Here is a 99,590-nt window from a genome sequence, read left to right as displayed (position 1 = left end):
GGCGAGAGGAGGAAGTTCCCCTTTGGTATCAGGAAAAGCCAACTCAAGTTGGTCACAAACATTCTGAATCGAGCGATTGCGCAGTAATCCAATCCCTAAAACTAGCCAAACAGCCTGCTCAGCGGGAAAGCGACGTTTACGCAAAGAAGCGCGTCCGGTTTGTTTGACTGCTTCTTCAACCCACTCAAGAGGAATGTGTTTAGAGAATGCGTTGATAGGGTGGTCTTGGCAAAACTCAGCGGTGATGTGTAACTCTTTCAAAAACTCAGACATAAAAAATCGGCCTCAACAATGTTGAGGCCGATTATGAAGCCTGTGTAGGATCGTTCAATGACTTAAAACGATCGGCATTAAGCCTAGGCTCCGGTTTTTTTATGTTCTTTTTTGCAAAGGTATTAATCTTCGTCGTTATGAATACTAGGATCTGCTTTACAATCGCCCTCTATGCAGTGGCCATAAAGGTAGAGACTGTGGTTGGTTAGACGCACATTGTATTGGGTCGCGATTTCGCGCTGGCGCTGTTCGATCGTTTCGTCGGTAAATTCGATCACTTTGCCACAATCTAAACAGACAAGATGGTCATGGTGATGTTGAGTGGCTAATTCGAATACGGACTTACCGCCTTCAAAATGGTGACGAGTAACAATCCCTGCATCGTCGAATTGGTTTAATACGCGATAAACAGTAGCTAAGCCGATTTCTTCGCCAATATCAATAAGCTTCTTATAGAGGTCTTCGGCGCTGATGTGCTGACAGTCCGGCTGTTGCAAGACTTCTAAAATCTTTAAGCGCGGCAGGGTGACTTTTAATCCTGCGTCTTTCAGTGCCTTGTTGTTATCTGACATCCGGTTCTTCCTACGTAATTGCGTTTTCCCTAAGTGTGAGTGAGAACGGGAAAATTGATAAGTAGCGTAACAAATGTGATAAGCCGCGGCTAGTAGGACAGACCAAATATCTGACTTAATTACTTGGTTTTGCGGCTTGTTGTCGAAATGCAAAAGTGGCAGGATAGGACTGGTTAGACCAGAAAGGGATGTCTTGTGTACAAATACTACAAACCACAGATTGTGAAATTCGCATTAAATTGCTGGCCGCCTTTTTGGGGAGCAGGTATCAAAATCATGTCGATCAGCGATGACTTTCGTGCGACGAAAGTCAGATTGAAGCTGCGTTGGTGGAACAAAAATGCAAATCGCACTCAGTATGGTGGCAGTATTTTTTCAATGACTGATCCGATTTATGCCTTGATGCTGATGGGGATCTTACGCGAAGAATATTTCGTGTGGGACAAAGAAGCTGATATCAATTTTATTAAGCCGGGTGCTTCCGCGCTATTTGCTGATTTTGTTATTTCTGAAGATGTGGTCACGTCGATAAAGAAGCAGACCGCAGGGGGAGATAAAGTCTTTCCTGAGTTTATTGTGAATGTGAAGAATGACGATGGCGAAGTGGTAGCACGGGTTCGTCGCGTACTTTATGTGCGTAAGAAGCCTGACTATCGAAAAGAGTCTAAAAACAAACATACCCAAACAACCTGAAGGTGCCAGATTCAATTCGCCTGAAGGGAGGCCCTCAATGCGCCAATTTTCAGGTTGTTTGTGCATAGACATAAAAAAACGCGCCATTGGCGCGTTTTTCTCGAATGCACTGGCTTAGCCTTCTAGCTCTGCAAGACACATTTCTTCGTGAATTTGCTTCACCCAGTTTTCAACACGCTGAGCGCTTAACTCTGGTTGACGGTCTTCATCAACACACAGACCCACAAAGTGGCTATCATCAACGAGCGCTTTAGACGCTTCAAACTCGTAACCTTCAGTTGGCCAATGACCAATGATGGTGCCGCCTTTGGTTTCAACGATGTCACGGACTGTGCCCATCGCGTCACAGAAGTACTCTGCGTAGTCTTCTTGGTCACCACAGCCGAAAATCGCAACCAGTTTGGTTGAGAAATCTACTTGCTCAAGTTCTGGGAAGAAGTCATCCCAATCACACTGTGCTTCACCGTAGTACCATGTTGGGATACCAAGCAGCAGAAGGTCAAAGTTATCGATGTCTTCTTTGCTACTTTTAGCGATGTCCTGAACGTGGACCAGTTGTTTACCCAGTTGTTTTTGAATCATCTTGGCGATAGCTTCAGTGTTACCTGTATCGCTACCAAAGAAGAGACCTACGCTCGCCATAATAGAGAGTACCTATTTTCTGTTAAGCGGGGTGCAATACATACAACCCCAAAATGTTAAGTGTAGAAGAAGGCCGCGCCTTCTTACTGTCGGAAACGTTTTTGCGTTTGAGTTGGGTTTGCAGGCGGCTTTATCAGCCTATGCCCGTTCCTTCCCAAAACAATTGGATGACGCCTTTGGTGATAAACCCTGCGCATCCTAGAAAAAGTACCAGCCAAACGATACGTCGACCAAAAGGGGGTACATTTCCTTCGTTAAGTACGTCCTTGATTGCCATGCCGATAAAAAAGAAAATGCCTGCAAAAAGCAGGTCCAGTCCAATCTTTTCGAGCAACTCGAAATGCTCGTGCAGCATTTCCGCCTCCGTTCGGAACTATTATTCGTCGCGCACTATATCACAACAAAGAGTGGACTGTTAACGCTCTGACTTTGTTAAAAAGCGAGTGATCACGCGAGCAACCGTATCCGGTTTTTCAGCGTGCAGCCAATGCCCTGTCCCTGCAACAACGTGTGCTTTTGCCTGTGGAAATTGACGTTCAATGCTGTCGCGGTGTTCCGCAGCAATATAATCAGAATCTGCGCCTTTCAAAAACAGGGTTTTCTTGTCAAACACACCATTAAGTGGCCAATCCGTAATGTCATCGTAGTTGGCTTCTAGGGCGGCAACATTGAATCGCCAGTTAAAGAGCCCATCGTCTTGCTTGGCGAGCGATTTTAACAAAAACTGCCTAACGCCTGGCTCTTTAACATGCTGAGATAATGTTTGCTCTGCCTCTTTTCGGTTCGCGATAGGAGTCTGCATGGTGGCATTTAAACCGGCTAGCACAGCATCGTGGCGTCTTACACGATATTGGACAGGGGCGATATCCATCACGACCAATTGATCAACAAGATCAGGGTTTGCCATTGCGAAGGCCATTGCGACCTTTCCGCCCATCGAGTGTCCAACAACAGAAACGTGATTCAGACCTTGTTGGGTGATGAAATCCTTTACTGCACTCGCTTGCGATGGGTACGTAACATCGTCGCTGCGAGGAGATTGGCCATGGTTGGGAAGATCAATCTGATACACCTTGTAGTGATCCGCTAAAACACGTGCCAGCCCGCCTAAATTATCTAAACTGCCGAAAAGTCCGTGGATCAACAATAAAGGTTGTCCTTCTCCTTGGATCTTAAAGTTCAAAAACACGGTTGTTTTCTCTCAATATGAATTGTTTGCCATAGAGTATACCTCTCTAACTCTGTATAATCGCCCCGTTGAATTGTAATTAGGACACGATGATCAAACGATGAAGACGATTGAGGTTGATGAAGAGCTATACCGGTACATTGCCAGCCAAACTCAACACATTGGTGAAAGCGCATCTGATATTCTGCGTCGACTGCTAATGGCACCACAGGTTGAGCAGCCTTCTGCTGCTGCGTTGGAAACAGCGTCAAGACCACAAGGTATTGTTGTTAGTAAAGATGCAGGTAAGAGCGACACCATCGATCGTGTTAAGGAAATGCGTTCGTTGTTGATCTCTGATGAATTTGCCGCACAAGATAAAGCGATTGGTCGTTTTATGTTGGTGTTGTCGGCACTGTATCGTATTGATGGGCAATCATTTTCAGAAGCAACTGCACTGAAAGGCCGAACCCGTGTCTATTTCGCTGATAATGAGCAAACGCTATTAGAAAGCGGAAAAACCACTAAACCAAAACACATCCCAAGCACACCGTTTTGGGTTATCACTAACACCAATACTGGCCGAAAACGCCAGATGGTTGAGCAGTTGATGGCTAAAATGGGCTTTGCTAACGACATTACCGAGAAGGTTGTCGGCGAAATTTAATGCTGGCTGTTGCCAAGCATTAACGCGAACGCATTGAGCTTTCAGTGCTGTTCAGCGTAACGCGAAATTTTAGAGGCTTTGTCTTTGACAAGCCTCTAACTCTATATAACTACTCATTTCCTGAAAGGATGCGACTGTATGGCTAGCCGCGATCGTGCAGGGCAACGTGCTCAGCAGCAAGATCTCTACAATATTCCTCTTCTTGTCTCAAACTACTTCCAGTTAACACCAGACCCAAAAAACGCTGATCACAACGTTGCATTTGGCACGTCAGGCCACCGTGGATCTGCAGATAAATCGACATTTAACCAACACCACATCTGGGCGATAGCACAAGCCGTTGCTGAAGTTCGCGCTAAAAACGGTGTAACAGGCCCGCTTTACGTAGGTAAAGACACGCACGCGTTGTCAGAACCGGCATTCTGTTCTTTGGTTGAAGTACTCATTGCGAATGGCGTGAATGTGATTGCGCAGGAAGCGGGCGGATACACACCAACACCGGGTATTTCACACGCTATTCTTGTTCACAATATCGCGAAAAGCACACAGGCGGACGGCATTGTGATCACGCCATCTCACAACCCACCTCAAGATGGGGGCATTAAGTACAACCCTCCGCATGGTGGACCTGCTGAAGGCGATATCACGAAAGCCATAGAGTCTCGTGCAAATGATCTTATCGCTGAGGGACTTGTGGGAGTGCAACGCATGGGTTACGCCGATGCGATCGCAAGTGATCTTTTCGTCGAGCAAAACTTCGTGCCTGCTTACGTTGAAGACCTTAGCAATGTGATCGACATGGTGGCCATCAAACAAGCCAATTTACGCATTGGTGTCGATCCACTGGGTGGTTCTGGCATTGATTATTGGAAGGCGATTGCCGCGCACTACGATTTGGACATTACACTGGTCAATGATGATGTTGATCCGTCGTTCCGTTTCATGTCGTTGGATAAAGACGGTGCAATCCGCATGGACTGTTCGTCGCCTTACGCGATGGCAGGCTTGCTTGCGTACAAAGACAACTACGATTTAGCGTTTGGTAATGATCCTGATTTTGATCGCCACGGCATTGTGACACCTTCTGGCTTGATGAACCCGAACCACTACCTTGCGGTATGCATCGATTATCTTTACCGCAATCGTCCAGAATGGTCATCAGATATTGCCGTTGGGAAAACGTTGGTATCCAGTGCCATTATCGACAAAGTCGTTGCAAGCCTGGGCCGTGAACTGTGTGAAGTGCCTGTTGGCTTCAAGTGGTTTGTTGATGGTTTATTCAGCGGAAAAATCGGCTTTGGCGGCGAAGAAAGTGCGGGTGCATCTTTCTTGCGTAAAGATGGTACACCTTGGTGTACTGACAAAGACGGCATTTTGTTGTGTTTGTTGGCGGCAGAAATTACCGCGGTAACTGGGAAGAATCCACAGCAATATTACGATGAATTGGCCGCGAAGTTTGGTGCATCTAGTTACAACCGCATTCAAGCTGTTGCGAATGGACAGCAAAAAGCGGTGCTCAGTAAGTTGTCTGCCGAAATGGTGACTGCGGATACATTGGCGGGTGACTCAATCGTTGCGAAACTGACGCATGCCCCAGGTAACGGTCAAGCCATTGGTGGCTTGAAAGTGACTACTGAGTTTGGCTGGTTTGCTGCACGCCCATCGGGTACAGAAGACGTTTACAAAATTTACTGCGAAAGCTTTAAAGGCGATGCGCACTTGCGTCTGATTGAAGAAGAAGCAGAAAAAATCGTGAGTGACGTGTTCACAAACGCAGGACTCTAACCCGCGTGAGAAATGACAAAGCCATCGCGAATTGCGGTGGCTTTTTTGTTTCTACCCATTGAAGAACATGTTTACACGTGTGCAGTAGGCCAATCGTCAGGAACAATGAACCAGTGTTTACCCTCTTCGTCGACCACATGCTGGGCGCGCTGAAGTGGCGTTCTCATGATAAATGGCTCAAGCGTTGAGTGTTGTGGTGCAGCCATCCACTGATGCCTTTCAAGCTCGAAGAAACGTTTTTCCGCTGGGCACTGTTTTGCCCAGCACCAATATCCTGATATTGCATCAGGTTCGACGTTAGGGTTTTCCACCTTTTGTGTATCTAAAAAGGGGTTTACGTATAAACGTCCTTGAACCAACAATTTCCGCTTGCTCACGTTTAGATGCGGGAATTGCGACACAAAGGCATCTGTTTGAGAAAGCGGCAGTTGGTGTCCCATCATCTTCTGATATTTTTTTGCGAGGGTGTCTTTGGCATTCGGTCCGTGCCACTCACCGTGATAGGCGAGGTAAAATTTTATCGCCACTTCCCAATGTTCCAATTCACCGCTCGCATTTTTCACGATGAAATCAATCGCACCGAGTGTTCTTCCGTTCTCGTCTACCTGAAGCTCCTCTTCGACGATTTGGTATTCAGGGTGCGTATTGAGCAGTGATTGAATCAACCATTGGTAGTAAAACCCTATTCGTCTTCCGCCTTGATAATCTAGTTGGTGAGGACGTTGTTGTAACTGCCAAAACGCGTCATCAACTTGAATGTCGTTGCTGATACTGACCACACTGGGTGCGTTGAGGATCCATTCGATATCACGCTCGATCTGGTCTGGGTTGGAAAACATAGAGTTACATCCTTGATACGCAATAAGGCTAGGTTAACGTAAATCGGGTGCTTCGGTATACAATGTGGGAATACATCGACCCTTTTCCGTGATTTAGGATGAACATGAATAACTTCGAATTAGAAGCGCTGCTCAACACCTTTTTGAAGCCTCAGGCCATAAAAGATTACTGCCCTAACGGCATGCAAGTTGAAGGGAAGCCAGACGTGATGAAAATAGTCACGGGTGTGACTGCGTGCCAGGCGCTGATTGACGAAGCTATTGCACATAATGCCGATGCAATATTGGTCCATCATGGTTATTTTTGGCGCGGTGAGTCTGAGCCTTTGAAAGGCATGAAGTTTCGCCGAATCAAAGCGTTGATTGAGAACGGTATTAATTTGTATGCCTATCACCTTCCTCTCGATGTGCATCCTGAAGTGGGGAACAATGCCCAGTTGGCAGCGATGTTGGATATCGATGTAAAAGGCGGGCTGGAAGAGGGGAATCCGAATTCTGTTGCCATTTGGGGCGAACTTAAATCACCAATGTCAGCTGACGCTTTCTCATCATTCATTCAGCAAAGATTGAATCGTACACCTTTGCATATTGATGGTGGCATACCCGGTGACATCAAGCGTGTTGGCTGGTGCACCGGCGGTGGTCAGGACTTTATTGATCTTGCCGCAAGTAAAGGCCTAGATGCCTTCATTTCCGGTGAAGTATCAGAGCGCACCACGTTCTCAGCAAGAGAGCAGGGGATCCATTACTTTGGTGCAGGACACCACGCGACTGAGCGTTATGGCGTGAAAGCATTGGGTGAATGGTTGGCACAACAGCACGGCTTTGACGTCAGTTTTATTGACATTGACAACCCTGTTTAGGGCGTGAAGTTAAGCGAGAACATATTGCTTATTGATGACTGACAGGGATAAAAAAACGCCGCTATTGCGGCGTTTTTGATTTCCTAGCGTATGCTCAATCGCGTTCTTCGAGTGGCTTAAACTCACGCTGATCGTAACCAGTGTATAGCTGGCGTGGACGACCGATACGGTTTTGAGGATCACCGTGCATTTCATTCCAGTGTGCAATCCAACCGATGGTACGAGACATCGCAAAGATTACTGTAAACATTGAAACTGGAATGCCAATCGCCTTCAGGATGATACCTGAGTAGAAGTCGACGTTCGGGTACAGTTTTCTCTCAATGAAGTACGGGTCAGAAAGCGCAATGCGTTCTAGCTCCATAGCAACGTCCAACAATGGGTCGTTGATATTCAGTTCATCAAGAACATCATGACATGCTTGGTTCATGACTGTCGCACGTGGGTCATGGTTCTTGTAAACGCGGTGACCAAAGCCCATCAAACGGAATGGGTCATCTTTATCTTTCGCACGTTCAATGAACTCAGGGATGTTTTCAACTGAACCGATCTCTTCCAGCATCTTCAAACATGCTTCGTTTGCACCGCCGTGAGCAGGTCCCCAAAGTGATGCAATACCCGCTGCGATACACGCAAATGGGTTAGCACCAGAAGAACCGGCTAGACGAACGGTAGACGTTGACGCATTTTGTTCGTGGTCAGCATGCAGGGTAAAGATTTTATCCATTGCACGAGCAACAACCGGATTCACTTCATATTCTTCACATGGTGTGGCAAACATCATGTGAAGGAAGTTTTCTGCATAGTCTAAATCGTTACGTGGGTAGATAAACGGCTGCCCAATGGAATACTTGTAACACATTGCCGCTAGGGTCGGCATTTTAGACAGCAAACGGTATGCCGTGATCTCACGGTGAACATCGTTGTTGATGTCGAGTGAGTCGTGGTAGAACGCCGCAAGCGCACCAACAACACCAACCATTACGGCCATTGGGTGTGCATCTCGGCGGAAACCGTGGAAGAAGCTCGCGATTTGCTCGTGAACCATGGTGTGGCGGCTTACAACGCGACGGAATTCTGTATATTGAGCTTGAGTTGGGCTTTCGCCATACAGAAGGATATAACAAACTTCTAAATAGTCAGCGTTATTGGCGAGTTGATCAATCGGATAGCCTCTGTGCAGTAAAACGCCTGCGTCACCATCAATATAGGTAATTTGTGACTCACACGACGCTGTTGCAACAAAACCCGGGTCAAACGTAAAAAATCCATTTGCGCCCAAAGCACGAACATCGATCACTTCTGGACCGACTGTGCCTCCTTTGATCGGCAGTTCGATAGGTGCTTTCCCCTCAAGATGTAGGGTAGCTTTCTTATCTGCCATAACATTCTCCTTTGTTATTTTATAATCCTATCCCGGATACGGACCACGTTGTTGTACCGATCGCCGAATAATATGTCAATTTAGAGAAGTGAACTTTGTCGGGTGCGCGCAAGTATAAAAAATATGTGCAGTTTAAGTTAATGCTCTGTTTCGGGATTTCCGTCAATTTTATTGGTTTGTGTTTAAATGTTACGGGGCATATACTCTGCCGCAGGTCTCTGGATATTACACAAAGCCGAGGCGTTTCGGGGCTGAAATCGATATTTTTTCTGCGTAAAACGGCGCGTGAACTGCAGTAAATAGCAGTAGAGTCCGTAAAACGTAACCAAGATGTTGTAGGCCTAGCGCAGTCGCGAGATGTGATACCAGAGAGTGTTATAACAATAATTGCTCAATGGAGCTGAGTGGGCCATATCGTGAAAGTAAGAAAGCCAAGACCGGTAAACCTCGACCTCCAGACCATTCGCTTCCCTATCACAGCGATCGCGTCTATAGCGCACCGTGTATCGGGTGTAATCACCTTTATATCGGTTGCCATCCTACTATGGCTTTTAAGCCTGTCCCTTTCCTCCCCTAGTGGTTTCGAGTCTGCTGCAGGCTTCGTAGATAGCTTCTTCGCCAAATTTATTTTGTGGGGCATTCTCACTGCTTTGGCGTATCACATCGTTGGTGGTATCCGTCACCTGATGATGGACATGAAGTATTTCGAAGAACTTGAAACAGGCACGTTGAGTGCACAAGTTGCATTCGGCGTAACAGCGTTTCTATCTGTTTTAGCGGGGATTTTAGTATGGTAGGACATGTATCTTCTTTCGGTAGAAACGGGGTTCATGATTTTATCCTGATTCGCGCAACTGCCATCATAATGACTCTTTATACCCTCTACATGGTGGGATTTTTTGCATTTGGCCCTGAGCTAACGTACCAAACGTGGCTCGAGTTTTGGAGTCAAACAAGCAATAAAGTCTTTACCATGCTGGCACTTGTTTGCGTGCTAATCCATGCGTGGATCGGTATGTGGCAGGTATTGACTGATTACATCAAGCCAACACTGCTTCGTGCGCTGATGCAGTTCGGTATCGTTGCTTTGCTGTTCGTCTATCTGTTGACCGGCTTTTTCGTTTTGTGGGGTGTGTAAGTGAGTATTCCAGTAAGAGAATTCGACGCAATTGTTATTGGTGCGGGTGGCGCAGGTATGCGTGCTGCACTTCAAATTTCTGAGCAGGGCCTATCTTGTGCGCTGCTTTCTAAGGTTTTCCCAACACGTTCGCACACAGTGTCTGCTCAAGGTGGTATTACCGTTGCTCTGGGTAACTCCCATGAAGACAACTGGGAATGGCACATGTATGACACCGTGAAAGGGTCTGATTACATCGGTGACCAAAACGCAATTGAGTACATGTGTAAAACGGGTCCTCAATCCATTATCGAGCTGGAGAAAATGGGTCTTCCATTCTCACGTTTCGAAGATGGAAGCATTTACCAGCGTCCATTTGGCGGTCAGTCAAAAGCGTTTGGTGGTGAGCAGGCAGCACGTACTGCAGCAGCGGCTGACCGTACAGGTCACGCATTGCTTCATACGCTTTACCAACAGAACATTAAAAACAAAACAACGATTTTTTCTGAGTGGTATGCGCTTGATCTCGTGAAAAACCAAGACGGTGCTGTTGTTGGTGCAACAGCAATGGACATGGAAAGCGGCGAGATTTGTTACTTCAAAGCGAAAGCAACCATCCTCGCAACAGGTGGTGCTGGTCGTATCTACCAATCTACAACCAACGCACACATTAACACCGGTGATGGCGTAGGTATGGCATTGCGCGCAGGCGTGCCAATGCAAGACATGGAAATGTGGCAATTCCACCCTACTGGTATTGCTGGCGCAGGCGTTCTTGTTACTGAAGGTTGTCGTGGTGAAGGTGGTTACCTTCTCAACAAAGACGGTGAGCGCTTCATGGAACGTTATGCACCAAACGCGAAAGACCTTGCTGGTCGTGACGTTGTTGCACGTTCAATGATGGTTGAAATTCGTGAAGGCCGTGGCTGTGATGGCCCTTGGGGTCCACACCTTAAGCTGAAGCTGGATCACTTGGGTAAAGACGTTCTTGAAGCACGTCTACCAGGCATTTTGGAACTGTCGCGTACATTTGCCCACGTAGACCCAATCAAAGAACCTATTCCTGTCATTCCAACCTGTCACTACATGATGGGTGGTGTGCCAACGCAAATTTCAGGTCAAGCCATCAAACAAGATCCGAACGGCAATGATGTTGAAGTTCAAGGCCTGTTTGCGTGTGGCGAGATTGCGAGCGTTTCTGTTCATGGTGCTAACCGTCTGGGCGGTAACTCGCTACTTGATTTGGTTGTATTTGGCCGTGCAACAGGTCTTCACCTTGGTGAAACGCTGGCAGCACAAGTCGAAGCGCGTGATGCATCTGAATCTGACATTGAAGCGTCTCTGGCGCGTGTGAATCGTTGGAATTCAACGCAGAAAGGCGAAGACCCTGTTCAAATTCGTAAAGATCTTCAATCTTGCATGCAGAACAATTTCTCGGTATTCCGTGAAGGCGATGCCATGGCGAAAGGATTGGAAGAGCTTAAAGTTATCCGTGAGCGTCTCAAAGAAGCACGCTTGGATGACACCTCTAGCGAGTTCAACACGCAGCGTATTGAGTGTTTAGAGCTTGATAACTTGATGGAAACAGCATTCTCGACGGCTGTTGCGGCTAACTACCGTACCGAAAGTCGTGGTGCTCATGCTCGCTTTGATTTCCAAGAGCGTGATGATGATAATTGGTTGTGCCACACCATCTACAACCCAGAAACAGAAGCAATGACCAAGCGTGATGTAAACATGGAACCGATTCATCGTGATACGTTCCCGCCTAAAGCGCGTACATACTAAGGGAGGTAGATAATTATGAAACTGAATTTCTCTGTATATCGTTACAACCCGGATGTTGATGACGCGCCGCACATGAAAGGGTACACCCTTGAAGTGCCAGACGGCTCGGACATGATGGTACTGGATGCTCTGATCTTGTTGAAAGAACAAGATGCAACACTCGCGTTCCGTCGTTCTTGTCGCGAGGGTGTTTGTGGGTCTGACGGCATTAACATGAACGGTAAAAATGGATTGGCGTGTGTCACGCCGTTATCAGCACTGACTGATAAATCCAGCATTGTTATCCGACCATTACCAGGTCTACCCGTTGTGCGTGACTTGATTGTAGACATGACGCAGTTCTACACGAATTACGAGCGTGTGAAACCGTTCTTGATTAACGATGGCACACCACCATCGCGTGAAAATCTGCAATCACCGGATGATCGTGCACACCTTGATGGGCTGTATGAATGCATCATGTGTGCGTGTTGTACAACGTCTTGCCCATCGTTTTGGTGGAACCCAGACAAGTTTATCGGACCTGCTGGTCTCTTGGCGGCCTACCGCTGGCTTATCGATAGCCGAGACACTGCGACGGACGAACGTTTATCAGATCTGGACGACGCTTTTAGTGTTTTCCGTTGCCATAGCATAATGAACTGTGTAAATGTTTGTCCTAAAGGGCTTAATCCGACAAAAGCGATTGGTCACATTCGATCGATGCTGCTCAAACGAGCTGTCTAAGCCGCCGAATTGATAAAAAATCTAGATTTAGGCTCCTCGAGAGGGGAGCTTAAAAGGAGCCCGGCTAGTCCCCAGGCATCGCAACACATATAACTAAGTGGTTAAGGGATAACAATGCAAAATGGCGTGATGAAGGCTTGGCTTGAGTCTTCTCATTTGGCTGGCGCCAATGCAACTTACGTAGAAGACCTCTACGAACTGTACCTCAGTGACCCCGAGTCTGTAGAAAGCGAATGGCGAGTAATTTTTGATGAATTACCCGTTGTGAATGGAAAAGCACCCGAGCAGCCCCACTCAAGAGTTCGTGATTATTTTCGTAGACTCGCTACCGAGACAGCGCATCATAGTGCCTCAGTCAGTGACCCAGATGTAGACGCGAAGCAGGTTAAAGTATTGCAACTTATCAATGCTTACCGCTTTCGAGGACATCAACAAGCAAACTTGGATCCTTTAGGTATTTGGCAACGCGACCGTGTACCTGACTTAGATCCATCATTCCACAATCTCAACGAAGATGACTTCGAAGAGACCTTCAATGTTGGTTCTTTTGCTATTGGGCAAGAGAACATGAAACTTGCCGATTTGTATGACGCTCTGAATAAAACTTACTGTGGTTCTATCGGTGCAGAGTACATGCATATTACAGATACCGAAGAAAAACGTTGGCTCCAGCAACGCATCGAATCTGTGGTAGGTCAGCCTGAGTTTTCAACCGACGAAAAAATCACCTTACTTGAAGAGCTAACCGCAGCGGAAGGTCTTGAGCGCTATCTAGGCGCAAAATTCCCAGGCGCAAAGCGTTTTTCTTTGGAAGGTGGCGATGCCCTAATCCCAATGGTGAAAGAAATTATTCGCCAAGCGGGTGCAAACGGCGCACGCGAAGTTGTCGTTGGTATGGCTCACCGCGGTCGTCTGAACATGTTGGTCAACGTTCTTGGTAAGAAGCCTTCAGAACTGTTCGACGAATTTGCCGGTAAGCATGATGAAACATGGGGTACGGGTGATGTGAAATATCACCAAGGTTTCTCCAGTGACTTTGCAACGCCGGGTGGCGATGTCCACTTGGTCATGGCATTCAACCCCTCTCACCTAGAAATCGTGAACCCAGTTGTTATTGGCTCAGTTCGCGCACGTCAGGATCGTCTTGGCGATAAAGATGGTTCAACCGTCTTGCCCATTTCTATCCACGGTGACTCTGCGATTGCGGGTCAGGGTGTGGTTCAAGAAACGTTCAATATGTCACAAGCGCGTGGTTATCGCGTGGGTGGTACTATTCGGATTGTTGTCAACAATCAGGTTGGTTTCACAACGTCTAACCCGAGCGATACGCGTTCAACACAGTATTGTACTGACATTGCAAAAATGGTTCAGGCACCGATCCTTCACGTAAACGCAGATGATCCAGAAGCGGTCGCTTTTGTTTCTCGCTTAGCGTTGGATTATCGCAATACGTTTAAGCGCGATGTCGTTATTGATTTGGTGTGTTATCGCCGTCATGGGCACAACGAAGCTGACGAGCCTAATGCAACTCAGCCTCTGATGTACCAGAAAATCAAAAAACACCCAACACCTCGCAAGCTTTACGCTGATGTCTTAGCAGACCAAAAAGTGGCAGACATTGAAAAGGCTACGTATCTCATCAACGAGTATCGTGATGCCTTGGATCGTGGTGAGCACGTCGTTAGAGAATATCGCCCGATGGCGCTTCATTCGGTCGATTGGTCTCCTTATCTTGGACACGATTGGACTATAGAGTGGCCAAATACGTTTGATATGACGCGGTTGGTTGAACTTGGTCATCGAGTATGCCAATACCCAGAAAGCCATGTATTACAAAGTCGTGTGAACAAGCTTTACAACGATCGCATGTCGATGGTTAACGGTGAGAAAGCACTCGATTGGGGTATGGCTGAAACGCTCGCTTATGCAACCTTGGTTGATGAAGGTAAACGTATTCGTATCAGTGGTCAGGACGCGGGTCGAGGAACATTCTTCCACCGACATGCGGTATTGCACAATCAAACCGATGCAAGTACCTATATTCCGCTATCAAATGTTCACGACAACCAAGGACCATTCCAAGTGTTTGACTCCGTGTTGTCTGAAGAAGCGGTATTGGCTTTTGAATATGGTTATACCACGGCAGAACCAGGTGGTTTGACGATTTGGGAAGCACAATTCGGTGATTTTGCGAACGGTGCTCAAGTCGTTATTGACCAGTTTATTAGCTCCGGTGAGCAAAAGTGGGGTCGCATGTGTGGCTTGACGATGCTTCTACCTCACGGCTATGAAGGTCAAGGTCCTGAACACTCGTCTGCACGTCTCGAACGCTACTTGCAGCTTTGCGCTGAGCAAAACATGCAAGTCTGTGTGCCTTCTACGCCAGCACAGATTTATCACATGATTCGTCGTCAAGTACTTCGCCCAATGCGTCGTCCATTGGTTGTCATGTCACCTAAATCTTTGTTGCGTCATCCGTTATGTACCTCTTCGCTTGAAGAACTTGCCAATGGTAATTTCCAAGCAGCAATTGGTGAAGTGGATGATCTGGATGCTGAAGCAGTGAAGCGCGTAGTATTTTGTTCCGGCAAAGTTTACTACGACTTGCTTGAAACCAGACGTAAAGAAGAAATTAAAGACGTTGCAATTGTACGTATTGAGCAGCTGTACCCGTTCCCGAAAGAGGACGTTCAAGCGGCGATTAGCCAGTATGTCAATGCGAAAGACTTTGTGTGGTGCCAAGAAGAACCTCAAAACCAAGGTGCTTGGTACAGTAGCCAACATAATTTCCGTCTCGCTATCCCGGCGGATGCCACGTTGAGTTATGCAGGACGCGCAGCGTCAGCATCTCCCGCTGTTGGTTATATGTCGGTGCACCTAAAACAACAAAAAGCGTTAATCGAAGACGCGCTTACCCTGAATTAAGAACTAGAAAGCTAAGGAAAATAACGATATGACAATCGAAATTCTGGTTCCCGACCTACCCGAGTCTGTTGCGGATGCGACAGTGGCAACATGGCACAAGAAACCTGGCGACGTTGTTGAACGCGACGACGTCTTGGTAGATATCGAAACCGATAAAGTGGTTCTTGAAGTGCCTGCACCTGAAGCTGGTGTGTTGGAAGCTATTATTGAAGAAGAAGGTGCTACGGTTCTTTCTAAGCAACTGCTCGCGAGAATCAAAGCGGGCGCCGTTGCTGGTGAACCAACACAAGACTCCACAGCATCGACAGAGGCATCGCCAGACAAACGTCACACAGCGTCGTTGACGGAAGAACAAAGTGACGCGCTAAGCCCTGCGGTTCGCCGCTTGCTTGCAGAGAATGATCTGAAGGCAGAGCAAGTGAAAGGCACTGGTGTTGGTGGCCGTATCACACGTGAAGACGTGGACGCGTTCGTTAAACAAGGTGGTGCGAAAAAAGCAGCACCTGCGCAACAGGCAAAAGACGATACGCCATCTCTTGGTCACCGCAGTGAGAAGCGTGTCCCTATGACACGTCTTCGCAAGCGTGTTGCTGAACGTCTACTTGAAGCGAAGAACAGCACTGCAATGCTGACAACGTTCAACGAAGTGAACATGAAACCTATCATGGACATTCGTAAGCAATATAAAGATGTGTTTGAAGAGCGTCATGGTATCCGTTTGGGCTTCATGTCTTTCTACGTGAAAGCAGTAGTAGAAGCATTGAAACGTTACCCTGAGGTAAACGCATCTATCGACGGTGATGAAATCGTTTATCACAACTTCTTTGATGTCAGCATGGCTGTATCAACCCCTCGTGGCTTGGTAACACCAGTGCTTCGCGACTGCGACCGTCTTGGTTTGGCAGATGTTGAAAAGGGCATCAAAGAATTGGCACTTAAAGGTCGCGACGGCAAGTTAACCGTTGACGATCTGACTGGTGGTAACTTCACTATCACCAATGGCGGCGTTTTTGGTTCATTGATGTCGACGCCAATCATCAACCCACCACAAGCTGCAATTCTTGGTATGCACAAGATCCAAGAGCGTCCAATGGCAGTGGATGGCAAGGTTGAGATTCTACCAATGATGTACCTTGCTCTTTCTTATGATCACCGTTTGATCGATGGACGTGAGTCTGTAGGTTTCTTGGTCACCATTAAAGAGCTTTTAGAAGACCCAACGCGTTTGCTGCTTGACGTATAAGCAGTCCGACTTCTGTCGGTAACAGGGGGCATGACGTCCCCTGTGTGGAAAGCAATATTAGACTTATAACATGGAAACTGACACGGATAGAACATCATGAATCTGCACGAATATCAGTCAAAACAGCTGTTTGCTGAATACGGGCTGCCAGTATCGGAAGGGTACGCCTGTGACACTCCTCAAGAAGCTGCGGAAGCAGCGGACAAGCTTGGCGGCAACAAATGGGTTGTAAAATGCCAAGTACACGCTGGTGGTCGCGGTAAAGCGGGCGGCGTAAAGCTTGTTAGCACAAAAGAAGAAATCAAAGAGTTTGCTCAAAACTGGTTGGGCAAAAACCTTGTCACTTACCAAACAGATGCGAATGGTCAACCTGTAAGCAAAATCTTGGTTGAAGATTGCACTGACATCGACAAAGAACTTTACCTTGGTGCTGTTGTTGACCGTGGCACACGTCGCGTTGTTTTCATGGCATCAACGGAAGGTGGTGTGGAAATCGAAAAAGTTGCGGAAGAAACACCGGAACTGATCCACAAAGCCGCGATTGATCCACTGGTTGGCCCTCAGCCATACCAAGGTCGTCAACTTGCATTCAAACTTGGCTTGCAAGGCGACCAAATCAAGCAGTTCACCAAAATTTTCATGGGCATCGCTAAGCTGTTCATTGAGCGTGATGTCGCATTGGTTGAAGTTAACCCGTTGGTGATTACTGACAAAGGTAACTTACACTGCCTAGATGCCAAACTTACCATCGATAGCAACGCTGTTTATCGTCAACCGAAAGTGCGTGAAATGCACGATCCTAGCCAAGACGATGCACGTGAAGCGCACGCAGCTCAGTGGGAACTGAACTACGTTGCTCTAGACGGCAGCATTGGCTGTATGGTTAACGGCGCAGGTCTTGCTATGGGTACGATGGACATCGTAAACCTGCATGGCGGTAGCCCAGCAAACTTCTTGGATGTTGGCGGCGGCGCGACAAAAGAGCGCGTTACTGAAGCATTCAAAATCATCCTATCTGACGATAATGTAAAAGCCGTTTTGGTGAACATCTTCGGCGGTATCGTACGCTGTGACCTTATTGCAGATGGCATCATTGGTGCTGTTGAAGAGGTAGGCGTTAAGGTACCTGTTGTTGTTCGCCTAGAAGGTAACAACGCAGAACTTGGAACTCAAAAATTGGCCGATAGCGGCCTGAACATTATTGCTGCGACCTCACTGACTGAAGCAGCTGATAAAGTTGTTGCTGCAGCGGAGGGCAAATAATGTCTGTTTTGATCAATAAAGATACCAAAGTTATTTGCCAAGGTTTTACCGGTGGTCAAGGTACGTTCCACTCTGAGCAAGCGCTTGAGTACGGTACGCAAATGGTAGGTGGTGTTTCTCCTGGTAAAGGCGGTTCAACTCACCTTGGTCTTCCTGTATTCAACACAGTGGCGGAAGCTGTGGAAGCTACGGGTGCAACAGCATCTGTAATCTACGTGCCAGCACCATTCTGTAAAGATGCAATCTTAGAAGCGATTGATGCAGGCGTTGAGCTTATCGTCACCATCACAGAAGGCATTCCTACGCTAGACATGCTAGAAGTGAAAGTGAAGCTAGATGAAGCTGGCGTTCGCATGATCGGTCCTAACTGCCCAGGTGTTATCACCCCAGGCGAATGTAAAATCGGTATCATGCCGGGTCACATTCACAAGCCAGGTAAAGTGGGTATCGTATCGCGCTCAGGTACGTTGACTTACGAAGCTGTTAAGCAAACGACGGATGAAGGTTTCGGCCAATCTACTTGTGTAGGTATTGGTGGTGACCCAATTCCAGGTTCAAACTTTATCGACGTTCTAGAAATGTTCGAGAAAGATCCTGCGACTGAAGCGATCGTTATGATCGGTGAAATCGGCGGCACTGCAGAAGAAGAAGCTGCTGCATACATCAAAGAGAACGTTACTAAGCCTGTTGTCTCTTACATTGCAGGTGTTACCGCACCTCCAGGTAAGCGTATGGGTCACGCTGGTGCGATCATCTCTGGTGGTAAAGGTACTGCGGAAGACAAATTTGCGGCACTTGAAGCTGCTGGCGTGAAAACCGTTAAGAGCCTTGCTGACATCGGTAAAGCACTTCGCGAAAGCACTGGCTGGTAATACAGCTAATGCGCTGTCTTCGGATACGCTGAAAAATAAAAACCGCTCCTATGAGCGGTTTTTTTATGCGTTCCATACGGCGTATTGGTTTATTCCACTTGTCGGCGGAATTGGCTAATGAAAAATAATAAGCCGGCAAACACAACCACTGATGGGCCTGCTGGCGTATCTTCAAACCAAGACAGCGAGATACCGCCAAGCACCGAAAGTACACCAATCACGCTGGCGAGTATCGCCATTTTTTCTGGGCTCGTGGAGAAACGTCTCGCGGTTGCCGCAGGAATGATCATTAAGGAAGTAATGATCAGCGCACCAACGAATTTCATCGCAATGGCAATAACCAACCCGACCATGAGCATAAGCACTAGTCGAAGTCGATCAACATTGTATCCGTCCACACGCGCAAGTTCTTCATTGACCGTAATGGCAAGAAGAGGACGCCACATTTTTATTAGCGTAAGCGTCACTAGCCCACAGCCAAGCGTAATCCAGCCCAGATCAGTGCTTGAAACGGACAGCAGATCACCGAATAGATACCCCATAAGATCGACACGTAAATCATCGACCAAGCTGATAGACACTAAGCCTAACGAGAGGGATGTGTGCGCGATAATGCCAAGGAGCGTATCGGTCGATACACTGCTTTTTCGTTGCAAGCCGACCAACAACATGGCGATCAGTAAACAACTCGCAACCAGCGCGACGTTCAAGTTAACTTGAAAAATAAACCCAAGTGACAAACCCAACAGCGAGGCGTGCGCTAACGTATCACCGAAGTAAGCCATTTTTCGCCATACGACAAACGAGCCCAGGGGGCCGACTGCGGCTGCGATCAAAATGCCCGCGAGAACAGGAATGGTCAAAAACTCAAGCATCTTAATGATCTCCATGCTGGCAAGGACCAACAGGATTGCCTGATAGATCGTGGTCGTGATTGTGGTGATGGTGATACAAGGCGAGCTGCTCGCTTTCTTGGCGGCCAAACATCGCTACATACTCTGGGTGTGATGAAATTGAATCAGGCGCACCTGAACAGCAAATGTGGTGCTGCAAACAAATGACCTCATCCGTTTTTGCCATCACAAGGTGCAGGTCATGGGAGACCATTAAAATGCCACAGTGCAGTTTGGCTTTCAGTTTGGCAATGAGACTGTAGAGTGCGAGTTGACCGGTGACATCAACACCTTGAACTGGCTCATCAAGTACCAATAAATCAGGTTTTTTCAGCACAGCATTTGCTAGCAAAACGCGTTGTGTTTCACCGCCTGAAAGCGTGTGCATGTTTGCGTTGAGTAACTTTGTTGCGCCCACGAGTGACAGGGCTTCGTTAATAGAAGCGGATGTTGCAAAAGGGTTTAGCTTTAGAAAGCGCTCTACGCGAAGCGGCAGCGCATCGTTAAGGTGAAGTTTTTGGGGAACATAACCAATCTTCACATTGCGGCTGCGTTCAACATTGCCTTCCGTGGGTTTGTTTAGGCCTATAACCGTTTTGACCAATGTCGACTTTCCTGCACCATTGGGACCAATAAGCGTGGTGATTTTGTCTCTGTATAGGGAAAACGTAACCCTGTCCAGAACGCTTCTGCCATCAAATACGACGGAAACGTTATTGAGTGTAACAAGAGGTGCGGACATAAATTCGACATGATGTTTAAAAGGAAGTGTTATATTATAACACTTTGCGCCACGATAAAATCACCAACCGTCGGAACACTTATGAGATTGAATCTTCCTCGTCTCCTCGCTATTGCTAGCTTGGTTGTTACTTGTGCTGCCTCAGCATCCCCTTTATCCATTGTTACCACCATCAAACCGCTGGCCTTGATCGTGAATGATATTGCAGGCGAGAGAGCCAATGTTGATGTTCTGCTGCCAACCAATGCCTCGCCGCACGACTATGCGTTGAAGCCTTCCGACATTAAAAAGATAAAATCGGCTGACATGGTGGTTTGGGTTGGTCCTGAACTCGAGTTGTTCCTTGAAAAAATATTATTAACTCAAAAGAATGCACTGCAGCTAACCAATTATGATGGCATGCCAGTGATGTATTACGGAGAGCAGGAAGGGCATGACGATCACGATCATCATGGCCATGATCACGCAGGTATCGATGGTCATATCTGGTTAGGGCCAGAACAAAGCAAAGTGATTGCAGAAGCAGTACGTGAATACTTAGCAAGAAAAGACCCGCAAAACGCCGCCGAATATAAAAACAATTACGATGAGTTTGTGGCTGAAATATCCCAAACGCAGCAGGTATTAACGGATAATTTCGCTGCGATCGAAAACAAAGGCTATTTCCTGTTTCATGATGCGTATGGTTACTTTGAAAGTGCTTTCGGTTTATCTCCGAGAGGGCACTTCACCGTCGATCCAGAGCGTAAACCTGGTGCAAGAACCTTGGTGACCATTCGTACAACATTGCAGAATAAAGAAGCACAATGCGTGTTTACTGAACCTCAATTCAATCCGTCTCTCATAAAGAGTGTGACCAAAGGAACGGGTGTGAAACTTGTTGAGCTAGACCCCATGGCGCAAGACTTGGATCTAAGTACTCAAGGTTATAAAGACTTCCTGCTGTCTTTAGGAGCGAGCTATTTAGAGTGCTTTCAGCCGTAATTAAAAACGCGCACGACCATTTAATACCGTGCTAGATATCTTGGCGCTGAACCCTCTGGGTTTGGCGCCTTTATATATTCCCTTCGTCATCCCCGTCTCAATCGAAGTGCTTTGTAAGGCGGTTTATTGGTTTCCGTATAGGCTTCATCCTTGTCGCGTTCAATGTTGTTTTGTTTGTGTGATCACTGTTGCAGTAATGAATCGCACTTGGATAGCAGTAAATAAAACCTGAGAAAATCTGCGGAATCAAAAATACGCGTTACTGCGGTGGAGCCCCCATGCCTCGCTTTTTGCATGTTCGAACCTTTTTCCGTTACTTTATGGCTTTTATACTGCTGATTGCAGCTCGTCTATCGTTTGCTGACCCTATTTTCTATGCATTTCCTTTTCAGCAGCCGAATGATACGACGTCCGTCGAATCCATTAAGTCGGTGGGGAGCTCGGGGATGTGGTTGCTCGATACCGCAGGTAACGTCAGCTATTACGACGGCGTTCACTTTCATGCACTTGAAGCGTTTGTCCCTACGCTGTCTATGCCTGTTTCTAGTCTTGAAGTCTTTGATGGCGCCTTATGGTTGATCGCCGATGACAACTTGTACGAATACAATCAAAATGAAAACACACTGACAAGGCATGACGTTGACGGTCCTACTCAAATCATCGCGAATGAACAACGCCTATGGGTCTCCACCAAAAACGCCGTCGTTGCGTTTCAAAAGGGCCAACGAATACCTGAAACGCTCTCTCTCCAACCCGTTAAGCGAATTTTCACGACGGCGAAGCGCACATATTTTCTAAAAGACAACGACCTCTATTTTGAAGAGAACACCGCCATTCCTGTGTTTTCACATGCATCAATAACAACGGTACAAGATGTTGATGATGCAATATGGGTTGGTACTCGTGAAGGTGTCTTCGTTTTACACCACGATGAACTGGCGGTTGCAAAAGGAGAGACATCGCAGCATTGGTATTTAGGGGGAAAACTTCTCAGCGACTCAGTCATTTCAAGTATCAACGTCAACGATGAGGGTGTATGGGTTGGAGGGCGAGACGGCTTGCGCGTTAGCCTGCACCTTGATTACTCATCTGTTCAATTTCGACAGATCGAGAATAATGCGGATGACATGTATGGTTTTGCCGGGAAGAACGTTTATGACATTGAAATCGCGGACAATGGTGACTTATGGGTCGCGACTGATCGGGCACTAAACTATCGTTCCGTCATCGCAATCAATATTGCGCGCTTTCCGCTCCATGATATTCGTGACGTGATGAGTGAAGGACGCATAAGCGGCTTAGAAAAAGATCGCGATAGCTATTTTATGAGCGTGAGGAATAAGTTGATTGCACTGTCCTCCAGCACCCTTGAAAAGCAACGTGTTGCCACATTAAACATTGTTGTCGAAAGCATGGATAGGTTAGATGCCACCCTTTGGGTTGCTGCATCATCGGGCCTGTATGCGTATTCATCAGCAACGTTAGAAGAAGAGCATTGGCGTGTACCATCGATGTTCACTCGTCAGCCAATTGACCGCGTGATTGCGGATTCTCATTCGCTTTGGATCATGGCTGGAAGCAGTGTGTATCGCTATTGGCCAAAAACAGAAACGATCGTTAACTACGGCAATGAGTGGTCGGGTGATGAGAATACACGTCTACATGCTGTCGTTGACATGGACGATGAAGGTATTTGGTTGGGTACGACCAATGGCATTTTTCATTTCTATGATGGTGCTTTCAATAAAGTAGTGTCTCGCGAACAAATTGGTGCCGTTCAGAGTTTGGAAGCCGATAGCTATGGTTATCTATGGGTGCTAACGAATCGAGGCGTTTATCGTCGATTGCATCAACCGTCGGCTGTGGGAATTGAACCGCTGATGTTCAATAGCGCGGAAGAGCGTACACGGTGCATTTCACTTACTGATGAAGCAGCGTTGCTGGTGACCAGTAAGGGCATACGAAAACTGCCTATGCTAGTTGGTGTACCAACTGTTGCTTACAACGCGAGCCAATTCAAGCAAGCTTCGACATTGCCACATTATTGCCATTTTAGTGATGACACCCTCGCGCTTGCTGGAGACTGGGGTGTGTTTTCCTTTAATCTACAAACAATAGGTGACCTGTTTGAACGGGAAGTGGTTGAAGCCAGTATTGGGGCGCTGTTTGTGGATGGTAAGCCTTGGCGCTTAGGGGCAAAACACAGCGAGCCATTGGCGTTTTCAAGTAAGAGTGCCTTGATGGTGGACGTTGGCCTAATGCCGTTTGGAAACCGGAAAGAGCTCCAATATCGCCTCGATGGGCGTGGTGCTGGTAACTGGTACAGTACGCAAGATCAGCGTTTAGTCTTTGATTCCCTCGAACCTGGGAATTATGCCCTCATTGTAAAAAGCCCGACGCGCGCAGATCCAGAACGTGAAGTAACATTGTTGTCTTTTTCAATCAACGCACCTTGGTTCTATAACCCTTGGTACTACATCAGCTTTATGCTTTTGATGGGGGGCGTGGGTTACCTTGTGGTTCGAAAACGAACAATGATTATCAAAGCTCAAAATAGACAGCTTAGAGAAACGGTGCATAAGAAAGTGGCAACCATTGCAAAACAGCAGCACTTTGTTGAGGTGACGCCGCAGGTCAGCGACGATTACCGCCACTTACCTTTGCCTAAAATGCTATCGTCGATTGAAGAAACGCCGTTACTCGGTGAGTTGGAACGCTTAGTAGAACATCAGGAAGACGATCTTGATGAGTCCAATGAATGGCGAGCATCAGTCAGCGCGCATATTGGTACTCATTTCCATGATCCTGAATATTCACCATCTATCCTTGCAAAAGCACTGTTTATCTCAGAACGAAGTCTTCAACGGCGCTTTAAAGTAGAGTTCGGTTGTACGTTTAAGGAAGCGTTGATTACAACGCGACTGGAACAGGCAGGTTGCATGTTGCTACAAGGGGATAAGATTTCCGATGTTGCTGTTGCATGCGGTTTTAATGAGCCGTCTTACTTTGCCAAATCGTTCAAAGCAAAATACAACTGCACACCTTCGCAGTTCAAAGAAGATAAAAATAAAGAAGGGATAGAGAAAAAAAAGAGCGTGGTATAGCCGCCAAGCTATACCACGGGTGCCAAAGACACCTTCGCTTGCTGCCGGAGGTGTGTGGGTAACCACACACCGTCTGGAATTTGTTTCGATTAGATGAATCCATTAAAGCGGTTTCCCCCATTCCGCAGATAGTAATTTCCCGCCATTATTTCATTCCGATTAAAAATCTTGGTTTTTTTTGTAGCGCCTCTAAATTATTAGGGTGCTAAATGCGTACATTCATCTGGTTTTTAACGAAATTAACGGGAAATGACGTAGTCCATAAAAAGACTATGGATACAAAATATCGGGCAAAGCGTCCGCTTTCCTGACAGTTTTACGTGTGCAGATGACGTGAATTTGACGATTTTAACGTTTGGTCGCTCAGGCCGATCTTTCTAAACCGTTTGTTTGTTGATCAAAAACAACTTTATATGAGAAACATTTTGCAATACTTTAGTCGCAAATGTTTATGATTCTCATTTTGGTTGTGATTATGAAGCTAGCTGAGCTCAAACCGGGATTGTCTGGTCGCGTAACGTCGCTTGCGAACGTACCGGTTATTCCGCGTAAAAAATTGATGGCGATGGGGTTATTGCCTGATACACAAGTGACTGTGGTGCGCATTGCACCTATGGGTGACCCTATTCAGGTTCGAGTTCGTGGCTGTGATATCGCGCTTCGTTTAAGCCTTGCTGAAAATATTGAGGTATTAAACAATGCAAAGTAAGCAACTACTTACTGTCGGTAACCCTAACTCAGGCAAAACGACACTGTTTAACCGTTTGACCGGTGGTCGCCAAGAAATTGGTAACTGGGCAGGGGTGACGGTAGATAAAAAAACAGGGCAAGCACACATTGGTGATGAGAGTTTTCTGATCACTGATTTGCCAGGCATATACACGTTAGATAACGCTGACGGTGAAAACAGTCTTGATGAGTCCATCGCGATCACTGCGCTTTTCACACACCCAAGCGATCTTATCGTTAATGTTCTTGATGCCAGCAGTTTAGAACGCAGCCTCTATTTAACGCTGCAATTGCGAGAGCTTGGCCGCCCAATGGTGGTGGTGTTGAATAAAATGGATGTTGTGCAACAGCAAGGCTTCTCTATCGACACCGATGTGTTAGCTCACGCCCTTGGTTGTCCAGTTCTTACTGTGACAGCCACGTCGATGGCTGACGTTGAAGTATTCAAACAGGCGTTACCAACACAAATTCAACCTGCACAAGCGTGTCCGCCGTTATCTATTCAATATGGATCTGATATTGAGTCCGCTATTTCGACGATCGCAGCATCCCTAAAAGACACCGAGATTCAGTATCAACGCGCAGCGGCGATTCGATTGCTTGCGGGTGATGCTATTTTGCTGAACCAGCTTTCAGCGGATGCGCAAGCACATGTGAAGCAAATTACCACTGAACTAAGCAATAAAGCGGACACCGATTTAGTCATTGCGGATGTGCGCTATTCGCAAGTGGCCGACATGTGCCATCAGTGCAAACAGCAAGATTTACCGCTAACGGCGCGAGTGACCGACGCAATAGATGATGTATTGCTAAACCGTTGGTTAGGGCTGCCACTGTTCTTTGTGGTGATGTACCTGATGTTCATGTTCTCTATTAATATCGGCAGCGCATTTATCGATTTCTTCGATATCAGTACAGGCGCAGTGCTGGTGGATGGGGGGCATTACCTGCTGGATAACCATTTACCCGTTTGGCTAGTGACGATCATCGCGGACGGCATTGGTGGCGGTATTCAAACGGTTACGACCTTCATCCCTGTTATTGCGTGTTTGTACCTTTTCATGTCATTGCTGGAAAGTTCAGGCTATATGGCGCGCGCTGCCTTTGTGCTCGACAAATTTATGCAAAAGGTCGGTTTGCCAGGTAAAGCGTTCGTGCCATTGGTGTTGGGCTTTGGCTGTAATGTGCCTGCCATCATGGCAACGCGTACCCTTGATCAGGAAAGAGAGCGCCGACTTGCGGCTGCAATGGCACCGTTCATGTCTTGTGGTGCGAGGCTTCCTGTTTATGCATTGTTTGCCGCGGCATTCTTCCCAGAACATGGTCAAAACATCGTTTTCCTTCTTTACCTTCTTGGTATTGCTGCGGCGATTTTTACGGGCATGGTACTTAGACGCACGTTGTTCCCTGGTGATAGCGAAGCCTTGATCATGGAAATGCCTCGTTATGAGCTGCCACGATTAAAAGACGTGATGTTCAAAACATGGCATAAGCTCAAGCGCTTTGTATTGGGTGCGGGCAAAACCATCGTCGTTGTGGTGACCATTCTGAGTTTCTTCAATTCGATTGGCACAGATGGCAGCTTTGGCAACCAAGATTCAGAACAATCCGTGTTGTCGGAAGCGGCGAAAATCGTCACCCCTATCTTTGCACCTATTGGTATTCAAGAAGATAACTGGCCAGCAACGGTTGGTATCATCACAGGCATTTTTGCGAAAGAAGCCGTGGTAGGTACGTTGAACAACCTGTATGCCTCACCGTCTGATGAAGAAAGTGCTGAGTATGATCTTACGGGCAGTCTTCAAGAAGCCGTGCAAAGCATTCCAGAGAACCTTTTAGGGATCAATTTTGCAGACCCGTTGGGCATTGATGTGGGCGATTTACCTGATCAAGAAACGGTGGCGGAAGACCAAGGTGTTGATTTGAGCATCTTTGCGAACTTGAATGTGAACTTCTCTGCCGCGGGCGCATTCGCTTACCTTGTTTTCATCTTGCTCTACACGCCATGTGTTGCAGCAATGGGCGCATATGTTCGTGAGTTTGGGCGTGCGTTTTCGGCCTTCATTGCGGGTTGGACGATGCTGCTAGCGGTTGTCGCGGCAACCTTGTGTTATCAAGTGCTGGCGTTCTCATTGTCGCCCGTTACCAGCATGCTGTGGATTGCTGCAAGTATTGCGGTGATGTTACTGAGTATTTTTGGTTTAGGTGTTTATGCGAAGCGAGAAAAAACACAGTGCTGGGCAACACTATGATTCTCACGGATCTTAAACAGTACATTGAGGCACACCCGAAATGCAGCCAAGCTGAATTGGCAAAAGTGTTTAACCTTTCAGAGGATGGTGTTGATGCCATGTTGTCTGTTTGGGTGAAAAAAGGCAGGGTGAAAACCATCGTATCGGCGCGACAAGGTAAATCAGAGCGACGGTATATTTGGTTAGCCAATGACGAGTTTGGGATCACAGTTATCCAATGAAAAAAAAGCGCGGGAAACCGCGCTTTTTTTATGTCTTATGCTTCGCGGCGTCATGCTCCGCGAATAGCCATATTACGCGGCAGTAAACTCTGGATGAGACGCGAAAATTGCCACCCACTTCTCGACTTCCGCTGATTGTTCTTCCTCAGAGCGTAAATTACCTGGTGTATTCCCCCAAACAGGACTTGGCCACGCTGCGTCTGTCGTGAATCGTGCGATATGGTGAATGTGAAGCTGTGGCACCATGTTTCCAAGCGCTGCAACGTTCATCTTTTCTGGGTTCGTTTCCTTTTCGATGATGCCTGAAAGCAAGCTAGATTCACGCATAAGTTGCTGCTGATCGGCGTCACCGAGGTGGTGAATTTCTCGTAGGTCGGCAATCTTAGGAACGAGGATAAACCAGGGGCCAATGGCTTCCTTAATCAGTAAAAGACGGCAAAGAGGGAAGTCGCCAATCCAACTGGTATCTGCAGCGAGACGTGGGTGTAAATCGAATGCCATGTTGTTTTCTCTTAAATGAAGGATTATTCAAAAAGCTACTTTGGATTGCTAATAATGTAAACCGATGACTCAGATAAAACTATCGACATCACTCGTTGCGTCATCTTGCGTAATTGTCTTGTAACAATCACAAAACGTAACCTTGTGTTGGCAATTACACACCGAGCTGTTTGATTAGCGTTTAGGCTAAAAATAACGGCAGTGGGCGTGAATAATCACGAGGTACGGGGATGGATTATATTGAGGTTTTAGATTTTTGGTTTGGGGATGCAGATGCACCTCAATCCGATGATGAACGCCAGTCGCTGTGGTTTCGAGGAAAAGGTGAAACGGACAGTATTATTCGAGAGCGGTTTTTACCCTATGTAAGCATGGCGGGAGAAGGGCGCTTTGCTCAGTGGTTAGACTCACCTGAAGGTTCATTAGCCAATATTATTCTTTTGGATCAATTTAGTCGCAATATTTACCGCGGTTTGAGTGCCGCATTTCGTTATGATGAATTTGCACTGGCGCTATGTAAGCGTGGATTGGCAAGTGCACAAGATGAACAACTCCCTTTGATTCAGCGCGCGTTTTTCTACATGCCTTTGCAGCACTCAGAGCATCTGGAAGACCAGGAAGAAGCCCTTTTCCGCTACAGCCAATTGTGTGAAAGCGCTGGGCCAGGGCTTGAGGGAATGTTTGACCACTTTTATCGTCATGCTCGAATTCATCATGACATCGTGAAGCGATTTGGACGTTTTCCGCACCGAAATGCGTCGCTAGGGCGACTATCGACGGAAGATGAAATTCAATGGCTTGCGGACGGCGGTGCGAGGTTTGGGCAGTAAAAATGCAGTCGCCAAACCTCGATATGTGCTTTACCTTTTGGCACTAACGAAAACCCGGCATAACACGGTTTCGTCCATTTTCCTTCGCTTTATATAGTAATGCGTCAGCCCTCGCCAACAAAGAAGCGCTTTCTTCACCGGTCTCTAAAGCGGCAATACCAAATGAAGCAGTAATGGAGTTTATTTTCTGGCCTGAACGTTTGTCTGTGACAGAAAGACGTTCCAAAGCTTTGCGTGTTTTCTCCGCAATTAACCAAGCCCCTTTGATCGAGACATCCGTCACCAGCACCGAAAATTCTTCGCCGCCAAATCGATACACTGTTGCCACTTCTTGCATGTTTTGCTCTAGTTTGTTCGCCACAATCTTGAGGACACTGTCACCCATTTGGTGACCGAATTCATCATTGAACAGTTTGAAGTGATCGATATCGACCATGATAAGACAAACACCATTGTTATTGCTTACATGTTCGGCGAGTGCAATGTCAAAGGCACGTCGGTTGAGGCAGCCTGTTAGTGCATCATGGGTTGCTTGTTTACGGTAGTCTTCCAATTGTTGCTTGAGTTGATCGATCTCGGTCCTTTGCGCTTTTACATGCAGTTGGTATTGCTCGGTTGCCGCCAAAAGATCTTGAGAACCTTGTAAAAGATCATGGGTGATTTTTTTGCTTTCGTTACCTTGAAGTTCACGGTTTTTTACGTCTTCTAACTTGGTAACGGAAGAGTTCAGAATATCTTGGAATTCTTCCGTATTGGACATGGTTGTATCCATGCTACTGCCAAGACCTGCGGCTAAATCCTGTACTTTCTGGCGGAAGGTATCGAGTTCTTTTGTCGCGTCATCGAGTAAATACGTTTCGATGAAATCGTCACATTGCTTGACGGTACAAAACTCCCCTTTTTTTACGATGGCGTCGACAGCGCGATTTAGGGCTGGGTGGGTGCCAGCACAGTAGGCGTACCACAAAGAAAAGTAGTGCGGTGTGGTCGGCACTTTATATTTCACCATCAAGGGCACTGCGCGTTTAAACACCCTTGTGGCTTCAATCAAAGCATATTCATTCATTCCTAATTCTCACTTCCATGTCAAAACTATCAGTAATGATATGCACAAACCGTACGCTGTGTTAGCCGAGAACGAAAAAAGCCCCGATCTTTACGATCGAGGCTCTCATTTTGTGAACAAAGTTCAGCTTTTGGCTTACATACGCTCTAGCGTTTTAATACCCAGTAGATCAAGACCTTGTTTGATTGTCTTCGCCGTCAGCGCAGCCAGTTTCAAACGGCTCTGCTTTGTTTCGCCTTCAGCATTTAGTACTGGGCAAGCTTCATAGAAGCTAGAGAAAGTACCGGCCAATTCGAACAAATAGCCACACATAATGTGGGGTTGACCTTCACGTGCGACTGACTGTACTGCTTCTTCAAATTGAAGCAGCTTAGACACAAGCGCTTTCTCTTTATCGTCTGTAATCAGGATCTTACCGTCGATATCGTTAGGATTGATGCCCGCTTTGTTGAAGATAGACGCCACACGCGTGTATGCATATTGCATGTACGGTGCAGTGTTACCTTCGAACGCCAGCATGTTGTCCCAGTCGAAGATGTAGTCGGTGGTACGGTGTTTAGACAGATCTGAGTATTTCACCGCAGCCATTGCAACGGTTTCAGCAATATTGGCTTTCTCTTCTTCAGACAGACCTGGGTTCTTTTCTTCGATCAGTATCTTCGCACGCGTTTCAGCTTCATCTAACAGATCAGCTAAACGAACAGTACCACCTGCACGGGTTTTGAATGGACGACCATCTTTACCCAGCATCATACCAAACGCGTGGTGCTCAAGGCTGACCGACTCTGGCACATAACCCGCTTTACGTACGATGGTCCATGCTTGCATCAGGTGCTGATGTTGGCGTGAATCGATGAAGTAAAGCACGCGATCAGCGTTGAAGGTTTCGTAACGGTATTTGGCACACGCGATATCTGTGGTGGTGTACAAGAAGCCGCCGTCGCGTTTTTGGATGATAACACCCATAGGCTCACCGTCTTTATTCTTGTATTCATTAAGGAATACAACGGTTGCACCATCGCTTTCTTCAGCCAAGCCTTTTTCTTTTAGGTCAGCCACAATACCTGCCAGCATGCTGTTGTACATGCTTTCACCCATAACGTCTTTGTCAGTCAACGAAACGTTTAGGCGATCGTAGTTACGTTGGTTTTGTTCCAGCGTAATCTTGACCAAGGTTTCCCATTTCGCTTTGCAGTATTCGTCACCGCTTTGCAGGCGAACAACGTAGTTACGTGCGGTTTTCGCGAACTCTTCGTCTTCGTCATACAGCTTTTTAGATTCGCGGTAGAAGCTTTCGATATCGCTCAGATCCATCGAAATGTCACTGCCTTCAGCTTCATGGCGCTCAAGGTTCGCGATAAGCATACCGAACTGTGTGCCCCAATCACCAAGGTGGTTAGCACGCGTCACGTTGTGACCCAAGAACTCAAGGGTACGAACGACTGCATCACCAATGATGGTTGAACGCAGGTGACCAACGTGCATTTCTTTCGCCACGTTTGGTGCTGAGTAGTCAACGATGATGTTTTGTTTGTCAGCTTTTTCCACACCTAGGCGGCTGTCTGAAAGTGCTGCTTCAGCTTGTGCTGCCAACCATTCAGTATCAAGGAAGATGTTGATAAAGCCTGGGCCTGCGATTTCAGTTTTCGATGCAATGCCGTCTAGGTCCAAAACGTCCAACACTTTTTGCGCGAAATCGCGTGGGTTGCCGCCAAGTTTTTTAGCAACGCCCATAATGCCGTTTGCTTGATAGTCACCAAATTGTGGTTTTGCTGATTGACGAACTGCAGCTGGGCTGCCTTCTGGTGCACCGGCTGCAACCATCGCTGCCGATACTTTTTCATTGAGAAGGGCTTGAATATTCACGTGCTTACCTTAATTTTGATACCCGACTGACACAGCGTGATATTGGACCACGACGGTGGGCTTACTTGCCATGGTACTAAAGCAAAAATCCGTCAACGATACCCAATGATAAATGTTCATTGCAGGGCATGGTTGACGGCTTTAATACCAAGCGTTCGGCACAGAATACGGGTGCAGATAGATAGGCGTAATAATACCCACAAACAGCGACGGTTTGAAACCCAAATGCGGCGAAATACCCTGATTTCATTATCGCCGTGCTTTGTTCATTTCTTTACAGCGTTATTCTGGGGAAAATTCACGCGTTCGAGAGACTATTGTTATTCCGCTTCTTGGGGTGGGATACTTAGCGTGTTTTCTATGACGATTAAAGAGATATTCATGTCATCACTCACTGTTGAGCACCTTTTCTCCTCACTGTTGCCGTTTAGTCAACGTTTGCAAGGGTTGATTGAAACGCTTGCGATAGATTTATCACCTTATGAAGCCGACCATATTGCGCTACGTGTGAATAACACTGAGCAAGCCAAGCAATTGCACCTGGCGTGGTTAGCGTACGGCGATGAGATATCAAACAATATGATCAACGGTCGCCCTATTGTGGTGGTGAAAACACATGAAACACTCACGTTTGGCGAGTGGACAACACGCTGTGTGGAATTGCCTTACCCCGGAGATAAAGCTTACCCAGAAGAAGGTTGGGAGCATGCAGAGTGGGTGATTCCTTCTCAGGCTACGACGCCTGAAGCGCTACTTGACGATGTGTTTTCTCTGTTTCCAAGCCTGAAAGCGCAGTGGAATGCATTGGGAGAAAAAGGGGTGAAGGTAAAACTGAGCTCACCATCTGGCGAAGGGGAACGCCTAGCGAACCCTACCGTGGCATTTAAGGCCAAAGGCGTGTGTATCAAGCTTCATTCGGTAACGTTAGAACAAGTGATTGAGAGCGAACAGTAACCGTAAAAGTCCCATTTACTCCTCATTTCGCAGAGCTAAAACATGCCTCATTAGCTCTGCTTATGATCCCCATAAGCACTGGCAATTAGTGCATTTTCAGCAATCTCGTTACCTTACTCGCGTACTCAACTTACAGGTGACGATTATGAAGAAAACGCTATTGGCCCTCATTCTAGGCTCAACTTTTGTCGTGGCAGGATGCTCTTCATCAAATCATGGTAACAACGATCATGTTGTTGACCGCCCAGAACCGACAGATCCGAGTTTTGGTATTCCACTCATTCCCACTATTCCTGACATTGACGATTCCGAAAAGCAGCGACCTGATCTTGATACGTCACCTGAGTGGGGATTAGATATTGGAGATACCCCTGACTGGGGCGGTGTGATTGGCGATATTCACGTTGATAACGATGGCGTGGTGCGTTTTGAAGGTAATGAATATCAGATTGTCGCATACCATGATATGGACCGAGAGTTCGAACTTGTTGATTCAAATGGCGAGACGCTGTTTGCCCGTGTCAGAGATGACGGCATGATTGGTGTCATCTACAAACAACAGGTTTACTTGTTCAATTTCACCCGTTTTGCGTTTACCCCAGATTACGACTTTGGCGTTGATACAAACCTTGATTACGTCGCCAAAGACGATATTACCTCGGTACTTAATCTGCAAAAAGAAATCATCAAAGCGTATAACCAAGATGACCTGATTGGTGAGTATCTCAAATATGGCTCTGGCGTTTATTACGACCAAGACAAGATGGAACAGGCCGCTTTCACCGTGGTTGCTTTCTACTTAACGACAGATGCCGATCTCGATCTTCAACACAAACTTGGTGCGTTGGCATTTTCTTTCAATGGGAACGTCTCAATCGCCCACTCTCTTGTGGTTGATGCGCTAAAACACATTGATAAAAACGTGGCTGATTCAGACAAACAGACGGTGCTCCGTAGTATCAATGATTACCTAGGCACTGAACATGAAAGTATTCAGAGCGTGTACGAAGGGGTGTATCGCCACGGGCAAGATATGCTTTCTCGCTTAGGTGTGTCTGGGAACGAAGGTAACCGCTACACCATCGCATTGATCCGCAATATACAGCGCCATGGCTGGGACAATGTGAAAGGCAAGATTGAAGATCACATCAAAAACAACCCGCAGCCGATGCAAATAAATGCCCCTGCGCGAAACATCGACCGCGACAAAGTACGCAGCGAAATTCGTCACCGTATTAGCCAGTAATTCCTTTTCGGCTCCGGTTACCCGGAGCCATTTTCTCTTCTTATCCCAAAAGCCACGAGACGCGCCCACACACTATGATAAAAAACATCCTGCTTATGAGCTTGTTACTGTCACCAGCAATGGCATCAGCCAATATGAACGTGAGCTATTCAGACAATATTTTAGAGTTGGGATACTCGGTGGATATCAAGGATGATTCATATCTGTATTTGGGGGCGGATTCAGCCAACTGGTTTGCGGTTGGTTATGGCCATGCCTACATGTTTGAGAACTATGTTCGACTCTCAGGTTATTACGAATACTCCCAATGGGATAACGTGTTGCTGGGTGACTTTGGTGTGCGAACAAACAGCCATCTTATCGATCTTTCTGTGACCAAGTTTTTCCCTGCGTCTTCGATTAAGTTTGGGGGTAAATATGAACTGATTGATGACAGCGGCTGGGAGTTTGAAGCTGGCGATAAACAAGCGCTCTACACAGGCTACAGCCGATATTTTGAAAAGTGGTATGCCTCGGCAACCTATACGCATTCATTGAGACAGTATGACGATGAAATGTGGGGAGATAGCGACAGTGATTATCGAAGCAATGAACTGGAGTTGACGTTGGGATGGAATCAAGTGTGGAAGGTTTCGCCTTACATCAAAGGCACTGCATTTCGCATGTATGGCGACAATACAGGTTACAGTTGGTCGGTGGGGGGCAGTGTTTCCTTTTAATTGAAACCAATGCAAAGACAAAAAAAACAGGCCGATTAACTCGGCCTGTTTGCGTTTATCTTTGCAGTTGTGCCTACAAAATCACGGTCTTGTTGCCGTAAACGAAGACCTTGTCCTCAAGCACCAAACTGAGTGCAGTGCTCAATACTGTCTTCTCGACATCACGTCCAGCTTTCACCATGTCTTCGGCACTGAATGTATGGTCAACATGCTTGATGTTTTGATCGATGATTGGGCCTTCATCTAAATCATTGGTCACGAAGTGCGCCGTTGCCCCCGTGATTTTCACACCACGTTGGTACGCCTGATGATACGGGCGCGCACCGATGAATGCAGGCAAGAAACTGTGGTGAATGTTGATGATTTTTCGCGGGAAGCGTGCAACAAAGTTTGGCGTCAGTACGCGCATAAACTTGGCTAGCACGATGTAATCCGGTGAGTAGGAATCAATAATATCGATAACCTGATTCTCGTGTGCTTCGCGTTCAACATTCTCATGGCTGACAAAGTGGAACGGAATATCGAACTTCTCGGTCAAGGCCGCCAGCGTATTATGGTTACCAATGACCGCCGCGATATCCACATCTAACGAGCCATCATAGGCTTTCATCAAAATATCGCCTAAGCAGTGCGATTCCTTGGTGACAAGAATCACCACGCGCTTGCGGCGCTTAGCATTAACGAGGCTGCGATGGCTGCCAGCAGGCAGTGCTTGGTCGATATCCATCAAGAAGGTTTCATCATTAAAGATGCCTTCAAGCTCTGTGCGCATGAAGAACTGCCCAGTGCTGTGATCAACGTATTCGTTGTTATGGATGATATTGAGTTGATGCTTGTAACAAATGTTGGTGATTTTGGCGATGAGGCCTTGCGCGTCAGGACAATCCGTCAGCAGAGTCTTTCTTTCCATAGAAGCGTGAATCTCGCGAAGTCAAAGTGGTGCTGTAAAGCAGATACGTATTCCATTTGTTTTACGCTGAATTTTCGAATAGGTCAAAAATTCGATATAGATGGGGTGATCGCCCCTGTTTTTTCACCGTCATACTCTCACTCTCACACCTTTCCTATTTGATGCATGGCAGGCTGCTGGGTTTATTGGCATAATGCAGTCCTTTCTAACACTGTATATATGACCAATGATTTCGAAGGTTTTCTCCACAACAGGTGCACTCGCCAAAGCCATTAAAGGCTTTCAACCACGTCAACCGCAAACGGACATGGCGATGGCTGTCGAGCGTGCGATCAAAGACAGCTCTCAGCTGGTGGTCGAAGCGGGAACGGGAACGGGTAAAACCTATGCCTATCTTGCGCCTGCACTGCTTAGTGGTAAGAAAACCATCGTCAGCACAGGGTCGAAAAATCTTCAAGAACAGCTTTTTCATCGTGATTTACCGTTGATGATGAATACGCTGGGCTTTACAGGTCGCGTTGCGCTTTTGAAAGGGCGCTCGAATTACCTTTGTCCTGAGCGTTTAGGGCGTCAATTGATTGAAAGTCATGACGGCCAAGCCGATCCCACCTTACTCACGCAGCTCGTGAAAGTACGCGGTTGGTCATCAGAAACCAAAACCGGGGATTTGGGCGAATGTGATGATTTGGCGGAAGACAGCCCAATCATTCCAACCATCACGTCCACGAACGACAATTGCCTTGGCAAAGAATGCCCAAGCTATAAAGAATGTTTTGTCGTTAGAGCCCGTAAGAAGGCGATGGATGCTGACCTTGTTGTGGTTAACCATCATCTTTTCTTGGCGGATTTGGCGATCAAAGAAACCGGATTCGGCGAATTGATCCCCGAGGCCGAAGTGTTCATTTTTGACGAAGCTCATCAGATCCCAGACATTGCCAGCCAGTACTTCGGTCAAAGCCTGTCTAGTCGTCAAATCCAAGAGCTCGCTAAAGACATTCACATTGCGTACCGTACAGAATTGCGTGATACCAAACAGCTCGATAAAGTTGCAGACCGTCTCTCCCAATGCGCGTCGGATTTACGTATCGTGCTTGGTGAGCCGGGTTTCCGCGGAAACTGGCGTGAAATCAGCGCATCACCTGCGGTTGCGCGTGAATTGGTGAGATTGTCAGATGCACTAACGCTTGCGTATGACGTGATCAAACTGTCGCTCGGGCGCAGCCAATTACTGGATGCGGCGTTTGAGCGAGCCACCTTGTTGAAGGCACGGCTTGAACGTCTTAGCGATACCACGATTCCGGGGTATTCCTACTGGTATGAGTGCAGTCGTTACCACTTTAGCCTCAACATCACGCCGCTTTCTGTGGCAGAAAAATTCCGTGAACAAATTCAGATGCAGCAGGGCGCATGGATTTTCACGTCAGCGACGCTGGCGGTAAACGACGATTTCAGCCATTTCAGCCATCGCTTAGGATTAGAACCCGCAGAGCAATTTACCTTGCCGAGTCCGTTTGACTATGAATCGCAAGCAATATTGTGTGTGCCACGTTTCTTGCCTGAACCTAACAGCTATGGGTTGGCAGACAAGCTTGTGGACATGCTTACGCCTGTGATTGAACAAAACGGCGGGCGTTGTTTCTTCCTTTGCACATCTCACCAAATGGTGCGTGATTTGTCTGAAGGCTTTCGAGAGCGCTTTGATTTACCTGTGCTTGTTCAGGGCGAAATGTCGAAACAGAAACTGTTGGCTGAATTCCTCGAACTTGGAAATGCGCTGCTGGTGGCGACAGGTGCTTTCTGGGAGGGGATTGACGTTAGAGGCCAAGCCCTGAGCTGTGTTATTATTGATAAATTGCCTTTTACTGCACCTGACGATCCGCTTTTAAAAGCGCGAATCGAAGATTGCAGACTGCAAGGGGGCGATCCGTTTTCCCAAGTCCAAATTCCAGATGCTGTTATCACACTCAAGCAAGGGGTAGGACGTCTTATTCGAGACGGACGAGACCACGGTGCGTTGATCATTTGTGATAATCGTTTGGTGAGTAGACGCTACGGGGAAACATTCCTTCGCAGTTTACCTCCAATTCCACGTACGCGGGATTTAGAGAAAGTGAGCGAGTTTCTCGCTGCTATAGACACACATAACAACGATGATGCTGAAGTTCCAGCAACGCCTGAGGTGTAAATGACATCTAAAATTCTTGCCGTCGACACGGCGACTGAAAACTGCTCTGTTGCGCTAAAAATCGGTAATGACACGATTGTGCGCTGTGAAATGGCACCCCGCGAGCACACGGTAAAGATTCTGCCTATGGTAGACAGCGTGTTAGCAGAGGCGGGTGTGACCCTACGTGAACTCGATGCATTGGCGTTCGGTCGCGGGCCGGGTAGTTTCACTGGAGTACGTATCGGCATTGGTATTGCGCAAGGATTGGCGTTTGGTGCAGACATTCCAATGGTGGGCATTTCTACCATGGCTGCCATGGCACAACAGGCTTACCGTCGTAATCAATCAACGCAAGTGTTGTCAGCGATTGATGCGCGTATGAATGAAATCTACTTCGGTGGTTACCAACGTCTTGACAATGGTGACTGGGAAACCGTGCATGCGGAAGCGGTGCTTCCACCTGAAATGCTTGCAGCACAGCTCAGTGAAAATGCAGCGATCAGCGTAGAAAATGCATGGGCAATCGCGGGAACAGGCTGGCCAGCCTACCCAGATTTGGCAAGCCAACTACACTTATCCGTAACGGAGAGTGGTGTCTTGTATCCGGAGTCAGAAGACATGCTGATTCTTGCTCATCACGCGTTGTTGCGCGGTGAGGTGGTGGATGCAGAACATGCCAGCCCAGTGTATTTGCGAGACACGGTAGCGTGGAAAAAGCTGCCAGGTCGCGAATAACGCCTACTAATTACCAATAAGGTCAGCCATGGTTTCGATTCAAGGATTACCGCAGCCCATTCAACGCCCGTCCACCACACGGCGTAAGAAAAGCGACAATGCCTCACCCAATGAGAATACGGCCAAGCCGTCAATTGTTGCTACTGCTGTCTCCCTTGGCATTCGAAACCCTGAAATGGCACAAGAAGCGCATCAGCAAATCCATTACGATTTGCCTGATGGCAAAAGTCGACATGCTCTCGCGTCTTACATGGACATAAAAAACCAAGCAAGACGTGAAGAGTTAGCGGCCTTATTCGGTGTTGATATCTTTGTCTAAATCGGTTCGATTCAACTCCTCGTACCACTTAAGCCATATATTCTTCCCTGCACATTACTGTGTTAGGCTGCGCGCGCTTATTCTCAGCGCGGTGCTCAAGCTGTTCAATAGCTAAGGTCAACAGACCCTGGGTTTTATTCTGCGCATGATGACATTACAAGAAAGAAAATTCGCAGTAAGGCATGGCGATCTCGCTGCGCAAGTTTGTCTTACCGACAGCAATAAGCCTGTGCTTCTTATGTTGCACGGCTGGCAAGATAACAGTGGTAGCTTCGAACCACTCGTGCCACTGCTTACCGAACGATTTGACCTCGTGTTACCCGATTGGCCGGGACACGGTTTGTCTGATCACAAAGGCCCCGATAGCTTCTACCCTTTCTTTGACTATGTTGATGATCTTCACCAGCTTATCTTGCAGTTGGGTGATCGCGCTCTGTATTTGGTTGGGCACTCGCTGGGTGGCTTAGTGGCGTCTTGTTGGTGCGCGGCGTTTCCTGAAAGGGCAAAAGGACTCATCATGATTGAAGCGCTTGGGCCCATGTCAGAGCGTGACGATAAAGTGGTTGAACGATTGAGAAGCGGTGTTATAAGCCGAGAAACGCTCAAGCAACCTCGTGATTTACCCTCGTTCGAAGCCGCATTAAAACTGCGTCGTGGCATCAATAAAGTGCCGATGGATGACTTGTTGCCTTTGGTGCGACGAGGCATAGAGCAGAGAGGCGAAGTGTGGCAATGGCGACACGACGCGAAATTAAAAACGGACTCTGTGTATCGAATGTCAACGCATCATGCCGAACATTTGATTCGCGGCATTCGTTGTCCGGTTCTCGCCATTATTGGTGATGACGGATACCCAGAATTGCGCGGCCCGATGGCCCAACAACGTGCGGCATGGTTTAACGACCTGACAATAGAAACAGTGACAGGAACCCATCATTGTCACCTACAAAGTCAGGCAGATACCGCGGCGTTGATTAATGATTTTGTGACCAAGCTACACCTCATTGAGTATGAGGATGTTAATTGATTGTTACTCATGGTCTAATTAAGTATTAAAACGCTCGTTTAACTTTTTTGCGTCTGGCGCGGGGCGATACCCGCGAATAATACCCAGAATAATAATAGGAGAGTTCAAGTGGATAAGGTTTGGCTTAACCGCTACCCATCAGATGTACCAGCGGAAATCTCACCGGATAAATACCCTTCATTGGTAGAAATGTTCGAGAAGTCGGTACAAAAGTATGCCGATCAAACTGCCTTCATCAATATGGGGCAGGTGATGACCTTCCGTAAGCTGGAAGAACGCAGCCGTGCATTTGCCGCTTACTTGCAAAACGACCTAAAGCTCAAAAAAGGCGACCGTGTTGCCGTGATGATGCCGAACTTGCTGCAATACCCTATTGCGCTGTTTGGTATTCTGCGTGCGGGTTGTGTCGTGGTAAACGTAAACCCACTTTACACGCCTCGCGAGCTTGAGCACCAATTGAACGATTCAGGCGCGAAAGCCATCGTCATTGTGTCGAACTTCGCCCATACCCTTGAGAAAGTGGTCGATAACACGGGCGTACGCCACGTGATCCTGACCAGCTTGGGTGACCAGCTTCCACGCGCGAAAGGTACCATCGTTAACTTCGTGGTGAAATACATCAAGAAGATGGTGCCTAAGTACAGCCTGCCACACGCGACATCCATGCGCCTTGCTCTGAAGAAAGGCCGTCGTATGCAATACGTGAAACCGTTCATGACGGGTGATGATATTGCCTTCTTGCAATACACGGGCGGTACAACAGGCGTAGCAAAAGGTGCCGTGCTCTCACACCGCAACATGCTCGCTAACGTTTACCAAGCCAAAGGCACGTATTCGCCTGTCTTGGTTGAAGGCCGTGAATTGGTCGTGACTGCCTTACCGCTGTATCACGTCTTTGCCTTAACGGTTAACTGTCTGTTGTTCATCGAGCTTGGCGGTCAAAACCTGTTGATCACCAATCCACGTGATATTCCAGCGTTCATCAAAGAACTTAAGCAGCACCCATTCACGGCGATTACTGGCGTGAACACTTTGTTTAATGCGTTGTTGAATAACGAAGATTTCCACGAGTTAGATTTCTCAAACCTTAGCCTGACCGTGGGCGGTGGTATGGCCGTTCAACGCGCCGTCGCGGAAGGTTGGGTGAAACTAACGGGTAAACACCTATTGGAAGGTTACGGTCTTACCGAGTGTTCACCGCTTGTTGCCGCTTACCCGTATGACCTTGTTGAGTACAACGGTTCCATCGGTTTGCCTGTGCCATCTACTGATGTTCGTATTGTTGATGACGAAGGTAATGTGCTGCCAAACGATCAAATCGGTGAACTTCAAGTGAAGGGCCCGCAAGTCATGCAAGGTTACTGGCAGCGTCCTGAAGCGACGAAAGAAGTCCTGACTGACGACGGTTGGCTCTCGACGGGTGACGTCGTGAAGTTCGATGAAAATGGCTTCCTGCACATTGTTGACCGTAAAAAAGACATGATTTTGGTGTCAGGCTTTAACGTTTACCCGAACGAAATTGAAGACGTCGTCGCGTTACACGGCAAAGTGTTGGAAGTGGCCGCGATTGGTCAACCGCACGAAATGTCTGGCGAGATCGTGAAGATTTGTGTTGTGAAGCGTGACCCAAGCTTGACCAAAGATGAGCTACTGGCGCACTGCCGCGAACACTTGACGGGTTACAAAGTGCCTAAGATTGTCGAATTCCGTGAAGAATTGCCGAAAACCAACGTGGGTAAAATCCTGCGTCGCGCACTGCGTGAAGAGCAAGAAGCAAAGGCTGCAAGCGCGGAATGAGTCTCAGGTCTCGTGCTAACTGAATAAGTAGCGCGTACAATAGAGGCGAATCGCCAATTAAAAACATGCTGGCTTAGGCCGGCATGTTTGTTTTGATTGCCCCGTAAATTGATGGGCGCGTCGCTTGTCGCGGCAAAAACTAAAAAATGGAAGATAGTGTGAATTTTGAAATTGTAACTGAACTATCCCACCTTGAACGTGTTTGCCAACAAGCGCGAAACGTTCCTGTCGTGATGCTGGATACCGAATTTGTCCGCACACGCACCTTGTACCCGCGATTGGGTCTGATTCAAATGTTTGATGGCGAAACGCTGTCGCTGATTGACCCGATTGAGCTTGATGATCTTTCGCCACTTTGGGCGGTGCTGTCGGACGAATCTGTTATCAAGGTATTGCACGCATGCAGTGAAGACCTTGAGGTGTTTCACCACTATGCGGGTGTGATGCCAACACCCATGATTGATACCCAAATCATGGCGGCATTTTTGGGGCATGGCCTTTCTACTGGCTTTGCGGCGCTGGTGGACGAATACCTTGGCGTCACACTCGACAAAGGTGAAGCGCGCACCGATTGGTGTGCCCGCCCACTGAGTGACAAGCAACTCGAATACGCCGCAGCGGATGTCCACTACTTACTTCCTCTTTACGAAATCTTGGCTGAGCGCGTTGAGCAAACTGGCTGGGGTGAAGCGGTGAAGCAAGAGTGTGCCTTGATGATGAGTAAACGCGGTAAAACACCCGATCCAGACAAAGCGTACTTAGACATCAAGAATGCGTGGCAACTTCGTCCAAAACAACTGGCGGTACTGCAGAAGCTAGCAAGCTGGCGCCTGAAAGAAGCACAGCGTCGCGATCTTGCGTTGAACTTCGTGGTGAAAGAGCTGAACCTTTGGAAAGTGGCACGCTTTGATATTCGTTCGTTAGAAAAAATGGCGGATGAAGATTTCGATCGCTTTGAACTTGAGCGTCACGGTAAACGTTTGATTGCCATGGCGTTGGAAGCGGACAATACACCGGAAACGCATTACCCTGAACCGATTGCGCGTTTGGTTGATATGCCAGGTTACAAGCAGACGGTGAAGAGCATTAAAGATCAAACCAACGCGGTGGCAGAGCAGCTGGGTGTGGTGCCTGAGTTTGTTGGGTCTAAAAAGCAGATCCACCAAATGTTGAAATGGGCGTGGGTCAAAGAGTGTAACCCAGAAAAAATGCCTGATTTGCTGTCGGGGTGGCGCAAGCCTTACCTGGAAGACAAAGTATTGCCGTTGCTGCGCAAATAACGCCGCTGCAATGATGAACCTTTGGGTGACATAGGGCTTCATCATTCGGTAAGTAGAAACAAAAAACCGGCTATCAAAGCCGGTTTTTTATTAACGCTCAGAATCGGGCGTCAGCCTATTTGTCTTCGTCTGGCAGGGTGACATTCAGTTCTAGCACTGAAATGTCGCCATCGCGCTGCTCAAGACCCACAGACACTTGTTCTGGCGAGATATCTACGTACTTGCGGATAACGTTTAGGATATCCTGTTTAAGCTGGGGTAGGTACGTAGGCTCAGGACTCCCTGCGCGACGGCGCTCTGCAACGATGATTTGCAGACGTTCCTTCGCCAATGACGCAGACGATTTCTTGCTCGGACGGAAAAACTCCAGCAATGCCATAACTTATCCTCCAAACAAACGTTTTAGGAACCCTTTCTTCTCTTCCTCAAGGAAGCGGTAAGGGCATTCTTCACCAAGCAGACGGCGGATTGCATCGCCATAGGCTTGGCCTGCATCAGACTCTTCATCAAGGATAACAGGTTCACCTTTGTTTGAAGCGTGCAGTACGGAAGGGCTTTCAGGGATCACACTCAACAGCGGTATACGAAGAATTTCTTCGACATCCGCCACACTCAGCATTTCACCTCGAGTGACACGCGCAGGGTTGTAACGGGTCAAAAGAAGGTGAGTTTTAACAGGCTCTTCACCATTTTCTGCGCGACGAGATTTAGAATCCAAAATGCCTAGAATGCGGTCTGAATCGCGTACAGAAGAGACTTCAGGGTTCGTGGTGACGATGGCTTCATCGGCGAAGTAAAGGGCCATCAGAGCGCCTGCCTCGATGCCTGCGGGTGAATCACAGATGATGAAGTCGAAATCCATGGCTTTTAAATCTTCAAGCACACGTGCCACACCGTCTTTCGTCAGCGCATCCTTGTCGCGCGTTTGTGACGCGGGAAGAACGAAAAGGTTCTCGATGCGTTTGTCTTTGATCAGTGCTTGGTGCAGGTTTGCTTCACCATTGATCACGTTAACGAAATCATAAACAACGCGACGCTCACAACCCATGATCAGGTCAAGGTTACGCAAGCCGATATCGAAATCGATAACCGCAGTTTTCTTTCCTGACTGAGCAAGGCCAGTCGCAATCGCAGCACTCGATGTTGTCTTACCAACACCGCCTTTGCCCGACGTAATAACGATAATTCGTGTCATTCCTCAATCCTTTGGATAGTTAGAGCGTGAGGGGTTCAATATGTAATGAATCATTTTGCAGTGATACCTTCACTGGACGAGATGCGTATTCGTCAGGAATGGCTTCACTGAGCCAATAAGTGCCTGCGATGGAGACGAGCTCTGATTGCAGGTTTTGGCAAAATATATGGGCTTCTTTTTGTCCACTCGCACCCGCAATCGCGCGCCCACGAAGTACGCCATAGATGTGGATACTGCCATCAGCAATGATTTCAGCGCCTGCGCTTACGTGATTCAGAATCACGAGATCGGCGTTTTTCGCATACACTTGCTGACCCGAACGGATTGGCGTGGTAACCACTTTGGTTGGAGTTTGAATTGGGTCGTTGATACGGCTTTGTTTCGCAGGCGCCATGATGGCAAGCCCCGCCAACTTCGCCGCTTCTCGGGTTGAATTCAACTTACAGCCCGTAATACCGACCACCAACATACCCATCTTGGCAATGGTTGCCTTTAGCGCGTCAAAATTGGGCTGGCGATAAAGTCGGGTAATATCGACAACCACCGGCGCACCATCGAAAAAGGCAGGCGCTTGGTTCACCTTTTCCAATAAAACATTCATGGCGCCATCAAGATCGTCATCGAGCAAATGAAGCACAGAAAGTGTGAATGAACTGCCTTTGAGTTCAGCATTTTTAGTCATTAAGGGTATTCCAGCTGGCACAGGCTTCTTTTGGGAAATAGAGCAAAGTGTGTCGTGACTTTCTAAAGCGGATTCGAGTACACCTTTTGCTTGCGTTTCTCTTTTGTTTTAGAGCAACGGGCGCAAAGGAAAGTTCATCGTGTTGTCGCTAACATTGTCATTAACACACTCCAAGAATAAAGCGGCATTCGTGCATTATCAGACAGTGCTCTGCATGGTATATTCATGAAAACATTGCGGCAAGCGCGAACACGAAATGAGGCGAATTAATCGTCTGTTTCGTGACATTTTTCTAAGCCGTTTCTCTAAATTGGGATAGAGGCGAGAAGGTCAGCGAGTCAGTGATCTTAAAAGCATGACGAAGAGGTACAACATGCATTGCGCGATTTATAAGAGCAGTAAAAAAGCGTCAACTTATCTATATATTAATCGAAAGGACGATTTTTCTGGTGTTCCTGAACAATTATTATCAACTTTCGGGAACCCTCAGTTCGTCATGATGGTCAACTTAGAGAAGAGAGAGAAACTGGGGTTTGCTGATATCTCTAAGGTTCGTGATAGCCTGAAAACAGATGGTTTTTTCTTGCAGATGCCGCCGCAACCTGACGCTGCGCTGCAACACATTCGAAATAAAAACACGAAATTGTAAAGGAGCGCTATGCGTAAACGATTAGTTGGTATCTTCATCGGTGCTGCGCTGTCGCTATCAGCGCCAGCGATGGCTGAAAAGCCAAGTTTTGAAAGCTATGTTGCCGAGCTTAAGCTGGAAGGTCTAAATAAAGGCATAGACGCTGCGCTTCTCGATAGTGCGTTTGACGGTATTCGTTATCGTGAAAGGGCAGTAAAGGCAGATCGCAATCAGCCAGAAAAAAGATTAACGCTGGATGAGTATATTCCACGCGCTGTGCCTGATTGGAAAGTAAAAAAAGCACGTCGCTTATATGATGAGCATTATGATGATTTAAAACGCATCGGCGATATTTATGGTGTGCAGCCAAGGTTCCTTGTGGCACTTTGGGGTGTAGAAAGTAATTTCGGCGCGTTTACCGGAAAATATGATGTCGTGGAAGCACTCACAACATTGGCATACGACGGACGACGTGAAGCCTTTTTCAGAGGCGAAGTATTTTCTGCTCTAAGTATTTTGCAAGAAGGCCATATTGGTGTGGATTCCATGAAAGGCTCTTGGGCTGGTGCAATGGGACAATGCCAATTCATGCCAAGCTCTTTCTTATCATTTGCCGCTGATGGGAATAATGATGGAAAGAAAGACATTTGGAACTCGAAGCCTGATGTTTTCGCGTCATCCGCCAATTATTTGAAAAATGCAGGGTGGGATGATGGTTATACTTGGGGCAGACAAGTTGTTTTACCAAAAGGTCTTAACTCTCAATTGTTAGGGCTAGGTCAGGATAAAGCTAAATCTTTAGCGGAATGGCAGTCATTGGGCGTTCGAACAATGAATAAGAGTGCATTGCCAGATGTTGATATTAATGCATGGTTAATTCAGCCTGACGATGAATATGGTAGAGCCTACCTTGTGTATGGAAATTACCAAAGCTTGATGAGATGGAACCGTTCGCATTACTTTGCAATCGCTGTCAGCCATCTTGCAGATCGTATTAAATTTGGTTAATTGAAATACGGTTTGTCCTGCAAAAGCCGAGCGAGAATTGTACCTCGCTCGGCTTTTCTATTTCTGCCGTTTACATGGCATCAAGTCGTTAAGTAGTGCTATGTCGTTAAAGGGAAAAGTAACCACATACACGTGTTGATGTTTTAGAACATTAGAAAAAAGGCTTTCCTGTTTTTCAGGCATAAAAAAAGAGACGGATAACCGTCTCTTTTTTGTGCTTTATGGGTATCAGTTAATGATGAATCTTTATGACGATTCAGCGATACCAAGCATTAAAGCAATGAGCAATTAAAGAAGGTAATCTTCGATCTTCGCGCCGCCGTCTAGAGCGTCTTTGATTGCTTTAGGAGTACGACCTTGGCCAGTCCATGTTTTTTCTGAACCATCAATATCGGTGTACTTGTATTTTGCTGGACGAGCAGCACGCTTTGATTTTGGCTTAGCACCGCTTAGTGATGCTAATAGTTCTTCAGGATCGATACCGTCTTGGATCAGCATTTCGCGGTATTTTTCCATTTTCTCAAGGCGTTCTTTTTCAGCTTCGTGTGCTTCAGCTTCTGATTCTTCACGCTCGCTAACAACAGCTTGAAGTTTTTCTAGGGCTTCTTGTAGTTGTTCAAGGGTAAGTTCACGCGCCACGGCACGAAGGCTGCGCAGGTTTAACAATACTTTTAGTGCATCAGACATTATGCCTATCCTATTCTCTCGTTATGTAATAATTAATAGCTGCAATAAGAGTAGCAAGAATAATTAAATCTTTGCAATATCAGCTGAATTAATTTCTCCTTTATTAGATAACTATTTTATTGAAAGTGCAAATTCAAAATAATAAATAAAGACGTTTTTCATACTTATGGGTTCAATTTCTTTTGCACTGTCTGGCAAAACTGTCATTGATGCTCGATTAGCTATGCTACTCCGGTGCCAAAATCGAGTGAATGTTTTGCATTTGTTAACGCTTGTGGTGTGCTGTGTAAAACCATTTGTCTTCTTATTGCAAAGTTTCCAAGGTTACATACAATACGATGGCTTTATGCACGTAGAGGTGCGCGGTTTATGAGTAACATGTCTTAGGGTGATTCCGTTGAGGATATGTGAAAGGAAATAGCGCCGAAGTAGAAATCGGTTAATCAAACCTTTCTGCTGGGGTTGTGCTCGAATAGACACAACACTGCCATAGTATTGGGATTTAGCTATGGAGCGCTACTGTAGTTTCTATCAATGTGTATAACCATTGTTTCGAAATATCTGGTTTTCCATTTCTGCAGTAGATCTCCAACCTAACAGGTTGATATAGAGATCATGAATTTAGTCGATTTTTCTTCTTCTTCTTTATCGGTGTTGCCCGCCATCTTGGCGTTGGGCCTCGCCATTATTACTCGTCGCGTTTTGCTTTCATTGGGTTTAGGTATTGTTTCCGGCGTCTTGCTGCTGAACGATTTCTCATTGTCTGCATCCACTTTTTATCTATCTTCATTGGCATTGAGCTTATTTGTTGAAGATGGTGCCATTAACTTTGGCAAGATGAGTATCGTCGCGTTCCTTATTCTTGTCGGTATGATCACCGCACTGATTACTTTATCCGGTGGTACTCGCGCATTTGCAGAATGGGCGCAATCACGCGTTAAAAGTAAACGTGGTGCAAAACTACTGGCCGCCTTTTTAGGGGTGTTCATCTTTATTGATGATTACTTCAACAGTTTGGCTGTTGGTGCAATCAGCCGTCCGGTGACCGATCGTTTCCACGTATCTCGCGCAAAACTCGCCTATATCCTTGATTCAACCGCAGCACCTATGTGTGTGATCATGCCGGCCTCAAGTTGGGGTGCTTACATCATTACTGTGATTGGTGGCATTTTGGTGAGCCACGGTGTGACAGAATACAGTCCCTTGAGTGCGTTTGCGCACATGATCCCAATGAATTTCTACGCAATCTTTGCATTGCTAATGGTCTTTGCTGTTGCTTGGTTCCAAATGGATGTTGGCCCAATGCGTCGCTTCGAATACCAAGCGTCAACGGGCAGCCGTTTGGGTGACGAAGAATGTGGTGGTCCATCGTTAGACGATGAGCTAGGCATTGAAGAAAGCAGCAAAGGCAATGTCTCTGACCTTGTTGTGCCAATCATCGTGCTGATCGTCGCGACAATCTCGTTGATGATTTTCACCGGCGCGCAAACGCTGGAAGAAAGCGGCAAAGCTTTCTCTGTGCTGGGCGCGTTTGAAAACACCGATGTGGGTACATCACTGCTTTATGGTAGTGGCATGGGCCTGATTTCGGCGTTATTCACTGTGTTTAAACAACGCATGCCACTGCCTGAAATTGGTCGTACCATGTGGATTGGTGCCAGGTCCATGTTCGGCGCAATCCTTATTCTTTTCTTCGCATGGACCATCGGTAGCGTTATTAGTGACATGGAAACCGGTAAATTCCTGTCGACTCTGATTCAAGGTAACTTGCCACCTCAGTTGCTGCCTTTGATTCTATTTGTGCTGTCTGCGGCAATGGCGTTCTCAACGGGTACGTCATGGGGTACGTTTGGCATTATGTTGCCAATCGCGGGTGACTTGTCAGCAGCAACTGAAATTGCACTGATGCTACCAATGCTTTCAGCTGTGCTTGCAGGTGCGGTATTTGGTGACCACTGTTCACCAATTTCTGATACCACAATCTTGTCTGCGACGGGTGCACGCTGTGGCCACATTGACCACGTATCAAGCCAGCTGCCTTATGCGTTAGCGGGGGCTGTGGTGGCGGCATTCTCTTACCTTGTATTGGGTTTCACCGATTCACTCACGTTATCTCTGATAACGGGTTTCTTTGTGTTTACCTTGGTGTGCATGTTCCTCATGTGGTTGTCGCGACGTCCAGGTAAACTGGCTTAATGAAAGGAGCCTCCCCTTGGGAGGCTTTTTTGTTTCTTTAACGCTTTGTTTATTTTTCTTAATTGTATTTTCGCGGCCAGCACCGCTTTTACCGATCCTCGTTTTTCGGTAGCATGCCACCGTATTTTTTCCTCGGGAGAGCTTAATGGCCCAGCTGTACTTCTATTACTCTGCAATGAATGCGGGTAAGTCGACGACACTTCTTCAATCGTCATTTAATTACCAAGAGCGCGGCATGAATCCGCTTATCTTCACCGCTGCCATTGATGATCGCTATGGGTTGGGCAAAGTCAGTTCACGTATTGGCCTTCAAGCCGACGCGCAATTATTCTCACCTGAAGACAATATTTTTGCTGCGGTGAGCGACATCAACAGCAATCAAAAAGTCGATTGTTTGTTGGTGGACGAATGCCAGTTTTTGACGAAAGAACAGGTGCATCAAATTACCGAAGTGGTCGATAAATTGCGTATTCCGGCGCTGTGCTATGGCCTTCGCACTGATTTTCTTGGTGAGTTGTTTGAAGGGTCGAAATACCTGTTGGCGTGGGCAGACAAATTGGTTGAGCTAAAAACCATTTGTCACTGCGGACGCAAAGCGAACATGGTTATTCGCACTGACGCTGATGGCAACGCGATTGCAGATGGTGATCAAGTGGTGATTGGCGGCAATGACAGATACGAGTCGGTCTGCCGTGTGCATTACAAAGAAGCGCTTGGCAAATAAGCACAATCCAAACGGATAACAACAAAAAGCGGCGATTATCGCCGCTTTTTTTATGCCTGAATACGCTTTGGCTATGTAGGACAGGTTACAGATGAAACGCTACAGTCGAGATGCCAGTGGAATGATAGTGACACGATCGCCCACTTCCGCATTGTCCACATCCGGCGCGACTTCAATTAAGCAATTGGCCTCACTCATTGACCGCAAAATACCTGAACCTTGTGAGCCCGTTGATCTGACTTCTAGCTGACCATTGGCGCTGATGCTGTATATACCGCGGGTATATTCAGTGCGACCGCGACGTGAGCGGATGCGCTCTTGCGTAATGGCTGACAGGGTTTCAGGCTGCCAGTGGGCGTCTCCCTGCATTTTTCGTATCGCTGGCTCAACGAATTGCAGGAACGTCACCATCACGGCCACAGGGTTGCCTGGCAGCCCAAAGAAAGGCACATCGCCCAGTTTACCGAAGGCGAGGGGTCTGCCGGGACGCATGTTGACGCGCCAGAAGTTAATGTCACCCAGCTGGCTTAACACGGTTTTAATGTAGTCTGCATCGCCCACGGAGACGCCACCGGATGAAATCACCATGTCGGCTTGTTCTGTGGCAGTGCTGAGCGTGGCGTGTAATGCCGCTTCGGTGTCTTCAATAATGCCGAAATCGAGGATCTCGCAACCGAGTTTGGTGAGCATGGCGCGCAGCGTGTATCGGTTTGCGTCATAAATGCAGTGAGATTTTGCGGCTGTGCCCGGCGCTTGTACTTCATCGCCAGTTGAAAACAGGGCAACCTTTATCGGTTTGAATACCTCAGCACGGTCAAAACCGAGCGATGCCATCATCCCCAGTTCCGCTGCGCCAATGCGTTTTCCTGCTTGAAAAACCGTTGCACCTCGTCGGAGATCTTCACCTGCTTGACGCACATTTTGCCCCGCTCGGATAGCCCCTTTGGTTGTGTCGAAAGACACTGTGCCGTTATCGTCGCTTGCTTGCTCACGCATGATCACAGTATCTGCACCTTCTGGAACGGGCGCGCCCGTCATAATGCGCACGCATTCTCCCGCCGTAAGGGTTTCCGCGTAGTGGTGACCTGCAAACACATCACTAACGAGGCGATAGCCTTCGCGCTCAATGTCGTCACTGCGAATGGCATAGCCGTCCATTGCCGAGTTAGTTGAAGAAGGCACGTTCACAGGCGCAATGATATCCGCTGCCAACACGCGATGAGGCAGTTCGTTCAGATCGCATGTTTCGGTGTGTTCCGACACCGCAATCGCGTCAAGGATTTTTGCTCTGCCGTCGTCCACCGACAACAGCGTTGGCGACAGTGAATCGCACGTGGCGGTTTGTGCGTTGTGGCTTTCCATCCAACGTTGAATAAACCCCACCAAGCTCGCAATGTCATTGATGTCTAAACGAGGCGGGGATGTTGATGGAAGCTCGGTAGAGGAGGCAGAAGAAGATGAGTCATCGCAGGCGACTGCCACAATGTTTGGATCCTCTGGGTGAAGCCAGGGCTTGTCGAGTGCTGCGCGATGAAGTTCTATCTTGGGGAAAGCGTTGTGTTTAAAGCCTTCCACTAACACCAAATCCGCGTTGTTCTGATCGAGTTGCCCGAGCAATTGATTGAGCGTGCATTCGCGATCGGGCGTTTCAGTCATCAATGCGTGACGATAGCGAGCGCTGATCAACATTTGTGTCGCCCCCGCTTTGCGCAGGCGATAACTGTCTTTACCTGGTTTATCGACATCAAAATCATGGTGCGCGTGTTTGACCATGGCAATGCGAATGCCTTTTTCAACCAAGGCAGGAATGAGTTTTTCCAGCAGGGTTGTTTTGCCTGTACCACTAAATGCTGCAAACCCTAAAACGGGCAGTGAGCAATGGGTCGGGCTCATGACAACTCCCCGTAACGCGACAGCTCGTCGGGCGTGTTGAGGTTGATGAAGGCGTCATGCTCGGCGCTGAAATCCACAAAGACGGTATTGCATAGGTCGTAGAGCAAGACAATTTTGCGGTCACCGTTGGCGAGAAACGTATTCAGCCTTTCGAAAATGCTGCGCTTCATCATGGTCACCACAGGCTGCACCGATTCACCATCATGGGCAACCACGATTTCAGCGTCTGCGCTGATGGCGTGATACATCTTTTCCAGCAGGGCGTGGGGCAGGTTAGGGCAATCGCAAGGGACGAAGCCAAGCCACTCGCTGTCGATGTTCGACATCGCAGCATGCATACCACCTAAGGGGCCGGGAAAGCCCTCCAATACGTCACCAAAAACCGGGCCGTATTGTTCGTACCTTTCTTGGTTTCGATTGGCGTTAATCGCAATGGTCGCGCCTTGTTCTGTCAGGCGCTCATGGACGAATTCAATAAACGGTTTGCCGTTGAGCGTGACAAGCCCTTTGTCTTGGCCGCCCATGCGGCGTGCTTGTCCGCCGGCAAGAATGACCCATGTAGTGTCAGGATGCGAAGGCATGGTTATCCTTGTTAATGATATTGAGTTCTGGCTTGTGTATGAGGCGTTGGTTTTCGAGCAACCATTGCTGATTACAGCCGTCGGTGAGCGTGTTGGGGTGGTGGCTGGTCAGCACTAAACTCGCGCCGCGGTCACGCAAATCATCCACCATGACTTTTTGCGCGTTTATCGCTTCAACATCGAGGTTAGCGCAGGATTCGTCCATCAACAAAATCGAAGGATTAATCGCCCAAGCACGCGCCATGGCCACTTTCTGTTTTTCACCGCCAGAGAGCACAGAAATATGCTCGCGACTCAGCGATTCTAGCCCAATCATACGTAATGCCTGCATTGTAAGCTGTCGCTGTTTTCTTTGACAGACATGCTTTCCTTTCAGGCCATAAGCGATGTTTTCAATCACTGAACCATCGAACAAATACGGCGATTGGTGCATGTAAATCACACCACTTTGCCCGGTAAAACCCGCTAAACGTTGAAGCCAAGAGGCGCGAGCAAGGTTGAGAGAGCCACTGGACGGGCGCTGAATACCCGCGAGCACTTTTAGCAGGGTTGTTTTGCCAATGCCGTTTTGACCTGAGAGGTACACCGCATCACCCGGACACAGCTTCAATGAGGGAATGTGAAACAACAAACGGTGTTTGTATTTCACTGAGAGATCAACAGCTTCTAAGGTTATCTGACTCATATTCTCGCTCAAGTTAGGTTCTCAAGTGGCCATTGCCATGGGCAAAGCTAATGAAGAAGTTCATGGTGAGCGCCAGTAACAGCAACACCATGCCGAGTGCGATGCCTTGCGCGAAGGCACCCTTAGATGTTTCTAGCGCAATCGCGGTGGGAATATTTCGGGTGTAATACAGGATGTTGCCACCGACCATCATGGAGCACCCAACTTCTGTGATGATCCGGCTGAACGCCGTGATCACAGCGGCAAGCAAAGGGAAACGGATTTCCCACATCAAGGTCATCATGGCGCGAGGAATGGATGCACCGAGCGTATAGGCCGTCTCCCATGCGCGTCGGTCACTGTTTTGGAATGCTGCGTGCATCATGGAAATCAAGATCGGAAGGCTGATCAGGATCTGTCCCAAAATCATCGCCTTTTGCGTAAACAGCATCTTCCAATCACCCAGCGGACCGGCGCGGGACAGCATCATGTAAAGCAGCAACCCCACCACCACGGTTGGCACAGATTGGAGCGTATTGACGAGAGAGAGTACGAGCCATTTGCCTGGCACACGCCAATACGCAAGGGCAAAGCTAATAAGGAGGGCTGGAATTAAGACCAGCCCAATAGCAATAAGTGACACGGAAAACGACACACCAACAATACCCCATAGCGTTGTATCGCCGCTAAACAGCAGGGAAACCGCTTGTTGGGTGGTGTCGAGTAAGTTCATTAGCTTGCGTTCGCCACAAAGAGTTGTTGGCCGCTGACCTTGAAGCTATCAATCAAATGTTGGGCTTTTTTGTTTACCAGCCAATCGCTGAACATTTTCGCGCCTTGGTAGTTCAAATCGGGGTAGCGCGTCGGGTTGATCAAGATAACCTGATAAGGGTTAAACAGACGGTCATCGCCTTCGACGAGCACGGCCATGTCGAGTTTGCTTTGGTACGCCAGCCAGGTACCTCGGTCGGTCAGGGCATAACCTTGCAATTCATTCGCCATGGTCAGTGTTGGCCCCATTCCTTGGCCCACGGCTTTGTATCCAGAAAATGCCGGTTGCACGCCCGCCGCGTCCCAAAGCAGCCGCTCTTTTTTGTGGGTGCCAGAATCATCACCACGAGAAATAAACGTCTGATCCATATCTGCCACCTTGCTCAATGCCTGTGCGACGCTTTTGCTGCCCTTGATGTTGGCCGGGTCACTCTGTGGGCCGACAAGCACAAAATCGTTGTACATCAGGGCGCGGGGTAGCACGCCAAACCCTTTATCGACAAAGGTGGCTTCGGCGTTGGGTGCATGGGTCATTACCACATCCACATCGCCATTTTCTCCCATCCTTAGGGCTTTACCTGTCCCTGCTGCTAGGACTTGCACGTCATACCCCGTGTCTTTTTTAAATTCTGGAAGAAGAAAATCGAGTAGCCCTGAATGGTAAGTACTGGTGGTGGTCGCAAGGCGAATCACCTCCGCCGCATTGGCGGTGAAACAAATTGAAAGGAGTAAGCCTGTTAGCGCAATGGCTTTGGTTTTTCTTCTGACTGTCATGTGTCTTCCTGACGTTGTTGACGAAACTTCTTATCGAGTTGTAGAAAAGGAAGTAGACAAAGCAACAAAAATGCCAACCTTGCTATTTGTGGTGGAATTACTTTATCGTGATGAAATATAAGAGATTAAGCGTTCATGTGTTGATGTCGGCGAGTCATGCTCGTGCATGAAAAAGTGATGCTGCTATCGGACTGAGTCAAAATGTCCCATGTATCATATGGACACCTGAGAGAGGAAAGGCATTCAAGAAATGAAAGATGCATTACAGCAGTTTGGGTTCTCCGCCTTGGTGGTGGATGATGAACCTGGCATGCGCGCGATATTGAACAAAGCGCTATCGAAAAAGCTCACTCAGGTAGAAACGGCGTCTTCTCTTGAAGAAGCGGAAGCCTTGCGAAAGCGAAATCACTTCGACTTGTTGATTGTCGATATCAACCTTCCCGGGCGTTCTGGCATTGATTGGCATGAAGCCTTTAATGACGATGAACGACGCAGCGACATCATCTTCATGACGGGTTATGCCGAGCTTGAAACCGCCATCAAAGCGCTGCGAGCGGGCGCATCCGATTTTATTCTTAAGCCGTTTAACCTCGAACAAATGCTTCAATCTGTTCAGCGCTGTTTAGATAAACGCATGATGGAACGACGAAATGTCGCACTGCAACGCGACGTCGCACGGTCTTTTCCTGTCGATATCATTGGCGACGCCCCTAAAACGTTGGCAATGCGTGAACTGGTTTCACGCCTCGCGCCATCGCCAGCCGCTGTGTTGATTGAAGGTGAATCCGGCACGGGGAAAGAATTGGTGGCGCGTGCACTGCATGCGGTAAGCGGTAGAAATGGCCCTTTTGTGCCTCTGAACTGCGGGGCGATAGCGCCAGAGCTATTGGAAAGCGAGTTATTTGGTCATGTGGCGGGCGCATTCACGGGGGCGAGGAAAAGCAAAGATGGCCTGTTCCGCGTGGCTGATAGAGGCACGTTATTTCTGGATGAAATCGGCGAAATGCCATTGTCGATGCAAGCCTCACTCCTTCGCACCTTAGAACAGAAAACCATTCGTCCCGTTGGTGCAGAACGCGAGGTGAATGTGGATGTGCGCATTGTGGCTGCCACCAACCGCAACCTGCATGAAGAAGTTACAGCAGGGCGTTTTCGGAAAGATTTGTTCTACCGCTTGAATGTCTTGTCGGTGGAGATCCCGCCGCTTAGAGAGCGCGTTGAAGACATAGGCCTTTTGCTCAATCACTTCTCCGAGATGCTCGCCAGAGACATGGGAATGAAACCCGTGGTGTGGGCAAATGACGAAGTGGCCGCCATGAAACACTACGGCTGGCCGGGCAATATTCGAGAGCTCAAAAACACCGTGGAACGCGCGATATTGCTCGGCAAACCCGATGTGACGCAGTGGCTCGGCAATTCCGGGGTGACAGCACCTGCGCATGACCTTGAGTGTGATGAACAAGAAATAGCCCAGCAAGAAGACGGTTATCCGTTAGGTTGGCCGTTGAAAGACGTTGAACGTGCGCACATCGAGCGGGTGGTCGATGCGCATGAAGGGAATAAATCTGCTGCGGCGCGCCAACTGGGCGTGGCGAGAAAGACCTTAGAGCGCAAGTTCAAAGAATGGCTGTAACAATGATGTGCTTATCCCGCCACCATGCACACATGGGCTTTAAACAGAATAGCAGCCTATGAAGTGGCTGAATAAGTGGCGAACACGATTTCGTACTGCGGTGCGCTATCGCTTGCTGGCATTAACGTCAGTCCCAATTTTGTTGACGCTATTTGTCTTGATTGGACTCACCTTGTATTGGACGCTGGCGTATTCATGGACCAACGCCTTAGCGGGTGTTCGCGCGGATCTTGCAGTGGCGAGCAACAGCATGGAAGTGTTGCAACGAGAGCAGCGCCGCCAACTTCACGCCATCGCAGATTCCTATGAATTCCAAATGCAAATCAAAACTGACCCTGAAGCACTCACCGTGTGGGCGCAATCGCGGGCGGGGAAATACGACGTCGATTTTCTTGCCGTGTATGCGGCAGAAGACATCGACCGTTTGCCGCAAACCTTGCGCTTTCCTCTGCTCAGAGGTCAGCAACGCACTTTCTTCCAAGTCATGTCTGAAATTGAATTGTCATCGCTAACCAATGACCTTCCAGCCCGCGCTGAAATCCCGCTTTTGAACGAAAACACGTTTGAAGAACGTGGCCTGATAAGCAGGAGCTTGCTGCCGCTTTTTAATGAAAATGGTGAGCTAGAGTGGATCGTGGACGGAGGCATCTTGCTGAATAACAGTACGGTGCTGGTGGATAGGATCCGCGATCTTGTTTTCCCGGAAGGAAAGTTGCCCGATGCGGGCGTGGGCACTGTCACCCTCTTTTTGGACGACGTTCGCGTCAGTACCAATGTGCCGTTAAACAGCGACAGCAAATTTGGCCGCGCCATCGGTACGCGCGTGTCGCAAGAAGTACAGCAAACGGTGCTGGTGGAAGGGGAAGAGTGGGTCGACCGTGCCTATGTTTACGATGCTTGGTATATCTCGGCATACATGCCAATCCGAGATTTCAACAATCGTGTGATTGGCATGCTTTACACCGGCTATCTCGAATGGCCATTTATTAGCCGGTATCTGACCAACATCGTTGAGTTGGGCATTGGTGTGTTGCTCACGCTCCTTGTGTCTGGGTTGTTTGTCTACCGCGGCGCACGAGACCTGTTCCGCCCGATAGAAAAAATGCACCGTGCAGTGAGATTGGTGCAATTCGAAAAAGACATCAGGATTGGCAAGCTAGGGCTAGATCCTGAGCACGAGCTGGCAAGTTTGGCGCGTCAGTTCGACAGCATGCTTGACCAGCTAAAGCAGCAAAACGATGCAATTCGCCAAAACGCGTTAGAGCTTGAAGACAAAGTGCGTGAGCGCACGGCGAGTTTGCATGAACGGACGGAGCAATTGGGCTACCACATCAAGTTACTGGAACAGACACGACACAAACTATTACTGAATGAAAAGTTGGCGGCCTTGGGTGAGCTAACCGCAGGCATTGCTCACGAAATCAATAACCCCGCAGCGGTGATCCTCGGCAACATTGAGCTAATGGAATATGAACTCGGGCAGCATGCTGATTTGGTGTCTGAGGAAATGTCTGCTGTCTTAGCGCAAATCGACCGTATTCGAAACATCACGCGAAGCCTGTTGCAATACAGTCGCCAAGGCGGCGTACAAGATGAAATCACCTGGCAGCGCGTCAATCCCGTGATAGAAGAGAGCGTCACTTTGGTACGTTCTGGCACCAAGAAACAAGATGTTGAAATCGTGACGGCGTTGAACGCCAAATGCAGCGTCGAGATTAACCGTCATCAATTGCTGCAAGTCTTGGTTAACCTGCAAATGAACGGCATTCATGCCATGAACGACAAAGGTAAACTGATTGTGCGCTCTGACGATTGGATCGACGAACGTGGCGAGACCATCGGTGCGGTTATTGCGGTCGAAGACTTTGGCTGCGGCATCGCCAACGAAAATCTGACCAAAGTGTTCGACCCGTTTTTTACCACCAGACGCTCAGGCACAGGGCTTGGCTTGTCTGTCACACAGGGTATTGTGAGCGGGCTAGGGGGTGAGATAAAGGTCGAATCTGAAGTGGGGAAAGGCAGTACATTCGTGCTGTATCTCAGAGAAAAGATCCCGTCTGATGATGACATTGCACCACTGAAAATGCTTGAGTAGCGGGTGACGCTTCAAACAAAAAACACGCCATCGTCGGCGTGTTTTTTATTGTCTGAAAGCGTCAAACATCAACTCGCTGACCACATCTGTTTGCCTGTGTGCTCAAAGTCATAGCCGCCAAACAATTCGCTTTGCTGGCGACTTTCTTCATCATCCAGATGGTGAATGACCTGCTGCACCAAGGTGCGGAAATAGATGTTTTTTGGGATCACAAATTCAAACGCTTCGTTGGCAATGGGGAGAAAGGCCAAGCCGAATTCTCCTGCCGCACTTTTACTGCCAAAGCCGATGTCGGCAGAGCCGCGTGCAATCGCGGAACCGAGTTCGCGTTCGCTCAAGCAAGTGGTGACGGTGTTTAACGTGTCTCGTGTCATGTCGTTGCGAAATAGCCATTCGTCCATGGCGCGCGCACTGCCTGCGCCATCTTGTCGACCAGCCCAACGCCACCGTTTGTCCGAAAAATGGTAAGGATCATTGAGCTTGTCTGCCTGTTCAGGCCTTACAATCAAGCCTTGAAGTCGTTCGAAACCGTGGACTAACACCCAATTTTTATGCCCCGAATATTGTTGAAGCAAGGCGGGATGGCGAAGCTTTGCTTCTTCCGCGTTACCCCAATGAATGGCGCACATATCAACATGGCCTTTTTCAAGCATGGCCAGCCCTTGCTTGGTGCCTGTGGCGGTATACCCTACCAGCGCTGTGCTGCCGAGCGTGGCGGCCATTTTACTCACAATATGTTGTAGCAACGGGTCGTCAGAACCCGCGATGAGTAACCTGTCATTAAAGACCCCATTATGGCTAGATTCCAGTAACCAACGGTCGAGCAAGCTTTTCGGGAAAAGCCATTTCCCGGTGATCTTGGTGGCGGGGAGCACACCATCATTGGCAAGGCTATAGACCTTCTTTTCATTGAGGTCGATGTATTCCGCGACTTGGCGGGCATTCATGAATTCGGGGAAATCATTCATCCCGCGATCCTTTGACATCAAAGTCGATGTTCTCTGCACCGTTAAACACTTGGAAGCGATGGCCCTTGGCACGCGCAATCATGGTAATGCCAAGTTGCTTTGCTAAATCAAAGCCCATCTGAGTGACGCCGGAGCGCGAGAGCAGTACTGGAATCCCCATTTGCGCCACCTTGATGACCATTTCAGACGTGAGGCGGCCTGTGGTGTAGAAAATTTTGTCGCCGCCCGTTTGTCCTTGAAGCCACATTTCTCCTGTTAGCGTATCAACCGCATTATGACGGCCAATGTCTTCAACAAAAGAAAGGATGTCAGTGTCTTTGCAGACCGCGCAGCCGTGCACAGCCCCCGCAGCTTTGTAAGTGTCATTGTGATGAGTGAGAGATTCGAGCAAGCCGTAGAGCGTCGATTGTTTCAGCTGGGGCGTAGGGAGCACTAAGTCATCGAGTTTTTTCATCACATTGCCGAACATGGTGCCTTGTCCGCAGCCCGACGTGACCGTTTTCTTGGAAAGTGTTTCCTCAATGTCGTCGTTTTGCTCGTGGGTGACGACAGCCGCTGACTGCGTTGCCCAGTCGATGATGACGGAGTCTAAGGCGTTAACGTCATGTAATAAGTCTTGGTTACGCAAATACCCCAGCACCAACATGTCAGGCCTCGCGCCGAGTGTCATCAAGGTCACGATTTCTCGCCAGTTCAGATACACAGTGAGTGCGCGCTCGCAGGCAATCTGTTTCGTCATGGGCTCGCCGTATTCGTCGAACACAGTGACATCAATGGTTTGCGGGATATCAGACTGCGTTTTGATGATGTTGGGTTGGGTCATGTACCCGCTTCCTTTGCGTTGGGGAATGAAAACAGCGCGCCACGTTCCAGCCCGCCAAGGAAGTAAAAAGCAAAACCTGTTCCAGCATTTTGCGTGGGCATGACTTTTTGAATGTGGTGAAGGCGCGCTGGTATGTGTTTTGCGCCACGCTGGTATGTGTTTTGCACAAAGACACCTTGAGGGTCAGCCAAACCCTGCTGCAGCGCGCGTATTTCGCTGCGGAAACACGAAGGAGTGATGTGTGAATGAGATAATTAAAGACCCACAACAATGGTTACTGCAATTCGATTTAGAGACAACGATTGTCACGGTTGGGCGCTGGAATACAACGCGGTGGTCGCTGGTAAATTTGCACCTTCCTAAAAACCAAGAAACGTTGTCAGAATCAGCGTATTCGCTGCCTTTGATGCTGTTTAAAGATGAGCGTACTGACTACCGATTTAACCTCAGTTCTCGTGACCCTCACCTGTTTTTCATCTTTGAAGTGGAAGAGGATGAATCGCTAAAACCTCTACAAGTCACGGCATCGCAAACCGGGGCGGCGAGTTTTATGGATGGCGACTATCTGGTGCTTTCTGAGCCAATGCCGCTGCCGATCCAAGCGTGGATGGAAGCCTATATTGGTCGCCATGGTGAGCTGCTGGAAACCCGCAAGAAAAAACGCAAAGGCGCGGGGAGGGCAAGTGGCAACTGACTCTTTCCTCCAACGCTGGTCAGCGAAAAAACGCGGCGAGTGGATTGATGAAACAGAAGAAATCCGCGAAGACGTCACGCAATCCGACAGCGAGTTTCTCTCCTCAGAGCCTTCTTTCTCCGATGCCATCGAACATGGCGAAAGCCCTGAAGGTGAAGATGCTGATACTTTGCCGCCGCCTGCGACAATGGACGACGTTGAAAACCTTCAGGAAGGTGATTCAGCCGCCGTGTTTCTGGCGAAAGGCGTGTCATCCGAAGTAAAAAAAGCAGCGCTGCGCAAACTGTTTCGAAGCGATGCCTACAACGTGCTGGATGGCATGAATGACTATGACCTCGATTATTCCAACACCGCAAATCTGGCTGCTGACGTGGCGGCGAATCTGCGTCAGTGGACGAAAGAAAACGTCGAGGAGATGACTGAGTGTGATGATCAAGCACCCGTAAACGCTGAGAAAGAATGCGCGTCTTCACCTGATTCAAAAGCACGCCCACATGCAAACGCTGAGGCGACCGGAAGTGAGGGTGAAGAGGAAGGCGAATCTGACCTCGCCTTAGCGAGTGAGACAAAAAGTACCCTAGAGAAAAATAGGGACAATTTGTCGTACGGCGTGCGTCAAAATGTCCCAACTAAAAGAGTGGATAAGAATTCAGACGGATTCTGACTCCGTATTCGTCATTTTTCTTCCCTCAAAGCTGGTTCAGTACTTGCTCTATAAAAAGCCATTACCGACAAGTCATTGTTTAGATTGAATTGCTGTTGAATTTTCCTCTGCGTCACCTGCCAGCCTAGGCCAGCAATACCTAGGTGAGTGAACGTCGCAACAGCCAATGATGTGATTGAAATAATAGACAAATCAAAAATAGATTGGATGCATAGAACAGCCAGTACAGACCAGCTCGCGTGATATCGCAGGATGGGGTGAACCAGCTTGGAAAGCAGGTGTTTATGGCTAACGAGACAATGTCGACAGAAAATACAATAACAACAATCAATCAGGTTCTTACACAACACACTGATCGCAATGGCATGGCAAGACAAGATGCGTTGCAGAGCACGGTGACGTTGGGAAACCTCATTCCTCCGACGGTGAGCTTCGACAGTCACGGTCGTATTCTTGTGGCTGGCGCAGCGACAGTGGTTTTCCGCTTTGCGCGAAAGCTACCACCCTCTCTGCATGCCAATACCGTGTTGCTCTGCACTGAAGGAGTAAGTAGCGGCGCGGTGACCCCGCTGGAGTTTTCCGTGTTCTACGCCAAAGATATCGCGATTGATGGGTTTCTCGGTGCCTTTGATGTGCAGATTGGCGTGCGTGAGGCAGCCGATGGAAAGCCTCAAAAAGGTGCGCTTGGTCATGACGCGCAAAACCTTGCTGTTATCACCACAGGGCAACCGCACTTCGATGTGGTGGTGGATTTGACGGAGCAAGGCATTCATCCAGCTGAGTTGCCCCCTTTGGGGTATTACGCTGTTGGGCGAGGATTGTGCTCAGAAGAGGAGACCATTGAGGCTCTCCCTGATTTAACGGGAACGTTCGACAAGCCGAAGTTTTTCCGTTTGGACACGGAGAAATGCGCACATACATCACGTGGGCTGGAAGGGTGTACGCGCTGCATTGATGCGTGTCCTGCCGATGCCTTGGATATCGTGAAGAGCGCCATCACCATCAACCCGTATTTGTGTCAGGGCATGGGGTCGTGCGCGACGGCGTGTCCGACAGAAGCCATTAGCTATGCGTTACCTGATCCCGACAACACACAGCATTTTCTCCACCAGCTTTTGACGCACTACCAAGCAAAAGAGGGTGTCGCACCTATCGTGCTTTTCTATGCTGACGACGACATGGCTCCCGCGGGCGAAACCGCATTGGCGAATGCCATCGCGCAAATGCCGAGCCGAGTCATTCCCGTTCGTTTGGAAGAACTGGCATCCGTGGGCATTGATACCTGGTTCTCAGCCTTGGTGTATGGCGCTACGCAAGTGGTGTTAGCTGAATCATCACAACTTCATGCGAAAACACGCCATGTGCTTTTGCAAGAACTGGACATAGCTGCGCGTTTTTTAAAGACGCTCGGGCTGGAAACACACCTTATTGCCATGCTCCCCGTCGCTGAATTGCGCCACGCGACCTTGTTCGACAGCGATGTGATGTCATCAGATGTGTCGAACGACAACGCGCCGCGTACAAAATTAGAAGGCAGCAAACGAGAAAAACTCGCGAGTGCGCTAGATTTACTCGCCGCCCACACCGACATACTGCCCCCCATTGTCGCCGTGCCTGAAAACGCCCCGTATGGTCGCATTGATATCGACACCTCGGGCTGCACCTTGTGCATGGGGTGTGTCACCGTTTGTCCGACTGATGCATTGAAATCCATCGGCACCACGCCGGGCATGACATTCAGGGAGCAAGATTGCGTGCAATGCGGCCTCTGCGAACAAAGCTGTCCTGAATCGGTTATCTCGTTAACACCCAGATATAACTGGGACAGTGCATCCCGTCAGCAACGCCAAACCCTGCATGAAGAGGAAGCCGCAGAATGCATCAGTTGCGGTAAGCCTTTCGCACCCGTCTCCATGGTCAACATGTTGATCGAACGCCTTCGCAACCACAGCCATTTCCAAGATGACGCCATCAAACGTTTATCGATGTGCGAAGACTGCCGAGTGCGCGACATGGTCGCAGACATGATCGAAAACCCTGACCAGCAGATAAAGGCGTAGGAGGCGAAGATGGCAATGCAAGAGATGATCAACGTCGACGATATCAGCAACGAAGAGAACCCGCTTCGTCACCACATTTATAGCCTGTTAGCGCATCTGCTGCGACAAGCTCCTGATGAGAGCACCTTGGCGTGGCTGGCAACATTGGAAACCGACGGCGATGAACATTCTGCGGGCATGGCTGCGGCGTGGTCAGTGCTGAAATTGGGTGCGAAAACCACGCGGCCCGTGCAAGCAGCAGATGAATATCAATTGCTGTTTATTGGCGTAGGGCGTGGGGAAGTGATGCCGTTTGGGTCTTGGTACTTAACTGGCTCGCTGATGGAACTGCCGCTCGCGCTGCTTCGCCAAGATTTACGTCAACTTGGCTTTGAGCGCCAAGAAGACACCAAAGAGCCCGAAGACCATATTGCTGCGTTACTCGAAGTCATGGCCATGTTGGTGGAAGAAGGGGATGAAACGCAACAAGCCGCCTTCTTTAACCGTCATGTCGCCCCGTGGTTTGAGACGCTTTTTACCGACATTAAACGCGCAGACGCGGCGGTGTTTTATACCGCGGTGGCTGAGCTTGCACAGCAGTTTTTGATGATAGAAAAAATACGCTTTACCCAACGCCCTTGGTGAGCAGAGCCCGCGAAAACCCAGTGGTCGCTGAGTGTTGGACGAATAAGAACAAAGGAGCAAGTCATGTCAGAGAACAAGAAAGACAGTGCACAACCCAACGAAAAACGGCGCGAGTTCCTCAAAGGATTGGGCGTTGCTGCGGCAGCAAGCGCAGCGGCATCTGTGGTTAGCACGTCTGCGCAAGCGGATGTGGACGTCGTGAGCCCCGAAGAAACGCCCAAGTCTGGCTATCGTGAAACGCAACATATACGCGATTACTACGATTCCCTATAACCCTGCGATGGATGGAGTTTGACCATGAAATTAACCAAACGCTCTGACTCAGTCAGCAAGGATGAAAAACAGCTTGGGGTATCCCGTCGAACCTTTATGCGCAATTCAACCTTGGCCACCGCAGGCGGCATCGCAGCGGCGGGCATGTTTGCGCCCGGTATGATGAAAAAAGCAACTGCCAAAGACGTTGACCCTAACAAACCTGTCGAAGTGAAACGTACCATATGCTCGCATTGTTCCGTGGGCTGTGGCGTCTATGCATACGTACAAGATGGCGTATGGACTGACCAAGAGCCTGCATTCGATCATCCTTTCAATGCCGGAGGCCACTGCGCCAAAGGCGCGGCGTTGCGTGAACACGGGCACGGTGAACGTCGATTGAAATACCCGATGAAGCTGGTAGATGGTAAGTGGCAGAAAATCACGTGGGATCAAGCCATCGACGAAATCGGCGACAAGGTCATGGATATCCGCAAAGAGTCGGGGCCCGATTCGGTGTATTTCCTAGGGTCGGCGAAACACAGCAATGAACAGGCGTATTTGTTCCGCAAAATGGCTTCACTGTGGGGCACCAACAACGTCGATCACCAAGCTCGAATTTGTCACTCCACCACGGTTGCAGGTGTTGCCAATACGTGGGGCTACGGGGCCATGACCAACTCTTTCAATGACATGCACAACTGCAAATCCATGTTGTTTGTTGGCTCAAACCCTGCGGAAGCACACCCTGTCGCGATGCAGCATATTCTAATCGCGAAGGAAAAGAGCGGCTGCAAAATTGTCGTCGCTGATCCGCGCCGCACCCGCACTGCCGCAAAAGGTGACCACTTTGTGCAATTGCGTCCGGGAACGGACATCGCCTTTATTTGGGGGCTGCTCTGGCACATTTTTGACAATCAGTGGGAAGACAAAGAATTCATTCGCCAGCGCGTGTTCGGCATGGATGAAATCCGCCAAGAAGTTGCGAACTGGACGCCAGAAGAAGTCGAACGCGTGTCCGGTGTCGGGCGTGAAGACATGTACAATGCCGCGAAAATCCTCTCTGAAAACCGTCCGGGTTGCGTGGTGTGGTGCATGGGCGGTACGCAACATACGACGGGTAACAACAACACCCGTGCATACTGCGTACTGGAACTCGCGCTCGGTAACATGGGCAAATCTGGCGGCGGTGCGAACATCTTCCGCGGTCACGATAATGTGCAAGGCGCGACCGATTTAGGCGTGCTCTCTCACACCCTTCCGGGCTATTACGGTTTGTCCGACGGTGCGTGGAAGCATTGGTCACAAGTGTGGGATGTGGATTTCACTTGGGTTCAAGACCGCTTCGACCCAACGGTTTACAACGGGTCAAAACCCATGAACAGCAACGGCATTCCTGTTTCACGTTGGATTGACGGTGTGCTGGAAGACAAAGACAAGATCGCGCAGAAAGAGAACATCCGCGCCATGTTCTACTGGGGACATGCGGTGAACTCTCAGACCCGTGGTCCTGAAATGCGCAAAGCCATGCAAAAACTCGACATGATGGTAATTGTTGACCCGTATCCGACCGTCGCTGCTGTCATGAACGACCGCACTGATGGCGTGTATTTGCTGCCATCCACCACACAGTTTGAGACCTTTGGCTCTGTCACTGCATCTAACCGTTCACTGCAATGGCGTGATCAGGTTATCGAACCTTTGTTCGATTCAAAACCAGACCACACCATCATGTATTTACTCTCCAATAAGCTGGGTTTTTCAGATCAATTGTTTAAGCACATCGACGTGAAAAACAATGAGCCCGTGATTGAAGACATTACGCGAGAGTTCAACAAAGGCATGTGGACGATCGGTTATACCGGCCAAAGCCCAGAGCGCATTAAAACCCACCAACAGAACTGGCATACCTTCAACAACACATCGCTTGAAGCCGAGGGTGGGCCTGTCAACGGGGAAACCTACGGCTTGCCTTGGCCTTGTTGGGGCACGCCGGAAATGAAGCACCCGGGCAGCCATATTCTTTACGACACATCCAAAGAAGTGGCGCGAGGTGGCGGTAACTTCCGCGCACGTTTTGGCGTGGAATACGAAGGCAAGAACTTGCTGGCCGTCGATAGCTATTCGAAAGGCTGTGAACTGGAAGATGGCTTCCCCGAGTTTACCGACAAAATGCTCAAGCAGCTTGGCTGGTGGGATGAACTCACGGCGGAAGAAAAAGCCGCGGCGGAAGGCAAAAACTGGAAAACCGATCTGTCAGGGGGCATTCAGCGTGTCGCCATTAAGCATGGCTGTATTCCTTACGGCAACGCGAAAGCCAGAGCCATTGTGTGGACCTTCCCCGATCGCGTGCCGCTTCACCGCGAGCCGCTGTATACACCGCGTCGCGACTTGTTGCCTGAATACGCCACATGGAATGACAAAGTGGACATCTACCGTCTTCCTACGTTGTACAAGTCGATTCAAGACAACGATGTTTCGAAAGAGTACCCCATCATTCTCACATCCGGTCGCTTGGTGGAATACGAAGGGGGCGGCGAGGAAACCCGCTCAAACCCTTGGCTTGCTGAGCTTCAACAAGAAATGTTTGTCGAAATTCACCCTGTGGATGCCAACAACTTGGGCATTCGCGATGGTAACGATGTGTGGGTTGAAGGGGCAGAGCAGGGCAGAGTGAAAGTGAAAGCCATGGTCACCCGCCGCGTGAAAGAAGGGCTCGCATTCATGCCATTCCATTTTGGCGGCAAGTTCGAAGGTGAAGACCTGCGTTCGAGATACCCAGAAGGTGCCGACCCGTATGTGATTGGCGAGGCAGCCAATACCGCCACAACCTATGGCTACGACCCTGTTACTTTGATGCAGGAAACGAAAGTCACCCTTTGCAAAATCAGCGCAGCGTAATAGGAGATCACGTTATGGCGAATATGAAATTTCTGTGTGATACCAAGCGCTGCATCGAGTGTAATGGTTGTGTCACTGCGTGTAAGAACGCTAATTCGGAAGCGGTGGGTTGGGGCATGCAGCGTCGACGCGTTGTTACTTTGAATGATGGTGTGCCGGGGGAGAATTCCATCTCTGTGGCGTGTATGCACTGTACTGATGCGCCTTGCATGGCAGTGTGTCCCGCTGATTGTTTTTATCGCACCGATGATGGCATCGTGCTGCACAACAAAGACCTGTGCATAGGTTGCGGCTACTGTTTGTTTGCTTGCCCGTTTGGTGCGCCACAGTTTCCTAAAGAAGAGGCGTTTGGCGAAAGGGGCAAAATGGACAAATGCACCTTCTGTGCGGGCGGTCCTGAGCCGGATGGCTCGGAGGCTGAACGTGAACTTTATGGTGCAAACCGCATCGCTGAAGGCAAATTGCCGCTTTGTGCCGAGTTCTGTTCTACCAAAGCTTTGCTAGCGGGTGATGCAGCAAAAGTCTCTGACATTTTCCGCCAACGCGTGGTTGAGCGTGGTGCGAAAGGCGCAGGCTGGACCAATGGTGAAGACTTGGCTTACGACGCAACGAAAAGCTAATGATTATCGACATGGCAGTGACGTTATACGTCGCTGTTTAGGAGGAGATATGTTGAAAACATTGCTCGCCATGTTGATGGTGATAGCGACCTGTTGGGTTCCCGCCAGTGTTGCTGATGACGCTGAGTCAGTGAAGCCGTCGAAAGAAATGGTGCAATTGGTGGGCGCCGATGTGTGGCGACAGATCCGCGCGGGGGAAGAAGGGTATACCACCTCGCAATCGCCTGAACATGGTGTGCTGATTAATACCCCCGGCGAAACCTGGTTCATTTTGAAAGAAAAATGGATGTCGCCAGCAGCGGCGGTCGCTATTTTTGGCAGTATTGCATTGGTGATCATGGCGTACGTGTTTGTTGGCCCCTTGATGCTCAGCAAACCCAGAACCGGTAAAAAGCTCAAGCGCTGGTCTCGTTGGGACAGAGCGCTGCACTGGAGCATGGCGTTTACCTTCCTCACGCTTGCGTTGAGCGGCTTGATGCTGGTGTATGGCAAACACTTTTTGAAACCCTATGTGCCAGAAGCTTTGTGGGGCGGCATCGTGATGCTGGCGAAGCAATACCACAACTACATCGGCCCATTGTTCTTCATTTTGCTGATCTTTGTGCTCCTCAAGTGGTGGCGTAAATCTTTGTTTAACAAAACCGACGTGAGCTGGTTCATGAAGCTGGGTGGCATGGTGGGCAAACACAAAGGCACGCACCCTTCGGCAGGTTTTTCAAATGGTGGTGAAAAAGCCATTTACTGGCTGTTGATTGTGTTTGGTGCGATTGCTGCCGTGAGTGGATTGATTTTGGATTTCCCTATCTTCGGTCAAACGCGCAGTGACATGGAAGTGTCGAACCTTGTTCATATGCTCTCCGCGTTGATCCTGATTTGTGGTTTTGTTTTCCATATCTACATCGGCTTGTTCGGGATGGAAGGCGCACTCGAAGGCATGGTCACGGGCGAAGTGGATGAGACCTGGGCTAAAGAACACCATGATCTTTGGTACGAAGAAGTCACGGGAGAAAAGGTGTCGCACTCGCCTGAACATGAGGATAAGCCAACGCCTGATCACAAGCCGAACATCGGAGGAGCACCGCTCAATGACTAAGCATCATAACGGGATATGGGTTGCCTATATCCTTAGCTTGCTGACGCCGTTCACTTTGATGATTTCGGGCGTGATCGCCATTGTTTATGCCGGGTATCGGTTAGATAAAGGGGAAGATTCAGACGTGGTGAATACCCACTATTATGGGTTGATTCGCACCTTCTTTCTGACCTTTACCTTCTTCGTTGTGCTGGTGGTAACGGTGGCGACATCGAATGGCATTTTGGTGGGCATCAGTGATTACTGGTACCAAAGTCCGATGATAGATCGCTTAGCCTATGCCATTCCTTTTGTGGGAATGGTGTTCGCAGTTGGTGCGATCGTGCTTTGGATTTATCGCTTAACGCAGGGCATGCAGCAGCTCAGAGATAATCATCCTTTGAGCTTTGCGAAGGGCCCGAATCTCTGAGCCTTCAATGGCAGGTTTAGTAGCAGAGACGTTGACGAAAAAACAGGCTTGCTTCGGCGAGCCTTTTTGTGCGTTCAGCGCTGTTTTATCCTCAACTGACCAAGGCTTGCGCAAACGATTGCTTTGATCTTTTCTTTCTCCGCGTTTTCGCTATGATGCGCGTCTCTCAACTGCTTGGAATGTTCCAAAATGCGTAAGTTCTCCTTGGTGTGTTCGCTTTTCCTGTCCCTGATTTCGTTTAACGCCTTCGCGGTTCAGCCCATTGCCATCATGGGCGCGATGGATGCTGAAATTGAAAAACTATTGCCGGAAATTCAACACCGTAAGACACACACCGTGTCTGCAAATACGTATTACACTGGCGAGATTGCAGGAAAACCTGTGGTAGTAACCCGCTCGGGTGTGGGCAAAGTGAATGCTGCCATTACAACGTACGTGCTGATTAATCATTTTGATGCTGACCGAATCATTTTTACCGGCATTGCCGGTGCAGCCAGCGCTGAGCTCAATGTGGCGGATGTGGTGGTGTCTTCCGCGTTAGTTCAACACGACGTTGACCTTACTGTATTTGGTGCGCCGAAAGGCCAGCTAAGCGGCTACGATGACAGATTCTTTTATGCCGACGAAACGCTTCAGAAGTTGGCACTAGAGGCGGCGAAAGCGTCGATCGGTGAGAAGCGCGTGCATCTTGGTGTGATTGCAACAGGTGATCAGTTCATTGCCGACAAAGGCGCGGTGAAAATGCTACGCGAAGAGTTCGATGCCATGGCGGTTGAAATGGAAGGTGCTGCCGTCGCCCAAGTCACCGACATGTTTGATATCCCTCTAGTGGTTATCCGCACCATCTCCGACAAGGCTGATGGCTCAGCACACATGGTGTATGCAGAGGCCAAACAAGTGACGGCGGACAATTCCGTGGCGATTACGTTAAAGATGATGAATACGCTGTAAGCACAAAAAAGCGCGGGGTTTCGCCCGCGCTAAATGAGATGCTCGCCTAATCAATCAAATCCCAGTTAAGCGCGGTACCGAACGGAATGTCCGTTTTAGCTGTTTTGCCAATAACATCATCATAGTATTTCGGCGCTAAGCCAAAGCCCGGTCGGACACTGCGCACGTTATCCGCGGTGAAGGTGTCGCCTGCTTTCATTGGCTGGCTGACATACAGCGAGCGGCGAAACTGCTTGTTGCCTTTCTCTGCTTCCTTGAGCTGATAACCTACATGCCCCAGAGCTTGCCATGCGGTTTCTGTATCGCGGCAAAGGCTCGCCAATTCATCAGGTTCTAAAGAGAACGTGGAATCAGGACCTGGGTCGTTTCGACTCAAAGTGACATGCTTTTCAATCACTGAAGCGCCAAGTGCAACAGCGGTGACAGACACGGTGGTACCGAGGGTATGATCGGAAAGGCCTGCTATGACACCAAAACGTTCTATTAAATCTGGAATGGTGCGTAAATGGCTTTGCGATGCAGGTGCAGGGTAGGCGCTGATGCAATGTAGCAACACCAATTCTTGGCATCCATTGTCTTTTGCGGTAGCAACGGCTTCAGCGATTTCCTCATCGTTAGCCATGCCCGTCGAAATGATCATGGGCTTGCCCGTTTGCGCGACATAGCGAATCAGCGGCAAGTCGATAGCTTCGAACGAGGCAATTTTATAGGCAGGTGCGTTTAGGTCTTCGAGCAGATCAACGGCAGTGAAATCGAACGGCGAGGAAAACAGCGTAATGCCCAGTTCACGTGCTTTATCAAACAACGGTTTGTGCCAATCGAATGGGGTATGGGCTTCTTGGTACAAATTATACAGTGAGCGCCCATCCCACAGCCCGCCGTGAATGTGAAACTCTTCAGCATCACAATTCAAGGTAATGGTGTCGGCAGTGTAAGACTGCATTTTTACAGCATCTGCCCCCGCATGTTTCGCCATGGCCAAGGTTTCAAATGCGCGCTCCAGCGAGCCATTATGGTTCGCAGACATTTCAGCAATGATGTAAGGCTTATGGTCGGGGCCAATCTTGCGCCCATCGATAGTGATAAATTGCGTCATAGTGTCTTGCTCTGCTGCGAGGATGATTGGCGTTGTTCTTTGATGTTTGGCTCACGTGAATGCCAAGCGTCGATGGTTAATGCAAAATCGACATAAGGAATGGCGTTCTCGTCTGCGTCGTACGCAATGGCTTCGCCAAGTTGGGTAAAGCCAAGCTTGTTGTGCAAGTGCAGCACTTTGGGATTGATGGCTAACACGCGGCTATCAACTTGCTTTAGACCCAAGGTGTCAAAAGCGTGGTTCAAGGCAGCATGCAGCATGACAACCCCGACGCCTGCGGGCGCATTGGGGGCTTTGTAGAATCCCCATTCAGCGCGCCCGTTCTCTTGGTTTATGTCTGTGAACGACACCATACCGATACCTGTACCTTCAATACTCACCACGTAAAAGCGCTTCGTATCATCACGCTGCACGCGTTCAAACCATGCTGCGTGCTCATCGGGCTTGATCTCGTGAGTGGTAAACATCTTCTCGCGTGTTTCCGGGGCGTTTCGCCACTGACGAACCACATCGAGGTCGGTTTTGGTCATGGGTCGCAGAGACACTGTCGTTGAAGCAACTTGCGGCATTATGAGAAAGCCTCCATCGCATCAACAACGCGGTTAGCTCCGTCACCATCAATGTCTGATTCGGGTAATCGCCAAGGCAAGGTTTCCCAATGTTCAGCAAGCCATGCAAGCTCATTGGTGTAATAGGCTGGCGTGGTTGCATCGCTGACACCAAGGTAACGATAGAGCCCAGACTTCGTGAGGTGCTCTGCCATTTCACGTTGGTTCTCTGCCACGGATACCAGCGTACTTGGTAAGCGTAAGCAGGTGCGTTCGATAGCACTGACCCCGGCACCGCCAAACGCATAGCGAGAATGCGCCAGTTCTGTTTCAAACTCGGGCAGGCTTTTTACCAAGGTGACAAAGGTGGGTAACGGTTTTTCGAGTAGTTGCGCTTCCCTTGGGTTCGACATGCCATAAACCAGCACCACTCGAAAGGGTAAGCTGGAGATCTGTTGGCAAGCTGAGAGAAGCTTCAAACACTCGCCAGTTGGGTCTGTGCCGCTGAAAAACGCGATGACTTGGTTTTTGATGTCTTCTTTTCGGGTTTCTCTGAGCGATGCAAAGCTGTCGCGCAGTAACGCGAATGTTGGCCCAAGCAATTGCTGACTCGATGCAGGAACGAGGGCGTGATAGCGATTTTCGAAATCAGGCCAAGGGTTGTGGTCGAACAAAATCTCGCAGTTATGCTCACGATTGGCGAGATCATCAATGGCGAAGATCTTTGCGCCTTGGCGTTTCATCAACGATTGCCACTGGGTATCCAACGCGTAGTGATCGAATACCACCCAATCAAAAGGCGTGTCTTTTAGAGCAGCAAGGCACTGATTCGCGTCTTCCTCTTGGCTTACGCCCAGCCAGTGTTGGTAGTCATTGCGGTCAGAGCTGACGACGTCTTCTATCGCGGGCAAGGCAACAACGGCGATGCCTTGCTGACGGCAATAATCAATCAGGTTGCCTGTTAACGCTCGACTCAACATGGTGACGGTGTGCTGGCGTTCAAGAAGCTTTTTTGCCAGCACCAAGCAGCGCATCACATGGCCTGTACCAATTTGGTTTGACGCATCAACACGGATTACGACGTTCACAGCTCGCCTCGTTGCGAGAGAATTTCGTAAAGCATTTCGGCGCGCACCCAGTCGTCGGGTTCGTCGATATCTTGAACACGAAAGTGCGGGATCTGAACCGATTTAGAGTGCGGAGCAAAAATGGGTAACCCAGAGACAAAGGCGCTTGGTTTGCCCCAATAGAACATGCCCGCATCGTGGAATGCAGGTTCTAAATCTTGTGACCGGGTGGAGAAATGCTCCGGCCAGAACATTTCCACATTGCCTTCATTGTTCATGCGAATACTGCGTTGGATCGGGAAAGAGAAACGCGTGCTGGCAAAGGTATATTGGGTGTCGTTTTCTGTCAGTAGGGCTAACCCTTCTTCAAGATCTGACGGGCGAGTAAATGGCACGGTCGCGTAAAGACAGCACACTGCGCTGAGGGCGCGTTCGTTATTGTCTTCAAGCCACTCAATCGCATGTTTAATGACATCTAGCGTCGTGGCATGGTCGTTGGCGATATCAGCAGGGCGAACGAAGGGAACTTCTGCGCCGAATGCTAGGGCGACGCGGGCGATCTCATCGCTGTCTGTGGAGACGATTATGCGGTCGAATAATTCGGACTTTTTCGCCACATCAATGGCATAGGCGATAATAGGCTGACCGATGAAGGTCTTCAGGTTTTTTCCCGGAATACGTTTGCTGCCACCGCGGGCAGGGATAATACAGACGTTCATATTGTCCTTTTTATCTGGCGTCTTGCGCAGCAGAGATCGCCTCTGAAAGTGTCGCGACAACCTGATCTTGTTCGTCATCTGTCATGTCGAAAAACAGAGGTAAGCTAAGCGCTGCTTGGTAGTAGTCTTCAGCAAATGGAAACTGTCCCCAATAAAACCCCAACGCTTGATAATACGGCTGGGTATGAACGGGAATATAGTGAACATGCACACCAATGCCTTGTTCTCGCATCGTGTCAAACACACGGCGGCGGCAAGAAGGATCCTCAAGCTGAATCACATACAAATGCCATGCCGATTTGCAGTTGCCAAGTAAAGTCGGTGTGGTAAGCGGTAGAGAGGCCAGTTTTTCGTTGTAGCGCTGGGCAAGTTGATTGCGTCGTTCAACAAATTCATCAAGGCGGGTTAGCTGAGAGACACCGAGTGCGGCTTGTAAATCCGTCATGCGGTAATTGAATCCGAGGGCGTGCTGCTCGTAGTACCAAGCGCCTTGGTTAACATCTTTTAGCTCGGCGGGGTCACGGGTGATCCCATGGCTGCGCAGGTTTTCCATGGCTTTCGCTAATTCAGTGTCGTTGGTCACCGCCATGCCGCCTTCCGCGGTAGTGACGATTTTTACCGGGTGAAAACTGAATACTGTGATGTCGCTGTGCTGGCAGTTGCCGACATACTCACCTTGGTATGTGCCGCCAATGGCATGGGAGGCATCTTCAATCACACGAAAGTTATACTGTTTCGCTAAACGGCCAATGGCTGCCATGTCGCAGCTTTGTCCGCACATGTGCACCGCAACTAACACATCAGGAAGTTGGTTAGCCTGTTCAGCGGCAATCAGTTTCTCTTCGAGCTTTTTCGGGCACAAATTGTAAGTATCAGGGTCAATATCAACGAAATCGACCTCTGCACCGCAGTACAAGCCGCAATTCGCAGAGGCGACAAAGGTGTTCGGTGACGTCCACAAACGCTTGCCAGCGCTCAGTCCCAGCGCAAGACAGGCCAAATGAAGACTGGACGTTGCGCTGTTCGCAGCCACGCCAAAAGCCGCACCGACTTTGTTGGCAACCGCCTGTTCGAATTCTAGAACTCTTGGACCCTGAGTTATGTATTCAGCTTGTAAAGCTTCCAAAACGGCTTCAATGTCTGCCTGATTAATTGCTTGTCGACTATAGCTATGCATTCGTTCTCTAATTTTGCGCCAAACTGAATCTTACAACTAGCAAATTTGATGCCTATTATTTTTGAAAAAAGACATGTCACAAATTAGAAAGATGTTGTAAAAATTTGAAGTTACGAGGTGAGTTAATTCTACCTTAGCTGTCATTCTCGTTTGGAGAAAAATGCATACACCGTGATTGTCAGGGTAAAAAAAGGGCAACCCGCCATGGATTGCCCTGATATTCGATACGTCTGATGCTTACTTATGGCGTTCTTTTAGCTTGTTCGCCACGTCTTCTAGTGAGAAACCTTGGTCTTGCAGAAGCACCATCAAGTGGTACATCAGGTCTGCGGATTCATTGATCAATTCCTCCTTATCACCCGACGTCGCTGCAAGCGCGACTTCAACGCCTTCTTCGCCCACTTTCTGCGAAATACGCTTGGTACCCTTAGCGTAAAGTGACGCAGTGTAAGATGTAGAAGGATCGGATCCTCGACGGGATGCCAGCACTTGCTCCAATTGATGAAGGAACACCAAAGAAGGTTTGTTCGCGTCGTCTTCGCCGAAGCAGCTTTCTGTGCCGAGGTGGCAGGTTGGGCCGATTGGGTCGACTTGTACAAGCAAGGTGTCTTGGTCGCAATCAAGGTCGATGTGCTTAAGCTGAAGCACGTTGCCTGAGGTTTCGCCTTTGGTCCAAAGACGTTCCTTGGTGCGTGACCAGAACGTCACTTGTTCTGTTTCTAGGGTTTTTGCTAGGGCATCTTGATTCATGTAACCCAGCATAAGCATCTGTCCGCTTTTTGCATTTTGAACAACGGCAGGCACCAGCCCGTCCACTTTGTCCCAATCGATGCGTTCAGCCAGTGCTGCGTTTCCTACTGTCTGGCTCATAAGCGAATCTCCACACTTTGTTGTTTTAGGTATTGTTTCAAATCACCAATGTTGATGACTTGTTTATGGAAAACAGAGGCGGCCAAAGCACCATCGACGTTGGCTTTTTCAAATGCATCCTTAAAGTGAACCATTTCACCTGCACCGCCAGAGGCGATAAGTGGCACATGACACACTTCGCGAACCATGTTGAGTTGGTCGAGGTCGTAACCGTTGCGCACGCCGTCTTGGTTCATCATGTTCAAGACGATTTCGCCCGCACCGCGTTTTTGCACTTCCTGCACCCAATCTCGGGTTTCCCACTTTGTTGCTTTGGTACGTGCTTCGTCGCCAGTAAATTGATAAACCTGATACTTACCTGTTTCGCTGTCGAAATACGAATCGACACCGACGACGATACATTGCACGCCAAATTTCTCAGCAAGCTCAGTGATGAGTTCTGGGTTAGCGAGAGCAGGGGAGTTGATGGAGATTTTATCTGCACCAAACTCCAGAATGCGCTTGGCGTCTTCTGCGGTTTTAATACCGCCTGCCACACAGAAAGGAATGTCGATGACTTCAGCCACACGCGCAACCCAGCTTTTGTCGACAACACGGCCATCGCTTGATGCGGTGATATCGTAAAACACCAGTTCGTCTGCGCCTTCAGCCGCGTAACGAGCTGCAAGTGGCACGATGTCGCCGATGATTTCGTGGTTACGGAATTGAACACCTTTCACCACTTGGCCATCACGCACATCAAGACACGGAATTATTCTTCTTGCCAGCATGCGAATGCCTCCTCAGCGGTGAATTTCTCATCCAGCAGCGCCCGGCCGACGATAACACCCGCCACGCCAGAGCCTTTCAAGGCTTCAATGTCTGCCAACGAGCCGATGCCACCGGATGATTGGAATTGAACGCTTGGGTAAGCGGCGCAAAGGTCTTTGTAGAGTTCAACGTTCGAGCCTGCCAGTGTGCCGTCGCGCGAGATGTCAGTACACAGCACATGCTTTAAGCCAACCTTCAAGAAGTCTTCAAGCAGCGCTTCGATGGTCACGCCTGAGTCTTCTTGCCAACCTGACACAGCTACAATGCGGTTGCCGTTGTCATCAATGTTGATGTCCAGTGCCAACACGATTTGCTCAGGGCCGTATTTTTCCATCCAGCCTTTTACAATTTCAGGTTGTTTCACTGCGGTTGAACCAATAACAACGCGCTTTGCGCCTGCACGAAGCAGTTCAACCACATCGCTTTCTTTGCGCACGCCACCACCAATTTGGATGTTCGCGGGGGTGCTTTCAATTAAACTGCTGATCATGGAGATTTGGCGCGCAGACGTGTCTTTCGCACCGGTTAAATCAACAAGGTGAAGCCAATTTGCACCTGCTTTGTGGTACAGCGCGAATTGCTCGCTTGGGTTCACTTTGTATTCGGTAACTTGTCCGTAGTCACCTTGATAAAGACGAACCACTTGTCCGTCGATCAAATCTAACGCTGGAATAATCATCCCTAATTACATCTCCAAGAAGTTTTTGATTAACTGCGCACCGGCTTTGCTTGAACGCTCAGGGTGGAATTGCACGCCATAGTAATTACCGCTTTGTACTGCGGCGCTGAATGCATGGCCGTAATCGCAACGGCCGATGGTGTAATCACCTTCTGGCATCGCGTAGCTGTGTACAAAGTAGAAGTAGCTGTTTTCTGGAATGTCTTTAAACAGCGGGTGGTTATCCACTGGGGTCACAGTGTTCCAGCCCATGTGAGGCAGAGGCAAATCGCCCGTGTCCATCAATGAGGTATTGGCAGGAACGTGGCCTAAACAACTGACGTCAGATTTACCTTCTTGGGAGGAATTTCCCAGAAGCTGCATACCGAGGCAAATACCAAGTAGAGGTTGTTTTACCTGCTGAACAAGCGCAATCAAGTCGCGCTCTTCAAGGTTTTTCATTGCCTCTGTTGCTGTGCCCACACCGGGCAAGAACAGCTTGTCTGCGTCCAAGACGACCGCAGGGTCACGACTTATGGTCACGTCGTAGCCCAAACGTTCAATGGCAAAGCGCACTGAGCTCACGTTGGCGCATCCGGTATCGATAATGACAATCTTGCTCATTTCTCTCTCCTTAGAGGACGCCTTTGCTGCTTGGCAGTTCATTGCCATCAACACGAATGGCCTGACGCAGAGTACGACCGTAGGCTTTGAACAAGCTCTCTACGATGTGGTGCGTGTTATCGCCATCTGAAGACAGGTGCAGCGTGCAAGCCATGGTGTCAGTCAATGAGCGGAAGAAGTGCTCAACCATTTCGGTTGAAAGGTCGCCGACTTTGTCTTGAGAGAAACTGGCTTCAAATTTCAGGTAAGGACGGCCAGACAAATCCAATGCACATTGTGCCAAGCACTCGTCCATTGGTAGGCTGAACCCGAAACGGCCGATGCCACGTTTGTTACCCAGCGCTTCTTTTAGCGCTTGGCCTAGTGCCAGTGCGGTGTCTTCAACGGTGTGGTGATCGTCGATGTGCAGATCGCCCTCCACTGCTACTTTCATTTGGAAGCCGCCGTGGGTCGCGATTTGATCAAGCATGTGGTCGAAGAAACCCAAACCCGTGCTGATGCTATTGCCACCGGTTTCATCCAAGTTGACCGTGATGTTGATGTCGGTTTCTTTGGTGGTACGGGTGACCGATGCGACACGTGGATTGGTGGTCAAATCTTTCAGGATTTGCTTCCAACCCAAGGTTTCTGGGTTGTATTGAATGCCACGAATCGCCATGTTCTCAGCCAACTGGATGTCAGTGTGACGATCGCCAATCACGGCAGAGTGTTTGAAATCTACACGGCCTTGTTGCAGGTAGTCTTTCACCAAACCCAGTTTAGGTTTGCGGCAACTGCAGCCTTCGTTATCGAAATGCGGGCAAATCAAAACGTCAGCAAACTTCACGCCTTGAGATTCGAAAATCTCCATCATCATGTTATGTGGTGCGTCGAAATCTGCTTGCGGGTAGCTGTCGGTGCCCAAGCCGTCTTGGTTCGTTACCATGACCAGCTTGTAGCCAGCGTCTTGCAGTGCGAGAAGTGCTGGGATCACGAAAGGTTCGAATTTGAGCTTGTCGAGGCGGTCGACTTGAAAGTCTACTGGTGGCTCAACAATCAAAGTGCCATCGCGGTCAATAAAGAGAATTTTTTCTTTCACATTGCTTTCCTTAACAATACGTCCTTTGCTTCCTGCTTCACGCCAATTGTTGACGGATAAAGGTCAGGGTTTTTTCGCACTCTTCTCGGTTACCGACGCTAATGCGAATGCAGCCTTCTATCGGTGAGCGTCTTAAAATGATGCCGTTATCCCACAGTGTTGAGAACAACAGGTCAGCATCATCGAATTTAACAAGTAGGTAGTTACCGTAGCCGTCGAACACCTGAGCACCCGGTAGCATGGACAGGCCAGCTTGCAGGTATGCGCGGTTGGCGTTCAGGTCAAGCACCTGGTATTTCATGCGAGCAAGGCCCATTTCTGACAGGGCTTGGCAAGCAATCTCTGTCACAGGGACTGGCACTGGGTAAGGCGCGATCACTTTCAACATCAGTTGGATGACTTGCGTGTTCGCCAGTGTAAAGCCACAACGAAGACCTGCAAGGGCAAAGGCCTTCGACATGGTGCGTAAAATCGCAAGGTTCGGGTAACGCACCAAAAGATCGACCGTCGACGCTTCAGGGCAAAAATCGATATAGGCTTCATCGACAACCACCAGTGCTTTACCTGCGGTCATCTCAAGCAGTGCTTCGATGTCATCGCGGTTTAGCAGGTTACCCGTTGGGTTGTTTGGGCTACAAACGAACACCAATTTCACACCGTCAATCTGCTTCTCGATTTCTGGCATATTGAGCTGCCAGTCTTCTGTGAGCGGCACAGTTTTACGTGCGACGCCGAAGGTTTCCGCGCTGATGGAATACATGCCGTATGTTGGTGGGCAGAACAGAATGGAATCTTCACCGGCTTCACAGAAGGTGCGGATCAGGAGCTCAATGCTTTCGTCTGCACCGCGTGAGGTCAGTACTTGGTCTGGTCGCACACCCGCATAGTTTGCGTAAGCACGAATTAACGGGTCTGGCTGACATTCGCTGTAGCGGTTCAGACTGTTTCCACTGACCACATATTCATTGTTGAACGGTGACTCGTTGGCGTTCAGCCAAACATCACCTTGCCCACCTAAACGGCGAGCAGACAGGTAAGGGGTCAACGCTTGAACGTCCTTACGGGCTAACTTCTCAATATCCATAACAACCCCTGAATTAAGCTTTGTTGAGTTTTTCAACGCGAAGCGTGACGGCATTTCTGTGTGCGTCTAACCCTTCTGCGTTAGCCATGGCAACCACGGTGGGCGCCAATGCTTGTAGGCCATCGGCTGACAACTCTTGTACGGTCATACGTTTGCTGAAATCCGCAAGTCCAAGACTTGAATAGGTACGCGTAAAACCGTAAGTCGGCAGCACATGGTTGGTGCCTGACGCATAATCGCCGACGGATTCTGGTGACCAAGCGCCAAGGAAAATCGAGCCTGCATTATCAAGTAGCGGCAGCGATTCACGTGGGTTCTTGGTTTGCACGATCAGGTGCTCAGGGCCGTAGTTATTCGAAATCGCAATACATTGCGGCAGGCTATCGGCAATGATGATCAGGCTAGCGCCAAGTGCTTTGCTGGCGATGTCTGCGCGGCTTAGCGTTTTAAGTTGGCGCTGAACAGCGTCTGCGACTTTCTCTGCTAATACTGGAGAAGGCGTCACTAGCACAACTTGTGAGTCAGGACCGTGTTCTGCTTGGCTCAGCAAATCTGCCGCAACAAAATCCGCATCGGCTTCTTCATCGGCAATCACGAGGACTTCAGAAGGGCCCGCCGGCATATCAATGGCAGCCCCTTTGAAATCGTTGCTAACTTGGCGCTTTGCTTCGGTCACAAAGGCGTTGCCCGGGCCGAAAATTTTGTCCACTTTGCTGACAGTTTCTGTGCCGTAAGCCATGGCAGCAACGGCTTGTGCGCCGCCAAGGTTATAGACTTCGTCGATACCACAAAGCTTCGCGACATACAGAATTTCATCGGCAATTGGCGGAGGAGAACTCAACACCACTTTGCGACAACCTGCGATTTGCGAAGGCACACCCAGCATTAAAACGGTGGAAGGCAATGGCGCGCTGCCACCCGGGATGTACAAACCAACACGGTTGATAGGGCGAGTAACCAGTTCACAAACCACACCCGGCATGGTTTCAACTTTCAGTGGTTGGGCTTTTTGCGCTTGGTGGAAACAGGCGATGTTTGCATAGGCCTGTTTCAGTGCTTGTTTGATGTCATCACCCAAGCGATTTTCTGCACTATCAATGTCGCTTTGGCTAACACGGATGGATTCAGGCACAACCTTATCGAATTTTTCGGTAAGGGCTTTAAGCGCTGCATCGCCACCTTCACGTACGTCGCGAAGCACGCCAGTAACAGCATCAGTGATCGATGCGCTGTCGCTGATTGCTGGGCGTTCCAGCAAGGCATCGCGTTGTTCATCGCTGAGAGATTTCCAAACCACCGTTTTCATGGCTTACTCCATCATTTTCTCAATTGGCAGCACCAGAATGGAGCTTGCACCCAAATCCTTCAGTTTTTCCATGGTTTCCCAGAACAGGTTTTCTGTGCTCACAAGATGTACCGCGACGCGCTGTTTGTCATGTGCCAATGGAAGGATGGTTGGATCTTCTGCGCCTGGCAGAAGCTCAACGATTTTTTCGAGTGTTTCGCTGGGTGCGTGAAGCATGATGTACTTAGATTCTTTCGCTTTGATCACACCGTTGATTCGCGTAAGAAGGCGGTCGATTAATTCAACTTTGTCGGAGGCAAAGTCGCCAGTGCGTTGGATAAGCACGGCTTTTGAACGGAATATCACTTCGGCTTCTTTCAGGCCGTTTGCTTCGAGGGTTGCGCCGGTTGATACCAAGTCACAAATTGCGTCAGCAAGGCCTGCGCGTGGTGCGACTTCAACTGAACCGTTCAACATACAAGTGCTGAATTTAACGTCTTGCTTGTCTAGGTAAGACTTAAGGATGTTTGGGTAGGTGGTCGCAATGCGTTTGCCCGCAAGATCTTGAGGGCCGTTGTAGTCTTGGTCTTTTTCAACAGCAACTGACAAGCGACAACCACCGAAGTCGAGACGGCGCAGTTTATTGTATTCGCTTGGCTCACCCATTTTAACGCGTTCTAGGCGAACTTCTTCCAATTCGTTTTCACCGATAACACCAAGGTCAACCACACCATCCATGATGAGGCCTGGGATATCGTCATCGCGCACCAATAATAAGTCGATAGGCATGTTTTCAGCGTGCGCCACAAGACGGTCGCCAGAAACATTGATTTTAACGCCACAGCGTTTTAGCAGCTCAAAGCACTCTTTTGCTAGGCGGCCTTTCTTTTGTATCGCGATTCTTAAGCGTTCTGTTTGCATGATCTAATCCCTGTATCTTTGGTTTCAACGCTCCCTTCTAGAAGACGTTGTCACAATTTTTAATCCTAAAATGTAAAAAACCCCCGGAAGGTTCGCTTCCGGGGGTCTGAATCTTGTATTCGCTTTCAATGACCGTTGGAAGAACCTAATCCTTGTCTTCCAGTCGAAACCAATCTTCCCGAAAGACTACTCAGGATGGTGATGATGGTGAATGGTCATGAGCGATTTTTGCATATTTACTTGACTACCTTGTCTGCGTATTTGTGTAAACCAGAGCACAATGTTTGCAATGTGCGTCATAAATTGGTTTAACGTTTACTTGGCATCAACACTAACAAACTCACTAAATATTGCAACAAGTAATTTGTGGATTTCTACATTTACAGAAGGGGTTCGCGGGGAAAGGCAAGAAACGCTGAGTTGACTCGCATTTGAAAGACACTTTAGTGACAGTTAGATGACTCTTTTTTGCAACGTCTTTCGAGCGGGTAAAGAGGCCGCTCTCTTGATTACAGGGCGATGCCTTGGCATTGAAAAGACGGTTTTCTTTCAGATTTATGTGTTTAAGGGGTTCTAGACGTAAATATCAAGTAACCCGTCTTTTTTCTTTTTGTCCGTGCTGTTGGCGGTCTCGTTGTTCGATGCCTCTTGTTCGTCATTTTCGATATCGCGCTCGGCATTAGATTTGGTCGCATCTTGCTTCAAGATCGTCCCGACTTTCTTGAGTGGCGCTTCTGTCAATTTGGGGAACCAAGTCATAGTCAATCCTCATGATCCGTTCCCCTATGTTATCGGCGTTAGCTCATTCGACTTGAGTGTTTTTTAACCGCAGCATTTTTTATGCTTTTTACCGCTGCCACATGGGCAAGGATCGTTGCGGCCAACTTTTTGTTGTTGTGGGTATTCGCCATCGAGGTAATACCACACCGTGTCTTCGCCTTTTTGTTCGGTGACAAAACGGGATTTTTCTTGCAGGCAATACTCATTACCGTTTTCAGCGTAGTGCGCTTTGAATTGCACGTAGCCAAGGTTACCTTCGGCTTCAACAGAGCTTGCGATCACCTCTAGGCCCAACCACTCACTGTTGACCGATTGCGCAATGGCGTCACGGTGTTTTTCCGCTTCACATGACGGGTGATAAGTCTCTATCACAAAATCCACCAAGCCCAATGCATGCGCGCTGTAGCGAGAGCGCATCAACTTTTCTGGGTGGTCAGCATTCGCGTGGTTGAGGTGAACAAGTTCACAACAATCACGATAAAGTGTGTTGCTGCAACACGGGCACGCTGACTCGCGCGCAAGAGAAAGATCATTGCTAGGTTGTTGTTCGGTCATGGGGTTCGTGGTCATGAAAAAGACGCTCGATAAAGTAAAATCGCGCCTATTTTCGAAGGCAACAGAAACAGAGTCAAGATAAGCCTGAACACGGCTTAATTGAGTCTGCGACAGCGATGAAAAAGGCGAAGCGTTCAGACCGCTTCGCCTTCGTGATTGCTTAGGGGTTAATTAATAGCTGCTTATCTAAAAAGCGTGCAAATACCAATCGTATTCTAAGCCCGTAATATGCTGTTCAAACTCTTCCAATTCCTTCTCTTTACACGTGACGAAAACATCCACGAAATCGGTGCCGAGGTATTCACGCATTGGATCTGATTGCGAAAGTACGCGCAGCGCATCACGTAGGTTCGTCGGTAGTGCATCGAATTCTAACTCTTTGTCGTAGGCGTTACCGACAACCGGCTCTGAAGGTTCGATTTTGTTTTCAATGCCATAAAGGACCGACGCCAGCAGGGCACTCATCATGAGGTAAGGGTTCGCATCTGCGCCAGCCACGCGGTGTTCAATGCGTGTGGCTTCGGGGGCATCGCCGGGAATTCGAAGTGCAGTGGTGCGGTTTTCAACACCCCACGTTGCCGCATTCGGCACGTAGAAATCCGGGCTGAATCGACGGAAGGAATTGATGTTTGGGCACAGGATTGCCATGTAATCCGGCATCAAGGCCAGCATGCCACCCAAGGCCCAGCGTAATGTGTCTGTCATTTTACCGTCTTCGGGGGATTGGAAGACGTTGTTGCCTTCTTCATCGACCAAACTGATGTGAACGTGCATGCCGTTACCTGCTTGGTCCGCATAAGGTTTGGCCATGAAGGTGGTATCAAGCTCATGTTCGTGCGCCACTTGCTTGATCACACGTTTAAGCAAAAGGGCATAATCACAGGCTGCGAGCGGATCATTGGTATGGGTAAGGTTAATTTCAAATTGCCCTGGGGCGGATTCTGCGACGATGGTATCCGCAGGCAGGCCTTGTTCTCGCGCGGCATCAATGATGCCCGTTAGGAACTCTGAATATTCGTCCAGATCATCCAGCGAATAGACTTGCGTGTTTTCTGGGCGCCTACCTGTGACGGGAGAAATCGGCGGCAGTGGTGCTTGGCCAGATTCCTGACTGTCGATTAAATAAAACTCTAATTCAAATGCCGACACAGGCGTTAAGCCTTTGTCTTTAATCTGTCTAACAAGGCGTCGCAAGATCATGCGGGGATCGCCGAAGAAAGGGGTTTGCGGATCTTCGTACATTTCGAGCAGCAATTGTGCGATAGGACGCTTTTGCCAAGGCTGAGTGGTTAGCGAGCCTGCAACAGGAAAACAGATGGCATCGGATTCACCAATCTCCAACCCTAATCCTGTTTCTTCTACCGGATTTCCTTTGATATTCATGCCGTAGATAGAGATAGGAAGGGCGATACCGTGCTCATAGGCTTTTGGCAATTTGTCTTTCTCGACGCGTTTTCCGCGAACAATGCCATTCATATCAATCAGTAACAGGTCTATGAACTCCATTTCTGGGTGTTCTGCGAGAAATTGCGATGCCTCTTTTGGGTCGGGCAGCGCGGTATCTTTTTCCTTGAACAATGCCTTGTCTGTTTGATATCGCATATGTCACCTGTCTGGGTGTAAATTATATCAATCACTCCTAGTGATACCTCTGAGTGAATAGTAAACCCTGTTGAATGTCAACCGCGTCGCGGTTCACAAAAATCATCTTATCTCATAAAATCAATGCGATAAGGTGCGATAAATCAAGCCATTACCAATGTTAAGAAAATGAAAAATAAATCGAACGCAAATGTTGATTGGCTCTCTTGCGTAATTTATTTTTAACGTGTAGCGTGTGAAAAAACGAACGCACTATAGATAATGTAAAACATCACAGGGTTTTGAAATCGCCGCCTCATCACGTATTGAAAGGTAATGGACGTGAAACACGAGGAACGTTAAATAAAGGGTGAGCATTGTGATGTAGGTACATCGCCAGTGCGACCAGTAGCTTGGTCGATAGATGGCTTGATCAAGAGATGGAATGATAACGAGGTGTTTATGACTCGCTCAGCAATGCCTATGGTCGGAGTGAGCGGCTGCACAAGCCAGCTTGGGTTGCATCCTTTCCATATCGCCGGAGACAAATACCTGAGAGGGGTGTCAGACGGAGCCAATTGCTGTCCTTTAATTATCCCAGCGTTGGGTGATGCGCTGCCTATGGGCGCACTGCTGTCCTCACTCGATGGCATTCTTTTCACGGGATCGCCGTCCAACATTCAACCCCATCACTATTCAGGTACTCCCAGCGAACCGGGCACGCAACACGACCCAGATCGCGATGCCACCACACTTCCTATGATGAAACTCGCCTTAGACATGGGCGTGCCTTTTCTCGCTATATGCCGAGGCTTTCAGGAAATGAACGTGGTGATGGGCGGAACGCTCCATCAGAAATTGCACGACGTGGGTGATTTCATTGAACACCGCGAAGACAAAACCGCGCCGGTTGATATTCAATACGGCCTCTCTCACACCGTAAACATTGAACCCGGGGGCCTCCTCTGCGAGGCGTGGGGTCGCACTTCTGCTGACGTTAATTCTGTTCATACGCAAGGTATAGACAGGTTGGGTGAAGGATTGCGACCTGAAGCGACAGCCCCTGATGGCTTGATAGAAGCCATGTCTGTTATCAATGCGAAACAATTTGCTTTAGGTGTGCAATGGCATCCTGAGTGGAAGGTCACAAAAAATCCCTTTTATTCAGCTATCTTCGAAGTATTCGGAAATGCCTGCAGACAGCGAGCGAAGGAACGTGAGAAAGCCAATGAATAAATTAAAGAAATGGTTAAAAGACAATGAAATCACAGAAGTAGAGTGCGTGGTCGGCGATTTGTCTGGGATTGCACGCGGCAAAATCGCCCCTGTCGATAAATTCATCAGTGAAGGCGAAATGCGCCTGCCTGAGAGTGTATTGCTTCAAACTGTGACCGGTGATTATGTTGATGACGACATTTATTACGCACTGTTAGATGAAGCGGATATCGACTTCATTTGTAAACCTGACGAAGACGCGGTCTACCTCTTGCCGTGGACCGTGGAAAAAACCGCGCAAATCATTCATGACACCTTCGATAAGATGGGAAACCCCATCGATCTGACACCTCGCAATGTGCTTAAAAAAGTCCTTAAGCTCTATGAAGAGCAAAACTGGCAACCCGTTGTAGCGCCAGAAATGGAGTTTTACCTCACCGCACGAAGTGCCGATCCCGATTTACCACTTGAGCCGCCGATTGGTCGTTCAGGCCGTGTTGAAACAGGCCGTCAGTCGTTTTCCATTGATGCTGCCAACGAATTCGATCCCCTGTTTGAAGACATGTACGACTGGTGTGAAACCCAAGGCTTGTCGATTGACACCTTGATACATGAAGAAGGTGTCGCGCAGATGGAAATCAATTTCCGTCATGGCGATCCATTGGTGCTTGCGGACCAAGTCTTTGTATTCAAACGCACGCTTCGAGAAGCCGCGCTCAAACACAACGTGGTTGCTACCTTCATGTCCAAGCCAATCACGGATGAGCCGGGCAGTGCAATGCACTTGCACCAGAGTATTCTGGATACCAAAACGGGCAAGAACATCTTCACTAGTGAAGATGGCACCAGCTCATCACTTTTCTACGGTCACATCGCTGGCCTACAGCAATACATTCCTCAAATGCTGCCGTTATTCGCACCCAACGTGAATTCCTTCCGCCGTTTTCTGCCTGATACGTCAGCGCCAGTGAATGTGGAGTGGGGTGAAGAAAACCGCACCTGTGGTTTGCGTGTACCGAGTTGCTCACCACAAAACCGCCGTGTTGAAAACCGTCTGCCGGGCGCGGATGCCAACAGTTATTTGGCGATCGCGGCGAGTTTGTTGTGTGGCTACATCGGCATGATGAAAGAATTAAAACCAACGTCACCCGCACAAGGGCGCAATTATGAAATCCGTAGCCCTGTGTTGCCTTACACCCTAGAGAGTGCGCTCGAATCGATGGAAGCGTGTGATGAAGTGGCAGAGTATCTCGGTGATGCATTCGCGAAAGCCTACATCGCGGTGAAACGCAAAGAACAAGAGAACTTCAAGCGCGTGATCAGTTCGTGGGAGCGTGAGTTCTTGCTGCTAACGGTCTAGCTGTGATCGGTTTAAGGGCATAAACCCCAAGCAAGAAACCAATAAATGCAATTTACATAGAAAGAAACAAGCGAGAAAAGAACAATGAAGAAAAGGTGGTGACCTGCATGACGTAAATGCGGGTTGCCGAAGACAAACCAACATGGATGTGGAGGTCACATGACACACGCCGTGCAAAACCAAGATACACAAACCTTACAAGCATTAGACAATGCACATTACCTTCACCCTTTCAGTGATCACAAGTCGCTGCGAGAGAAGGGCGCAAGAATGATTGTGCGTGCGGAAGGGGTGTATATTTGGGACAGCGACGGTAACCGTATCCTGGATGGAATGGCAGGCCTTTGGTGCGCCAATATTGGCTATGGCGAGAAACGTCTGGCCGACGCTGCGCAACGTCAAATGCAGGAACTGCCTTACTACAACAGCTTCTTTCAATGTGCTCACCCTCCTGTGGTTGAGCTTGCCAAAGAGATTGCCGATCTCGCGCCGGACCATATGAATCAGGTGTTCTTTACAGGCTCTGGTTCGGAATCAAATGACACTGTACTTCGTATGGTGCGTCATTACTGGACACTCAAAGGCCAACCGGAAAAATTTACCATTATCGGCCGTCACAATGGCTATCATGGATCGACCGTTGCGGGCGCAAGCCTTGGTGGAATGAAAGCCATGCATAAGCAAGGTGGCTTGCCGATTCCTGGCATTCACCATATTCCTCAACCTTATTGGTTTGGGGAAGGTGGGGACCTCACCCCAGAGGCGTTTGGTATTCAAGCCGCGCAAGAACTCGAAAAAGCCATTCTTGAACTCGGCGAAGACAAGGTTGCCGCCTTTATTGCTGAACCCTTTCAAGGGGCGGGTGGCGTGATTATTCCCCCTTCTACTTATTGGCCTGAAATCGGCCGTATCCTCGAGAAATACGACATTTTGATGATCGCTGACGAAGTGATCTGTGGCTTTGGCCGAACGGGAGAATGGTTCGGCAGCCAACATTTCGGTATCCATCCCGACTTTATGCCCATCGCGAAAGGCATGACCTCGGGATACATTCCTATGGGTGGCGTGATTGTGAGCGACCGCGTGGCGAACACCTTTGAAGAAAAGGGCGGTGATTTCAACCACGGTTACACCTATTCAGGGCACCCCGTTTCTGCGGCCGTGGCGCTCGAAAATCTTCGCGTGATGAAAGAGAAGAATTTGGTCCAGTATGTCAAAGAAGACATTGGTCCCTACTTGCAACGCAAATGGCAAACACTGGCTGATCATCCTCTGGTAGGAGAAGCACGAGGTGTTGGACTTGTCGCGGCCATTGAATTGGTGAAAGACAAAGCAACACGTGGACGATTTGATGAATCTGTCGGTATTGGTGAAATTTGTCGCGACCTGAGTGTCGAGAACGGCCTTGTTATGCGGGCTTGCGGCGATACCATGATCATCAGCCCACCGCTTGTCATCTCACATTCGGAAGTGGATGAACTTGTTGAAAAAGCGAGCTTGGCCTTGGATCTCACCTTCGAGCATCTCAAACGCCTCGACGCGGTGTAGCGTTAATGTAAGGGACATCGACAGGACACGATATCATGCGCATATTTCGGTGTGCGCACACCATCACGCCAGATTGGATAGATCTGGTTGGGAGACAGGGATGTGATAGCGCGCTCTATCTCCGATACGGAAAGGACCCAAAGGAGAGAACATGAAAATGGCAATCCGAAATAAGACCACCGCAGCTGCCCTTGCGGGGCTGTTGGCGTCATCTGGACTGATGATGTCCACCAGCGTTCATGCGGAAGAAATCCTACGTATATACAACTGGAGCGATTACATCGCCGAAGACACCATAGAGAACTTTGAAAAAGAAACAGGGATTAAAGTGACCTATGACGTGTACGACAGTAATGACGTACTCGAAGCCAAACTGCTGTCAGGAAACTCTGGTTATGACCTGGTAGTGCCTTCCAGTAATTTCCTCGCCAAACAAATCCAAGCAGGTGCGTTCCAAAAGCTGGATAAAGCGCTTCTGACCAACAGCGGCAACCTTGACCCCGCCATGATGAAACGCCTCGAAATGGCCGATCCGGGCAACCAGTATTCAATCCCTTACCTTTGGGGCACCAATGGTATTGGCTACAACGTAGAGAAAGTGAAAGCTGCGTTGGGTGGGCCGCTACCTGAGAACAAACTTGATCTGCTGCTTGATCCGCAATACGCCGCCAAGTTGAAGAGTTGTGGGATTGCCGTGGTCGATTCAGCTGACGAAGTCATGCCACAAGTGCTGCAATATTTGGGTAAAGATCCCAATTCAACCAACAAGAAAGATTACAAAGCCGTGGGCGAAGCGCTCGCTAAAATCCGCCCGTATGTTACGTATTTCCACTCTTCTCGCTACATCACAGACTTGGCGAATGGTGATATCTGCTTAGCGTATGGCTTCTCCGGCGATATTTTCCAAGCCGCTGACCGTGCGGATGAAGCAGGGAATGGTCAAGTCGTCGATTACGCCATTCCAAGTGAAGGTGCACAGCTTTGGTTCGACATGATGGCAATCCCCGCCGATGCGAAGAATGCCAAAAACGCACTGGCTTTCATGAACTACTTGCTGCGTCCTGAAGTGATCGCTCCGATCACCGATTACGTGGTGTATGCAAACCCGAACCCCGCCTCCAATGATCTGATTGAAAAAGAGATCTTGGAGAACCCATCGATTTACCCAACGCCAGAAGTGATGGATCGTCTGTTCATTTCTGAAGTCCTCCCTCTGAAAATTAATCGCGTGCGAACGCGCATTTGGACCCGCATGAAAACGGGGCAATAGCGACACTTGTCGCAGGCTTTACGCCGCGCTTATCAGTAGACCTAGCGCGGCGTGTTTCCATACCAGATGTGTCGCTCGAAGGAGAGCCACTTAGTGAAATGAGCTGCCCAGGCATGTCGAATGTTAGGTGGTTGTCCTTCCAGAGCAATAACGGCGATTGCAGCAGTAAGTAGGAGGTCTCATGACGACCAATAATCCGCAACCCAGTAATTTACAAGACGGCGCGGAGCAGGGCGCGGCGAAACAAGAGCCGCTGTTGAAAATCGATCGCGTCAGCAAGCTATTTGGCGATGTACGTGCCGTTGATGATGTGTCATTGACCATTGACCGAGGCGAGATATTCTCGTTGCTTGGCGGATCTGGATCGGGGAAATCGACCTTGCTACGCATGCTGGCGGGCTTCGAAAAACCGTCGAGCGGGCGCATTTTTCTTGATGGCGAAGACATCACCGATATCCCTCCCTATGATCGACCGATCAACATGATGTTTCAGTCTTATGCCTTGTTTCCGCACATGACCGTCGCGCAGAACATTGCCTTTGGTTTGAAGCAAGACAAGATGAAGAAAGACGAGATCAACGCTAACGTCGAAGAAATGCTTCGTCTTGTTCGGATGGAAGCCTTTGCCAACCGGAAACCGCATCAACTGTCAGGTGGTCAGCGTCAGCGCGTGGCGTTGGCGCGTTCACTCGCTAAACGGCCGAAGCTATTGTTGCTTGATGAGCCAATGGGGGCACTGGATAAAAAACTGCGGACACAAATGCAGTTAGAAGTGGTTGAGATTCTTGAACGTGTTGGCGTGACCTGCGTGATGGTGACACATGACCAAGAAGAAGCCATGACCATGGCAGGACGTATATCCATCATGCATGAAGGGTGGATAGCACAAACAGGTACGCCGACAGACATCTACGAAAGCCCGAACAGCCGAATGATTGCTGAGTTTATTGGCTCAGTGAACTTGTTCGAAGGGGAAATCGTTACCGACGAAACGGACCATTGCATCATTGATTCACAAGAAACGCCGCAACCAATGTATGTGGGTTATGGTGTTGCTACCAACCTTGAGGACAAAAAGGTGTGGTTGGCGGTGAGACCAGAAAAAGCCTTAATCGGGCGTGACCAACCTGACGAGCAATACAATTGGGCGAAAGGCATTGTTCACGATATCGCGTATTTGGGCGGCACCTCGGTGTACTACGTGAAACTGCCAACCGATAAAATTGTCATGTGCAGTATGGCCAATGTGACACGTCGTCAAGACAGACCCACATGGGACGATGAAGTCTTCATTAGTTGGGAGGCCACCAGTGGTGTGGTGTTGCGCGTATGACAAACTCAACCTCCCCAATGCAAAACGGCACAAAAGCGGCAGCCCCACACAAATCACGCGTCCTTTTTCCGAAGGGCCGTCATTTCACCATGGGCTTCCCGTTCTTTTGGCTGCTGTTGTTCTTTGCGCTGCCGTTTGCCATCGTGTTGAAAATCAGTTTCTCGACCGCAGCCATTGCCATTCCGCCTTATGAAGCCATCGCACAATACGCCGATGAAGTGCTCGAAATTGCCATCAACCTTGAAAACTACATCCGTATTCTTGATGACGATTTGTATTACCTCGCATACCTCAGTTCCCTCAAAATTGCATTCTTCTCAACGTTAGGCTGTTTGCTGTTGGGCTATCCCATGGCTTATGCCATCGCCCGTGCTCCTGCCCGTATGCAAACCTTGCTGCTCTTGCTGATCATGTTGCCTTCATGGACGTCATTTCTGATCCGTGTTTACGCATGGATGGGGCTGCTGAGTAACACGGGCATCATCAACAGTTCGCTGATCTGGCTGGGTGTCATCACAGATCCCATTCAGATCCTTAACACGAATGTCGCGGTGTATATCGGCATTGTGTATACCTACCTGCCGTTTATGGTGCTGCCGCTGTACGCCAATTTGGTGAAGCTGGATGGGAGCTTGTTGGAAGCCGCGTCTGATCTTGGTTCTCGCAATTTCAATACCTTCTGGAACGTGACCTTACCGCTGTCGAAAGGCGGCATCATTGCGGGTTCCATGTTGGTGTTTATCCCCGTTGTGGGCGAATTCGTGATCCCTGAACTGCTAGGCGGTCCTGAAACCTTGATGATAGGGAAAGTGCTGTGGCAGGAATTCTTTAATAACCGAGATTGGCCGGTAGCATCGGCGTTGGCAATTGTGATGCTGCTGCTATTGATCATTCCGATCACCTTATTCCATCACTATCAATCCAAAGACATGGAGGCTGACCGATGAAACGTTGGCAATTTTCTACCGTGATGCTCTGGGTCGGGTTGGTGTTCCTCTATCTGCCCATGCTGATCTTGGTGATTTACTCTTTCAATGCGTCAAAGCTTGTGACTGTATGGGGGGGATTCTCACCTAAGTGGTATGCAGAACTTTTTAAAGATGAACAGATTCTGCAAGCCGTTTGGACAAGCCTTCGTATCGCGTTTTATAGCTCAACCATGGCGGTCATCATTGGCACATTGGCAGCGTTCGTCATGACGCGATTTAGACGCTCATGGGGACGTTTAAGCCTATCAAATATGATCACCGCACCTTTGGTGATGCCAGATGTGATCATCGGTTTGTCGCTGTTGCTTTTGTTCGTGCAAATGGGCGAGCTGTTCGGCTGGCCAGCCGAGCGCGGCATGACGACGGTGTGGATTGCACACTCTACATTTTGTGCGGCTTATGTGGCTGTGGTGGTGTCATCGCGGTTGCGGGAACTCGATTTTTCTATTGAAGAAGCCGGTATGGATTTAGGTGCAACGCCGCTGAAGGTCTTCTTTGTGATCACTGTGCCCATGATAGCGCCTGCGCTGGTGGCGGGGTGGTTACTGAGTTTTAGCTTGTCGCTTGATGACTTGGTGATCGCAAGCTTTGTCTCTGGCCCCGGTTCAACGACCTTGCCAATGGTGGTGTTCTCGTCTGTCAGGCTAGGCGTGTCGCCGAAAATCAATGCACTCGCGACCCTGATTATTCTGGCCGTTTCTTTGTTCGCGTTTCTTTCTTGGTACGTGGCGCGTCGCGCTGAACGGAAATCCTTGGAAGACATGAAACGAATGAATGAAGACCTGCCGGCGTCATAACCAGAACCTGATAATTTGCTTCAGGACCCAGGACCCAGGACCCAGGATCCAAAGACGTTAGACCTGAAACCGTAAATAACCGTTAAGCGTTTTTTCATGTAGGGAAGATAACATCATGCTGGAACAAACACGTTCGAGTGAACACGATGCAGGCGCTGCGGCGTCTGGGATCGTTGATGCAGCCGTAGAGCATGCGCCTTCGTATTACGCGGCGTCTGCCAACCCTTCTCCGGTTCGCGATGCGTTAACCGCAGACATCGAAACGGATGTCTGCATTATCGGCGCCGGTTACACGGGCTTGTCGTCCGCTTTGCATCTGCTTGAGGCGGGCTTTCGTGTCACCGTGCTTGAAGCCGCGCGCGTGGGGTGGGGGGCGTCAGGTCGAAATGGCGGACAGATCGTTAACAGCTACAGCCGCGACATTGATGTCATTGAGAAAACCGTCGGCAAAAAAGATGCGGCCCTGTTTGGTGACATGGCCTTTGAGGGCGGGCGTATTATCCGTGAGCGCGTTGAAAAATACGGCATCCGCTGTGACCTCAAAGACGGTGGCGTTTTTGCCGCACTAAACGACAAACAGCTTAAAGAGATTCAGCACCAAAAAGCATTGTGGGAGCGTTATGGAAACGACCAACTTGAAATGCTCTCTCAATCTGACATGCGCAATGTGGTGGATACCGACCAGTACGTGGGTGGCTTACTCGACAAAAGTGGCGGTCATATTCATCCGTTAAACCTCGCCTTAGGGGAAGCGGCAGCCGTTGAAAGCCTTGGCGGTAAAATCTACGAAGACTCGGCGGTTGTGCGCGTTGAACGCGGCGAACCGGTCAAAGTATTCACCGAAAAAGGGTCAGTGACAGCCTCGTTTCTGATCGTGGCGGGGAATGCGTACCTTGGTGGGCTTGTGCCTGAGCTGAAAGCCAAGTCCATGCCTTGCGGTACACAAGTGATTGCAACAGAGCCGTTGTCAGACGAACAAGCTTCAGCCATTTTACCGCAAGATTATTGCGTAGAAGATTGTAATTACTTACTCGATTATTACCGTTTATCCGGCGACAAACGCCTGATTTATGGTGGCGGCGTGGTGTATGGCGCGCGTGACCCTTCAGACATTAACGCCATCATTCGCCCCAAAATGCTCAAGACCTTCCCCCAGCTGGAAAACGTGAAAATCGACTATAGCTGGACGGGCAACTTCTTAATGACCTTATCTCGCTTGCCGCAAGTCGGGCGCATTGGCAACAATATCTACTATTCCCAAGGTTGCAGTGGTCATGGCGTCACCTACACGCACCTTGCGGGACGGCTGATGTCGGAAGTACTGAAAGGGCAAGCCGAGCGTTTTGATGCCTTTGCGTCTTTACCACACTTGCCGTTCCCCGGTGGGCACATGCTGCGCGTACCGTTTTCGATGTTAGGGGCGTGGTATTACACAGTGCGGGATAAGTTTGGTATTTGAAGCCAAGTGTTGTGCATTGTTTTACTCATCGCCTCCACAACTAAGCGGCTGGAGGCGATGCATTCAGCGATTTGAATGCGGCGTAATTGACGGCAAAAGCCATCAGAAGTTTGCAGGGGTTGTCGCGCTGAAAATGCGACAGGTTTCCTCAAAAGGATTGGCGAAACGGTGCGGTCGGTTACTGTCGAAGTAATAGCTATCGCCGGCTTCAAGCACAAAAACGTCATCACCGACTGTCAGTTCAAGGCGACCTTCGATCACAATGCCAGATTCTTCACCGTCATGCTGAAGCATGTCATCACCTGAGTTGGTGTTGGGCGGATAGATTTCGGATAGTACGGACAAGGCGCGGTTGGGAAAGGCTTTACCCACAACTTTCATGGAAACGTCGTCAGAGCCGATTTCAAGAAGGTCTTCTTGGCGATAAACAACGGGCGCGGTGTCTGCCTCCGCGATATCGGCAGAAAAGAATTCCACCAGTGACATAGGAATGCCGGAGAGCACCTTTTTGAGGGAGCTTACTGAAGGGCTGACGCTGTTTTTCTCAATCATAGAGATGGTGCTGTTGGTGACGCCCGCGCGTTTTGCGAGTTCGCGTTGGGACAAGCCACGGCTCTTTCTTATTGCTTTAAGGTTGGCACCGATATCCAATGTCAGCGTCTCCTTTTTTGTTCTTAAAAGTGGTCGAGCACGCCCGAATCCCGAGATACTCACAGATAACTGTAATAGATTTTGAACATGAGATCCTACTGACTCACGGTGGGTAATCAAGTGTTTTGTGAGCAACCAATAAGAATTGAGACCAAACGCGACAACGAAAACCAATGAATGCGTTAGTCTTTGTTAATTATATTTTACATTGAGGATGCCGCCATGCGCACCGCGACAACAAACCTGCCGCACACGTCGTCTTACTACGCAGCGACAGCAAAATACCCGCAACGTTATCCGCAATTATCAGAATCCATTTCTGCCGATGTGTGCATCGTGGGCGGCGGGTTCAGTGGCGTGAACAGCGCGATTGAATTGGCGCAGCGTGGCTATTCCGTGGTGTTACTTGAATCGAACAAGGTGGGCTGGGGCGCATCGGGTCGAAATGGCGGGGAGTTGATTCGTGGCATCGGCCACGGCATCGAGCAGTTCACCAACCAAATTGGTCGCGAAGGCGTAGACGCCATCAACCAAATGGGCGTGGAAGCGGTGCAGATCGTCAAAGATCGTGCGGGTGAATTCAATATCGACTGCGATCTGGCGATGGGCTATTGCGATCTTGCGTTAAAGCCGGCACACATCAAAGAGCTGCAAGAAGACTTCGATGCGTTAACGGCATCGGGCTATCCCCATGACATTAAAATGTTGAGCAAAGCAGACCTAGCAGATGTGATTGGATCAGATCGCTATACGGGCGGCATGCTCGACATGGGAAGTGGTCACTTACACCCACTCAACTTAGTGGCGGGCGAAGCGGTCGCCGCAGCGTCATTGGGCGTGCAAATCTTTGAAGACAGCGGCGCCGTGAGCATCACGAAAGGTGACAAGCCTGTGGTGAAAACCGAAAAAGGGCAAGTGACCTGCCGGTATCTATTACTGGCGGGCAATGCGTATATTGGCCATAAACTTGAGCCCTATATTGGTGGGAAGGTGTTGCCTGCGGGAAGCTATATCATTGCCACAGAGCCTTTAACCGACGAACAAGTTCGCCAGACCATTCCTCAAAATATGGCGTTTGCGGATTTAAGCATTGCGTTGGATTACTACCACCTCTCGGGCGATAATCGCCTCTTATTTGGCGGGTTATGCACCTATTCCGGCAAAGACCCGAAAGACATCACTGGCGCATTGTTGCCGAATTTAGAGCGCGTCTTCCCTGCACTAAAAGGCATTAACATCGACTTTGAGTGGGGCGGAATGATCGGTATCGGCGCAAATAGATTGCCTCAAATCGGTACCCTGCCAGATTCCCCCAATATCTTTTACGCGCAGGCTTACTCTGGGCATGGCGTGAACGCGACACACATGGCGGGAAAAGTGATTGCAGAAGCCATATCGGGCACTGCGGAACGCTTTGATGTGTTTGCGCGCGTGAAACACATGACATTTCCGGGTGGCCCACTGCTTCGTTCACCGCTGCTCGCCATCGGCATGACGTATCATCGAATCAAAGAAGTGCTTCAGTAGCTCAATTTTTCACGCCGACATTGATTTTTAAATAATAAATTCAGTGACTTACTTTCTCATAAGTAAGTTTTAGATGTGTTGTCATACTTTTTTCGTTCACCGGTCTTTTTAGTATCCAAGTACTCTGACAGTACGCCTCGCAGGGTTTGCAACAATCCAGCCCGCAAGGCGATGTCTAACAAGCAGAGAAGGTGTCTTTGACGGGCGCTTGCTAATCAGGAGAGAAGAATGGCTGGAAAACGCAATAAAGTGACCTTCACAAGCGGCGGGTTAGAGCTTGCTGGCTTGCTAGAAACCCCAGATCAAAACGTGCGCGGGTATGCGCTATTCGCCCACTGCTTTACCTGTGGCAAAGATGTGGCGGCGGCATCTCGCATTTCACGCGCTTTGGTGAACATTGGTTTTGCTGTCTTTCGATTTGATTTCACTGGCCTTGGTGGCAGTGACGGTGATTTTGAAAACACCAATTTTTCATCGAATGTTGACGACCTTGTGGCGGCGGCAGATTTTTTGCGCGACAACTATGAAGCGCCGCTGCTTCTGATCGGACACAGCCTGGGTGGTCGCGCGGTATTGTCAGCGGCGCATCGTATTCCTGAAGTGTCAGCGGTAGCCACAGTGGGCGCGCCTGCGGATGCAGAACACGTGTCGAAGCAATTCGCGGCACACGTTGAGAACATTGATGCAGAAGGGCAGGCGGAAGTGAGCCTTGCAGGTCGTCCGTTTACCATCAAAAAACAATTCCTTGATGACATTCGCGCCGAGAACGATGACATCGAAAACCTGCGTGTTCCTCTGCTGGTGATGCATTCGCCCATAGACAGCATCGTGCTTATCAAAGAGGCAGAAAAGATTTATACCCGTGCCAAACACCCGAAAAGCTTTGTTACCTTGGACACTGCCGATCACCTGCTCTCGAACAAGGATGATGCGCAATACGTGGCTGAGCTCATTGCAGCGTGGTCGCAACGCTACATCGATAAAGCCTCGCCCATCAAAGAAGCAGATGCTGGCGTCACACGCGGCGAAGTGCTGGTGAGTGAACACAACAAAGCCTTTACGCGCACCATTCAGACTGACCATCACCAATGGTTTATGGATGAACCCGTTGATTTTGGCGGTGATAACCTTGGCCCCGATCCTTACGAGCATGTGCTGGCAGGACTCGGTGCGTGTACCTCCATGACCATTCGCATGTATGCCAATCGCAAGAAACTCCCATTGGACGATGTGAAAGTCACGCTGTCCCACAGCCGCCAACACGGCGCGGATTGTGAGCACTGCGATGAAGAGGATTCGAAAGTCGAAGTGCTGTCGCGCAACATCGAGCTGGTGGGCGATTTGACGGAAGAACAACGTCAGCGCTTGCTGGAAATTGCGGATAAGTGTCCGGTGCATAAGACGCTGGAAAGTAAGATCGTGATTACGACGGCGTTAGCGGATTAGGGTGAAGAGCGGGAGAGCGGGAAGCGCCAGATGGCGAGTTTCGAGTGTCGAGAAAGAGCAGATTAGAGCAAGAGCTGAAAATAAGAACTTGACGGTTATTGTTCGTAACGAGCCTGTAACAGATTCTGTGTAACTGCCATTTAGTTAATATGCTTTTCGAGGCGCTCCCCGAACTCGATAATAAATCGACTCATCGCCTGACGCCAGTTTCGAATCGGCATCGTCCATTTCTTGCTGGCGTCCTTGATGGCCAGGTACACCATCTTCCTTGCCGCATCATCACTTGGGAATACTTTTCGCTTTTTGATAGCCCTACGGATAACGCTGTTGAGCGATTCAATCGCATTGGTGGTGTATATCGCTTTGCGAATATCATCAGGATAATTGAAT

The 99,590-nt window shown here is 48.9% G+C and carries 95 protein-coding genes, 1 pseudogene, 1 riboswitch and 1 other annotated feature; of the genes and pseudogenes, 53 read left to right on the top strand and 43 right to left on the bottom strand.

Going from position 1 to position 99,590, the window contains the following annotated elements; all coding sequences use genetic code 11:
• Together BM082_RS13165 and fur are read right to left on the bottom strand one after the other, a co-directional pair.
• Window positions 1–273 (bottom strand): transposase domain-containing protein (locus BM082_RS13165; RefSeq protein WP_208862527.1); only part of this gene is annotated, 273 nt, incomplete at its 3' end.
• A gap of 122 nt (window positions 274–395) precedes the next feature.
• Complete coding sequence (gene fur, locus BM082_RS13160; protein WP_017014121.1) at window positions 396–845, bottom strand: ferric iron uptake transcriptional regulator; 450 nt, start codon at window positions 843–845, stop codon at window positions 396–398.
• Window positions 846–1,040: 195 nt separating this feature from the next.
• On the opposite strand from fur, the gene BM082_RS13155 reads away from it, so the two are divergent.
• Window positions 1,041–1,538, top strand: coding sequence for a DUF4442 domain-containing protein (locus BM082_RS13155; protein WP_074927239.1), 498 nt, complete (start codon window positions 1,041–1,043; stop codon window positions 1,536–1,538).
• Between the two features lie 114 nt (window positions 1,539–1,652).
• Here the strand turns inward: BM082_RS13155 and fldA are convergent, their stop codons facing one another.
• The 3 genes from fldA to BM082_RS13140 form a co-directional block, all read right to left on the bottom strand.
• A complete protein-coding gene (gene fldA, locus BM082_RS13150; protein WP_017008817.1) occupies window positions 1,653–2,180 on the bottom strand; it encodes a flavodoxin FldA in 528 nt (175 codons plus the stop codon).
• A gap of 133 nt (window positions 2,181–2,313) precedes the next feature.
• Complete coding sequence (locus BM082_RS13145) at window positions 2,314–2,535, bottom strand: DUF2788 domain-containing protein (protein WP_017008818.1); 222 nt, start codon at window positions 2,533–2,535, stop codon at window positions 2,314–2,316.
• Window positions 2,536–2,595: 60 nt separating this feature from the next.
• A complete protein-coding gene (locus BM082_RS13140) occupies window positions 2,596–3,369 on the bottom strand; it encodes an alpha/beta fold hydrolase (protein WP_017008819.1) in 774 nt (257 codons plus the stop codon).
• A 100-nt stretch (window positions 3,370–3,469) separates the two neighbouring features.
• On the opposite strand from BM082_RS13140, the gene seqA reads away from it, so the two are divergent.
• Window positions 3,470–4,015, top strand: coding sequence for a replication initiation negative regulator SeqA (seqA, locus tag BM082_RS13135; protein ID WP_017008820.1), 546 nt, complete (start codon window positions 3,470–3,472; stop codon window positions 4,013–4,015).
• Between the two features lie 138 nt (window positions 4,016–4,153).
• On the top strand, window positions 4,154–5,800 hold the full coding sequence (gene pgm, locus BM082_RS13130; protein WP_074927237.1) for a phosphoglucomutase (alpha-D-glucose-1,6-bisphosphate-dependent): 1,647 nt from the start codon (window positions 4,154–4,156) through the stop codon (window positions 5,798–5,800).
• Between the two features lie 71 nt (window positions 5,801–5,871).
• Here pgm and BM082_RS13125 read toward each other — a convergent pair whose 3' ends face one another.
• A complete protein-coding gene (locus tag BM082_RS13125; RefSeq protein ID WP_074927235.1) occupies window positions 5,872–6,639 on the bottom strand; it encodes a DUF1853 family protein in 768 nt (255 codons plus the stop codon).
• A 104-nt stretch (window positions 6,640–6,743) separates the two neighbouring features.
• Between BM082_RS13125 and BM082_RS13120 the strand changes: the two genes are divergently transcribed.
• On the top strand, window positions 6,744–7,502 hold the full coding sequence (locus BM082_RS13120; protein ID WP_074927233.1) for a Nif3-like dinuclear metal center hexameric protein: 759 nt from the start codon (window positions 6,744–6,746) through the stop codon (window positions 7,500–7,502).
• A 94-nt stretch (window positions 7,503–7,596) separates the two neighbouring features.
• Here the strand turns inward: BM082_RS13120 and BM082_RS13115 are convergent, their stop codons facing one another.
• Window positions 7,597–8,886, bottom strand: a complete 1,290-nt coding sequence (locus BM082_RS13115; RefSeq protein WP_017008824.1) for a citrate synthase — start codon at window positions 8,884–8,886, stop codon at window positions 7,597–7,599.
• Window positions 8,887–9,290: 404 nt separating this feature from the next.
• Here BM082_RS13115 and sdhC point away from each other — a divergent pair, with 404 nt between their 5' ends.
• From sdhC to sucD, 8 genes are all read left to right on the top strand, one after another.
• Complete coding sequence (gene sdhC, locus BM082_RS13110; RefSeq protein WP_017017785.1) at window positions 9,291–9,683, top strand: succinate dehydrogenase cytochrome b556 subunit; 393 nt, start codon at window positions 9,291–9,293, stop codon at window positions 9,681–9,683.
• Window positions 9,677–10,024, top strand: a complete 348-nt coding sequence (sdhD, locus tag BM082_RS13105; RefSeq protein ID WP_017008826.1) for a succinate dehydrogenase, hydrophobic membrane anchor protein — start codon at window positions 9,677–9,679, stop codon at window positions 10,022–10,024. Before sdhC ends, sdhD begins: the two co-directional genes overlap by 7 nt.
• The gene (gene sdhA, locus BM082_RS13100; protein ID WP_017008827.1) at window positions 10,025–11,791 is read left to right on the top strand and encodes a succinate dehydrogenase flavoprotein subunit; all 1,767 of its coding nucleotides are present in this window, start codon (window positions 10,025–10,027) and stop codon (window positions 11,789–11,791) included. It begins immediately after the preceding gene.
• A 15-nt stretch (window positions 11,792–11,806) separates the two neighbouring features.
• Window positions 11,807–12,517: a succinate dehydrogenase iron-sulfur subunit gene (locus tag BM082_RS13095; RefSeq protein ID WP_017008828.1), complete on the top strand. Its 711-nt coding sequence runs from the start codon at window positions 11,807–11,809 to the stop codon at window positions 12,515–12,517.
• A 114-nt stretch (window positions 12,518–12,631) separates the two neighbouring features.
• On the top strand, window positions 12,632–15,442 hold the full coding sequence (gene sucA / locus BM082_RS13090; protein ID WP_017008829.1) for a 2-oxoglutarate dehydrogenase E1 component: 2,811 nt from the start codon (window positions 12,632–12,634) through the stop codon (window positions 15,440–15,442).
• A gap of 28 nt (window positions 15,443–15,470) precedes the next feature.
• Window positions 15,471–16,685, top strand: coding sequence for a 2-oxoglutarate dehydrogenase complex dihydrolipoyllysine-residue succinyltransferase (gene odhB / locus BM082_RS13085; RefSeq protein ID WP_017008830.1), 1,215 nt, complete (start codon window positions 15,471–15,473; stop codon window positions 16,683–16,685).
• A 96-nt stretch (window positions 16,686–16,781) separates the two neighbouring features.
• The gene (gene sucC, locus BM082_RS13080; RefSeq protein WP_017008831.1) at window positions 16,782–17,948 is read left to right on the top strand and encodes an ADP-forming succinate--CoA ligase subunit beta; all 1,167 of its coding nucleotides are present in this window, start codon (window positions 16,782–16,784) and stop codon (window positions 17,946–17,948) included.
• Window positions 17,948–18,820, top strand: a complete 873-nt coding sequence (sucD, locus tag BM082_RS13075; RefSeq protein WP_017014116.1) for a succinate--CoA ligase subunit alpha — start codon at window positions 17,948–17,950, stop codon at window positions 18,818–18,820. Before sucC ends, sucD begins: the two co-directional genes overlap by 1 nt.
• 89 nt (window positions 18,821–18,909) lie before the next feature.
• Here sucD and znuB read toward each other — a convergent pair whose 3' ends face one another.
• Both znuB and znuC read right to left on the bottom strand, forming a co-directional pair.
• Window positions 18,910–19,695, bottom strand: coding sequence for a zinc ABC transporter permease subunit ZnuB (znuB, locus tag BM082_RS13070; RefSeq protein ID WP_017014115.1), 786 nt, complete (start codon window positions 19,693–19,695; stop codon window positions 18,910–18,912).
• A 1-nt stretch (window position 19,696) separates the two neighbouring features.
• A complete protein-coding gene (gene znuC, locus BM082_RS13065; RefSeq protein ID WP_026024919.1) occupies window positions 19,697–20,455 on the bottom strand; it encodes a zinc ABC transporter ATP-binding protein ZnuC in 759 nt (252 codons plus the stop codon).
• Between the two features lie 81 nt (window positions 20,456–20,536).
• Here znuC and znuA point away from each other — a divergent pair, with 81 nt between their 5' ends.
• The 5 genes from znuA (at window position 20,537) to BM082_RS13040 (ending at window position 27,745) form a co-directional block, all read left to right on the top strand.
• Window positions 20,537–21,439, top strand: a complete 903-nt coding sequence (znuA, locus tag BM082_RS13060; protein WP_017008835.1) for a zinc ABC transporter substrate-binding protein ZnuA — start codon at window positions 20,537–20,539, stop codon at window positions 21,437–21,439.
• Window positions 21,440–21,717: 278 nt separating this feature from the next.
• Window positions 21,718–24,543, top strand: coding sequence for an AraC family transcriptional regulator (locus tag BM082_RS13055; protein ID WP_074927231.1), 2,826 nt, complete (start codon window positions 21,718–21,720; stop codon window positions 24,541–24,543).
• 475 nt (window positions 24,544–25,018) lie between these two features.
• A complete protein-coding gene (locus BM082_RS13050) occupies window positions 25,019–25,252 on the top strand; it encodes a FeoA family protein (RefSeq protein ID WP_026024483.1) in 234 nt (77 codons plus the stop codon).
• Window positions 25,242–27,524 carry a Fe(2+) transporter permease subunit FeoB gene (gene feoB / locus BM082_RS13045; RefSeq protein WP_074927229.1) on the top strand — a complete coding sequence of 761 codons (2,283 nt, stop codon included), beginning with the start codon at window positions 25,242–25,244 and terminating at the stop codon, window positions 27,522–27,524. Before BM082_RS13050 ends, feoB begins: the two co-directional genes overlap by 11 nt.
• Window positions 27,521–27,745, top strand: a complete 225-nt coding sequence (locus BM082_RS13040) for a FeoC-like transcriptional regulator (protein ID WP_017014112.1) — start codon at window positions 27,521–27,523, stop codon at window positions 27,743–27,745. Before feoB ends, BM082_RS13040 begins: the two co-directional genes overlap by 4 nt.
• Window positions 27,746–27,817: 72 nt before the next feature.
• Here the strand turns inward: BM082_RS13040 and BM082_RS13035 are convergent, their stop codons facing one another.
• Complete coding sequence (locus BM082_RS13035) at window positions 27,818–28,246, bottom strand: HIT domain-containing protein (protein ID WP_017008840.1); 429 nt, start codon at window positions 28,244–28,246, stop codon at window positions 27,818–27,820.
• Between the two features lie 230 nt (window positions 28,247–28,476).
• Between BM082_RS13035 and BM082_RS13030 the strand changes: the two genes are divergently transcribed.
• The gene (locus BM082_RS13030; RefSeq protein WP_017008841.1) at window positions 28,477–29,076 is read left to right on the top strand and encodes a DUF924 family protein; all 600 of its coding nucleotides are present in this window, start codon (window positions 28,477–28,479) and stop codon (window positions 29,074–29,076) included.
• 43 nt (window positions 29,077–29,119) lie between these two features.
• On the opposite strand, the gene BM082_RS13025 is transcribed toward BM082_RS13030, so the two are convergent.
• Entirely contained in the window at window positions 29,120–30,142 is a 1,023-nt protein-coding gene (locus tag BM082_RS13025) for a GGDEF domain-containing protein (protein ID WP_017008842.1), read from the bottom strand.
• A 135-nt stretch (window positions 30,143–30,277) separates the two neighbouring features.
• Complete coding sequence (gene argS, locus BM082_RS13020) at window positions 30,278–32,008, bottom strand: arginine--tRNA ligase (protein WP_017014111.1); 1,731 nt, start codon at window positions 32,006–32,008, stop codon at window positions 30,278–30,280.
• A gap of 381 nt (window positions 32,009–32,389) precedes the next feature.
• On the opposite strand from argS, the gene BM082_RS13015 reads away from it, so the two are divergent.
• The 3 genes from BM082_RS13015 to BM082_RS13005 all read left to right on the top strand — a co-directional run bounded on the left by BM082_RS13015 (window position 32,390) and on the right by BM082_RS13005 (window position 34,927).
• Window positions 32,390–32,962: a VOC family protein gene (locus tag BM082_RS13015; protein WP_074927227.1), complete on the top strand. Its 573-nt coding sequence runs from the start codon at window positions 32,390–32,392 to the stop codon at window positions 32,960–32,962.
• Window positions 32,963–33,107: 145 nt separating this feature from the next.
• The gene (locus BM082_RS13010) at window positions 33,108–34,208 is read left to right on the top strand and encodes a hypothetical protein (RefSeq protein WP_074927225.1); all 1,101 of its coding nucleotides are present in this window, start codon (window positions 33,108–33,110) and stop codon (window positions 34,206–34,208) included.
• Between the two features lie 95 nt (window positions 34,209–34,303).
• Entirely contained in the window at window positions 34,304–34,927 is a 624-nt protein-coding gene (locus BM082_RS13005; RefSeq protein ID WP_241810429.1) for a hypothetical protein, read from the top strand.
• A 73-nt stretch (window positions 34,928–35,000) separates the two neighbouring features.
• On the opposite strand, the gene purU is transcribed toward BM082_RS13005, so the two are convergent.
• Entirely contained in the window at window positions 35,001–35,837 is an 837-nt protein-coding gene (gene purU, locus BM082_RS13000; RefSeq protein ID WP_017008847.1) for a formyltetrahydrofolate deformylase, read from the bottom strand.
• Between the two features lie 226 nt (window positions 35,838–36,063).
• On the opposite strand from purU, the gene yoaA reads away from it, so the two are divergent.
• From yoaA to rnd, 6 genes are all read left to right on the top strand, one after another.
• The gene (yoaA, locus tag BM082_RS12995; RefSeq protein WP_017008848.1) at window positions 36,064–38,022 is read left to right on the top strand and encodes a DNA repair helicase YoaA; all 1,959 of its coding nucleotides are present in this window, start codon (window positions 36,064–36,066) and stop codon (window positions 38,020–38,022) included.
• The gene (tsaB, locus tag BM082_RS12990; RefSeq protein WP_074927223.1) at window positions 38,023–38,739 is read left to right on the top strand and encodes a tRNA (adenosine(37)-N6)-threonylcarbamoyltransferase complex dimerization subunit type 1 TsaB; all 717 of its coding nucleotides are present in this window, start codon (window positions 38,023–38,025) and stop codon (window positions 38,737–38,739) included. It begins immediately after the preceding gene.
• Between the two features lie 28 nt (window positions 38,740–38,767).
• Window positions 38,768–39,058: a hypothetical protein gene (locus BM082_RS12985; protein ID WP_017008850.1), complete on the top strand. Its 291-nt coding sequence runs from the start codon at window positions 38,768–38,770 to the stop codon at window positions 39,056–39,058.
• Window positions 39,059–39,203: 145 nt separating this feature from the next.
• A complete protein-coding gene (locus BM082_RS12980) occupies window positions 39,204–40,085 on the top strand; it encodes an alpha/beta fold hydrolase (RefSeq protein ID WP_017008851.1) in 882 nt (293 codons plus the stop codon).
• Between the two features lie 108 nt (window positions 40,086–40,193).
• On the top strand, window positions 40,194–41,882 hold the full coding sequence (gene fadD / locus BM082_RS12975; RefSeq protein ID WP_017008852.1) for a long-chain-fatty-acid--CoA ligase FadD: 1,689 nt from the start codon (window positions 40,194–40,196) through the stop codon (window positions 41,880–41,882).
• 158 nt (window positions 41,883–42,040) lie between these two features.
• Complete coding sequence (rnd, locus tag BM082_RS12970; protein ID WP_074927221.1) at window positions 42,041–43,162, top strand: ribonuclease D; 1,122 nt, start codon at window positions 42,041–42,043, stop codon at window positions 43,160–43,162.
• Between the two features lie 115 nt (window positions 43,163–43,277).
• Here rnd and minE read toward each other — a convergent pair whose 3' ends face one another.
• From minE to minC, 3 genes are read right to left on the bottom strand one after another with little or no spacing between them, the layout of a single operon-like run.
• Entirely contained in the window at window positions 43,278–43,541 is a 264-nt protein-coding gene (minE, locus tag BM082_RS12965; RefSeq protein WP_017008854.1) for a cell division topological specificity factor MinE, read from the bottom strand.
• 3 nt (window positions 43,542–43,544) lie between these two features.
• On the bottom strand, window positions 43,545–44,357 hold the full coding sequence (gene minD / locus BM082_RS12960) for a septum site-determining protein MinD (RefSeq protein WP_017008855.1): 813 nt from the start codon (window positions 44,355–44,357) through the stop codon (window positions 43,545–43,547).
• Between the two features lie 19 nt (window positions 44,358–44,376).
• Window positions 44,377–45,039, bottom strand: coding sequence for a septum site-determining protein MinC (minC, locus tag BM082_RS12955; RefSeq protein ID WP_074927219.1), 663 nt, complete (start codon window positions 45,037–45,039; stop codon window positions 44,377–44,379).
• A gap of 373 nt (window positions 45,040–45,412) precedes the next feature.
• Between minC and BM082_RS12950 the strand changes: the two genes are divergently transcribed.
• Together BM082_RS12950 and BM082_RS12945 are read left to right on the top strand one after the other, a co-directional pair.
• Window positions 45,413–45,688, top strand: a complete 276-nt coding sequence (locus BM082_RS12950) for a YcgL domain-containing protein (RefSeq protein WP_017017796.1) — start codon at window positions 45,413–45,415, stop codon at window positions 45,686–45,688.
• A gap of 9 nt (window positions 45,689–45,697) precedes the next feature.
• Entirely contained in the window at window positions 45,698–46,675 is a 978-nt protein-coding gene (locus BM082_RS12945) for a lytic murein transglycosylase (RefSeq protein WP_017014101.1), read from the top strand.
• A gap of 288 nt (window positions 46,676–46,963) precedes the next feature.
• Here the strand turns inward: BM082_RS12945 and BM082_RS12940 are convergent, their stop codons facing one another.
• Window positions 46,964–47,362: an H-NS family histone-like protein gene (locus BM082_RS12940; RefSeq protein ID WP_017008859.1), complete on the bottom strand. Its 399-nt coding sequence runs from the start codon at window positions 47,360–47,362 to the stop codon at window positions 46,964–46,966.
• Between the two features lie 345 nt (window positions 47,363–47,707).
• Window positions 47,708–47,889, top strand: a riboswitch (Lysine riboswitch).
• Window positions 47,890–47,977: 88 nt separating this feature from the next.
• On the opposite strand from BM082_RS12940, the gene BM082_RS12935 reads away from it, so the two are divergent.
• Together BM082_RS12935 and BM082_RS12930 are read left to right on the top strand one after the other, a co-directional pair.
• Window positions 47,978–49,558 (top strand): Na+/H+ antiporter NhaC family protein, encoded by a 1,581-nt coding sequence (locus BM082_RS12935; protein WP_074927217.1) that lies wholly within the window; start codon window positions 47,978–47,980, stop codon window positions 49,556–49,558.
• A gap of 145 nt (window positions 49,559–49,703) precedes the next feature.
• Entirely contained in the window at window positions 49,704–50,282 is a 579-nt protein-coding gene (locus BM082_RS12930) for a thymidine kinase (protein WP_017008861.1), read from the top strand.
• A gap of 99 nt (window positions 50,283–50,381) precedes the next feature.
• Here the strand turns inward: BM082_RS12930 and BM082_RS12925 are convergent, their stop codons facing one another.
• Genes BM082_RS12925 through BM082_RS12905 form a run of 5 tightly spaced genes read right to left on the bottom strand, consistent with a single transcriptional unit; the run spans window position 50,382 to window position 54,965 of the window.
• Window positions 50,382–52,175, bottom strand: a complete 1,794-nt coding sequence (locus BM082_RS12925; protein WP_074927214.1) for a bifunctional molybdopterin-guanine dinucleotide biosynthesis adaptor protein MobB/molybdopterin molybdotransferase MoeA — start codon at window positions 52,173–52,175, stop codon at window positions 50,382–50,384.
• Entirely contained in the window at window positions 52,172–52,756 is a 585-nt protein-coding gene (mobA, locus tag BM082_RS12920) for a molybdenum cofactor guanylyltransferase MobA (protein ID WP_074927212.1), read from the bottom strand. The genes BM082_RS12925 and mobA overlap by 4 nt, the downstream gene beginning before the upstream one ends.
• The gene (locus BM082_RS12915) at window positions 52,740–53,441 is read right to left on the bottom strand and encodes an ATP-binding cassette domain-containing protein (protein WP_074927210.1); all 702 of its coding nucleotides are present in this window, start codon (window positions 53,439–53,441) and stop codon (window positions 52,740–52,742) included. Before BM082_RS12915 ends, mobA begins: the two co-directional genes overlap by 17 nt.
• 13 nt (window positions 53,442–53,454) lie before the next feature.
• A complete protein-coding gene (locus BM082_RS12910) occupies window positions 53,455–54,153 on the bottom strand; it encodes an ABC transporter permease (RefSeq protein ID WP_074927208.1) in 699 nt (232 codons plus the stop codon).
• Window positions 54,153–54,965, bottom strand: coding sequence for an ABC transporter substrate-binding protein (locus BM082_RS12905; RefSeq protein WP_017008866.1), 813 nt, complete (start codon window positions 54,963–54,965; stop codon window positions 54,153–54,155). The genes BM082_RS12910 and BM082_RS12905 overlap by 1 nt, the downstream gene beginning before the upstream one ends.
• A 250-nt stretch (window positions 54,966–55,215) precedes the next feature.
• On the opposite strand from BM082_RS12905, the gene BM082_RS12900 reads away from it, so the two are divergent.
• Complete coding sequence (locus BM082_RS12900) at window positions 55,216–56,598, top strand: sigma-54-dependent transcriptional regulator (RefSeq protein WP_074927206.1); 1,383 nt, start codon at window positions 55,216–55,218, stop codon at window positions 56,596–56,598.
• Between the two features lie 58 nt (window positions 56,599–56,656).
• Window positions 56,657–58,693: a sensor histidine kinase gene (locus BM082_RS12895; RefSeq protein ID WP_074927204.1), complete on the top strand. Its 2,037-nt coding sequence runs from the start codon at window positions 56,657–56,659 to the stop codon at window positions 58,691–58,693.
• A 68-nt stretch (window positions 58,694–58,761) separates the two neighbouring features.
• Here the strand turns inward: BM082_RS12895 and BM082_RS12890 are convergent, their stop codons facing one another.
• From BM082_RS12890 to BM082_RS25095, 3 genes are read right to left on the bottom strand one after another with little or no spacing between them, the layout of a single operon-like run.
• On the bottom strand, window positions 58,762–59,661 hold the full coding sequence (locus BM082_RS12890; RefSeq protein ID WP_074927202.1) for a helix-turn-helix transcriptional regulator: 900 nt from the start codon (window positions 59,659–59,661) through the stop codon (window positions 58,762–58,764).
• The gene (locus BM082_RS12885) at window positions 59,654–60,484 is read right to left on the bottom strand and encodes a formate dehydrogenase accessory sulfurtransferase FdhD (RefSeq protein ID WP_074927200.1); all 831 of its coding nucleotides are present in this window, start codon (window positions 60,482–60,484) and stop codon (window positions 59,654–59,656) included. The genes BM082_RS12890 and BM082_RS12885 overlap by 8 nt, the downstream gene beginning before the upstream one ends.
• Window positions 60,481–60,651, bottom strand: a complete 171-nt coding sequence (locus BM082_RS25095; protein ID WP_167550932.1) for a hypothetical protein — start codon at window positions 60,649–60,651, stop codon at window positions 60,481–60,483. Before BM082_RS25095 ends, BM082_RS12885 begins: the two co-directional genes overlap by 4 nt.
• 74 nt (window positions 60,652–60,725) lie before the next feature.
• On the opposite strand from BM082_RS25095, the gene BM082_RS12880 reads away from it, so the two are divergent.
• The 10 genes and pseudogenes from BM082_RS12880 to BM082_RS12835 all read left to right on the top strand — a co-directional run bounded on the left by BM082_RS12880 (window position 60,726) and on the right by BM082_RS12835 (window position 70,752).
• Window positions 60,726–61,178 carry a DUF3305 domain-containing protein gene (locus tag BM082_RS12880; protein WP_074927199.1) on the top strand — a complete coding sequence of 151 codons (453 nt, stop codon included), beginning with the start codon at window positions 60,726–60,728 and terminating at the stop codon, window positions 61,176–61,178.
• Window positions 61,168–61,842: a DUF3306 domain-containing protein gene (locus BM082_RS12875; RefSeq protein ID WP_074927197.1), complete on the top strand. Its 675-nt coding sequence runs from the start codon at window positions 61,168–61,170 to the stop codon at window positions 61,840–61,842. Before BM082_RS12880 ends, BM082_RS12875 begins: the two co-directional genes overlap by 11 nt.
• Before the next feature lie 299 nt (window positions 61,843–62,141).
• Window positions 62,142–63,902 carry a 4Fe-4S dicluster domain-containing protein gene (locus BM082_RS12870; protein ID WP_074927195.1) on the top strand — a complete coding sequence of 587 codons (1,761 nt, stop codon included), beginning with the start codon at window positions 62,142–62,144 and terminating at the stop codon, window positions 63,900–63,902.
• A gap of 9 nt (window positions 63,903–63,911) precedes the next feature.
• On the top strand, window positions 63,912–64,526 hold the full coding sequence (locus BM082_RS12865) for a TorD/DmsD family molecular chaperone (RefSeq protein WP_074927193.1): 615 nt from the start codon (window positions 63,912–63,914) through the stop codon (window positions 64,524–64,526).
• A gap of 63 nt (window positions 64,527–64,589) precedes the next feature.
• Entirely contained in the window at window positions 64,590–64,799 is a 210-nt protein-coding gene (locus BM082_RS12860; RefSeq protein WP_017017809.1) for a twin-arginine translocation signal domain-containing protein, read from the top strand.
• Window positions 64,800–64,823: 24 nt separating this feature from the next.
• The gene (locus tag BM082_RS12855; protein ID WP_074927190.1) at window positions 64,824–67,679 is read left to right on the top strand and encodes a formate dehydrogenase subunit alpha; all 2,856 of its coding nucleotides are present in this window, start codon (window positions 64,824–64,826) and stop codon (window positions 67,677–67,679) included.
• 14 nt (window positions 67,680–67,693) lie between these two features.
• Window positions 67,694–68,299, top strand: a complete 606-nt coding sequence (gene fdh3B, locus BM082_RS12850) for a formate dehydrogenase FDH3 subunit beta (protein ID WP_074927188.1) — start codon at window positions 67,694–67,696, stop codon at window positions 68,297–68,299.
• 139 nt (window positions 68,300–68,438) lie between these two features.
• Window positions 68,439–69,392: pseudogene (locus BM082_RS12845) on the top strand (formate dehydrogenase subunit gamma); the annotation flags it as partial.
• Window positions 69,385–69,801: a hypothetical protein gene (locus BM082_RS12840; RefSeq protein WP_017014082.1), complete on the top strand. Its 417-nt coding sequence runs from the start codon at window positions 69,385–69,387 to the stop codon at window positions 69,799–69,801. The pseudogene BM082_RS12845 and the gene BM082_RS12840, both read left to right, overlap by 8 nt.
• 189 nt (window positions 69,802–69,990) lie before the next feature.
• A complete protein-coding gene (locus BM082_RS12835) occupies window positions 69,991–70,752 on the top strand; it encodes a 5'-methylthioadenosine/adenosylhomocysteine nucleosidase (protein ID WP_074927183.1) in 762 nt (253 codons plus the stop codon).
• Between the two features lie 46 nt (window positions 70,753–70,798).
• Here BM082_RS12835 and pseI read toward each other — a convergent pair whose 3' ends face one another.
• The 16 genes from pseI to BM082_RS12755 form a co-directional block, all read right to left on the bottom strand.
• Window positions 70,799–71,848: a pseudaminic acid synthase gene (pseI, locus tag BM082_RS12830; protein WP_074927181.1), complete on the bottom strand. Its 1,050-nt coding sequence runs from the start codon at window positions 71,846–71,848 to the stop codon at window positions 70,799–70,801.
• A complete protein-coding gene (pseH, locus tag BM082_RS12825) occupies window positions 71,845–72,417 on the bottom strand; it encodes a UDP-4-amino-4,6-dideoxy-N-acetyl-beta-L-altrosamine N-acetyltransferase (protein ID WP_074927179.1) in 573 nt (190 codons plus the stop codon). The genes pseI and pseH overlap by 4 nt, the downstream gene beginning before the upstream one ends.
• Window positions 72,417–73,484 (bottom strand): UDP-2,4-diacetamido-2,4,6-trideoxy-beta-L-altropyranose hydrolase, encoded by a 1,068-nt coding sequence (gene pseG / locus BM082_RS12820; RefSeq protein ID WP_074927177.1) that lies wholly within the window; start codon window positions 73,482–73,484, stop codon window positions 72,417–72,419. The genes pseH and pseG overlap by 1 nt, the downstream gene beginning before the upstream one ends.
• Window positions 73,481–74,182 carry a pseudaminic acid cytidylyltransferase gene (gene pseF, locus BM082_RS12815; RefSeq protein WP_074927175.1) on the bottom strand — a complete coding sequence of 234 codons (702 nt, stop codon included), beginning with the start codon at window positions 74,180–74,182 and terminating at the stop codon, window positions 73,481–73,483. The genes pseG and pseF overlap by 4 nt, the downstream gene beginning before the upstream one ends.
• A 10-nt stretch (window positions 74,183–74,192) precedes the next feature.
• Complete coding sequence (pseC, locus tag BM082_RS12810) at window positions 74,193–75,359, bottom strand: UDP-4-amino-4,6-dideoxy-N-acetyl-beta-L-altrosamine transaminase (protein ID WP_074927173.1); 1,167 nt, start codon at window positions 75,357–75,359, stop codon at window positions 74,193–74,195.
• A 237-nt stretch (window positions 75,360–75,596) separates the two neighbouring features.
• Window positions 75,597–76,229, bottom strand: a complete 633-nt coding sequence (gene hisIE / locus BM082_RS12805) for a bifunctional phosphoribosyl-AMP cyclohydrolase/phosphoribosyl-ATP diphosphatase HisIE (protein WP_074927171.1) — start codon at window positions 76,227–76,229, stop codon at window positions 75,597–75,599.
• Window positions 76,226–76,999: an imidazole glycerol phosphate synthase subunit HisF gene (gene hisF, locus BM082_RS12800; protein WP_074927169.1), complete on the bottom strand. Its 774-nt coding sequence runs from the start codon at window positions 76,997–76,999 to the stop codon at window positions 76,226–76,228. The genes hisIE and hisF overlap by 4 nt, the downstream gene beginning before the upstream one ends.
• On the bottom strand, window positions 76,981–77,718 hold the full coding sequence (gene hisA, locus BM082_RS12795) for a 1-(5-phosphoribosyl)-5-[(5-phosphoribosylamino)methylideneamino]imidazole-4-carboxamide isomerase (RefSeq protein WP_017008890.1): 738 nt from the start codon (window positions 77,716–77,718) through the stop codon (window positions 76,981–76,983). The genes hisF and hisA overlap by 19 nt, the downstream gene beginning before the upstream one ends.
• Window positions 77,719–77,724: 6 nt before the next feature.
• Window positions 77,725–78,321: an imidazole glycerol phosphate synthase subunit HisH gene (hisH, locus tag BM082_RS12790; RefSeq protein ID WP_017014076.1), complete on the bottom strand. Its 597-nt coding sequence runs from the start codon at window positions 78,319–78,321 to the stop codon at window positions 77,725–77,727.
• A 10-nt stretch (window positions 78,322–78,331) separates the two neighbouring features.
• Window positions 78,332–79,399 carry a bifunctional histidinol-phosphatase/imidazoleglycerol-phosphate dehydratase HisB gene (gene hisB / locus BM082_RS12785; RefSeq protein ID WP_074927168.1) on the bottom strand — a complete coding sequence of 356 codons (1,068 nt, stop codon included), beginning with the start codon at window positions 79,397–79,399 and terminating at the stop codon, window positions 78,332–78,334.
• 37 nt (window positions 79,400–79,436) lie between these two features.
• On the bottom strand, window positions 79,437–80,477 hold the full coding sequence (gene hisC, locus BM082_RS12780; RefSeq protein WP_208862529.1) for a histidinol-phosphate transaminase: 1,041 nt from the start codon (window positions 80,475–80,477) through the stop codon (window positions 79,437–79,439).
• Between the two features lie 19 nt (window positions 80,478–80,496).
• Window positions 80,497–81,789 carry a histidinol dehydrogenase gene (hisD, locus tag BM082_RS12775; RefSeq protein WP_017008894.1) on the bottom strand — a complete coding sequence of 431 codons (1,293 nt, stop codon included), beginning with the start codon at window positions 81,787–81,789 and terminating at the stop codon, window positions 80,497–80,499.
• 3 nt (window positions 81,790–81,792) lie between these two features.
• Window positions 81,793–82,689: an ATP phosphoribosyltransferase gene (gene hisG / locus BM082_RS12770; protein ID WP_017008895.1), complete on the bottom strand. Its 897-nt coding sequence runs from the start codon at window positions 82,687–82,689 to the stop codon at window positions 81,793–81,795.
• A gap of 71 nt (window positions 82,690–82,760) precedes the next feature.
• Window positions 82,761–82,900 (bottom strand) — a sequence feature (His leader region).
• 362 nt (window positions 82,901–83,262) lie between these two features.
• Window positions 83,263–83,448, bottom strand: a complete 186-nt coding sequence (locus BM082_RS12765) for a hypothetical protein (protein ID WP_017008897.1) — start codon at window positions 83,446–83,448, stop codon at window positions 83,263–83,265.
• 63 nt (window positions 83,449–83,511) lie between these two features.
• Complete coding sequence (locus BM082_RS12760) at window positions 83,512–84,039, bottom strand: YchJ family metal-binding protein (RefSeq protein WP_074927164.1); 528 nt, start codon at window positions 84,037–84,039, stop codon at window positions 83,512–83,514.
• 171 nt (window positions 84,040–84,210) lie between these two features.
• Window positions 84,211–85,626: a glutamine synthetase family protein gene (locus tag BM082_RS12755; RefSeq protein WP_074927162.1), complete on the bottom strand. Its 1,416-nt coding sequence runs from the start codon at window positions 85,624–85,626 to the stop codon at window positions 84,211–84,213.
• Between the two features lie 441 nt (window positions 85,627–86,067).
• Between BM082_RS12755 and BM082_RS12750 the strand changes: the two genes are divergently transcribed.
• The 8 genes from BM082_RS12750 (at window position 86,068) to BM082_RS12715 (ending at window position 95,576) form a co-directional block, all read left to right on the top strand.
• Window positions 86,068–86,841, top strand: coding sequence for a gamma-glutamyl-gamma-aminobutyrate hydrolase family protein (locus BM082_RS12750; protein ID WP_017008903.1), 774 nt, complete (start codon window positions 86,068–86,070; stop codon window positions 86,839–86,841).
• On the top strand, window positions 86,834–88,180 hold the full coding sequence (locus BM082_RS12745) for a glutamine synthetase family protein (RefSeq protein ID WP_017008904.1): 1,347 nt from the start codon (window positions 86,834–86,836) through the stop codon (window positions 88,178–88,180). The genes BM082_RS12750 and BM082_RS12745 overlap by 8 nt, the downstream gene beginning before the upstream one ends.
• Before the next feature lie 159 nt (window positions 88,181–88,339).
• Window positions 88,340–89,728, top strand: coding sequence for an aspartate aminotransferase family protein (locus BM082_RS12740; protein WP_017008905.1), 1,389 nt, complete (start codon window positions 88,340–88,342; stop codon window positions 89,726–89,728).
• A 151-nt stretch (window positions 89,729–89,879) separates the two neighbouring features.
• Window positions 89,880–90,998, top strand: coding sequence for a polyamine ABC transporter substrate-binding protein (locus BM082_RS12735; protein WP_017016390.1), 1,119 nt, complete (start codon window positions 89,880–89,882; stop codon window positions 90,996–90,998).
• A gap of 181 nt (window positions 90,999–91,179) precedes the next feature.
• Window positions 91,180–92,331 (top strand): polyamine ABC transporter ATP-binding protein, encoded by a 1,152-nt coding sequence (gene potA / locus BM082_RS12730; protein ID WP_017008907.1) that lies wholly within the window; start codon window positions 91,180–91,182, stop codon window positions 92,329–92,331.
• Complete coding sequence (locus BM082_RS12725) at window positions 92,328–93,278, top strand: ABC transporter permease subunit (RefSeq protein ID WP_017008908.1); 951 nt, start codon at window positions 92,328–92,330, stop codon at window positions 93,276–93,278. The genes potA and BM082_RS12725 overlap by 4 nt, the downstream gene beginning before the upstream one ends.
• Window positions 93,275–94,117: an ABC transporter permease subunit gene (locus BM082_RS12720; protein WP_017008909.1), complete on the top strand. Its 843-nt coding sequence runs from the start codon at window positions 93,275–93,277 to the stop codon at window positions 94,115–94,117. The genes BM082_RS12725 and BM082_RS12720 overlap by 4 nt, the downstream gene beginning before the upstream one ends.
• A gap of 115 nt (window positions 94,118–94,232) precedes the next feature.
• Window positions 94,233–95,576, top strand: coding sequence for an NAD(P)/FAD-dependent oxidoreductase (locus tag BM082_RS12715; protein WP_017008910.1), 1,344 nt, complete (start codon window positions 94,233–94,235; stop codon window positions 95,574–95,576).
• 102 nt (window positions 95,577–95,678) lie between these two features.
• On the opposite strand, the gene BM082_RS12710 is transcribed toward BM082_RS12715, so the two are convergent.
• Window positions 95,679–96,227 (bottom strand): cupin domain-containing protein, encoded by a 549-nt coding sequence (locus BM082_RS12710; protein ID WP_017008911.1) that lies wholly within the window; start codon window positions 96,225–96,227, stop codon window positions 95,679–95,681.
• 222 nt (window positions 96,228–96,449) lie between these two features.
• Between BM082_RS12710 and BM082_RS12705 the strand changes: the two genes are divergently transcribed.
• Window positions 96,450–97,754 carry an NAD(P)/FAD-dependent oxidoreductase gene (locus BM082_RS12705; RefSeq protein ID WP_017014068.1) on the top strand — a complete coding sequence of 435 codons (1,305 nt, stop codon included), beginning with the start codon at window positions 96,450–96,452 and terminating at the stop codon, window positions 97,752–97,754.
• A 228-nt stretch (window positions 97,755–97,982) separates the two neighbouring features.
• A complete protein-coding gene (locus tag BM082_RS12700; RefSeq protein WP_074927160.1) occupies window positions 97,983–99,200 on the top strand; it encodes a bifunctional alpha/beta hydrolase/OsmC family protein in 1,218 nt (405 codons plus the stop codon).
• Window positions 99,201–99,340: 140 nt separating this feature from the next.
• On the opposite strand, the gene BM082_RS12695 is transcribed toward BM082_RS12700, so the two are convergent.
• Window positions 99,341–99,590 (bottom strand): transposase (locus BM082_RS12695; RefSeq protein ID WP_139218787.1); only part of this gene is annotated, 250 nt, incomplete at its 5' end.

Origin of the sequence: Enterovibrio norvegicus DSM 15893 (genome assembly GCF_900115495.1) — a bacterium.
In the GTDB taxonomy this organism is placed as follows: Bacteria; Pseudomonadota; Gammaproteobacteria; order Enterobacterales; family Vibrionaceae; genus Enterovibrio; species Enterovibrio norvegicus.
Note: the sequence above shows the minus strand (reverse complement) of the source record. Positions and strands in the feature narration are given on the sequence as shown.

Coding starts and splice junctions, on each gene's coding strand:
- fur (WP_017014121.1), bottom strand. CDS start 845: ATGTCAGATAACAACAAGGCACTGAAAGACGCAGGATTAAAAGTCACC.
- fldA (WP_017008817.1), bottom strand. CDS start 2,180: ATGGCGAGCGTAGGTCTCTTCTTTGGTAGCGATACAGGTAACACTGAA.
- BM082_RS13145 (WP_017008818.1), bottom strand. CDS start 2,535: ATGCTGCACGAGCATTTCGAGTTGCTCGAAAAGATTGGACTGGACCTG.
- seqA (WP_017008820.1), top strand. CDS start 3,470: ATGAAGACGATTGAGGTTGATGAAGAGCTATACCGGTACATTGCCAGC.
- pgm (WP_074927237.1), top strand. CDS start 4,154: ATGGCTAGCCGCGATCGTGCAGGGCAACGTGCTCAGCAGCAAGATCTC.
- BM082_RS13125 (WP_074927235.1), bottom strand. CDS start 6,639: ATGTTTTCCAACCCAGACCAGATCGAGCGTGATATCGAATGGATCCTC.
- BM082_RS13120 (WP_074927233.1), top strand. CDS start 6,744: ATGAATAACTTCGAATTAGAAGCGCTGCTCAACACCTTTTTGAAGCCT.
- BM082_RS13115 (WP_017008824.1), bottom strand. CDS start 8,886: ATGGCAGATAAGAAAGCTACCCTACATCTTGAGGGGAAAGCACCTATC.
- sdhD (WP_017008826.1), top strand. CDS start 9,677: ATGGTAGGACATGTATCTTCTTTCGGTAGAAACGGGGTTCATGATTTT.
- BM082_RS13095 (WP_017008828.1), top strand. CDS start 11,807: ATGAAACTGAATTTCTCTGTATATCGTTACAACCCGGATGTTGATGAC.
- sucA (WP_017008829.1), top strand. CDS start 12,632: ATGCAAAATGGCGTGATGAAGGCTTGGCTTGAGTCTTCTCATTTGGCT.
- odhB (WP_017008830.1), top strand. CDS start 15,471: ATGACAATCGAAATTCTGGTTCCCGACCTACCCGAGTCTGTTGCGGAT.
- sucC (WP_017008831.1), top strand. CDS start 16,782: ATGAATCTGCACGAATATCAGTCAAAACAGCTGTTTGCTGAATACGGG.
- sucD (WP_017014116.1), top strand. CDS start 17,948: ATGTCTGTTTTGATCAATAAAGATACCAAAGTTATTTGCCAAGGTTTT.
- znuB (WP_017014115.1), bottom strand. CDS start 19,695: ATGCTTGAGTTTTTGACCATTCCTGTTCTCGCGGGCATTTTGATCGCA.
- znuC (WP_026024919.1), bottom strand. CDS start 20,455: ATGTCCGCACCTCTTGTTACACTCAATAACGTTTCCGTCGTATTTGAT.
- znuA (WP_017008835.1), top strand. CDS start 20,537: ATGAGATTGAATCTTCCTCGTCTCCTCGCTATTGCTAGCTTGGTTGTT.
- BM082_RS13055 (WP_074927231.1), top strand. CDS start 21,718: ATGCCTCGCTTTTTGCATGTTCGAACCTTTTTCCGTTACTTTATGGCT.
- BM082_RS13050 (WP_026024483.1), top strand. CDS start 25,019: ATGAAGCTAGCTGAGCTCAAACCGGGATTGTCTGGTCGCGTAACGTCG.
- feoB (WP_074927229.1), top strand. CDS start 25,242: ATGCAAAGTAAGCAACTACTTACTGTCGGTAACCCTAACTCAGGCAAA.
- BM082_RS13040 (WP_017014112.1), top strand. CDS start 27,521: ATGATTCTCACGGATCTTAAACAGTACATTGAGGCACACCCGAAATGC.
- BM082_RS13035 (WP_017008840.1), bottom strand. CDS start 28,246: ATGGCATTCGATTTACACCCACGTCTCGCTGCAGATACCAGTTGGATT.
- BM082_RS13030 (WP_017008841.1), top strand. CDS start 28,477: ATGGATTATATTGAGGTTTTAGATTTTTGGTTTGGGGATGCAGATGCA.
- BM082_RS13025 (WP_017008842.1), bottom strand. CDS start 30,142: ATGAATGAATATGCTTTGATTGAAGCCACAAGGGTGTTTAAACGCGCA.
- BM082_RS13015 (WP_074927227.1), top strand. CDS start 32,390: ATGTCATCACTCACTGTTGAGCACCTTTTCTCCTCACTGTTGCCGTTT.
- BM082_RS13010 (WP_074927225.1), top strand. CDS start 33,108: ATGAAGAAAACGCTATTGGCCCTCATTCTAGGCTCAACTTTTGTCGTG.
- BM082_RS13005 (WP_241810429.1), top strand. CDS start 34,304: ATGAGCTTGTTACTGTCACCAGCAATGGCATCAGCCAATATGAACGTG.
- purU (WP_017008847.1), bottom strand. CDS start 35,837: ATGGAAAGAAAGACTCTGCTGACGGATTGTCCTGACGCGCAAGGCCTC.
- yoaA (WP_017008848.1), top strand. CDS start 36,064: ATGATTTCGAAGGTTTTCTCCACAACAGGTGCACTCGCCAAAGCCATT.
- tsaB (WP_074927223.1), top strand. CDS start 38,023: ATGACATCTAAAATTCTTGCCGTCGACACGGCGACTGAAAACTGCTCT.
- BM082_RS12985 (WP_017008850.1), top strand. CDS start 38,768: ATGGTTTCGATTCAAGGATTACCGCAGCCCATTCAACGCCCGTCCACC.
- BM082_RS12980 (WP_017008851.1), top strand. CDS start 39,204: ATGATGACATTACAAGAAAGAAAATTCGCAGTAAGGCATGGCGATCTC.
- minE (WP_017008854.1), bottom strand. CDS start 43,541: ATGGCATTGCTGGAGTTTTTCCGTCCGAGCAAGAAATCGTCTGCGTCA.
- minD (WP_017008855.1), bottom strand. CDS start 44,357: ATGACACGAATTATCGTTATTACGTCGGGCAAAGGCGGTGTTGGTAAG.
- minC (WP_074927219.1), bottom strand. CDS start 45,039: ATGACTAAAAATGCTGAACTCAAAGGCAGTTCATTCACACTTTCTGTG.
- BM082_RS12950 (WP_017017796.1), top strand. CDS start 45,413: ATGCATTGCGCGATTTATAAGAGCAGTAAAAAAGCGTCAACTTATCTA.
- BM082_RS12945 (WP_017014101.1), top strand. CDS start 45,698: ATGCGTAAACGATTAGTTGGTATCTTCATCGGTGCTGCGCTGTCGCTA.
- BM082_RS12940 (WP_017008859.1), bottom strand. CDS start 47,362: ATGTCTGATGCACTAAAAGTATTGTTAAACCTGCGCAGCCTTCGTGCC.
- BM082_RS12935 (WP_074927217.1), top strand. CDS start 47,978: ATGAATTTAGTCGATTTTTCTTCTTCTTCTTTATCGGTGTTGCCCGCC.
- BM082_RS12930 (WP_017008861.1), top strand. CDS start 49,704: ATGGCCCAGCTGTACTTCTATTACTCTGCAATGAATGCGGGTAAGTCG.
- BM082_RS12925 (WP_074927214.1), bottom strand. CDS start 52,175: ATGAGCCCGACCCATTGCTCACTGCCCGTTTTAGGGTTTGCAGCATTT.
- mobA (WP_074927212.1), bottom strand. CDS start 52,756: ATGCCTTCGCATCCTGACACTACATGGGTCATTCTTGCCGGCGGACAA.
- BM082_RS12915 (WP_074927210.1), bottom strand. CDS start 53,441: ATGAGTCAGATAACCTTAGAAGCTGTTGATCTCTCAGTGAAATACAAA.
- BM082_RS12910 (WP_074927208.1), bottom strand. CDS start 54,153: ATGAACTTACTCGACACCACCCAACAAGCGGTTTCCCTGCTGTTTAGC.
- BM082_RS12905 (WP_017008866.1), bottom strand. CDS start 54,965: ATGACAGTCAGAAGAAAAACCAAAGCCATTGCGCTAACAGGCTTACTC.
- BM082_RS12900 (WP_074927206.1), top strand. CDS start 55,216: ATGAAAGATGCATTACAGCAGTTTGGGTTCTCCGCCTTGGTGGTGGAT.
- BM082_RS12895 (WP_074927204.1), top strand. CDS start 56,657: ATGAAGTGGCTGAATAAGTGGCGAACACGATTTCGTACTGCGGTGCGC.
- BM082_RS12890 (WP_074927202.1), bottom strand. CDS start 59,661: ATGAATGATTTCCCCGAATTCATGAATGCCCGCCAAGTCGCGGAATAC.
- BM082_RS12885 (WP_074927200.1), bottom strand. CDS start 60,484: ATGACCCAACCCAACATCATCAAAACGCAGTCTGATATCCCGCAAACC.
- BM082_RS12870 (WP_074927195.1), top strand. CDS start 62,142: ATGTCGACAGAAAATACAATAACAACAATCAATCAGGTTCTTACACAA.
- BM082_RS12865 (WP_074927193.1), top strand. CDS start 63,912: ATGGCAATGCAAGAGATGATCAACGTCGACGATATCAGCAACGAAGAG.
- BM082_RS12860 (WP_017017809.1), top strand. CDS start 64,590: ATGTCAGAGAACAAGAAAGACAGTGCACAACCCAACGAAAAACGGCGC.
- BM082_RS12855 (WP_074927190.1), top strand. CDS start 64,824: ATGAAATTAACCAAACGCTCTGACTCAGTCAGCAAGGATGAAAAACAG.
- fdh3B (WP_074927188.1), top strand. CDS start 67,694: ATGGCGAATATGAAATTTCTGTGTGATACCAAGCGCTGCATCGAGTGT.
- BM082_RS12840 (WP_017014082.1), top strand. CDS start 69,385: ATGACTAAGCATCATAACGGGATATGGGTTGCCTATATCCTTAGCTTG.
- BM082_RS12835 (WP_074927183.1), top strand. CDS start 69,991: ATGCGTAAGTTCTCCTTGGTGTGTTCGCTTTTCCTGTCCCTGATTTCG.
- pseI (WP_074927181.1), bottom strand. CDS start 71,848: ATGACGCAATTTATCACTATCGATGGGCGCAAGATTGGCCCCGACCAT.
- pseH (WP_074927179.1), bottom strand. CDS start 72,417: ATGCCGCAAGTTGCTTCAACGACAGTGTCTCTGCGACCCATGACCAAA.
- pseF (WP_074927175.1), bottom strand. CDS start 74,182: ATGAACGTCTGTATTATCCCTGCCCGCGGTGGCAGCAAACGTATTCCG.
- pseC (WP_074927173.1), bottom strand. CDS start 75,359: ATGCATAGCTATAGTCGACAAGCAATTAATCAGGCAGACATTGAAGCC.
- hisIE (WP_074927171.1), bottom strand. CDS start 76,229: ATGAGCCAGACAGTAGGAAACGCAGCACTGGCTGAACGCATCGATTGG.
- hisF (WP_074927169.1), bottom strand. CDS start 76,999: ATGCTGGCAAGAAGAATAATTCCGTGTCTTGATGTGCGTGATGGCCAA.
- hisA (WP_017008890.1), bottom strand. CDS start 77,718: ATGATTATTCCAGCGTTAGATTTGATCGACGGACAAGTGGTTCGTCTT.
- hisH (WP_017014076.1), bottom strand. CDS start 78,321: ATGAGCAAGATTGTCATTATCGATACCGGATGCGCCAACGTGAGCTCA.
- hisD (WP_017008894.1), bottom strand. CDS start 81,789: ATGAAAACGGTGGTTTGGAAATCTCTCAGCGATGAACAACGCGATGCC.
- hisG (WP_017008895.1), bottom strand. CDS start 82,689: ATGCAAACAGAACGCTTAAGAATCGCGATACAAAAGAAAGGCCGCCTA.
- BM082_RS12765 (WP_017008897.1), bottom strand. CDS start 83,448: ATGACTTGGTTCCCCAAATTGACAGAAGCGCCACTCAAGAAAGTCGGG.
- BM082_RS12760 (WP_074927164.1), bottom strand. CDS start 84,039: ATGACCACGAACCCCATGACCGAACAACAACCTAGCAATGATCTTTCT.
- BM082_RS12755 (WP_074927162.1), bottom strand. CDS start 85,626: ATGCGATATCAAACAGACAAGGCATTGTTCAAGGAAAAAGATACCGCG.
- BM082_RS12750 (WP_017008903.1), top strand. CDS start 86,068: ATGACTCGCTCAGCAATGCCTATGGTCGGAGTGAGCGGCTGCACAAGC.
- BM082_RS12745 (WP_017008904.1), top strand. CDS start 86,834: ATGAATAAATTAAAGAAATGGTTAAAAGACAATGAAATCACAGAAGTA.
- BM082_RS12740 (WP_017008905.1), top strand. CDS start 88,340: ATGACACACGCCGTGCAAAACCAAGATACACAAACCTTACAAGCATTA.
- BM082_RS12735 (WP_017016390.1), top strand. CDS start 89,880: ATGAAAATGGCAATCCGAAATAAGACCACCGCAGCTGCCCTTGCGGGG.
- potA (WP_017008907.1), top strand. CDS start 91,180: ATGACGACCAATAATCCGCAACCCAGTAATTTACAAGACGGCGCGGAG.
- BM082_RS12725 (WP_017008908.1), top strand. CDS start 92,328: ATGACAAACTCAACCTCCCCAATGCAAAACGGCACAAAAGCGGCAGCC.
- BM082_RS12720 (WP_017008909.1), top strand. CDS start 93,275: ATGAAACGTTGGCAATTTTCTACCGTGATGCTCTGGGTCGGGTTGGTG.
- BM082_RS12715 (WP_017008910.1), top strand. CDS start 94,233: ATGCTGGAACAAACACGTTCGAGTGAACACGATGCAGGCGCTGCGGCG.
- BM082_RS12705 (WP_017014068.1), top strand. CDS start 96,450: ATGCGCACCGCGACAACAAACCTGCCGCACACGTCGTCTTACTACGCA.
- BM082_RS12700 (WP_074927160.1), top strand. CDS start 97,983: ATGGCTGGAAAACGCAATAAAGTGACCTTCACAAGCGGCGGGTTAGAG.